The following is a 113,414-nucleotide window of genomic DNA, read 5'->3' on the forward strand; positions in this document are numbered from 1 at the left end:
TGCGATCTTCGGCGCCGTGGGGGTCGCGGGATTCCTCTCGGGCGTCGCCGTCCTCGGTTATGCCGCTGCCGCGGCCGCCTTCGTGGCGGCCTTCCTCAACGCGGCGTTCGCATTCTGTCTCGGGTGCCAGATGTATCTGTTCTTTCGTTCCATCACCGTAGGAGGAGCGCGCGCATGAGCCGCGAGAAGGCATTGGTCGACGCCGCATGGGTCGAGGCGAACCGCGACGACCCCAAGGTCGTTCTGGTCGAGGTCGACGAGGACGTCTCCGCCTACGACAAGGGGCACATTCCGGGTGCCGTGCGGCTCGACTGGAAGTCCGAGCTGCAGGACCCGGTCATCCGGGACTTCGTCAACAAGGAGCAGTTCGAGAAGCTGCTGTCCGGCAAGGGCATCGCGAACGATGACACCGTCGTCCTCTACGGCGGCAACAACAACTGGTTCGCGGCCTACGCCTACTGGTACCTCAGCCTGTACGGTCACGCGGACGTCCGGCTGCTCGACGGCGGACGCAAGAAGTGGGAGCTCGACGGCCGTGAACTGACCGCCGAGGTCACCCCGCGGCCGGCGACGAGCTACACCGCCAAGGAGGCGCGCACCGACATCCGCGCCTTCCGCGAGGAAGTCGTCGCCGCGATCGGTGAGAAGGCGCTCGTCGACGTCCGTTCCCCCGACGAGTTCTCCGGCAGGCTGCTCGCGCCGGCACACCTGCCGCAGGAGCAGTCCCAGCGGGCCGGTCACATCCCCACCGCGAAGAACATCCCGTGGGCGAAGACCGCGAACGAGGACGGCACCTTCCGCAGCAACGACGAGCTGACCACTCTCTATGGCGAGGCCGGCGTCGACCTCTCGCAGGACATCATCGCCTACTGCCGCATCGGTGAGCGTTCGGNGCACACCTGGTTCGCCCTGCACGAGTTGCTCGACCTGCCGAACGTGAAGAACTATGACGGGTCGTGGACCGAGTACGGCTCGCTGGTGGGCGTGCNGATCGAGAAGGGTGCGTGAGACATGTGCGGCGCGAGGCGCGGTGGACCGTCGGTGGAGGGAATTGACGTGGCCAAGGAGACCGTGATCCAGGGCGTCGTGGTGCAGGGCGGCGAGCCGGTCTCGACCGGCTACGCCCGGCTGCTCGACGAGGGTGGCGACTTCACCGCCGAGGTTCCGCTGTCCGCGACCGGCCAGTTCCGCTTCTTCGCGCGGCCGGGGCAGTGGACCGTGCGGGCGCTCGTGCCCGGCGCGAGCGGCGAGCAGAAGGTCGTCGCGCGCCAGGGCGAGCCGGTCGACACGCAGGTCGAGGTCGCGGCCTGACGGACGCTGGAGAGGGCGCGCCAGGCGCGGCAAAGGGGGACGGCGGGCAGTTTCCGCTGTCCCCCTTTTTTTTCGGAAGTGTCGCCTCGCGGGGAGCGGGCTGGCCGAGGCCGGTACTGCGTGCGTGTGCTGCGGTGCGTGTGCTGCGGCTGGGGCGCTGCTGGCTGCGGCGGTGCTCAGGCTGCGGAGTCGCCGAGCCCGGTGCCTGCGTGGACGGCGGCGGGCAGCAGCGGGCGGGGACCGCCCGGCAGGTCCGCGGGCGCCACCGTCGTCGGCACCGCGAAGTGCATCGGGCCCACGGAGAAACAGTGCAGGCCGTTGTCGCGGGCGAACGCGACCGCGGAGCCCCGGTCGGGGAACGGCGCAATGATCCGGCGGACGGTGCGCTGCCCGGCGGACGCGAACAGGACCACCGCGAAGAGTATGTCGGAGTCTACCGTCATGCGATCATGAAAGCGCATGCGATGGCCGGCGATANGCGTTTCGACGTGTCCCGTTCGTGGTCTGTTGTTGCGCCCGCGGTGGCTTCTGCAACGGCTTTCCGGTCTCAGTAGACAAGCGCCTGAACCCCGTCGGCGAGCACCTCGTCGACGAACGCGGCCGCGCCGGCGATGCGGACACCGGGGATGACGTCGTCCGGGCCGAACGAGCGCCGGGCCGCGCACTGGGTGCACACGGTGACCCGGCCACCGGCGAGGATGCCGGCGAGGAGGTCCGGCAGCGGCGCGGCATGCGGCAGGTCGAACTCCGCGGCCCGACCGGGCAGCGCGAACCAGGCGGATTCGCCGGTGAGCCAGACCGAGACGTCCGTCCCGGCGGCGACGGCGACGGCCNCCACCGTGAACGCCTGCGAACAGCGCTCCGGCGCGTCCATCCCAGCGGTGACCTTGACGACGAGGGGACGGGTCATCGGCCCAGTCTGCCCCATCGGCGGCCGCCGACGGGTAGCCGCGGAGCCCGCCACCCGACCGCCGGAAGCCGTCGGCCCGGCGCGGGGCTAGGCTGCGGAGCGTGCTGCACTACTTCTTCACCGGGCTCCTGGTGGCGATGTCCGTACTGATCGCCTGGTTCTCCGGCTACGTGGTCTACAAGCTGTACGAGGGGCAGCGCTGAGCGCCCGGGGCCGGTCGGCCGCCGGGCGGCCGCGGTCCGAGACCACGACCGGGACCGGGGGAGCCGGGCCCGCCGATCTGCATCCCAGCCTGCTGCCGCTGGCCTTCCTCGTCGGCACCTGGCGCGGTGAGGGCGTGGGCGGCTACGAGGACATCGAGGGCTTCCACTACGGCCAGGAGATCACCTTCGCCGCCGACGGCCGCCCGGCGCTGGGCTACGTCTCCCACACCTGGTGGGCGGACGAGCCGCGCGACGGCCGGGAGCCCGGTAGCCCACTGGCCACCGAGACCGGCTTCTGGCGCGTCCAGCCCGGCGAGGACGGCGGGTCGGTCGTCGAGGTGACGCTGGCGCATCCGTTCGGCATCGCGGAGATCTACGTCGGCACGGTGACGGGAACCCGCGTCGACCTCGACCACAACGTGCTGATCCGCACGGCGACCGCCCGCGACGTCACCCGCTCGGTGCGGCTCTACGGGATCGTCGAGGGCGGGGACCTGGCCTACGCGATCGACATGGAGGCCGAGGGCAAGCCGTTGCAGTCGCACCTCTCGGCGCGTCTGCACCGCGTCACGGACTGACCGGCCGGCCGGCGACGAGGGCCGACCCGGCGACGAGGGCCGGCCGGCGACCGGTCAGCCGGGCTTCGCGGCGTTGCCGGCGTCGGCGGCGAGCTTGGCCCGCCACGCCTTCTCCCGCTCGATCGCCGCGGCGAACCCGAGGGCGATCGCCGGGTCGAAGTTGTCGTCGGCGTAGGTGCCGACGCAGCCGAGGATCCGGTCGATCTCCTCCGCCGTGACCGCGAGNAGCGGGATCTGCCCGGTCAGGAAGATGTCGCCGACCCGGTCGATGGAGAAGTGCACGCCGTAGGTCTTCGCGTTGCGGCCGAGCAGGAAGGCGTAGGTGCCCGCCGCGTTCTCCGCCGGGGCGCGCATGAAGAACGCCTCGACCAGCAGGGTGTGGTCCTGCACGACGAGCCAGGTCATCGTGCGCAGCTTGTGTTCACCCTCCAGCGTGACCAGGAACGAGCCCGCACCGACGCGCTCGTAGGCGAGCTCGAGGTCGGCCAGGGTCTCGGAGATCAGGCCGTCGAGCCGTTCGCGCTCCGCCGTGTCGATGGGTGCCGTCATGGCTCCAGACCTCCCCGCCTGCAACTGTGATGATGCCGGATCAGGTGGAGATCCTCCCACCCGACCCGACGACTCACACCGCGACGGCGGCGGGGCTCAGCGCGTGCCGGTAGCTGCGCAGCACCCCACGGGCGGTGGCCGACCAGCCGAAGCCGGCCGCCCGGCCGACCGCGCCGGCGGCGAGCCGACTGCGCCAGTGCGGCTGGCGCAGCAGCCGGTCGAGGGTGTCGGCGTAGCGGGCCGGGTCACGACCCGCCACGAGCAGCCCGGAGACCCCGTCGGCGACGGCGGTGCGCAGGCCGCCGACCGCGGCGGCGACCACCGGCGTGCCGCAGGCCTGGGCCTCCAACGCGACGAGGCCGAAGCTCTCGCTGTGGCTGGGGACCACCACGGCGGTGGCCGCCCGGTACCAGTGGGCCAGCTCGTGCTGCGGCGCCGGCGGCTGGAACCGGACGAGGTCGGAGATCCCGAGGTCCGCGGCGAGCTTGACCAGGGCGTCCGGCTGCTCCAGCCCCGAGCCGCTCGGGCCGCCGACGACGGCGACGGTCAACCTCGAGCGGCGGGTCGGATCGCGGCGCAGCAGCTCGGCAGCGGCGTGCAGCAGCAGGTCCGGTGCCTTGAGCGGCTGGATCCGGCCGACGAACAGCAGCAGGTCGCCATCCCGGTCGAGGCCGAGGCGCGCCCGTGACTGCGCCGGATCGCCCGGCCGGAAGGTCTCCAGGTCGACGCCCGGCGCGACGACGTCGACCCGGTCGGGGTCGGCGTCGTAGAGGTCGATGAGGTGGCCGCGCTCGTCCGCGGTGGAGGCGATCAGCCGGGTGGACCCGGCGATGACCTCCTGCTCGCCGAGCAGCCGGCCGGGCGGCTCGGGGCGGTCCCCGACGGCCAGCGCGCCGTTCTTGATCTTCGCCAGGGTGTGCGAGGTGTGCACGAACGGCACGCCCCACCGCCGGGCGACCGCGAGGGCGACCTGGCCGGACAGCCAGTAGTGCGAATGGATGACGNCGAAGTAGCCCGGCTCGTGCCCCGCCTCGGCGCGCAGCACATCCGCGGTGAACGCGCACAGCCAGGCCGGCAGGTCCTCGCGGTGGATCTCCTCGAACGGCCCGGCGTCGACGTGGCGCACCGTCACGCCGGGGGCCAGCTCCGCCGAGGTCGGCAACTTGCTGCTCACCGCCCGGGTGAACACCTCGACCTCGACGCCGAGCGCCGCGAGCTGCCGCGAGAGCTCCACCACGTAGACGTTCAGCCCGCCGGCGTCCCCCGTGCCGGGCTGCTCCATCGGCGACGTGTGCATCGACAGCATCGCCACGCGCCGGGGCCGGGTGCCCCGGTTTGGCTCGGCGCGGACCGCGGCACCGCTCCTGATCAACCGCACCGGGCACCTCCGCATCCATCCGTCTGGGTCGCCTGCCCGGCACGACCAACCCTGCACAGGACCGACACGACAACCACCGTTCTACCCGCCCCGTTGTCCGGTCAACTGGTCGCCCCCCGCCCCAGCGCCCACGACGGGCCGCAAATTACGCTGTCATTGCAGGTCAGAGGGGTGCGAGTGGTGAGGTCGCCGGGCCGACGGTCACAAAGCTGTAAGGAAACAGACGCGGTGACGCGCCCCGGGCGCCGGCCCGACCGGGCGGTCGAGCGCGATCCGGGTCACCGCCGCGGCGCGGGGAGACGCCGAACGTCGGCGGTCGGGGTGGATGCCCGAGGCGACCGGAACGGCCGATCTGCGAGGCTGGTCGGGTGCCGAATCCCCGCCGTGCCCCGCGCCTGGCGGCCGGCCGGGCCCGCGCCCTCGGGGAACCCACCCGGGGTACCACGGCGCCGAACCGGCTGCGGCGGGTCGACCGCTGGCTGCTCGACGCCGCCGGCCCCCTGCTGCGGGGCAGCGCGGACCCGCTGGTCGTCGATCTCGGCTTCGGTGCGTCGCCGGTCACCACCGTCGAACTCCACCGGCGGCTGCGGACGGCCTGCCCGCGGGTGCGCGTCGTCGGCCTCGAACTCGACCCGCAGCGAGTGGCCGCCGCGACGGATGCCGCCCGGCCGCCCGGGCTGACCTTCGCCCGCGGCGGGTTCGAGCTGCCGCCCGCGCCTACGCGTCCCGCCGTGGTCCGTGCCCTGAACGTGCTCCGCCAGTACCCCGAACCAGCCGTCGCCGGCGCCTGGGCGACGATGACGGCGCGGTTGGCGCCCGGCGGCCTGCTCGTCGAGGGGACCTGCGACGAGATCGGCCGGCGGGCCTGCTGGTTCTGCCTGCCGGCCCCGGGGCCGGCGCCCGGCTGGCTGCCCGCCGGGCGGGTCACCGCCCGCCCGACCCTGACGCTCTCGGCCCACCTGCCGAGCCTCGGCCGCCCCTCCGAGCTCGCCGAGCGGCTGCCCAAGGCACTGATCGAACACAACGTTCCCGGTCACGACGTCCACCGCCTGCTCGGGGCGCTCGATCGGGCCTGGGAACGGGCCGCGCCACGGGCCGTGTTCTCGCCGCGGCAGCGTTGGATCGCCGCGGTGGCCGAGCTGCGGGCGCAGGGCTGGCCGGTGCGCGCAGACGCCCGGCGCTGGCGGCTGGGCGAACTTACCGTCGACTGGCCGCCGCGAGCGCCGCGCTGAACGCGCGGTAGGCCTGATCGTCGTACAGCACGAAGCGCGCCTGCGCGACCCGGGTGTCCGCCGCGAGGACGGTCGTCACGGCCAGGCGGGCGGCGTCGTCCAGCGGCCAGCCGTACACCCCGGCGCTGACGGCGGGGAAGGCGACGCTGGCCGCACCGAGCTCGTCGGCGACCGCGAGCGCCCGCGTGTAGGCCGAGCGCAGCAGTGCGGAGCGGTCCTCTGCCGGGTCGTACACCGGGCCGACGACGTGGATGACGTGCCGGGCGGCCAGCCGGCCCGCCGGCGTCGCCACCGCCTCACCGGTCGGCAGCCCCCGCGGGAGGGAGGTCGCGCGCAGCCGCTCGCAGGCGGCACGGATCTCCGGTCCGCCGGCGGCGTGGATGGCGCCGTCGACGCCCCCACCACCGAACAGTCCGCTGTTGGCGGCGTTGACGATCGCGTCGGCCTCGACGAGCGTGATGTCGCCCTGCTGCAGGGTCACGTGCACCATGGCGACCAGTCTTCCCGAGCCGGCGTTCGCTGTGACGGTCCTCGGCGGTACCCACCCGGACGAGGGAGGGGCGGGGCCCACAGGGACTGGTGCGTTTGCGGGTGGACGGGGACTGCGATCCGATGGAGGATATTCGGCCTCGCAGCGGGGCCGGGGCCCGGGCCAGGACCGGGGCTCAGGGCAGAAACCGGGGCTCAGGCCAGGACCCGGGGCTCAGGCAGGAGAGGAAGCCGGAAGGCTGGAAGGGATGGCGGNGATGGCGGAACAGCTCGTGGTTCTCGGGTTCGACAGCGTGGAGCAGGCGCGGCAGGCCTGGTCACTCGGCCGCCGACTGCGCCGGGACAAGCGGCTCGATCTGGCCGACGGCACGCTGGTGTGGCGGGATGAGCGAGGCCGCGTCACCATGCGCCGCGTGGCCAACCCGGCCCGGACCGCCGCTCTCGGCGGGGCTCTGTGCGGCGGGGTGATCGGAACGGTGTTCCTCGCCCCGTTCGTCGGCCTCGGCATCGGGGCGGGCGCCGGGGCGCTCGCCAGCAGGCTCAGCGGGCCGGGCGTGGACGACGATCTGGTCCGGCGCATCGCCGGGCATCTGCAACCGGGACGGGCCGCGATCTTCGCCCTGGTGCGCCGTTCGGCGGCCGAGGAGGTCACCGCCGCACTGCGCCCGCACCACCCGGTCGTCATCATGACGACCCTGCCGCCGGAGCGGGAACACCGGCTGGCCCGGGCCCTGGGCCGCCGGCCAGCTCCCGCCTGACGGCCCCCGCGACCGGGGCCCGCCCGCGGCGGCTGGTCGCGGCGGCTGGTCGCGGCGGGCGCGGTGGCCGCCCGCCGCGGTCTGCGGCGCGTCAGGAACCGGCGGGGCGGCGGGTCGGCGCGATCTTGTCGAGCACCGCGAGGTCGTCCGGGCGGGGCTGCCACTGGCCGGCCGCGGCGTTTGCCCGCACCTGGACGGCGCTCGTCGCGCCGGCGATGACCGAGGCGACGCCGGGCTGTGCGGCCAGCCCGCCGATCGCCACGTCGAGCAGGGAACGGTCCCGCTCCCGGGCGAAGGTCTCCAGCACGTCGATGCGGTCGAAGACCTCGTCGGTCAGCTCGTCCTGCCGCCCGGCGAGCCGGGTCCCGGGTGCGGGCGCCTCGTCGCGCTGGTACTTGCCGGTGAGCAGCCCGTTCGCGAGCGGGAAGTAGGGGATGACGCCGATGCCGTACTTCAGCGTGGCCGGCACCAGTTCCGCCTCGACGCCGCGTTCGAGCAGGCTGTAGTGGTTCTGGGCGGAGATGAACCGGGTGGCACCGGAGGCCCGCGCGGTCCACTCGGCGTCGGCGACCTGCCAGGCGTCGAGGTTGCAGGCGCCGATGTAGCGGATCTTGCCTTCCTTGAGGATCTCGTCGAGCGCCTCGAGCGTCTCCTCGATCGGCGTGAAGGCGTCCAGCTTGTGGAGCTGGTACAGGTCGATGTNGTCCGTCTGCAGCCGGCTCAGGGAGCCCTCGACGGCCTTGCGGATGTACCGCCGCGATGCCCGGGCGCTGAAGTCCTGGCCGTACATGCCGCCCATGTCGCTGCCGAATTTCGTGNCCAGGACGACGTCATCGCGGCGGCCCCGCAGAACGTGCCCGAGCAGGGTCTNCGAACCACCCTTGTTCCCGTAGGTGTCGGCGGTGTCGAAGAAAGTGATCCCGGCGTCGAGCGCGGCATCGACGACCGCGCGGGTGNCGGCCAGGTCGACGCGTGAGCCGAAATTGTTGCATCCCAGACCGACGACTGACACGAGCAGTCCGGACGATCCCAGCGGGCGATAGCGCATGTACTCAATACAACACATCGGAGTGCCGCCCGCGGACACCAGGTCCGCGGGCGGCGGTCGATCTGTGTACACCGGTGGTCGTCCATAGCGGATCCGATGTGTACGGGTTTTCCCGGTGTTACTTCTCCGGAGCGGCGTCGACCACCGCGCGACCGACCGCCTCCGCCGCCCGGCGGGTCGACGTGCGCGCCGCGCGGGTCTGGCTGACCGCGGTCCGGGTGCGCTGCTCGGCCTCCGCGGTGGACGGGCTGCGTCGGATGCTCGCCACCCGGCGCTCTCCCCGGGACGCGAAGGTGTTGTAGAGCTGGGTGGCGCGGTCCTGCAGGTCCGAGATCTGGGAGGTCACGGTCGCCGGCAGCGCGCGAACGGCGGTGCCGACCTGGGTGGGCACCCGGGCGGCCTGCACGGGCAGCGACCCGACCCGGTCGGAGAGCCGGCGGACCTCGCTCGTCGTCGTCGTGGGCAGGGCGAGAAGCTTCGCGACGGCGAGGTCGGCGGCCCCCACCGAGGCGTAGATCGGCTTACGGACCTCCGCCAGCGGAACCCTGATCTCGGCCTTCACCGCGGCCTCGTCGTGATCCGTCTGCGCGGTGGCGCGGGCGGTGGGCCGGGNGNCGGACCGGTTGGCCGGGCGGCTCGTGGTACGGGATGTCGTGCGCGTGGTGGCCATGGTGTCTCCCTCGGGTCGAGGATCTGTTGTCGTCGTGTAGGTGATTCCTGGGGTTCGGCCGCCGCTGCGGGTGTGCTCCGGTGGCGGCTGTCGGGTCAGGGATGTGCGGTCGACTCGGTGCGTTCCGTGCGTTCCGTGCGTTCCGTGCGTTCCGTGCGTTCCGTGCGGTCCGTGCGGTCGAGGTGGTGTCGTGGCGACGGATCCGCCGCTCTGGCCGCGGCCGAGCGGGTCGGTGCCGGTGCCGGTGCCGGTGAGACGCTGTCGTCCGGCGGGGGGCGAAGGCCCGGGAGCAGGTCAGGCGCCGGTTGCTCCGGCGGACCCGTCCGTGTCGGGTCCAGGGGCGGCGGTCGAGCCGGTGGTGCCTTTCGAGCCGGTGGTGCCTTTCGAGCCGGTGGTGGTGTCGGCACCGGGAGTGGTGTCCGAACCGGGAGTGGTGTCGGGGCCGGGACTGGTGTCGGGGCCGGGGGCGGTCGACGGGGTGGCGGTGCGGCGACGGGTGCGGGTGGTGGCTGCGGTCGACGAGGTGCCGCCGGCCGACCTGGTGCGCCCGGCTCCCGCCGAGCCGCCGCGGGTGGTCGCCGTCGCCCGCTTGGGGCTACGGCGCTTCGGCGCTTCCGCGATGGCCGGCTGCGCCGCCGCGTCGTCGGCCGGCACGGCCGCGCCCAGAGCGTCCTGCGCCGCCTCGGCAGCGGCGCGACGACTGGCAGGCCGCCGCCGAGCGGTACCCGCGGGGCGGGTCTTCGCCGTCGCCGTCACCCTCGTACCGGCGGTGGCGTCGCCACCGGCGACGGGCACGTCGCCCGCTGCGCCGCCGGCGCTCGCCTCCGCGACGGTGTCGTCGTCCGCACCGGACGCTTCCTCCGCACCGGAGTCGTCATCCACGCGGGTACCGGCTCCGCCCGCGGCCGGCCCGCCGGTCGCCGCGCCGGCTCGGGCGGCGACGGCGTTCTCCGTGCAGAACGCCTCGTAGATGTCGAGCACCACCTGCTTCTGCCGCTCGGAAAGGGAATCGTCCGCGAGGATCGCCGCCATGACGTCCTCACCGCCGTGCCGTTCCTCCAGAATCCCGGCCTGGACGTAGAGCACCTCGGCGGAGATGCGCAGCGCCTTGGCGATCTGCTGGAGAATCTCCGCGGACGGTCGGCGCAGACCTCGCTCGATCTGGCTGAGGTAAGGGTTGCTCACCCCCGCCTGCTTGGCGAGTTGACGCAGGGAAATCTGCGCGGCGCGCCGCTGATCCCGGATGAAATCGCCGAGATCGCGAACATTCAGGGCCGCCACCGGGTCACACGCCTCCTTCGACGGACGGGTCGGGCGCCGCCCGACCGCTGCGGGCACCCCGCGCCGAGGACGCGGCCGACGGTGATCGGCGCTCGGCCACCGGGACGGGGAGCCCGGCACAACGCAACGTCAACGCGATCGACGATACGTCCGAGTGCTAACTCTGGCAAGCGCGCGAGTTAGCACCTTTGGGTCGCTCCGCCCGACGGGCACCCGATGTCCGCCTGCCCTGGCGGGCGATCGGCGGGCGGGCGGGCGGCGACCCCCGTAACCCCCGTAACCCCCGTAACCGCCCGAGACGCGGAAGTCCGGACCAGGGCGGGATGGCCCTGGGCTCGGATGGCCTTGGGACGGTCAGTTCTCGGCCTGGGCCAGCCACGCGCGCTGGGTGGCCAACGCGGCTTCGGTCTCGGCGATCTCCTTGGTGCGCCCGGCAGCCTGGGCGCGGGCGAGTTTGGCCTCCAGCTTGGCGACGGATTCTCGCAGCCTGGTCACGAAGGGCGACGCGGCGATGGAACGCTGCGCCCATCGGGCGTCCGCGGCCTCGCGCAGCCTGTCGCCGATCGCCGCCATCTGGCGTTCGAGTGTGCCGGCCGTCTCGCGGGGAACCCGGCCGATCTCGTCCCACCGGTCCTGCAGTTCGCGCAGGCGCCGCAGCGAGCGCTCGGTGTCGGTCGGGTCGAGCGCGCTCGCCTCGGCCAGCAGCTTCTCCTTCTGGACCTGGTTGTCCCGCAGCTCCGCGTCCCGCTCGGCGTTCGCGGCGTTGCGCCGGCTGAAGAAGACGTCCTGCACCTCGCGGAACCGGTTCCACAGCGCGTCGTCGACGTCCTTGGCCGCCCGGCCGGCCGCCTTCCAGTCGGCGAGCAGAGCTCGGTAGCGGGCGGTCGTGCCGGCCCAGTCGGAGGATTCGACCAGCGCCTCCGCCTCGGCGATGATCGCCTCCTTCCGCTCCCGCGAGCGGGCCCGCTGGGTGTCCAGGGCGGCGAAGTGCGCGGTGCGCCGGCGGGTGAACTCCTCGCGGGCGCCGGTGATGCGCCGCCACAGCGCCGAGTCGGTGCGCTTGTCCAGGGACCCGACGGCCCGGAACTCCTCGGCGAGAGTGCGGAAGCGTTCGCCGGCGGTCTTCCATTCCGAGCTGCGGCCGAGCCGCTCGGCCTCGGCGACCAGCTCCTCCTTGGCCGCGGCGATCCGGGCGGTCCGCTCGGCCCGCTCGGCGGCGAGCACGGTGCGCCGCTCCTCGGTGCCCGCGAGGACGGTCTCGAGCCGGGCACGCAGGGCGTCGAGATCACCGACGACGGCGGCGGAGTCGAGGGAGTCGAGCAGCCGGCGGGCGCTGCCCGCGATCCCGCCCGGATCGACCCCGCTGAGGGTCAACCGCCGTTCCAACAGCACGACCTCGGCACTCAGATCGTCGTAGCGGCGCTCGAAGTGGGCCAGGCCCTCGCTGGGGCTCCCGGCCCGCCACGATCCGACGGCGCGCTCACCGCTCGCCGTGCGAACGAAGACGGTGCCGTCCTCGGCGACGCGCCCCCAGGCGGACGCTTGGCCGGATTCGCTGCGGTCACTCATCGTGTTCCCGAAGATCGACTGACGTTTCCTGTCATTCTTGNAGGCGTTGGCCGCGGAGGGGACGGCCGCCACGTATCCGGACACCGTGAATCGGTGCCCGCACCGCCGCAGCGCGTCGGGATCCGGAACGCGGGGCGCCGATGCCCGCTGGTGGCGTCCGTCCACGCACCCGTGGACCCGGTCCGTCCNCTGCCCCGATCGGCGGCTCGCGGACCGGAGGGTCACAGGTAGGCACCGGTTGTTCCTGCGGTGGCCCGACCCCGGTCTAGGCATCCCGGCACGGGTGGGGCCAAGATGCGTAACCGTGACGAGTGGGGTGCATGGGTGATGCGCCGCGCAGGGATGATGGTGCNCCGTCCGTGGATGGTGCGCCGTCTGTGGATGGTGCGCCCTGCGTGCATGATGCGCGGTGCGTGCATGATGCGCGGTGCGTGGGTGATGCGCGGCGGGCGGATGAGCGGGATGGGTGGATGACCGGGGTGGGTGGCGGCCGGGTGGGCTGGCGGGTCGGCGCGTTGTTGGCGCCCGCCTTCGTCGGGCTCGGCGTGTTCGTCATCGGGCCCGCCCTGGTCTCGGCCTTCGTGGCGGGGACCGACAAGACGCTGACCGGTCCGCGTTTCAGCTGGGTGGGCACGGCGAACGCCCGCACCGCCTTCTCCGATGGCGACCTCGGCGGGGCCGTGCGCAACACCCTCCTGTACTGCCTCATCACGGTCATTCCCGCGGTCGCGATCGGGCTGGCACTGGCGCTGGCCGCGGAGCGGGTGACCCACGGCCGTGCCCTGGTGCGTTTCGCGTTGTTCCTGCCGGTCAGCGCGAACATCGTCGCGATGGCGGTGGTGTTCGCGTACATGTTCGACAGCAGTCCCGACGGATTCGCGAACACGGTGGTCGGTCTGTTCGGGGTGGCGCCGGTCGACTGGCTCGGCGACACCTCGACCGCCCTGCCGGTGGTCGCCCTCGTCGGGGCCTGGCGGCTGACCAGCTTTGTGTTCATCGTCTACCTGGCCGGCCTGACCACCATCCCGCGCTCGGTCTACGAGGCGGCCGACGTCGACGGCATCCGCGGATTCGCCCGGNTGCGCCACATCACCCTGCCGCTGCTGGCGCCCACCACGGTCTTCCTGGGTGTCTTCGTGACAATCCTGACGCTGCAGACCTTCGAGACGGTCGCCGTTCTCACCAAGGGCGGCCCCCTCGATTCGAGCACCACCATCATTTACTACATTTACGAGGTCGGTTTCACCGGATCGTTCCGCATCGGATACGCCTCGATGATCGCTCTGTTGCTGCTCGTCGTCATCGTGGCGCTCGGCGCCGGCGGAGCGCTGCTCGGGCGGCGTATCCGGCGGGCGCGGGAGGCCGCCGCGTGACCGCCGGGACCAGCAGCGGCGCCCCCGCCGGCCCATCCGTCCCCGCCGGCCCGCCTGCCCCGGCCGGACCACCGGCCCGCCACCGCGGCCCGGCCGCCCTGCGGACACGCGCGGCCCGCGCGGCGGGACCGCGTCGTCGGCTGCCGGGCGCCGCGACCCTCGCGCGCCTCGCCCTGCTCACCGTCGGCATCGTGGTCGCGGTCCTGCCGTTCGTCTGGATGCTGCGAACCGCGATCGGCCCTCCGCAGACCGCCCTCGCGCTCGATTCCAACCCCATCCCGTCGCGGGTGCAGTTCCACTCGTTCGACCAGGCCTGGCACGCCGGCGACCTCGGACCCGCGCTGCTCACCGGCGTCGGGGTCAGCCTCGCGATCCTCGCGCTCCAGCTCGCCACGGCCGTCCCCGCCGCCTACGCCTTTGCCTGCCTGCGCTTTCGCGGGCGCACCGGCCTGTTCGCCGTGGTGCTGGCCACGCTGCTCGTGCCCGCGCAGGTCACCGCGGTGCCGAACTACGTGACGATCTCCGCGCTGGGCTTCGCCGACACCCGCGTCGGCCTGGTGCTGCCGTTCATGACCCACGCCGGCATGATCTTCATGCTCCGCCAGTACATGACCACCATTCCCGCGTCGGTCCTCGACNCCGCGCGGATGGACGGCCTGGGCACCTGGCGGACGCTACGCTCGATCATCGTGCCGCTCGCGGCGCCNGCGATCGCCTCGGTGTCCGTGTTCAGCTTTCTGCTCTCCTACAACGAGTACCTGTGGCCGCTGCTGGTCGCCCGGTCGCCCGGCATCGCCACCCCGCCGCTCGCCCTTGCCCGCCTGCTGACGGACTCCTCGTCGATCATCCCCGACTTCGCCGAGCTCGCCGCTGCGGCGCTGGTCATCAGCCTGCCGTCGCTGGCCGTCTTCGTCGTCGCCCAACGCCGTCTCGCCGCCGGGATCACCGGCACGGGCGCCGGTGCCTGAGAGGAACAACGCGTGATCCGCATCCGCCGCTTGCTGCCCCTGACCGTGGCGGTCACCATGCTCACGTTGACGGCGTGCGGCGGAGGCGGTGACTCCGGCCCGGCGAACCCGGCGGAAAGCCTGCGTCCCACCGCGCGTTCCGCCGCCGCGGGCGTCGACAACGTGGCCGGCGCGACGGCGTCCCCGGAATGCGCCGCCAAGGTGAAGACCCTGCGGATGGCCGCGGTCGGCACCCTCAACGACGTGGCGAAGTCCGGCAAGGCGTACATGGAGAAGGCCCATCCCGGCCTCACCGTGGACCTGAACACCACCGCCCCCGACTACACCGCGCTCGTCCAGCAGATCAGCGCCGACCGGTCGGCAGGCCGCTCCGTCGACGTCGCGGTCGCCGGNTTCGACCTGCTGCCGGTCTTCGCCCGCGAGCTCGGCGCCCAGGAGCTCTCCCCGCGGCTGCTGCGCGCCTCCTACGACCAGCGCCTGCTCGGCCTCGGCACCGTCGGCGGCAAGCAGATCGGGATCCCNCAGCAGGTCTCCTCGCTCGCCCTGGTCTACAACCTCGACGTTCTGACCAAGGCCGGCGTCGACCCCGCCACCCTCACCACCACCGCCGGCGTGCTCGCCGCCGCGGACAAGATCAAGGCATCCGGACAGAACGTGCAGCCGATCGACCTGCCGACCGGCCAGCAGTTCGGGCAGTGGATCCTCAACACGCTGNCCAGCTCCAAGGGCACCCCGATCCAGGACGCCTCGGGCCGCCCGGCGCTGACCACCCCGGCGGCGCAGGAGGCCGCGGAGTTCCTGGCGAAGGTCGGCACCTACGGCCCGCAGTCCACCGACCCGACCCAGCAGGGGCTGCTGCGCTTCGGCATCCGCAAGCAGACCGCGATGACGGCGGTCACGGTCGCCTCGCTCGCCGGCGGGCTGAAGTTCATCGCCGGGCAGGGAGCGAAGGGATTCCGGGCCGGCGCCATCCCGTTCCCGACCCTGCCCGGCGGCACCCAGCATCCCGTCGCCGGCGGGAACGCGCTGACCGTCCTGGCCACGGACCGCTGCCAGCGGGAGATGGCGACCGAGCTGGTCGTCTCCCTGCTGTCCCCGGACGTCGTGGTCGCGAGCACGGAGGCGCTCAGCTACATCCCGGTGGACACCCAGGCCGCCAGTCAGCTCGGTGCGTTCTACGACACCTACCCGCAGCTGAAGCCCTTCCTCGCGCTCACCGGTTCGCTGGTCAAGGCGCCCGCGTGGGGCGGGGCCCGCGGCGGCGAGCTGCCGACCGCGCTGTCTGACCAGGTGCTGCGCATCGTCAGGGGCGAGGACCCGGCGAAGACGTTGGCCGCGGCGCAGGCCGAGGCCGTGGAGCTGACCCGGTGAGCGCCCCGGCCCCCGCCAGGCCCGATCTCCCGCTCGGGATGGTCACCGGCGTGCCGATCGAATTCGACCGGATCGGCCGCTCGTTCGGCTCCGTGCACGCGCTGCACGAGGTCTCGCTCACGGTCGCGGCCGGGGAGATCGTCGCGCTGCTCGGGCCGTCGGGCTCGGGAAAGTCGACGCTGCTGCGGATCTGCGCCGGGCTGGACGAGCCGACCACCGGCGACGTGCGCTTCGACGGGACCAGCCAGCTCGGCCTCCCGCCGCACCGCCGGGACGTCTCCATGGTGTTCCAGCACTTCGCGCTCTACCCGCACAAGTCCGCGCTGGACAACCTGACGCTCGCCCTGCGCCACGGCCGCGGCCTGCCGAAGGCTGCCGCCGTCGCAAGGGCCCGGGAGACGCTCGCCATGCTCGGCATCGCCGAGCTGGCCGGCCGCCGTCCCCCGCAGATGTCCGGCGGCCAGCGCCAGCGGGTCGCGATCGGGCGGGCCCTGGCGACCCGAGCGCGCGTCATCCTCCTCGACGAGCCCATGTCCGGCCTCGACGCCNAGCTCCGGGTCGAACTACGGGTCGAGATCGTCGGCCTGCTGCGCAGCCTGGGCACCACCGCGCTGTTCGTCACCCATGACCAGGCCGAGGCGATGGCCGTGGGGGATCGCGTCGCCGTCCTCGGCGAGGGCCGCCTGCAGCAGATCGGCACCCCCGACGAGATCTACGACCGGCCCGCCACCCGCTTCGTGGCCGCCTTCGTCGGCAGCCCGCCGATGAACGTCTGGGACGGCCACTGGCACGACGGCCGCCTGCGCGCCGACGGCTTCGACGTGCCGGCGCCCGCGGGCGCGGCGGCCTTCGGCGTCCGGCCCGAGCACCTCACCCTGGACCTCGGCGCCCTGGACGTCGACAGCCCGGGGGCGGGCACCCCGGGCGTCGGCACCCCGGGCGTCGGCACCCCGGGCGTCGGCACCCCGGGCGTCGGCACCCCAGGCGTCGGCACCCCAGGCGTGGGCGGCCTGGACGGCGGCAGCCTGGACGTCGGCGTTCCCGAGCAGCCCGGCAGCCTGCGCGGGGTGGGCGGCTCCGAGCAGCTGCGACTGTCGGGNGAGGTCGTCGTCTCCGAGCGGCTGGGGGCGGAGCGGACCGTCCACGTCCGCACGCGCGCCGGCGTGCTCGCCGTCCGCGTGAACGCCGCCCTCGCCCTGACCCCCGGTGCCTTCGTGGTGCTCCGGGCTCCGACGTCGGCACTCACCTACTTCGCGCCCGACGGCGACCGCCTCGACCATCCCTGACCGCTGCTGCCGGGACTGGCGCTGCGATCACTCCCGTGACCACGGACGCCTGAGCCCGCGGCGTGCCGGAAGGACCTCGATCTCCACCGATGGTCACGACGCAGCAGCAGGGCCGCCGTCGTGCCGAGGGGTGGGCACGGTTTCCGGGCCGGGAACCGTGCCAGGNCTCGGCACGATCCTCGTTCGCCGCCGCGGTGATGACTGTCGGTTGTTGCCCGGCCGAGACCGAGGCCGGGACGCGGACGTGACCATGGACGATCCGTCGTGCCCGCGCTGGGCGGTGCGGTCCGCGACGTGGACTGCGAGAGCCTGACGGCGTTTCCACGGGAACGAAGGACATCTCGACCTGGAATCGTCGTCGTCGGCTAATTGTATTGCGGTTGATGCGGATTCTGGTCACGGGTCGCGTCGTTTCTCAAAATGGGTGACGGCGCGCCGCTCACTGTGCTTTGCTGTCTGTCAAACGCCCATCGCGCACATGGTGTCCGACCGAGTCCTGGTCCTCGGATTCCGTCGGGTAAAACGAGGATAGGCGCATGTGACCAGGATGCGTCGAAGATGGCATCCGTGCCCGTATTGACCGGATGGGGCCCCAGGTCGCGGCCNCATGGCCGCAATGTTGGAGAACTGGACATGACGCCCGGATGTCCGGGCAGTCCCCGGCGACATCCGTGCAATCAAGGCCCCCAGTGGTCCGGCCGTGACCTCTGTGCACGCATCGCACCGGGGTCATCACTATGGACACCAGGATGTCGCGACATAGCGTCAGTGGGCGCTCACAGATTTGACCCAGGAGTTCCGACTCGAGGAGATCGTCGATGCTGACGGATAACGCGCACGCCTGCACACATCCGCTCGCATTCGTCCGCGCGCAGCGTGGTTGGTCCTATCAGCGACTGGCCCGTGTGGTGGCCCGTCGCGCCCGTGACCTCGGGGTGGCGAACATGGCGGCCGAGCGCCAGAAGGTCTGGCGCTGGGAGCACCGCGGCGTCGTCCCGGACCGGGTCTCCCAGCTCGCCCTCGCCGCCGAACTCGGCGTCCCGAACGACCGGCTGGAGTCGCATCCGTGGCCGGCCTGGCTGCCGACCGGTGACGCCGTGCGCACCGAGTACCCGTGGACGCCGGCCGGCGGCATCACGGCGATCATGGACGTCGTCGAGGACGCCCTCTCCGACCGGCGCGGTTTCCTCACCATCACCGGGGTCGGCGTCGCGGAGCTCGCGACGCAGTGGCTCGGCCTGGAGCCCAGCCGGCTGTCCGCCGCGCTGAACGGCGGACGAGTCGACGATCAGATCGTGAACCGGATCGAACACAACATCCCCGGCCTGCGGGTGATGGACGAGCGCCTCGGTGGCGAGAGCGTCCGCCGCCTGGTCGACGCCGAGCTCGGGGTGGTGGNGGACCTGCTGGTTCGCGGGTCCTACACCGAGCAGGTCGGCCGTCACCTGCACGTGGTCGCGGCCGAGCTCGCCCGGTTCGCCGGCTGGGTCTCCTTCGACGCCGGCTTCCAGACCGCCGCCCAACGCTACTGGATCACCGCGCTGCACTCCGCGCACGCCGGTGGTGACCGGATGCTCGGCGCGAACGTGCTGAAGAACATGTCGCTGCAGTGCGTCGACTTCGCCCGTCCGCGGGAGGCGGTGGATCTCGCGGAGGCCGCCGTGACCAGCATCGGGGGCGCCAGCGGCCGGGTCGGCGCCATGCTGCACATGCGGCGCGCCCGCGCCCACGCCGCGCTCGGCGAGGCCGGCGCGTGCGCGGAGGCACTGGCCCGTTCGGAGGAGGCGATGGACGCCGCCCGGCCCGAGGACCCGGCCTGGGCCGACTACTTCGACGACGGCGAGTACCACGCCCAGATCGGCAGTTGCTACATCGATCTCGGTCATCTCGCGCAGGCCGACCGGTGGCTGGAGAGATCCCTGACGATGCTGCCGACCTCGCGGGCCCGGGACCGGGCGACCTACCTGCTGCGCCGGGCCGCCCTGCAGATCGACCTGGGCAACGTCGAGCACGGCTGCGCGCTGACCCGGGAGGCGATGCCGATGCTGGAGGCGACGCGCTCCAAGCGCAACGCCCGCCGGGCCGACGAGCTGCGGCGCCGGTTGCGCCGGCACAGCTCCGACCCGGAGGCGCGCGAACTCGACCAGGTCCTTTCGCGCACCGCCTGAGCGCAGGTCAGGGCCGGGACCGTCAGGGGGAGCGCAGCAGCCGGCCCGCCGGGCGCTTCGGCGCGGCCGCCGCGCTGGCGTCGTCGTCGTCCGGGTCGATTGCGGCGGCGACGGGGGCGCCGTCGGGGTCGGTGACGACGAGGGCGGCGCCCGCGGGCACCGAACGCTTCACGATCGCCAGGGCGATGGGGCCGAGCTCCTCGTGCATCTCGGAGGTGCCGACGAAACCGACCTCGCGCCCGTCGGCCGTCACCGCCGAACCCGGGGCGGCCACGGTGCCGTCGAGGTGGAGCAGGACGAGCCGGCGCGGCGGACGGCCCAGGTTGTGCACCCGGGCCACCGTCTCCTGGCCGCGGTAGCAGCCCTTGTCCAGATGCACCGCGTCGGCGAGCCAGCCCACCTCGTGCGGGATCGTGCGATGGTCGGTCTCCCGGCCCAGCCGCGGCCGGCGGGCGGCGATCCGCAGGGCGTCGAAGGCGGACAGGCCGGCGGGCACCGCGCCGGCAGCGAGCAGCCGTTGGGCCGTCGCCGCGAGCGTCGCCCGGTCGACGAGCAGATCGACGCCGTATGCCATCCGGCGGACCAGCGTGCCGTCCGCCGCTCGGGCCACCGGGTAGGGGCCGGTGACCGGCGCGCCGGTGGGCTCGAGGGCCAGCGGTTCGGGCAGGTCCAGATCGGCACCGCCGAGGGCCGCGGCGACGGTGGGCACCGCGGCCGGTCCGACCACGCTGAGCACCGCCGTCCGCGCGCTGACGTCCGCCGGCTCCACCCGGAGCAGGAAGCGCATCGACTCCAGGTAACGCAGCAGCCCGGCGGCCGTGCCGGGCTCCACGTCCACCCAGGTGGCCGTGCCGTCGTCGGCGAGGACGAGATGGTGCTCGACGTGGCCCTGCGGGGACAGCACCAGCGCCTCGCTGCCGCGCAGCGCGCCCAGCCCGGACAGGTGCTGGGAGGTGATGCTGTGCAGCCAGGAAAGCCGGTCCGGGCCGCCGATGCGCACCACCTCGCGGTGCGACCGGTCGACGAGGGCGGCGCCGTCGCGCAGCGCGCGCTGCTCGCGCAGCGGATCGCCGTAGTGGGCGGCGACGGTCGCGTCGTCGCCGGCCGCCGGCACCGCGCCGGGCAGGTCGAGCAGCGGGGATCGGGTGGCTGTGGTGCTCGGGGTGGACCCAGAGGTCATACCGTCGAGTCTAGGTCCCCCCTCGGGGCCCGGGGCCGCCCTCACGGCCCGGCTGGGCCGACGCGATCGCCGCCGAAGCACGGCGGCCGGCGGCGGCTTGCCGTGTTCCCGAACGGAGTGTCGCGAGCATCCCATCGACGCGTCCAAAAAAGCCGTTGCGAGGTGGCCGCCCGGCCGCGTAGCGTCTGCGGTACACGAGAAGGGAGGTGGTCCAAACTTTGTATGCTCATAGGACTCGTGAGGTGACTGTCCGCTAGCCGGTCTCGTGGTCCTCACCTCTAGCCGGGTGGCCCCACGGGCACCGGCACCGGCGAGTACCAGGCAGATCACCCGACCCCCGGGCGCCGTCGACAAGTCCCGACGGCCCGCCACCGCTTCCAGCGGCGGCGGAGCGCCCGGGGGTCGCTTCATGTCTGGCCCCAGGAGACCTCGCCGCAGCCGACCCGCTGCCAACGACCTGTCGCAGTGGACCCGCCGCCCGCCGCGGCCCCGCTGCTCGACCCGGGCGGCGGCGTCCGACCTGGGGCCCGGCCCCTTCGGTGGGTCTGGCGCATCCGCCGAACCCGGCTGCGACCGGCGGCGATCCGGCGGGTCGGCGGTGGGAACCGGCAATGCTGGCCGAGGGCCCGGGCGAACAGGCAGGATCTCGGGTATGANGACCCTCGTCCTGCTCCGCCACGGTGAGAGCAACTGGAACCGCGAGAACCTGTTCACCGGCTGGGTGGACGTCGACCTGTCCGAGAAGGGCCTGAAGGAGNCCACCCGCGGCGGTGAGCTGCTGGCCGAGGCCGGTGTCCTGCCCGACGTGGTGCACACGTCCCTGCTGACCAGGGCGATCCGCACCGCCTGGCTGGCGCTGGACGCCGCCGGGCGGACCTGGGTACCGGTCCGCCGGAGNTGGCGGCTGAACGAACGGCACTACGGCGGCCTGCAGGGTCTGAACAAGGCCGAGACGCTGGAGAAGTTCGGCGAGGAGCAGTTCCAGCTCTGGCGGCGCTCCTACGACACGCCGCCGCCGGAGATCGGTCCGGAGCAGGTCAGCGGGGTGGACGAGCGCTACGCCGATCTCGCCCCCGACCTCATCCCGCGCACCGAGTGCCTCGCCGACGTCGTCGCCCGCATGNTGCCCTACTGGTACGACGCGATCGTGCCGGACCTGCGGGCCGGCCGCACGGTCCTGGTGGCCGCGCACGGCAACTCGCTGCGAGCCCTGGTCAAGCACCTCGACCACATCAGCGACACCGACATCGCCGGGCTCAACATCCCGACCGGCATCCCGCTGCGGTACGAGCTCGACGACGACCTGGGCGTGCTGAGCTCGGGATATCTCGACCCGGATGCGGCCGCGAGTGCTGCGGCCGCCGTCGCCGCCCAGGGGAAGAAGTAACGGAAAAGGTAACGACGATCAGCCTCCAGGCCCGCGGTACCCGCGCGGGCCTGGCGCGTCGTCCCGGGGGAGTCGCCGGACCGGGCGCCGGTCAGGACGAGGCGATGTCCCCGGTGACCAGGTAGATCACCCGGCGGGCCACGGAAACGGNGTGGTCGGCGTACCGCTCGTAGTAGCGGCCGCAGAGGGTGATGTCGATCGCGGCCTCNATGCCGTGCGGCCAGGGCTTCTCGATCAGCACCCGGAACAGGGTGCGGTGCAGCCCGTCCATCGCGTCGTCGTCCGACTCGAGCTGCTTGGCGAGCTCGGTGTCCCGGCTGGCGATCACCGAACCGGCCTTCGCGACGATCCNCTGCGCGACCTGACCCATCTCCAGCAGGGTCCCGCGCAGCTCCGGCGGGACCGCCCGGCCGGGGTACCGGCGGCGCGCCACCTTCGCCACGTGCAGCGCCAGGTCGCCCATCCGCTCCAGGTCGGCGACCATCCGCAGGGTGGTGACCATCATCCGCAGGTNGGTGGCGACCGGCGCCTGGCGCGCCATGACGTCGAACGCCCGCTCCTCGATCTCGTTGCGCAGCAGGTCGACGGTCTCGTCCCCGCTGATGACGTTCTCGGCGAGCTGGAGGTCGGCGTCGNGGAGGGCGGTCGTCGCCCGGGCCATGGCCGAGGCGACCAGGTTGGTCATCTCGATCAGGGACTGGTTGATGCTTTCGAGTTCATCGGTGAAGGCGTCCCGCACGGACGGCTCCTCCTGTTCGCTAGTGGGCCGAGGGGCGGCTGTGGGGTGGTGGGGGCGGCTGTCGGGAGGGGGCGGTTGTCGGATGGGGCGTGGACCGAACGAACCGAACTATGGGACGAATCGCCGCGATCGCGATGACGGCGCTGTGTCGCGCCGAACCTCGACGATGATGCGCACCTCTCGCGGTCCGGTGAACATCGACGATAGGTCCGATGAACAACTGGCGACCATCGGCGGTGGAGGCTTGCGGAGCGATGCCCGGGCGGCGCGCAGGCACCTAGCATGCGGCGAGTGGGTGACAGGTCGGCGGATGCCGTGACAACCGGTGCACACCACACCGAGCCGCCCCCGCCTACCGGGCGGCCCGACACGATGGATGGACGATGACGGTGGTACCCGGCAGCAGCGCCCCGCCAACCGGCCCCGACGGGGGCACGGAAGGCGGAACGATGCTGCCCGCGAAGCTGGTCCGACGGGTCATCTCCGGTCTGCCGATCGGCCTGATCGTCCTGGACACCAGCGACCGGGTCGTCCTGGTCAACACGGTCGCCAGGCGGATGGGCGTGGTCGACTCCGACGAGCTCGCGGTGGTGGAGCTGGCCGAGCTGGTGCGGGCGACCCGGGGGGCGGGCAGTGCCCGGGAGCGCCAGATCGACCTGCCCCCGGTGCCCGAGCCGCCGCTGACCCGGCCCCGGCCCGACCAGGAGGGNGTGGCCGTCCGCGCTCGGGCCCGCCTGCTGGACTCGTCCGGTCATGTCGCCGTCATCCTGGATGACATCACGGAGTCGCGCCGGGTCGAGGCGGTGCGGCGGGACTTCGTCGCCAACGTCAGCCACGAGCTCAAGACGCCGGTCGGAGCGCTGCACGTCCTCGCCGAGGCGGTCGCCGCGGCGAGCGAGGACCCGGTGGCCGTGCGTCGGTTCGCCTCCCGGATGACGCACGAGTCGGCCCGGCTCGCCCGGTTGGTGCAGGAGATCATCGACCTGTCCCGGCTGCAGGGCGCCGAACCGTTGCCCGATCTGCGGCCGCTGCCGACGGCGGCGCTGCTCGCCGAGGCGGTGGACCGCACCCGGCTCGTCGCCCAGGCGCAGGCCATCTCCATCGCGGTGATCGGCGACGGCCAGCTGCAGGTGCTCGGCGACGAGGGCCAGCTCGTCACCGCGGTCGCGAACCTTCTGGACAACGCGATCAGCTACTCGCCGCACGGCACCCGGGTGGTGCTCGGCGTGCGCCGCAGCGGGATGACCGTGGAGATCTCGGTCGCCGACGAGGGCATCGGGATCGCGGAGAAGGACCTCGAGCGGGTCTTCGAACGCTTCTACCGCGCGGATCCGGCCCGCTCGCGGGCGACGGGCGGGACGGGGCTGGGCCTCGCGATCGTCAAGCACATCGCCACCAATCACGGTGGGTCGGTGACCGTGTGGAGCGCGGAGGGCGCGGGGTCCACGTTCACCCTGCGGCTGCCGCTGTTCACCGGTCCGACGCAGTCGTTCACCCTCACCGACCGCCTCACTGCGGCGGCGGCCGGCTCCGAGGTCCCTGACGTGGAGGGCGCGCCGGGTGACCATCCCGACATCATCGCCGGTGCCGGTGCCGGTGCCGGTGCCGGTGCCGGTGGTGGCGGTGGCGGTGGCGGTACTGGTGGTGCCGGCGGCGGTGGCGGAAGCAAGGCCGCCGGGGCGGCGCGCCGCCCCGGCGGGGCCAGGAAGCGGTCCGGGTCGGCCGGTCCGTCCGATGTGACAGGGGGAGCGAACAGGTGACCCGGCTGCTCGTGGTCGAGGACGAGGAGTCCTTCTCCGATGCGTTGTCCTTCATGCTGGAACGGGAGGGCTTCGAGGTCGGGGTCGTCGCCGACGGCCCCAGTGCGCTGGCCGAGTTCGACCGGCGCGGCGCCGATCTCGTCCTGCTCGACCTCATGCTGCCCGGCCTGTCCGGCACCGAGGTGTGCCGCACGCTGCGGACCAGGTCCAGCGTGCCGATCATCATGTTGACCGCGCGGGACAGCGAGATCGACAAGGTGCTCGGCCTGGAACTCGGCGCGGACGACTACGTCACCAAGCCGTTCTCGGCCCGCGAGCTCGTCGCCCGGATCCGGGCCGTGNTGCNCCGCCGGTCGGAGACGGAGGAGGTCGCGGAGGCCACCCTGGAGGCCGGGCCGGTCCGGATGGACGTCGAACGGCACGTCGTCACGGTCGACGGCAGCATGGTCACCCTCCCGCTCAAGGAGTTCGAACTCCTCGAGATGTTCCTACGCAACGCCGGGCGGGTACTCACGCGGGGTCAGTTGATCGACCGGGTGTGGGGCTCGGACTACGTGGGTGACACGAAGACCCTGGACGTACATGTCAAGAGGCTGCGGACGAAGATTGAGCGCGAACCCGGGAATCCGCGGCATCTGGTGACCGTGCGGGGCCTGGGTTACAAGTTCGAGNCGTGATCAGGTAGGTCGCGGTCGGAGGGGGCGGTGTTCAGGTGCTCGGTGGCGTGCGTCCGACAGGGTGGTTCCCGCTCGGGGCCGGCCGTGNGACCTCTCGCGCCGAGCCTGGAGCGCAGGGCGGGGACGCCGCGGGAGACCGCCAGGCGCCCGATGGCCGGCAGGCCGTCGAGGCCCTGGACGCCGCCGAGGTCGGGCCGGTCGGCGCGGTCGGGCCGACCGGGTCGGTGGGGTCGGCCGGGTCGGTGGGGTCGGCCGGGTCGGTCAGTGTGGTCGATGCGACCGTGGCGGTGGTCGGTGGCCCGTCCGGGTCGGTGCCCGCGCGGCCCGCGGTCGACGTGAGCCCACTGCCGGCCGGGTCCCATCCCGGTCCGATGCGGCTCGGCGTGATCGACATCGGCTCGAACACCGTCCATCTGCTGGTCGTCGACGCCCATCGCGGCGGTCAGCCGCAGCCGGCGGCCAGCGTGCGGGCTCCGCTGCGGCTGGTCGAGCTGCTCGACGCCGACGGGTCGCTCGGGCCCGCCGGCGAGCAGGACCTGACCGCCTGCGTGCTGGACATGCGCCAGCAGGCGGACGCCCTGGGGGTGCACGATCTGGCCGCCTTCGCGACCTCGGCGCTGCGCGACGCGACCAACGGCGAGCAGGTGCTGGACCGGGTCAAGGGGGCGACCGGGATCGCGATCGGGGTCCTGCCGGGCGAGGAGGAGGCCAGGCTCACCTTCCTCGCCGTGCGGCGCTGGTTCGGCTGGAGCGCCGGGCGGCTGCTGGCCCTGGACATCGGCGGCGGCTCCCTGGAGATCGGCGCCGGCATGCACGAGGACCCGGAGGTGGTCGCCTCGCTGCCGCTGGGCGCGAGCCGGCTCAGCCGGGACTGGCTGGCCGACAACGACCCACCCAAGCGGGCCGAGCTCGCCGAGCTGCGGCGCTATGTGCGCGCCCAGATCGCGCCCGTCGTCGGCACGATCTACCACCTCGGCGAGCACACCCGGGCGGTGGCGACGTCGAAGACGTTCCGTTCGCTGGCGCGCATCGCCGGCGCCGAGCCCTACAGCCGCGGGCCGTACACCCGCCGGGTGCTGCGCCGCGACGATCTCGCCGAGGTCCTGGCGAGNCTGTCCCGGATGCCGGTCGAGGAGCGGGCCGGGTTGCCGGGCGTCTCCGCGTCGCGGGCGGGACAGCTCGTCGCCGGCGCCGTCGTCGCGGCCGAGGCGCTCGACCTGTTCAGCATCGACGAGGTGGAGATCTGCCCCTGGGCGCTGCGGGAAGGCGTCATCCTGCGCCGCCTCGACTGGCTCACCTCGGCCTGAGGCGGACCTGCGGAAGGGGGCGGCGCCGCGGGGCCGGTGGGCGCGGGGCATAGGGGTACTTGTCCTGTTGCGGGCGGGACGCGGTAGCGTCACGATGACGGGATGTTGCCGTTGTCACGTGCGATATGGGGGTACGTACCCTCGTCAGCCGGGCATGGAAGCGAGCGGCTTCGCGAAGATGGCCTAGCCTGGATGAGGGGAACGGTCGAGCAGGCCGGTTCCCGATCCGTACGGCAGGGAGATGGTTTGCAGGCGTCGCGTGAGGATGCGTGGCCGGTGCCGCCGGCCGCGATGGCAGCCGCCCAGGTTCCGCCGGAGCGGGCCGCCCCCGCGGCGCACGCGCCCGCGCGCGCGGTTGCCCGGGCCCCCCGGTCCGCGGTCGTCCTGCCCCGCGGCGCCCCCGCCCCCGCCCCCGCTCCGCCGAGCGCGCGGGTGGCGCTGTCCACCGCGTCGACCTATCCGGAGTCCACGGCGTCCGCCTTCGAGATGGCGGCGCGGCTGGGCTACGACGGGGTCGAGATCATGGTCTGGACGGACCCGGTCAGTCAGGACCCGGAGGCGCTGCGCCGACTGGTCGACTACCACGGCATCCCCATCCTGGCGATCCACGCACCGTGCCTGCTGCTCACCCAGCGGGTCTGGGGCACCGACCCGTGGGCGAAGCTGGTACGGGCGCGCACCGTCGCCGAGACGCTCGGCGCCCCGACGGTCGTCGTCCACCCGCCGTTCCGCTGGCAGCGGGACTACGCCCGGGAGTTCGTGACGGGCATCGAGCGGATGGCCGGGGAGACCGCCGTGCGGTTCGCGGTGGAGAACATGTTTCCGCTGCGTGCCCGCGGCCGGGAGGTGTCCGCGTACGCGCCGGACTGGTCGCCGGTCGAGGACGACTACGCCCACGTCACCCTTGACCTGTCGCACACGAGCGTGTCGCGCTCGGACCCGATCGCGCTGGCCGGCATCCTCGGGGAGCGGCTGGTCCACGTGCACATGGCCGACGGCCTCGGATCGGCCAAGGACGAGCACCTCGTCCCCGGCCGCGGCACGCAGCCCTGCGCCGAACTGCTCGAACTGCTGGCCGGCGGCAGTTTCGACGGGACGATCGTCGTCGAGATCAACACGCGACGCGCCGAGTCGCGGGCGCAGCGGGAGGCCGACCTGGCCGAGGCGCTCGCGTTCACCCGGCTGCACTTTGCCGCGCCGTCCACAGCAGGACTTCACCACACCTACGGCTGACACGCGGGCGGTTGGTCGCCACCATGGTGGCATGTCCCGAGGACGGACCCCGACCGGCTCGTTGTTCGACCCGCTGGNGGACGCCTACGCCGCCGCCCGGCCGAGCTATCCCGAGCATGTGTTCGGCGATATCGAAAGAGTTCTGGGCCGTCCGCTGGCGGGGACGGACGTCATCGACGTGGGTGCCGGCACCGGCATCGCCACCCGGCTGTTGCTCGCCCGCGGCGCGCGCGTCGTCGCGGTGGAACCCGGCCCGAGCATGCTCGCCCGGCTGCTTGACCGCAGCCCGGGTGTGCCCGCCGTCCGGGGTGACGGGGAGGCGTTGCCGCTGCGGGCGGGGATCGCCGACCTGGTCTGCTACGCGCAGGCCTGGCACTGGGTGGACGTGCCGGTCGCCGCGGCGCAGGCCGCGCGGGTGCTGCGCCCGGGCGGCGCGATCGCCGTCTGGTGGAACGATGTCGACGCGGCGGAGTTCCGCTGGTGGCAGCGTCAGCAGGAACGGCTGGAACGGATGAGCCCCGGCTACCGGCGCGAATACCGCACCCGCCCGTTCGCCGACGAGCTGCGCTGGACCGGCCACTTCAGCGAGGTCGTCACCCTGACCGGGCGCTGGCAGCGGCGCATCGGAATGGACGACTACCTCACGTGGCTGCGCTCGAAGTCGTACGTCGCGGCAATCGGTGATCGCCTCGAGGACTTTCTCGACGCCGAGCGTCGGACCATGCTTCGGGCCTTTCCCGACGGTGTCGTCGTCGAGCCCTTTCGCACCCTGCTGGTGATTGCGCGGACGCCGGAGGGCTGAGCCGCGCGCGGCCGTCCGCGGGCGGCTCGGTGCGCATTTCCGGACCGGTTGGTGACGCCCTGCCGCCCTCTATGTCCTATATGTAATGTATCGGATACTGTGGGTACAGGAGGCTCTCCTGTCGTTTTCGGGACTGAGTACCCGACTCGCCCCAGATTTACTGGTCCGTTAGTCTTGCGGCGTTCGCGGGGGTGGTGTCCAACTTTGTTGGCGAAGCGCAGTGTTGTGGGTACCGCATGCTGATCTGACCCTGATGGGCGGACCCGTGCGTGGCTGGCAGCGCCGCGTCCGGCCCGTCCCGGCGCCACAGGTCNCCCCTGAGTCGGACGCCGACCGCCGGCGTTCCGGTAGAGGAGGCGACGGTCATCATGCGGCGTGGTCCGGAACAGGCTGGAGCGGCGGACTCCTGGGCGGCGGCGACCGGCCCGATGACCTCCTGGCAGACGGAGACCGGGGCGATGTACCCCCGCTCCGGAGACCTGCGTTCCGGAGACCTGCGCACAGGGGATCGGCACTCCGGGGACCGGCGCTCCGGGGACCGGCGCACGGGCGATCAGCGCGCGGGAGATCGGCGGCCCACCGTAGATCGGCGTACGGGAGACCGGCGCTCCGGGGATCGGCGCACCGGGGATCTGTATACGGCGGACCGGCGCACGAGGGACCCGTATTCGGGGGATGAACGTAGGGGGAACCCCCGAACGGGGGATCCGCGCTCGTCCGATCCGCGCCCGTCCAGTCCGCGCGCATCCAGCCCGGGGGCGCGGGAGGTGCGGGCCGGACGCGAGCGTGGCGGGGCGGACGACGGCACCGGCCCACGGCGCGGCGCCCAGCCTCCGCCGCGTTCCTCGGCGCCGGCCCGGCAGGCCGGAGCCTCGTCCGCGGACGCCGCGGCGAAGTTTGCCTACAACCCGGCCCTCGACGGGCTGCGGGTCGTCTGCATCTACATCATCCTTGCCGGCCACATGGGCGCCATCCACGCCAGCAACGTGGCGGTCGACGTCTTCTTCGTGCTCAGNGGATTTCTCATCACCGCGCTGCTGCTGGCCGAGCGCAGTCGGACCGGGACGATCTCCCTGGGCCGATTCCTGGTCCGGCGTGCCTACCGGCTCATGCCCGCGATGTGGGTCTACCTGCTCGTCGGGCTCGCCGTCACGGTGGCGTTCAAATGGAACGACGTCCCCTTCCGGGACGACTACATCGGCAGCGCGCTGTCTGCGTTCTTCAACGTCAACAACTGGTACAAGGTGGTGCACCCGGCGGNCGGCGGTCGCTGGCTGGCCCACGTCTGGTCACTGTCGCTGGAGGAGCAGTTCTACCTGCTGTGGCCGGGGNTGTNCCTGCTCGTCTCCCGGTCCGCGCGGCTACGGCCGCACCTGATCAAAATTCTTCTCGCGATGATCGTGGTGTGCGCGGTCTGGACGTACACCGTCGCCAGCGGCGGCGCGCCGCACTCGCGGGTGTACCTGGCGCTCGACACCCACGTCGCTCCGCTGCTGATCGGCTGCCTGCTCGCCGTCTGGCGCGACGCCCGGCTGCGTGCCCTGGCCGAGGAGGAGCCGGTCGCCGACCCGCCCACGGGCGGACGCCGCCGCCGGCACTCCCCGCAGCCGGGGAGCAGGGTCACGCCGGTCACCTCGGCCGCCGTCGAGCGCTGGACGGTGGGGCGGCGCATCGCCGATCTCGGCCTCCTGGCCGGGATCGGGCTGATCCTCTTCGCCTTCCTCGGGCCGAACAAGGACACCCACGAGGCCAACTGGCTCGATCATGCGGCGTACATCCCGAGCGCCCTGCTGGGTGCGATCGTCATCCTCAGCGCGGACCTGCGCCGGGACACCGCCTGGGTCCGCCTGCTCGGCAGCCCGCGGATGGCCTTCCTCGGCAAGATCACCTTCAGTATCTACCTGTGGCACTACCCGGTCATCTCGGCGGCCAACGGTCAGCTCGTACCCCGGATCGGGCTGTGGCCCTCGGTGGTGTGCGCCGCCGCCGCCAGCACGTTCATCGCCTACTTCTCGAACCGGTTCGTCGAGAAACCCGCGCAGCGGGCCCGCCCCACGTGGGCGGACACCCCGCGCGGACCGGCGACGACGAAGAGCTCCGCCGGCCGCCCCGCGCCCGAGCCGACCGGACGGTCCCAGGCCACCGGCCGGCCTGAGGAGACCGGCCGACTCCAGGGGGCTGGTCCGCTCGAGGGGGCTGGTCCGCTCGAGGGGGATGGCTGGATCGAAAAGGACTGGCGGTCCGAGGACACCGGCCGCGACGAGGACACCGCCCGGCTGGTACTCCCGGGCAACGCCGGCCGGGCCGCCGCCGGCCATCGCACCGGTGGCAACAGGCGCGGCGATGCCCGGTATGCCGACCCCGACCTCCTTGACGCCCCGCTCGCCGACTCCGGGTACGTCGACGCGGGATACGGCAGCGGCCGCCCGGACCGCGGCGAACCGAGCGCGCCCGACCGGCGATACCCGCAGCCGGTCGGGCGTGCCGCGGGCCCCGAACCCGGTACCCGTCCCGACCCGCGATGGCACGACGCCGCCCAGGATCCTGGCGCCCAGGAACGTGCCGTCCAGGATCGTGGCGGCCGAGGCTGGGGCGAGCAGCAACCGCCCGGCTTCCACGACCGGGAACCGGGCGGCCGCCCGGTTCCCGATCCGCGCGGGGGAGGACTGCCGGGCTTCGCGGAGCCGGACGCCGGCGACGATGCCGACGTCTGGATCGACGAGGGGTACGCGCGCCCCCGTGCCGGCTACGCGGCCACGACGGCCGACCGGACCTGGCCACCGCGCACCGTTGGTCAGCGCGGTTACAGCAGCGTCGGGGAGCACGAGGATCCCGACGGCTACGGCGTTCCGGCCGACTACGGCCCGTCGGTCGGCTACGACGTTCCGGCCGGCTACGGCGTTCCGGCAGGCTACGGCTCAACGGCCGGCTACGGCGCTCCCGGAGGCTACGGCGCCGCCGGAGGCTACGGCTCTTCGCCCGACTATGGCGCTGCGGCGGGCTACGGCCCTTCGGCCGATCACGGCGCTCCTGGCGGAGGCTACGGCGCTTCGGGAGGCTACGGCGCTTCGGGAGGTCATGGCGCTTCGGGAGGTCGTGGCGCTCCCGGGGTCTCCGACGCCTCGGCGGCGGGGTATGGCGTTTCGGCGGACTACCGCGGCGCAGGCGGTTACCACGGTCTGGGTGGTGACCCGCTCACCGGCCCGACCCCGCCGCCGGTCGGGCCCGCCTACGTGGACCATGCCTATCTCGAGGAGCCGCACTTCGGGCCGGGATCCGGGTACGGGCCGGGGCCGGGGCTCGACGCGGACGAGCGGCCCCGGGTGCAGGGGTACGACTCCCACCCGCCGCGTGACCCNCTCGCTCACCCCGGGCATGATCCGGACCGACGCGGCTACGCCGACGGCGCCGGCCACGACCGCGGGGTGGGCGGCGGCTGGCCGTCTGCCGCGGGTCCCGATCCCGGGCGCGGCACGACCGACGGTCGTCTTCGGGGCGATGAGGGCGGGCGCCACGGCGGGTACGACCGGTGGTCCGGCGACGGGGGCGTGCCCCGCAGGGGCCGCTGATCCGGGCATCCCGGATCCGGGGTGACCCGCGTACCTGGCCTCGCCCGATCGGGCCGTACCCTCCAGGTCGAAGCGGACGGAAGGGAAGGACGGTCATGATCGTTGCGGTCATGGGGGCGGGGCGGCTGGGCGGGGCGGTGCTGTCCGGCCTGTTGGGCTCCGGGCACGCGCCCGGGGACGTCGTCGTGGCCGAGCGGGACGCGGGCCGGGCCGCCGAGATCGCGGCCCGCCACGGCGTCGAGGTGCACCCGCCGACGGCCGCGGCGGCCAAGGCCGACGTGCTGCTCATCGTGGTCAAGCCGCAGGACGTCGCCGCGTTGCTGACCGAGATCGCGCCGGTGGTCCCGGCCGGCACACTGGTCGTGTCGCTCGCGGCCGGGGTCACCACGGCGGCGATCGAGCAGCGGCTGCCGTCGTCGCCCCCGGTCATCAGGGTCATGACGAACACGCCGCTGCTCGTCGGGGAGGCGATGTCGGCGATCTGCGGCGGCCGCCACGCCGCGCCGGAGCATCTTGCCGCCGCGCAGGCGCTGCTCGAGCCGGTCGGGCGGGTCACCCAGGTCGCGGAGTCCCAGCTCGACGCGGTCACGGCGCTGTCCGGCAGCGGGCCCGCGTACTTCTTCTACCTGGTCGACGCGATGGTGGAGGCGGGCGTGCTGCTCGGCCTGCCGCGGCCGCTGGCCACGGAACTCGTCACCCAGACGGCGCTGGGGTCGGCCCGGATGCTGCGCGAGAGCGGCGAGCATCCCGCGCTGCTGCGGGAGGCGGTCACCTCACCCGCGGGAACGACCGTCGCGGCGCTGCGGGAGATGGATCGGCGGGGGGTGCGCGCGGCGCTGATGGACGCGTTGGAGGCCGCCGCCGACCGCTCCCGGGAACTGGGCCGTTCGTAGTCGGGACACCGGGCGCGACGTGGTTGGTCCCCGCGGCGGGTAGGCTCGCCCGGTAACTTCCTCAACAGATCGGTCGGGTACGTGGGCTCAGTCATCAAGAAGCGTCGCAAGCGGATGGCCAAGAAGAAGCACCGCAAGCTGCTGAAGCGCACGCGCGTTCAGCGTCGCAACAAGAAGTAGGTTCCCGGCCCACGGCCGGCGGGGGGACAAGCCGGCGGCCGGCGGATGGTCGGCTGGGCCCACGTTCCCCGTCATCGACGTCTTTCGACGTTTCATCACTGCCTGGCGTAGGTCTCCCGTGCTGACAGGAGCCTCGCCGCGTCGCTCTGCGTGCTTAAGCCATGACTCTGTGGCAGGCTTGCTCCGCGGGGGCGGCAGCGCGGCCGGTCCGCGGGCAGGGGGACGGCATGACGGGATCGTGGATCAACTTTCTGTCCGACTACGGCGTCGACGACGCCTGCGTCGGGGTGTGCCACGGGGTCATCGCGCGGCACGCCCCGTCCGCGCGCGTTCTCGACGTCTGCCACTCGATCGCGCCCCAGGACGTGGGGCATGCGGCGATCACACTCGCCGGGGCGGTCGGCTACCTGCCGGCCGGGATCCACCTCGTCGTCGTCGAGCGCCTCGACGCCGACGGCTACACCCGCGGGGTCGCGGTCCGCACCACCGACGGCTCGGTGTTCGTGTGCCCGGACAACGGCGTGGCCTCCCTGGCCTGGGAGGCCCTCGGGGGGATCGCGGACGTCCACGAGATCGCCAACCGGGAGCTGTGGCTGCCGCTGCCCACCGCGGTGTTCCGCGGCCGGGACGTCTACGCGCCGGTCGCGGCGCGGCTCGCGGCCGGCCTGGAACTGACGGACGTCGGTCCGCGGCTCGACGCCGCCTCGCTCACCCGGTTCCGGCCGCGCGCGTGCAGCGTCGACGACGATCACGTCCACGGTGAGGTCGTCTCCATCGACCACTTCGGCAACCTCTCGCTGAACGTGACCCGCATCGACCTGGAGGCCGCCGGCATCCTGCTCGGCGATCGGGTCGAGGTCCGGGCCGGCAACCGGCTCATGCGGCTGACCTTCACGCAGACCTACGGCGAGGTGCCGCGGGGCGGAGTCACCGTGTGCGAGGACGCCCTGCGCCGCGTGATGATCGCGGTGAACTGCGGCCGGGCGTCGGACGCACTGCGGCTGCGCCGCCAGGACGCGGTCGTGATCGCGCAGCTTCCCCGGGACCCCTCGGCGTTCCGCATCGTCCAGGATCTGCCGCTCCCCGCCTGACGATGTTCACATGCTGTAGTCGACACGCCGAATAATCTCACGCTGCGCAGTGAGGGTAGGAAGTATGGGCGTACGATGACCGCGGCGGGGTCGCGTGCATCGTCCCCGACCGGGTACGGCCACCGGCGATCGAAGGTGGCCGACGGGTCAATCCGGCGGGCCCGTGCGGCCCCGGCGCCGGAGGGACACCTGCGGGCGTTGCGGGGAGACTGTCATGAGACCACGCCGGGTGCTGGTTACCNGTGTCGCGCGGCCGCTGGGTGCCCAGGTGGCGATGGCTCTCGCCGCGGATCCCGCCATCGAGGCCGTGGTCGGGGTCGACACGGCGGCGCCCGACGCGGATCTCGGTCNCACCCGGTTCGTCCGCGCCGACATCCGGCACCCGTTGATCGCCAAGGTCATCTCCACCACGGAGGTCGACACGGTGCTGCATCTCAACGTCATCGCGACCCCGCTGGGGGCGGGCGGCCGGGCCGCGATGAAGGAGATCAACGTGATCGGCACGATGCAGCTCCTTGCCGCCTGCCAGAAGGCGAGGAGCGTCAGCCGGCTGGTCGTGAAGTCGACGACGTCGATCTACGGCTCCTCCCCGCGCGACCCGGCGCTGTTCACCGAGGACACCGAGCCGCGATCCCTGCCCACCGGCGGCTACGCGAAGGACGCCGTCGAGGTCGAGGGCTACGTGCGCGGCTTCAGCCGGCGCCGACCCGACATCGCGGTCACGGTGCTGCGCTTCACCAACATCCTTGGTCCGCAGGTGGACAGCCCGCTCGCCCGGTACCTGGACCTGCCGGTGGTGCCGACGGTGCTCGGCTTCGACCCTCGCATCCAGCTTCTGCACTCCGACGACGCCCTCGCGGTCCTCCTGCGCGCGACCCGCGGCGACCACGCGGGCACGTTCAACGTCGCCGGGGACGGGGTGCTGCTGCTCTCCCAGGCGATCCGTCGGGCGGGCCGCCCCTACCTGCCGGTGCCCTTTCCGGCGATCGGCGCGCTCGGCGGCGTTGCCCGCCGGCTGCGGCTCGTCGACTTCTCCGCCGAGCAGCTCGATCTGCTCGCCCACGGGCGCGCGGTCGACACCGCCCGCCTGAAGACGGTCTTCGGGTACCGGCCCCGATACTCGACCGTGGAGACCTTCGACAACTTCGTCCGGTATCGCGACCTGCGGTTCACCATCGACCACGAGCTGGTGTCCCGGATCGAGCACGGCCTGCTCGGCTCGCTGGACCGGCGCCGGCTGGTGGGTTCGCCGTGACGCCTCCGACGGGTGGGAACGGCCGGCCACGGCGGACGGGGGAGGGCGCAGCGCATGGCGGACCGTGACGAGTCCCGGGGGGACGCGCAGATCATCCCGCTGAACAGCGAGGAGCGAGCGGGCCTGGCGGACGGCGCCCGCCCGGCCCGCCGCGCCCGCCCGCGACCCGCCGCCCGCACTCCGGCGGCCCGGCCCGCGCGGCCCGGCGGATCCGCCGCGGACGCCCCACCGTCGGATGCCCCGGCGGCGGATGCCCCACCGTCGGATGCCCCACCGTCGGGTGCCCTGTCGGCGGACGCCCCGGCGGCGGATGCGATGACGGGGGCGTCCGCGGCCGCCACCCACGGCGTTGCGGGGAGCGTCGATTCGGCCGCTGCGGATGCCGGCGAGCCCGCTCCCCGACGGCGGGTCGACCCGGGTGTGCATCGGCTCAACGGCGCCCGCCCCTCACGAGCGAAGCGGCCTACCAGCCGCCCAGGGCCCACCGACCGTGCCGCCGGCGACCCGGCCGCCGTCACCGACCCCGCCACCGCCGCCACCCGTGACGGCACCGGCAGCGACCGCACCGGCACCAGCACCGGCACCGGCCGTACCGCAGCAGACCGCACCGGCGGTGGTCGCACCGCCGCGGGCCGCACCTCCGCAGGGCGCACCGCCGGCGACCGGGCGAGCTCCGGACCGGGCGCCACCGCGAGGCAGGTCCCGCGGATCAGCGTGGACGGCGGTGCCGCAAGCAGCGCCGAGGACGGCACCACCGAAAGCGACCGCGGCGGCTTCGAGGCCGGCGACCTGGAGACGGCCCTGGCCGGCGTACTGGCCTTCCTGCGCCGGCGCATCACCGGCGACTACGTCGTCGACGAGCACGGGTTCGATCCCGACCTCACCGAGCACGTGATCGCACCGCTGCTGCGCCCCGTCTACCGCGACTACTTCCGGGTCGAGACGCGCGGGCTGGAGAACATTCCCGACGTCGGCGGCGCGCTGGTGGTGGCCAACCATTCCGGCACCCTGCCGATGGACGCGCTGATGATGGNGATGGCGATCCTCGATCACCATCCCGCCCACCGCAACCTGCGGATGCTCGCGGNCGACCTGGTGTTCGCCGTGCCTTTTCTCGCCCCGTTGGCCCGCAAGATCGGTAACACGCTGGCCTGTCAGGCGGACGCGGAGCGGCTGCTCACCGCGGGGCATCTGGTGGGAGTCTGGCCGGAGGGCTTCAAGGGCGTGGGCAAGCCGTTCAGCGAGCGCTACACGCTGCAGCGCTTCGGCCGGGGCGGCTTCGTCTCCGCCGCGCTGCGGACCGGGGTGCCGATCATCCCGTGCACGGTCGTCGGCGCCGAGGAGATCTACCCGATGATCGGCAACGCGAAGTCGCTCGCCCGCCTGCTCGGCCTGCCCTACCTGCCGATCACGCCCACCTTCCCGTGGCTGGGCCTGCTGGGCCTGATCCCGCTGCCGTCTAAGTGGATCATCGAGTTCGGGGAGCCGGTGCCGACGGATTCCTACCCGGCGGAGGCGGCGGACGATCCGATGCTCGTCTTCGAACTCACCGACCGCATCCGCGAGACCATCCAGCACACGCTGTACAGCCTGCTGATGCAGCGCCGGTCGGTGTTCTTCTGAGCCGAGCGACGCCGCGGCCGGGCCGGCCGACCGCGGCGGGCCGCGGCGATCAGACGCTGGCCACCCGGCGACGCAGCGCCATCCCGGCGGCGACGCCGCCGGCCAGCGCGCCGGCGCCGGCCGCGGCCGGAATGCCGATCCTGACCGCCTTGCGGGCCGTGCGGAAGTCCTTGATCGGCCACTCCCGCTCGCGGGCGACCGTCTTGAGGTCGGGATCCGGATTGATCGCCACCGGGTGGCCGACCAGCGAGAGCATCGGCAGATCATTGATCGAGTCGGAGTAGGCCCAGCACCGGGACAGGTCCAGCCCCTCCCGCTCGGCGAGCGCCTGCACCGCCTCGGCCTTGGCCTGGCCGTGGAGCAGCCCGCCGACCAGGTGGCCCGTGTAGGTGCCGTCGGTGACCTCGCTGACCGTGCCGAGCGCGCCGGTCAGGCTGAGACGTCGGGCGATGACCGAGGCGAGCTCCACGGGCGTCGCGGTGACCAGCCACACCCGCTGGCCGGCGTCCAGGTGCTGCTGGGCCAGGGCGTGCGCGCCGGAATAGATCTGCTCGGCCATCCGCTCGTCGTAGATCTCCTCGCCGTAGCGGACGATCTCGGCGACCGAGCGCCCGGCCACGAAGGCCAGGGCCGTCTCCCGGGCGTCGCGCATCCCGTCCGGGTTCTCGTGGCCGCGCAGCCGGTACGTGACGTGCTGCCAGCCGAACCGGAGCAGGTCACGCGAGTCGAAGAAGTCCCGCGCGGCGAGGCCGCGGGCGAAGTAGAAGATCGAGGCGCCGGCCATCATCGTGTTGTCCACGTCGAAGAACGCGGCGGCGGACTCGTCGAGCGGGGGCCGGGGAACCTCTTCGGCCGCGACCTTCAACGCGGCGATGGCGGCCGCCTCGGCCGCCTGCCTGGTCTCGGCCACACCCCTGCGTCGCACCCTCATCAGTCATCTCCATGCAGTTCGCGGTGGAGCGAGGGGCTCGGCCCGGACGGTGACGCTCGGCCCGGACGGTGACAGGCCCACCGCCCACTCGTCGTCACCACCTCGGCGCGTCAGATTCCACACCTCGGTTCGTCGGCACGCCGTCAGACTACGGCCCGACCCCTGTCGGTGGCTGCAGGCGGTTCAGATCCGGCGGCGCAAAAGTGCCGGTGGGGCAAGAAAGGTGTCGTGGTCCACGGATGATCCGAAGATCCGTCGTCACCGGCGCCGGTGGGTGCCCGGGCCGTCAGGCCGGCCCCGCCGCGGGCAGGCTGCGGGCGAGGGCGCGCAGGGCGCGCAGCTGCAGCGCCCGCACGGCACCTTCGTTGCGGCCCATCGCGAGTGCCGTCTCCCGGACCGACAGGCCCTCCAGGAACCGCAGTGCGATGCACTCCTGCTGGTCCGGGCGCAGCCGGCGGACCGCGTCCAGCAGCTCGCGGTGGGTCAGCACGGCGACGATCGACTCCTCCGGGCCGGGCACGGCGAGCGCGGTGGCCCGCTCGTCCGCCGCGGCGAGGATGTCGGCGGTCGGGATCTCGAACCGGCGCCGCGCCGAGCGGGCCTGGTCGATCAGCAGGTTGCGGGCGATGGTGACGAACCACGCCCCGATGTCGCGGCCCTGCCAGCGGAACGCGCCGATGGTGCGCAGTGCTCGCAGGAACGTCTCGCTGACGATGTCCTCGGCCGCGACGGGGTCGCCGCCCAGCCGGTACAGCGCGTACCGGAACACCAGCTCGGCGTAGTGGTCGTAGAGCAGGCCGAAGGCCTCGGCGTCGCCCTGGCGGGCCCGCGCGACGAGGGCGGCGCGCTCCGACTCCGTCGGTCCCTCGGGGGCGGCCGTGCCGCGGCCCTGGGTCGGGCTGCCAGCCCCGAGCTGTTCGGGGGCAGGCCGACCGCGGCGTGCCGCGGGGCCCATCCGGACCGCCTCGGCACCCCCGCCTGCCCTGCCGCCCGCCCCACCTGCCTCGCCCACCGAGGGCGGTGTCTCGGTGGGCGTCCCGGCTGCCGGCAGGGGGACGGCCACGGCCGCGACTGCCGACCAGAACCGGCGCAGGGTCACGCGGATCCGCGCGTCGCTGGGCAGTAGGGGAGCCGGCGACCGCAGCCACGCGTCCGGACCGCGCCGCACCGCGGCGAGGCCGGCGGCGAGGTCGGCGAGCGTGCAGTCGGTCACAGCCCGGCTCCGGAGGATGCAGTCGCGACAGGACGGGCCGGCAGGCCCGGTGCACGTGAGGGCGCAGGTAGCTGAGTGTAGCCGCAAGACGAACGCGCGGCAGTCGTAGATCGAGGTCGCGCCGGTCCCGGTCACCGTCGTGACCGGCGGAAGCCGCCTCGCGGCGGACTTACCATCGGGTTATGGACGACGACGGGTCGGGATCGGCGCAGCCCGGCGGCGGGAGCNCTCGGATCACCCTGCTCACCCGGGTGGGCTGTCATCTGTGCGACACCGCGCGGGACGCGGTCGCGCGGGTGGCGGAGCAGGAGAGGGTCGGGTGGCGCGAAGCGGATGTCGACGCCGATCCGCGGCTGGCCGACGAGTACGGCGACCGGGTGCCGGTCATCCTGGTCGACGGTCGGGAACACGGTTACTGGCGGGTGGAGGAGGAGCGGCTGCGGCGGGCGCTGGCCGGACGCCGGTGGTCCCTGCGTTCCGGCGGGGGTCGCTGATCCGCTGGTCGGGCTCTCCCCAGCACTTCGTGAATCCCTTCACGAAGTCGTACACTGCCCGTCGACAGCCGACTTGTGGCGCCGGCAACCGCATGCGGAGGGTCGGCGGGGCCACGGGTTCGGGCGCACAGCTCCGGGCGGNGACGCGCGCCCACAGATCGGAGCCGCGGATGAGCCAGCCCCGGCGTCGCCCAGCGGTGATCCGGCGACGAGCCCGCAGTGAACCGCATTCCGGCCGCTCCGTGGTGCCGGAGGCCACGGTCGCCCGGCTGCCCCTCTACCTCCNGGTACTGACCACGCTCGCGGAGGGTGGGGTGCACACTGTGTCTTCGGACACCCTGGCCGCCGCCGCCGGCGTCACCCCGGCGAAGGTCCGCAAGGACCTTTCCCACCTCGGTTCCTACGGGACGCGGGGCGTCGGTTACGAGGTCGACGTCCTGCTCGACTGCATCGCCGCGAANCTCGGCCTCACCGAGGACCGCTCGGTGGTGCTCGTCGGCGTCGGCAACCTTGGTCACGCCCTGGCCGGCTACGGCGGGTTCCACGCCCGCGGCTTCCGTATCGTGGCTCTGGTCGACGCGGATCCGGAACGGGTCGGCGAACGGGTCGGTTCGGTGATCGTCCGGCCCGTGGACGAGCTGGAGCGGGTCATCGTCGAGTGCACGGTCACGATCGGCGTGATCTGCACTCCGGCCGCCGCGGCGCAACAGGTGTGTGACCGACTGGTCGCCGCGGGGGTCACGAGCATTCTCAACTTCGCCCCCACGGTGCTGTCGGTGCCGGAAGGGGTGGACGTGCGTAAGGTCGACCTCGCCGTGGAGCTTCAGATCCTTTCCTTCCATGAGGCACGGAAACGTCCGTCCGCGCCTCGCGAGGGACCGCCCGGTGGGCCGGCGCTCGCCGGCACCGGCGCTGTCGCGAGCCTCGACGGGACGGGCGCCGACGGGGCGTCGCCGGACGGCGCGTGGCCCGATCGAGCCCGTCAGGCATCGCAGGGGTTTCCCGCCGCCGAGACCGCGGCGGACGGGCGCTCGGCCGGGGAGACCGCCTCGGGCGAGACAACCAGGGTGAGGACCGAGACGGATGAGGTCGTGCGGGTGACTCGTCAAGCCGGACAGACACGGCCGGCGCAGGCGGTTCGTCAGGTCGGGCCGGTCCGGGAGAGCCGGCTCGGGCAGCCGGCACCGCACCGGGTCCATACCGGCGAGCCGTCCCCGCCGAGCCGCGGCACCCCGCCGGGCGCGGGCGCACCGTTCGCCGGCGACCGCCGGTGGGGTCTGGCCGGAGGACGCGCGCAGGGTCTGGCGGGGGGTGGGGTGTCGTGAGCCTGCTGGTGGTGGGCCTCAACCACCGGACCGCCCCGACCTCGCTGCTCGAGCAGGCGTCGGTGTCCGGCGACGACACCCCGAAGGTCCTGCACGATCTCGCCGCCGCGGCGCACGTCAACGAGGCGGTCGTGCTCTCGACCTGCAACCGGACCGAGATCNACGCCGACGTCGAGACCTTCCACGGCGGGGTGGCCGACATCTCCGACCAGCTCAGTCGCATCTCCGGGATCGATCTCGGTGATCTGGCCGGCCATCTGTACGTCCACCACGACGCCCGCGCGGTCGGCCACCTGTTCTCCGTGGTCTGCGGGTTGGACTCGATGCTCGTCGGCGAGTCGCAGATTCTCGGGCAGGTGCGCGGCGCGTTCCGGACCGGGCAGTCGGCCGGGGTCGCGGGCAGCGCGCTGTCCGGGCTGTTCCAGGCGGCGCTGCGGGTCGGCAAGCGGGCCCACTCCGAGACGTCGATCGACGCCGCCGGCGCCTCGATCGTCGCGGTGGGCATCCGGCTCGCCGCCTCCAGCCTCGGGATCCTCAGCGAGGTGCCGGCCGTGCCGGTCGCGCCGCCGGGCGGGGTCGCGGGCGAGCTCGGGGGCGCCGCGGTGCTCGCCGCGCCCGTGGCCGAGCCGCCGCCGCTGGCGGGTGCCCGGGTGCTGCTCATCGGTGCCGGCGCGGTCGGCTCGCTGGCGGCGCAGACCGCCCGCCGGGCCGGCGCCACGGAGATCGTGATCGCCAACCGGACCCCGGCCCGGGCGGCTCGGGTCGCCGAGATGCACGACGGCCGAGCCGTCGGCCTGACCGACCTTCCGCACGAGATCCTCATGGCCGACCTGGTGATCTCCTCGACCGGCGCCACCGGTCTCGTCGTCGACCACGACCTCGTGGCCGCCGCGCTGCCCGGGCGCGGCGGGCGACCGCTGGTGTTCCTCGACCTGGCCCTGCCGCACGACATCGACCCGGGCGTGCGCGCCCTGCCCGGGGTGAGCCTGATCGATCTGGAGGCGCTGCGGGTCGCGCTCGACGGCGCCCAGGTGGCGCACGACGTGGAGGCGGTCCGCGCCCTGGTCTCGACCGAGGTCGCGGGCTTCCTCGACCGCCGCCGCGCGGGTCGGGTCGCGCCGACCGTGGTCGCGCTGCGGGCGCACGCCGACTCCGTCGTGCACGGCGAGCTTGCCCGGTTGCACTCCCGCCTGCCCGACCTCGACGATCGGGAGTGGGAACTGGTGGAGGGCGCGGTCCGCCGCGTCGTCGACAAGCTGCTGCACGCCCCGACCGTGCGGGTGCAGCAGCTCGCCGGCGCGCCCGGCGGCGATTCCTACGCCGAGGCCCTGCGGGAACTGTTCGATCTGCCGCGCGAGGTGCCCGCCGTGGTGTCCGCGCCCGATCTTGATCTTGTGGAGCGTTCGTGACGGCGATGGAGCCGACCAGCACCGAGACCGACCCGACGGCCCTGGGCGCGACGCTGCGCGCCCGGTTCGCGGGTCGCCGGCTGCGGCTGGGCACGCGTCGTTCCGCGCTGGCCCTGACCCAGTCCGGCATGATCGCCGCGCAGTTGCGGGAGAGGGTGGGCTGCGCGGTCGACCTCGTTCCGATCGTAACCGCCGGTGACCGGTCGCCCGCGGAGATCAGTCAGATCGGCGGTACCGGCGTGTTCGTCAGCGCGCTGCGCGACGCCCTGCTGGCCGGCGAGATCGACCTGGCCGTGCACTCCCTGAAGGACCTGCCGACGGCCACCCCGCCCGGCCTCGTGCTCGCCGCCGTCCCGACCCGGGAGGACACCCGGGACGTGCTCGTCTCGCCCAGCGGGCGGGGGCTCGCCGCGCTCGGGCCGGGCGCCCGGGTCGCGACCGGCGCCCCGCGCCGCGCCGCCCAGCTGCGGGCGCTCGGGCTCGGGTTCGACGTGGTCGCGATCCGCGGCAATGTCGACACCCGGCTGAAGAAGGCCATCGACGGCGAGGTCGACGCCGTCGTCCTCGCCTATGCGGGACTGGCGCGCCTGGACCGTCTGGACGCCGTCACGGAGATCCTCGACCCCGAGGTCATGCTGCCGGCGCCCGGCCAGGGCGCGCTGGCGGTCGAGTGCGCCGCGGAGGCCGGGCTCAGGCTGGCCGGACCGGCCCGCGCGCTGGTCGCGGCCGGGGCCGGGGACCACGCCGACGGGGATCGCCCGGGCGCGGAGGCCGGGCGGGACGGGCGGGGCCGGGGTCCGGATGTGGGACGGAACAGTGGCCAAACGCGGTCAGATCATGGTCAGCCGCTCGATGGTGGCCTTGCCGAGCTGCTACGGTTTGTGCTCGATGACGCATCGTCGTCCGTCGCGATCAGAGCGGAACGCGCGTTTCTCGCTGGGATCGAGGCTGGATGNACCGCCCCGGTCGGCGCTTTGGCAGTGGCAGAGCCTGCGCCGGCGGCGGCCGTCGGCACTGTGGCACCGGCCGGCGATGCGTCCCCCGCGGGTCGACTGCGCCTGCGGGCGGTCGTCGCCGCGCCGGATGGCAGCACCGTCCTCCGGCGTGACGTGACCGGGTCCGCCGTCGACCCGGAGGCGCTCGGGCAGCGCCTCGCGGACGACCTGCTGTCCGCCGGAGCACACTCGCTGATGGGAATTCGCTGAGCATGGCCACCCGACGCACGAAGAAGCCCGTCTCCCCGGTCGCACTCGTGGGTGCCGGCCCCCGTGACCCGGGCCTGCTGACCGTCCTCGCGGTCGAGACCCTCTCGTCGGCCGACCTCGTCGTCGCCGACCCCGACGTCGCGCCCGCCGTCGTGGAGAACCTCTCCGCCGAGGTGCTGCGCATCGGGGACCTGGAGGCGTCCAAGCCGGTCCGCGACGCCGAGGCGGCCACCGCCGCGGTGGTCAGCCGGGCCCGTGCCGGGGACAGGGTCGTCCGGCTCTACGCGTCGGACCCGTGGCTGACCCGCATCGGCGCCGCCGACGCCCAGGCGCTCGCCAAGGCCAAGATTCCCTACCGGGTCGTGCCCGGGGTCCTCACCGGCGCCGCGGTGGCCACCTACGCCGGTGTCGCGCCCGGCTCGCCGATCACCTTCGCCAGCACGTCGGGCGTGTTCTCCTCGTCGGGGACGCTCCCGGCGCCGTCGCCGTTCGGCGTGGGCGAGCCCGTGGGCCCGCTGACCGGCCCGCCCTTCGGCGCCGGCCGGCTCGGCGCCCGTCCGATGACCGGGCTGGGCGGCGGCCTCGGCGGCGGGCTGGGCGCCGGCTTCGGGTCGCCGCTGGGGCTGGGCAGCCCGGGTGGGTTCGGCGGGTTCGGCGCGCCGGTTCCCTCGCCCGGCGACGTCGACTGGGCCGCGCTCGCCCAGGCGCCCGGCACGCTCGTGGTCACCGCGGCGCCGACCGAGGTCGGCAAGGTCGCGGCGGCCCTGGTGGAGCACGGCCGCCCCGGGGACACCCCGATCGCGGTCACCGTGGACGGCACCACCACCGACCAGCGCACCGTCACCTCGACCCTCGACCGGGTCGAGGCGGACGTCGCGCCGCTGCTGACCGCCGCCCCCGCGCCGATCACTCAGGTCGTGCTCTCCGTCGGGGCCGTCGTCGCCACCCGGACGAAGTTGTCCTGGTGGGAGACCCGGGCGCTGTTCGGCTGGACGGTGCTGGTGCCGCGGACCAAGGAGNAGGCGGCGATCCTGTCCGACCTGCTGCGTTCGCACGGTGCGAGTCCGCTGGAGGTGCCGACGATCGCGGTCGAGCCGCCGCGGACCGCCGCCCCGATGGAACGCGCGATCACCGGCCTGGTGTCCGGGCGTTACCAGTGGGTCGCCTTCACCTCCGTCAACGCCGTGCGCGCCGTGCAGGAGAAGGTCGAGGAGCGCAGCCTGGACGCCCGCGCCTTCNCCGGGGTCAAGGTGGCGGCGATCGGCGAGGCGACCGCCGAGGCCCTGCGCGCCTTCGGGATCCGTCCCGACCTGGTCCCCACCGGCCAGCAGTCCAGCGAGGGCCTGCTGGAGGACTGGCCGGAGTACGACGAGTCGCTCGACCTGCTCGACCGGGTGCTGCTGCCGCGGGCCGACATCGCCACCGAGACCCTGGTCGCGGGCCTGAAGGACCGCGGCTGGCAGGTCGACGACGTGACCGCCTACCGCACGGTCCGGGCCGCCCCGCCGCCCGCCCCGATCCGCGAGGCGCTCAAGGGGGGCCGGGTCGACGCCGTCGTGTTCACCTCCTCGTCCACCGTGCGCAACCTCGTCGGCATCGCCGNCAAGCCGCACGAGACCACGGTGATCGCCGTCATCGGCCCCGCGACCGCGGCGACCGCCCAGGAACTCGGGCTGCGCGTCGACGTGCAGGCGCCGGAGGCGTCCATCCCGGCTCTGGTCGGGGCGCTCGCCGAGTTCGCCGCCGAGCACCGCGAGGAGCTGGGCAAGATCGGTCCGCTTGCGGCCCGCCTGCCCAAGCCGCGCCGCGGCTCGCGGCGGTAGGCCGGCGCCTTCCTGGCCTGTCCAGCCGCAGCGGCGGGGCGGGTAGCGTCGGCGTGGGCCGGCCGTCGTCGTCATCGTCGGGAGGTGCGGGGCTGATGAGCGGGATAGCGGGAGCACGGGGCGCCGGCGGCGCAGGGGCGGGAAACTCCGGTCCGGCGAGGTCGGGGTCGGGCGGCCCGGGGAGCCCGGGCTCGGGCGGTTCGGGCTCGGCCGGTTCGGGGTCGGCCGGGTTTCCGGCGGCACGGCCCCGCCGGCTGCGCCGCTCGCCCGCCCTGCGCCGGCTCGTGTCGAACGTGCGGCTGCACCCGGCGGACCTGGTCCTGCCGCTGTTCGTCAAGGAGGGTGTGGACCAGCCGGTTGCGCTGACCTCGATGCCCGGCGTCGTCCAGCACACCCGCTCGTCGCTGCTCAAGGCCGCCGTCGAGGCGGTCGAGGCCGGGGTCGGCGGGCTGATCCTGTTCGGCGTGCCGGCGGCGAAGGACGCCCGGGGCTCGGCCGCCGACGACCCCGCCGGGATCGTCCAGCTCGCGCTGGCCGACCTCGTCGCCGAGGTCGGCGGGGACATAGTGCTGATGACCGACCTGTGCCTGGACGAGTACACCGACCACGGCCACTGCGGCCTGCTGACCGACGCCGGCGAGGTCGACAACGACGCCACCCTGGCGCGCTACGCCTCGATCGCCGTGGCGCAGGCCCGCGCCGGCGCCGAGGTCGTCGCGCCGAGCGGGATGATGGACGGCCAGGTCGGCGCGATCCGGGCGGCGCTGGACGCCGAGGGCTTCACCGACCTGCCGGTCCTCGCCTACTCGGCGAAGTACGCCTCGGCGTTCTACGGCCCGTTTCGCGAGGCGNCCGAGTGCGCCCCCCAGTTCGGCGACCGCACCGGCTACCAGCAGGACCCGGCCCGCTCGGTGGCCGAGGCGCTGCGCGAGGTGGCGCTGGATCTCGCCGAGGGCGCCGACGCCGTGATGGTCAAGCCGGCGCTGGCGTACCTGGACGTGCTGCGCGCGGTCGNGGACACCGTGGACGTGCCCGTCGCCGCCTACCAGGTCTCCGGCGAGTACGCGATGGTCGAGGCCGCCGCCGCCGCGGGGTGGATCGACCGGGACCGGGCGATCGCCGAGACGTTGACGGCGATCCACCGCGCCGGCGCCGACATCATCCTCACCTACTGGGCCGTCGAGGTCGCTCGCGGCCTCGCCGCCCCCCGCTGACCCCCTCGCCGCTGCCGGCATCGCTCCCGCCCTCGTCGCTCCCGCCCTCGCCGCTCCCGAGTCGGCCCCACCCTGGTGCGGTCCAGCTCCAGCTGTCCCGCCTGTCCGGAGGGATAAATCGCCCGCCGAGGGCTCCGGATTGCGGGGGCGTTCGACGATCGGACTGGTGGGAGGCGTGCGGCCAGATGGTGGCGGGCGCTGAGCGGCGGCGCGCCGGTGTGAGGCTTCTCCGGCATGCGTCGATGGTGGCGCCGGGCGGCCGACTCGACCGGCCGCAGGCGGGTACCCGGCGCGGGCCGCGCGTCGCCGGGCCGCACGTCGCCGGCGTTCTCCCAGGCCACCAGGCGGTGATCCCCCGTCCGGGGGATCACCCCGTTTGGCCCGGCCTGCGCTCGATCGCTGGTCAGGGCGTTGCCGGGCGCAGGGGTCGGGCGGGGTTTCCCGGCCCGGCCGGCGGGTGGGGAAGTTCGGGAGGCTGGGCGGGGGCGCAGCGCCGCGGCCAGGGGTTGCGGGAAGCGCGTCCAGGTCTGTTCCCGTGACTTGCGTCGCCGTGTCGCAGGTACCCCTGGGGGGTAATTGTGTGCCATACGGGGGAGGGGTATGTTCGGGCTGCCGGGCGGATCCGCTCGGCCTGTGGACTGTGGCTGAGGAGACGAGGACCGCGATGNCCGCGACCGCCTACACCGTGACCGGAATGACCTGTGAGCACTGCGCCCNCTCCGTCACCGAGGAGCTGGAGCGGTTGCCGGAGGTGTCCAGCGTCGCGGTGGATCTCGCGGGCAGCCGGGTCACGGTCGTGAGCGCCGGGGAGCTGGCGGACGGCGCCGTCCGCGAGGCCGTGACCGAGGCCGGATTCGAACTGGTCGGCCGGGCCTGACCGAGCCCGCGGGCAGTGCGTCGCCGGGCGGACCGGGGAGGGGAAGCGCGTGACCAACGTCGGGGTCGAGGCCGGTGAGCCGGCCCGGGTCGAACTCGCGATCGGCGGCATGACCTGCTCGTCCTGCGCGGCGCGGGTGGAGCGCAAGCTCAACCGGATCGACGGCGTGAGCGCCTCGGTGAACTACGCCACGGAGAAGGCGACCATCACCCTCGCCCGGCCGGCGCCGGCCGACACGGCAGGCACGGGGGGTCCCGTGACGATCGACGAGCTGATCGGGGCCGTGCAGGCCGCCGGCTACACGGCAAACCTGCCCGCCGCCGCGATGCGGCCGCCCGCCGGGCAAGGCCGCGCGACGGCGACCGCGACAGGAGCGGGCGGTTCGACCGCCGTCGGTTCGACCGCCGTCGGCTCGGACGACGCCACGGAGTCCACCGGCGATGCGGCCGGCGCCGGCGGCGATGCGGAAAGCGCCGCGGACGACGAGGCAGGGCGCCACGGCGCGGATCTGCGGGCGATGCGCCGGCGCCTGACCGTCTCGGCGGTGCTGGCGCTGCCGGTGGTCGTGCTCGCGATGGTGCCCGCCTGGCAGTTCGACTACTGGCAGTGGGTCAGCCTGGCGCTGGCGACACCGGTCGTCTTCTGGGGCGGCCGCCCCTTCCACGCCGCGGCGGCTCGCGGCGCCCGGCACGGTGCGGCCACCATGGACACCCTGGTCTCCCTCGGCACGCTCGCGGCCTTCGGGTGGTCGCTCTACGCGCTGGTCTTTGGTGGGGCCGGTGACCCGGGGATGCGGCACTCGTTCTCGTTCACCGGCGGCCTGTCCGACGTCGGCACCGGCACCGCCGGTGCGGGAATGTCCCACGGCGGCGGAATGTCCCACGGCGCCGGCGGGCACTCCGGCGGCGCCACCGCGATCTACCTGGAGGTGGCCGCCGGGGTCACGGTGTTCCTGCTTGCCGGACGGTTCCTTGAGCTGCGTGCTCGGCGCCGCTCCGGTGCCGCGCTGCGTGCCCTGCTGCACCTCGGGGCGACGGACGTGACGGTCCGCCGTCCGGTGTCCGGGCCCGGGGGTCTGATGGTCGAGACGCGGATCCCGGTCGACGAGCTGTGCCCCGGCGACGAGTTCGTCGTCCGCCCCGGCGAGAAGATCGCGACCGACGGGGTCGTGCTGGAGGGGGTCTCCGCGGTCGACGCGAGCATGGTCACCGGCGAGTCGGTGCCGGTGGAGGTCGGGCCGGGGGATCCGGTGGTCGGCGCGACCGTGAACGCGGGTGGTCGTCTCATCGTGCAGGCCACCAGGGTCGGCGCCGACACGCAGCTCGCGCGTATCGCGCGGCTCGTCGAGCAGGCCCAGAGCGGCAAGGCGCGCGTCCAGCGGCTGGCCGACCGGATCTCGGCGGTCTTCGTCCCGGCCGTGATCACGGCCGCGTTGATCACCCTGGGTGCCTGGCTCGCCGCCGGGCAGCCGGCGACGGCCTCGTTCACCGCCGCGGTCGCCGTCCTGATCGTCGCCTGCCCGTGCGCGCTGGGACTGGCCACCCCGACCGCCCTGCTCGTCGGCACGGGGCGGGGTGCGCAGCTCGGCATCCTCATCCGTGGCCCGGAGGTCCTCGAATCGACGCGGCGGGTGCAGACCGTGCTGCTCGACAAGACCGGCACGGTCACCACCGGCAGGATGCGGACGGCCGCCGTCCACCCGGCGCCGGGGGAGAGCGCCGCCGACGTGCTCCGCCTGGCCGGGGCGGCCGAGGACGCCAGCGAGCACCCCATCGCCCGCGCCGTCGCCGACGCCGCCCGGGCCGCCGCCGGCGGGTCGCTGCCGCCGGTGACGGACTTCGCCAGCGACGCCGGGCTCGGCGTGCGCGGCACCGTCGAGGGCCGGGCGGTCGTCGTCGGCCGGGCCCGCCTGTTCGCCGAGCTGCCGGCCGAGCTCGCGGACGCCCTGGCGCGGGAGCGCGATGCCGGGCGCACCGCGGTCGTGGTCGGCTGGGACGGCGCCGCGCGCGGGCTGATCAGCGTCGCCGACACGGTCAGGCCCACCGCCGCGGAGGCGGTCGCCGCCCTGCGCCGCCTCGGCCTGCATCCGGTCCTGCTGACCGGGGACGCCCACGCCGTGGCCCGCGCGGTCGCCGCCGAGGTCGGGATCGCGCCCGAGGACGTCATCGCCGAGGTGCTGCCCGAGGAGAAGGTGGCGACGGTCCGCCGGCTGCAGGGCGAGGGCCGGGTCGTGGCGATGGTCGGCGACGGGGTGAACGACGCCGCTGCGCTGGCCCAGGCCGACCTCGGGCTGGCGATGGGCGGCGGGACCGACGCGGCGATCGAGGNGTCCGACCTGACCCTGGTCAACGCCGACCCGCGGCTGGTGGCGGACGCGATCCGGCTGGCCCGGGCCACCCTGCGCACGATCCGGGGGAACCTGTTCTGGGCCTTCGCCTACAACCTGGCGGCGCTCCCNCTGGCCGCGGCTGGGCTGCTCAACCCGATGATCGCCGGCGCGGCGATGGCGTTCAGCTCGGTCTTCGTCGTGACGAACAGCCTTCGCCTGCGTCGGTTCGCCCCGCTGCCGCCAGCCGGCCCCGCGGCGTTGCCGTCCGCGCGGCCGGCCCCCACGGTCGCGGCGCGCTCCTAGGCCGGGGCCTCCAGGCGGGGGAACACCGGGGCGGGGTCGGCGACGCGGGGACCGCCGTCGCCGCACTGGGCGGCGATGCGCGGCGCCGCGTCGGGCAGGAACGGGGTGAGATGCGCCGCGAGTTCCCGGCAGGTGGCGACCAGCTCGGCGAGCACGGCGTCGAGGGCGGCGGGGCCCGCGTCCTCCTTGCGCTCGGCCTTGGCGAGGTCCCAGGGACGCGCGGCCTCGACGTAGCGGTTGCCCTCGTTGCCGATCGCCGTGACGGCCTCGGCGGCGCGGCGGAAGTCGAACGCGGTGAACGCCGCATCGATCGTCGCCGGGGCCTGCTCCCGAACCGCCCGCAGCGCCGCTGCCCCCGGGTTGTCCGCCGCGACGGGCGGGATCACCCCGTCCCGGTAGCGCTTCACCATCGACACGGTCCGGTTGACCAGGTTACCGATGTTGTTCGCCAGGTCCTCGTTGGCGCGGGCGAGCAGCCGCTCGGTGGTGTAGTCGGTGTCGCCGCTGCGGGCGACGTCGCGCAGCATCCACCACCGCAGCGCGTCGGTGTTGGACGCGGCGACGATGTCCGCCGGGTCCTCCGCGTTCCCGGCCGACTTGGAGATCTTCTGGCCGTCCGCGGTGAGGTACTCGTGCACGAAGATGGTGTCGGGCAGGCGCACGCCGGCGGAGAGCAGCATCGCCGGNCAGTAGACGGCGTGGAACCGGATGATGCCCTTGCCGATGACGTGGACGCGGGCGTCGCTGTCGTTCCACCAGTGCTGGAAGGTGGCGTCGTCGGTGCCGTACCCGGGTGCGGTGATGTAGTTGCCGAGGGCGTCGAACCAGACGTAGATGACCTGGTCGGGATCGCCGGGCACCGGAATGCCCCAGCCGCGCGCCCGGCTCATGCTCCGGGATGCGCTGAAGTCCTCCAGCCCGGCCTCGATGAACGACAGCACCTCGCGCTTGCGGGTGNCCGGCTCGATACGCAGCCGGTCGGTGGAGATGAGCTCGTGCAACTGGTCCTGATAGCGGCTCAGCCGGAAGAACCAGTTGCTCTCCTCGACGAGGTCCGGCACGGTGCCGTGCTCCGGGCAGCGGCCGTCGACCAGCTCGTCGGGGGAGTAGAACAGCTCGCAGCCGACGCAGTACAGGCCGGCGTAGCTCTTGCGGTAGAAGTCGCCGCGCTCGGCGCAGGCCGCCCAGAGCTTCTCCACGCCGGGCCGGTGCCGCGGGTCGGTGCTGGTCTTGATGAAGTCGTCGAAGGAGAGGCTCAGCGGCTCGCGCAGGGAGATGAAGCGGGCGGCCACCCGCTCGACGTATTCCGCGGGGGTGATTCCCTCGGCCTCGGCGCCCTGGACGTTCTTCAGCGCATTGTCGTCGGTGCCGGTCTGACACCGGACCTCGTCACCGCGCGCCCGCAGGTGCCGGGCGAACGCGTCGGTCTCGACCAGCTCCAGCGCGTGCCCCACGTGCGGCTTGCCGTTGACGTACGGGATGGCCGTCGNCACGAAGTAGCGACCCATCGGTTTCGGATCCTCCCGCCCCGGTGCGCAACCTCGCTGATGAGGCTCCGTCGGGGCCTCATCGGTGGTCTGTCAGGACGCGCGGAAAAGGCCGGATGGCATGGACATCAGCATCATCCGGGGGCTCGCCGCCTCGGCGGTGACACGTGCCGTCGACACAGGGAAATCCTACCCGCCCGCCCCGACCGCGGCCGCCGCGCACGACCCGGCCCGCCTACGGCTTGCGGGCCACACCGGCATGGACACTGACCTCGGCGTCGGTGAGTCCCCCCGCCGACCACCTCCCCCCGCCGGCAGACGGCCACGTTGTGGTGGCACACCCGCGGCACGGCAGCGGCACGCCTGTGGGGTGATCGGTGAACAACGCACGGCTGACCGGGAGTGGTGTGCCGTGGGCATCCGATCATCCGCCAGGTAGCAGCATGTGACCGAAGGAATGCCGTGCCTCGCAGCCGCCTCCGTCCCGGACTCGCCATCCTCGCCGGGACGCTCCTCCTCGCCGCCTGCGCCGACGACCGAGCGTCGGGTGCCCCGACACCTGGCGGTGCCGTCACCACGGGGATCTCCGCGACGCCGACCGCCACCGCGGGCACAGCGACGACGAGCACGACCACCACCCGCACGCCGACGACCACCCGCACGCCGACGACCACCCGCAGGCCGACCGCGAACCGCACACCGAGCACGAGCACGACGCCGGTCCGGTCGGAAGCCGCCCTGGACGGCGATGTCGACGGTGACGGTCGACCGGACACCCTGACCATCCCCCGGCCGGGGACGCTCCAGGCCCGTTACACCGGCGGAGGCACGGACTCGGTCCGTTTTCGGGCCGGCGACCCTGCGTTCGTCGACATCCACGTCCTCGGTGCGGCCGACGCCGATCGCGATGGCCACGCCGAGGTGTTCGTTCAGGCCGACCAGGGCGCGTCCGTCCGGACCGCGGCCGTCTTCCGCTACGTCGACGGTCACCTGCGCCTGGTCACCCTCGCCGGGAGTCAGGCCGGGCTCGCCTACGGCGGATCAACCGGTTTCGTCGCGACGTGGGCGTGCCGCCCCGCCGCCGTCCCCGCCGCGGCGGTCGTCACCGCGTCGGGGCCGAGTGACGCGTCCGGCGCGTACACGGTGACCCTCGACTACTACCGATTCCANCAGGCCAGCCTGGTGCCGCTCGCCCACCGCACTGTCGGCCCCGGCCCCCTCGACAGTCTGCCCGGCATCCGTGACGGGGTCTCGGGAGAGGCCGGCTGCGGGCAGGCGCGGCTCAACCCATGACCGGCCTGGTGCCAACCGGCGTAGCGATACGACGGGTCACAGCAACCGACGGGTCACAGCGACCGGAAGAAGCGGGAGTGGGAGAAGCGACTATCGGGCGTCGACGGCCTCGGTCATGACCTTGGCGAGCCGATCGGGAGCGTCGAGCATGACGAAGGTGGAACTGTCGGGGATCTCGACCAGTCGGGCGTGCGGGAACGCCTGCTCGAGCCGGCGGGCGTGGTCGAGCGGAAAGAGCTTGTCGTCTGTGCCCCAGGCCAGCACGACGGGCCGGGAGAACCGTTCGATCGCGGTAGCCGCCCGCATGGTCAGGGCGGGGTCGAGGGATGCCGTCACGCGCACCGCCTCCCGTCTGGTACCGGAATTCGTCGCGAACTGCCCGAAAATCTCGTCCTGCCTTGCCCGAGGCACAGCCGTCGNGCAGACCGCCTTCAGGAAGAACGCACGGCCGCGCCCGCTGGCGAGCGCGCCCAGCACGACAGCGCCGAGCCGGCGGCTGGTTCGGCACAGCCGGACGATGTGCCGGAACGACCCCGGCGGGAAGTGCTCGTAGCTGTCACAGTTGGTCAGGATGAGCCCGCCGATGCGGGACAGGTCCAACGAGTCGTCCCCCAGGGCGGTGAGGACCAGCCCGCCGCCGGTGTCGTTCGCGACGACCGTCACGTCGTCCAGGTCGAGAAGCTCGATCAGATGGACGATTCGACGGGCGGCCGCCCCGGCGCTCAGGTCCGCGTCGCCCACCGGCTCGTGCGCGCCGAGGGGCCAGGTCGGGACGATGCAGCGGTACCGGTCGCCGAGCGAGGCGACGAGGTCCTTCCACAAAGCGCCGGTCACATAGACGCCGTGGACGAACAGGAACACCGGCCCGGTACCGGTATCGGTGTAGCTGACCGATACCCCGTCGACTCGGCACTGGTTGACGGCCATCGCCGCCTCCCTTTCCGCGGCCCTGGGCCGTCTGAGCTGTTGGAGCCCGCCTGGCGGTACCGGTTGTACGCCTCGGCTCCGCGACGAGGGCGATGCTGACCTGTAACCGGGCGATTGTCCTACTGCACGGCCTGGCCGTGCTCTGCCTCGCCGGCTCGGATCGCCGACCTGCCCGACGTCCGCTGGTCTTACTCATCCACCGGCGTCGGTCGCCTTGACTTCATGTTGACTTCAGGTTTGAGGGTGGTGGGCGACCGGGTGTGGTGGAGACTCCGCCGGACGGCCCGGGCCGAGGAGGACCGTGATGGCAGGCAGTTCGCCCAGGACAGCCCCCGACCGTCCAGGTGCGCCGAACCCGCGGGCCGGTGAGATCGGCCCCGCNCACGCAGGTGCCCGGGCGAACGCTTCCGCCNCGCCCTGGCGGGATCCCAGTCCGTCGGCCGGGACGCTGGCCGAGCCGGCAGTATCGCCGCCGCCTGGGGGAATCGACCGGCAGACCCGGCTGACGCTGGCCGTGCTGGTGCTCGGNGGGCTGATGGTCGTGCTCGACGTGACCATCACCAACGTCGCGATCCGCAGCCTCTCCCGCGACCTGCACGCCCCGTTGGCGGTGATTCAGTGGGTCACCACCGGGTACACGCTGGCGCTGGCGGTCGCGGTGCCGACGACCGCATGGCTGGCCGCACGCCTGGGCACCCGCCGCGTCTACGTCGCCGCGCTGGCCCTGTTCGGGCTGGGCTCGCTGCTGGCGGGGCTGGCCCCGAACATCGGTTCGCTGGTCGCCTTCCGAGTGCTGCAGGGCATCGGCGGTGGGCTGGTCAACCCGATCGCGATGACGATCGCGATGCGCAGCGCGCGGCCGGAGGTCCGGGGCCGCACGATGGGCGTGCTGGGCCTGCCCGTGCTCGTCGGCCCGCTCGTCGGGCCGACGCTCGGCGGCTGGCTCGTCGAGTACTCCTGGCGGTGGATCTTCCTGATCAACGTGCCGATCGCGCTGGTGGCCATCCCGCTGGCGCTGTGGCTGCTGCCGCGAGACGCGCCCGCGGGTGCCCGCGAGCGGCTCGACGTGCCGGGGCTCGTGCTGATCGGGCCGGGGCTGGCCGCCGTCGTGTACGGGCTGGCGGAAAGCGGCCGGCGCGGCACCCTGGTTTCGGCGGCCGTGCTGGTCCCGGCGCTGCTCGGCCTGGCGCTGTGCGTCGTGTTCGTGCTGCGGGCGCTGCGGCTGCGCACGCGCCGCCCGCTGGTCGAGGTGCGCCTGCTGGGACGGCGGGCCGTCGCCTCCGGGGCCGGCACGCTGGGTCTGTTCGCGGCCGCCTACTTCGGCTCGATGTTCATCGTGCCGCTGTACTGGCAGCTCGNCCGGGGGCAGAGCCCGGCGGCGGCCGGACTGCTGGCCATCCCGCAGGNGCTGACCACCGGGGTGTCGCTGCAGGTCGCGAGCCGGCTGATCGACCGGATTCCGCCGGCGCGCGTCGTCGGGGCGGGCATCGTGATCGCGACCGCCGGCCTGCTGACCACCCTGCTGCTGCTCGAACGGGACACGCCCTACTGGCAGCTGCTCACGTCGATGGCGGTGACCGGGATCGGGACCGGTGCGACGATCATGCCCACGATCACGACGGCGATGCGTCACCTGCCCGACCGGGACACCGCCGCCGGCAGCACCCTGCTGAACATCACCAACCAGGTCGCCGTCTCCGTCGGCACCGCGCTGACGTCGGTGCTGCTCGCGTCGAACCTGGCGAGCCGGGCCGGCCTGGACCAGGGCGCCGACCTCTCCGGCGACATCCCCGCCACCGCGGCCGGCGGCGTGGTCGCGGCCTTCCGCCACACCCTGCTGCTCCCGTTGGCCCTGATGGCGGTGGCCGGGGCGGTGGCGCTCCTGTTGCTGCCCCGCCCACCCCGGCCCGCCCCCGCACCGGCGCAGCCGGCCGGCCCGGCGCGCTGACGCTCACGCCCGCGCTGGTGCCCGTGACGGGCTGATCCCGTGCAGGAGGCATACGTGTCGACCCGGTGTCCGGCAGAAGCGCGACGNATAACTCGGTCCACGACGCAGGCGGTGGCGATCCGGTCATTCCCTGTTCACCTACCACGGTTGACCAGGGCTGATGTGCCACATTCGTCTGCGGGGGCAGGTAGATGGTCCCTAAAGACGGTTGATATCAGTCCGGCGCTAGAGNGGGAGTTCAGGCTCGCCAGAACGTATGNAGGTCAACGGTCAGAGCCGCACTCCCGGCACAGGAGNGCGGCCAGCCTTCCGTCGATTGAAGGGGATGNCTCCCGAAATGGGCTCTCGAGTGCTGGCTCTCGGCCATTATCAGCCGACCAGAATACTGACAAACGACGACCTCACGGAGCTCGTCGACACGAGCGACGAATGGATCAGAACGCGGGTGGGCATCCGCACCCGGCATATTGCTGGAAAAGACGAGTCCGTGGCGGACATGGCTGNGCAAGCCGCAGAAAAGGCCCTGGCCAACTCCGGACTCGCTGCCGACGAGATCGACCTGGTCGTGGTGGCCACGTGCACGGCCGTGGACCGCTCTCCGAACACGGCGGCCCGGGTGGCTCTCCGCCTGGGGATCCCTGCCCCTGCGGCCCTGGACATCAACACCGTGTGTTCCGGATTCTCCCACGCCCTGGCCACGGCCGACCACGCCATCAGCGCGGGCTCCGCGACCAGGGCACTGGTCATCGGCGCGGATAAACTGACCGCCTTCACCGACTGGACCGACCGGACGACCTGTGTGCTGGTAGGCGACGGTGCCGGCGCCCTCGTGGTCGTCGCTGCCGAGCAGCCGGAGATCAGTCCCGTGGTCTGGGGATCCGTGCCCGACATGGGACATGCAATTCGCATCCAGACCCCGACGAACACCTTCTCCCAGGAGGGGCAGGCCGTTTACCGCTGGGTGACCACCGCGCTGCCCGCTGTCGCCCGGCAGGTGTGTGAACGTGCCGGCATCACCCCCCAGGAACTGGGTGGCGTGGTGCTCCACCAGGCCAATCTGCGGATCATCGAGCCCCTCGCCCACAAGATCGGTGCGGTGAACGCCGTCATCGCCCGCGACGTGGTGGAATCCGGTAACACGTCCGCCGGCAGTATCCCCCTGGCCTTCTCCAAGATCGTCGAACGCGGCGAGATTCCCAAGGGCGCCCCGGTGCTGCTCTTCGGCTTCGGCGGTGGTCTGTCCTACGCCGGCCAGATCGTGCGCTGTCCCTGAGGCCGGCACCGCGCGCATCGCGCCGAAGGCGGCGATCGCGCAGAACCAGTAGACGTCGAGAGAATTGCCCAGCGGGTCGGGGGTGTCGCCGGTGAGGAGCACGGCCATGACGGCGACCCCGACGGCGCCGCCGAGTTGGCGCGCGGTGAGCGTCAGCCCGGTGCCGACCGAGAATCGGATCGGGGGCACCGAGACGGCCGAGATCGAGGACAGCCCGGTGAGCACGGCGCCGATCCCGACGCCGCCGACGATCCCCGCCGGCAACCAGATCGCGGCGAACCGTGGCTCGTGGCCGAGGGTGGCCGCCATGAACGCGCCGACCGCGGCGAAGAGCGCGCTGCCGAGTACGACCGCGAGGAATTGCGCCTTCGGCGTCGCGCGGGGTGAGAGTGCTCACGCCCGAACGGGCCATCCGCGGGGTGGCCCGGCCGGAAAGTCCGCTGCTGCGGCGAACCACCCGTCGGGGGACCCCCGGCTAGGCCAGGCTCGCCTATCGATCAGTCGTTCGGCGCCGGGCGCGTGGCCGTTGCAGCGGGCACTATCAGGACAACGTCGCCATCCCTCCGCCTCCGCCCCGGGCCCGGCATCCCTGCCGAACCGCCCGCGACGGCGGTCCGGAAGGTGGCCTCGGAGCTGCTGGCGGGCGCGATCCGCGTCCCCGGCCGGCCGGGGTCCGGCGCACAGACCGCCGCCGGTGGGCGGCCGGGGCAGACCCCCGTCCACCGGCGGCGCTCCACCGGCGCTTCGCCGCCACGCCGACGGGTGGCGGCTGGCGTGCCGCTGGCCACGCGAGGCGCAGGTGACCGAGTGGACCTGCGAGGATCGTGGGCATGGTGGTTCCCTCTGCCGCGCCGGCCTCCGAAGAGCTGTTCCGGCGTGCCGAGCGTGTCGTTCCCGGTGGGGTCAACTCCCCGGTCCGCGCCTTCCGGGCCGTCGGCGGCACCCCGCGTTTCATGGTGTCCGGCAACGGCCCGTATCTGACGGACGCGGACGGGCGTACCTACGTCGACCTGGTCTGCTCCTGGGGGCCGATGATCCTCGGCCACGCCCATCCCGCCGTCGTCGAGGCGGTGACCCGGGCGGTGTCCGCCGGCACCAGCTTCGGCACGCCGACGCCGGGCGAGGTCGAGCTCGCCGAGCTGATCGTGGAGCGGGTCGGCCCGGTCGAGAAGGTGCGTCTGGTCAACTCCGGCACGGAGGCGACGATGAGCGCCGTGCGGCTGGCCCGGGGCTTCACCGGCCGGTCGACGATCATCAAGTTCGCCGGCTGCTACCACGGGCACGTCGACGCCCTGCTCGCCGCCGCCGGCTCCGGCGTGGCCACCCTCGGACTGCCCGACACCCCCGGCGTGACCGGCGCCGCGACCGCCGACACCATCGTCCTGCCCTACAACGACCTCGCCCTGGTCGAGGCCGTCTTCGCCGAGCGCGGCGACACGATCGCCGCGGTCATCACCGAGGCCGCCGCGGCCAACATGGGCGTGGTCCCGCCGCTGCCCGGCTTCAACGCCGGGCTGCGCCGGCTGTGCGACGTCCACGGCGCGCTGCTCATCTTCGACGAGGTGATGACCGGCTTCCGGATCTCCCGCGCCGGCTGGTGGGGCAACGAGGGCGCCATCGAGGACTGGTCGCCGGACCTGTTCACCTTCGGCAAGGTGATGGGCGGGGGGCTGCCCGCCGCGGCCTTCGGCGGCCGCGCCGACGTGATGGCGCGGCTCGCGCCCGCCGGCCCGGTCTACCAGGCCGGCACCCTGTCGGGTAATCCGATCGCGGTCGCGGCGGGCCTGGCCACCCTGCGGGCCTGCACCGACGACGTCTACGCCACCGTCGACGCCCGCGCCGTCGACGTCGCCGGCATCGTGTCGACGGCGCTCACCGAGGAGGGCGTCGCCCACCTGCCCAGCAGCGCCGGCTCGCTGTTCAGCTTCTTCTTCACCGACGCCGCGGCCGTCGTCGACTACGCAGGCGCCCAGGCGCAGCACGCCGCCCGCTACGCCGCGTTCTTCCACAGCATGCTCGACGCGGGGATCTACCTGCCGCCGTCGGCGTTCGAGGCGTGGTTNGTCTCGGCCGCCCACGACGACGCCACGATGGAGCGGATCGCCGCCGCCGCGCCCGCCGCCGCCCGCGCCGCCGCCGCCGTGCCCGAACCGGCTCCCGTGCCCGCGACCAGCGGGGGCCGGTCGTGAGCGGCCCGGCGCTGGAACCGGCGGACGACGAGCCGGGGCGGGGCCCGCTGACACGGGTGCACCTGGTCCGCCACGGGGAGGTCTTCAACCCGGAGAAGGTCCTCTACGGCCGGCTGCCCGGATTCGGGCTGTCCGAGACGGGCCACCGCCAGGCGAAGGTGACGGCGGAGTTCCTCGCCGGGCTGGACGTCGCCGCCGTGGTCGCGAGCCCCCTGGACCGCNCGCAGCAGACGGCCACTCCCATCGCCGCCGCCCACGGCCTGCCCGTCGAGGTCGACCCGAGGCTGATCGAGAGCCGCAACGCCTTCGAGGGCAAACCGTTCGAGGCGGGCCCCGCGGTCCTGCGCTACCCGCACCTGTGGCGGCTGCTGGCCAACCCGTTCCGGCCGTCGTGGGGCGAGCCGTACACCGAGATCGCCGAGCGGATGCTCGCCGCCGCCGCCGAGCGGCGCGACGCCCATCCCGGGCGGCACGTCGTGCTGGTCAGCCACCAGCTCCCGGTGTGGACGGCGCGGCGGGCGCTGGAGGGGGTGCACCTGTGGCACCGTCCCGACCGGCGTCAGTGCGGCCTGGCCAGCGTCACCACCGCGGTCTACCGGGGACGGGAGCTCGTCGGGATCGAGTACGCCGAACCGAACGGCCCGACCGCGAACCTGCCCGGATCGGTCGGCGCCTGACCGGCCCAAACCCGCCCCGGCCGCCCGCGCCGCCTGAACCCGCCGTCGTCGGCGGCGGTGCCGGTGACGCCGATGTCGGCGGCGTTGGCGGCGTTGGCGGCGGTGTCGGTGATGGCGGGTTCGGCGCTGTCGGTGTCGATGCGGTGCTGCCGGTGCTGCGCTGCCCGGTGTGCGCCGGCGCGCTGCATCGGGACGGCGGTGCCCTGCGTTGTGCCACCGGGCACGGTTTCGACCTCGGGCGCGGCGGTTACGTGAACCTGCGCACCGGCCGCGCCCGCCGGGTCGCCGGCGACACCGCCGCCATGGTCGCCGCGCGGGAGTCCTTCCTCGGGGCCGGGCACTACCGGCCGCTCACCACCCGGCTGGCCGAGCTCGCGACCGCCGGGCCGCCCGCCGTCCGAACGGCGCAGGCCCCGGGCCGGGAGGCGGGCACGATCACTCACCCCGCCTCGCGGGCCGATCCGGGGCTGGCCGATCCGGGGCCGGCCGGCGCAGGGCCGGTGGTGCTCGAGATCGGGGCCGGCACCGGCCATCACCTGGCCGGAGTGCTCGCCGCGCTGCCCGCCGGGGCGGCCGGGGTCGCGGTCGACGTGTCGAAGTACGCGCTGCGCCGGGCCGCGCGGGCCCACCCCCGGATCGGCGCGGTCGCGTTCGACGCCGCCGGCCCGTGGCCGGTCGCCGACGGCTGCGTCACCGTGCTCCTCGACGTCTTCGCGCCGCGCAACCCGGCCGAGATGGGCAGGGTGCTCCGACCAGACGGGTTGCTCATCGTCGTCACCCCCGAACCGGGCCATCTCGCCGAGCTTCGGGACCCGCTCGGGCTGGTCGGGATCCAGCCGGACAAGGGCGACCGACTCGACGAGCGGATCGCCGACCGGTTCGCCCCGGCCGCCGTCGAACGCCTGGACATTCCGCTCGTGCTGTCCCCCGACGAGGCCGTCGACCTGGCCCTGATGGGCCCGACCGGCCACCACCGCACGGCCGAGGACCTGCGTGCTCGTGCGGCGGCGGCCTGGCCGCGGCGTCACGCCGCGGTGACCGTCCGCCTCGCGGTCCGGTGCTATCGGCCGCGCGGATGAGGGACCGTTCGCTGCGCGATACCCGGCGGCGTCACCCCTTTGGTCATCCCGTTCAGGACCGGACCAGCCGTCGGCCCTGGCCTGCCTGCGCGGCGGTGCCCGGAGGGCGCCGGGACGGCCCGCACGGACACCGGCGGTCACACTCGACGGCCGGACACGGCTCGGCCGACGATGGAGGTTCGGAATGGACATGGGACTGCTCGGGCGGATCGCCGTCGTCACGGGGGCGAGCCGGGGCATCGGCCTGGCGGTGGTTCGGGCCCTGGTCGCCGAGGGCGCCACGGTGGTGGCCGGAGCCCGTCGCAGCTCGCCCGAGCTCGACGAGCTGGCGGCCGGCGGCGCGGTGCGGGTCCACCTGGTGGATCTGGCCACCCCCGACGGTCCGGCCGCGCTCGTCGAGCGGGCCGGCGAGCGGGTCGACATCCTGGTCAACAACGTCGGTTCCGCGCCCGCCCGGACCGGCGGGTTCGGCTCGGTCACCGACGAGATGTGGCTCGGAACACTCAACCTGAACCTGCTCGCCGCGGTGCGGGCAACCCGGGCGGCGCTGCCGCTGATGCTCGCCGCCGGTGGCGGATCCATCGTCACGATCAGTTCGGTGAACTCGGTCCTCGCCGATCCGGCGGTCATCGACTACTGCGCGGCGAAGGCCGCGCTGGCGAACTTCTGCAAGTCGCTGGCCCGGGAGGTCGGTGGCCGGGGCGTGCGGGTCAACACGGTCAGTCCCGGCCCGGTCGCCACCGACCTGTGGCTCGGGTCCGACGGCGTCGCCGCCACCGTCTCGCGAGCCACCGGCGCGGATCCCGCGAGCGTCGTCGACGCCGCGGCCGGCAGCTCCGTGACCGGCCGGTTCAGCACACCGGAGGAGGTCGCTGCCGCCGTCGTCCTGCTCGCCGGGGACCGCAGCGGGAACATCACCGGCGCGGACCTCCGGGTCGACGGGGGGATGGTACCCACCTGGTAGCCGCCGAGCCCAGTGGTGTCCGCCGTGTCGAACTCCACGCGCGCCGGCCAGCCTGGCCGCCTACGCTGAGTTGAGTTCTACAGTTGGTCGTAGACGGGTTCCGGGCCGGGAAGGGGCAGGGCACATACTGGTTCGCGTGGCGGAGAAGGGACGGCGGTCCGCGTCGGGTGACAGGTCGGACACGCCGGTGGCAGACGTTGTCCACGACCGGTTCGCCGGGTCGCGCCGGCAGCGGACCAGGATGAGGCGGGTCGGGTTCGTCGCGGTGATGCTCGCGGTGGCGGGGTTCGCGGCGGCCTGTTCCGGCGGGGGAGGCACGGTCGACGCGACCGGCGGCGGAGGCTTCAACTTCGTCCAGCAGTCCGCCGGCAAGGACTTCGTCCCGGCCGGGAACCGGCACGAGGCGCCCCGACTGGCCGGGAAGAACCTCGACGGTGCCGACTTCGACGTCGCGTCCCTGCGCGGCAAGATCGTCGTGGTCAACTTCTGGGCCTCGTGGTGCGCTCCCTGCCGGGCGGAGACGCCGGGTCTGGTGCGGCTCTCCAAGGNGAACCCGACGGTGGCGTTCCTCGGCGTCAACGAGAAGGACCCGTCGGGCGCCAAGGCCTTCGTGCGTGACAACGGCGTGCCGTACCCGAGCGTCGTCGACCGGCTGGGCACGCTCGCCGCTGGCTGGCCGGTCGCCCCGGGACTGCCGTCGACCTTCGTGCTCGACGCGGACGGGCGCATCGCGGCCCGGTTCACCGGCCCGGTCGTGCCCGACGACGACCTCAAGCCCGTGCTGACCCGGTTGCAGGCCGAGGCGTGAGCGGGNGGCGGCCGAGCGGGACGGGGGACCCGCGGTGAGCGTGGTCGGGCTCGTCACGGACGGGCCCGTGCTGCTCGCCGCCCCGGTCGCGGCGGCCGCCGGGCTGCTGTCCTTCCTGTCACCGTGCGTGCTGCCCCTGGTGCCCGGCTACCTCAGCTTCATCACCGGCCTGTCCGGCGAGGAGCTCCAGGACCGCCAGCGCCGCCCCGCTCGGCCACCGGCCAGCTCGCCCGAGCCCGAGCCCACGCCTGCGGCGGCCATGGCCGCCGCCGTGGCCGCGCCGCCGCTGCCGGCACCGGCCGGTGCACCGCTGCGGGTCGGCCGGGTCGGTCCGTTCGCGGCCGGCGACGGGCGCAATACCGGCGACGGGCGCAACGCCGGCGACGGGCGCAACGCCGGCGACGGGCGCATGAATGACGACGGGCGCGTCGGTGACGTCGGCGACGTCGGTGACGTCGGAGGTGCCGGGAACGGCGCGGGCGGTGGGTGGTTCGCGGGTCTCGGGCCGCGGCTGGGCCGGCTGCGCGTCGGCGGGCGGGTCGCCGCCGGCACCGGCCTGTTCGTGCTCGGGTTCACCGCGGTGTTCGTCTCCTTCGGTGCGGCCTTCGGCGGACTCGGTCAGTGGCTGGTCCGCCATCAGGTCGGGGTGAGCCAGATCCTGGGGGCGTTCACCATCGTCATGGGTCTGGCCTTCGCCGGGATGTTCTCCCGGATGTCCTGGGCGAACCGCGAGTGGCGCATCCACCGGCTGCCGCGCCCCGGCCTGCTCGGCGCGCCGGTGCTCGGTGTGCTGTTCGGCATCGGCTGGACCCCCTGCCTCGGCCCCACGCTGGCGGCGGTGCAGGGGCTGGCGGTGACGAGTGCGACGGCCGGGCGGGGCGCGTTCCTCTCCGCCGTGTACTGCCTCGGACTCGGGTTGCCGTTCCTCGCCGTCGGGCTCGCCTTCCGGCGTGCCGTCGGCGCCCTGCACCTGCTGCGGCGACACACCCGCGCCCTGACCCTGGCCGGTGGCGTGCTGCTCGTCGCGGTCGGGGTGCTTCAACTCACCGGGGAGTGGGCCGACCTGATCGCGAACCTGCGGCCCTATGCCCCCGGCTTCTCGGAGACGCCGCTGTGACCTCTTCCACCCGTCCCCACCAGCCTGCCGGTGCGGCCACCGACCTCGCGCCGAAGCCGGGCCCCGGCGACCCGGCCGCGGCCGATTCGGCGGNCACCCTGGATTCGGCGGGCACCATCGACGAGGAGGCCGTCGGGTTCGACCCGGACTCCTCGGGCGGGCGTCGACTGCCCGAGGGGCACGCCGATGCCCGCGTCGCCGTCGCGCCGGACGCGTTCGCGCCACCCGGGGCCGACCGGGCTGACGGGCTCGACCCGGACCCGGCCCCTGCGGGGGGAGCTCGCCGCGCCGCAGCCGGAGGTGCTCGCCGCGCCGCGGCCGGGGGGGCCGACGGCGCCGGCGGGCAACCCGGCCCGGCGCCGGGCGGGACCCGGGCCGGGCGGCATCCGGCGTTGGCGCTCGCGGTCCGCTCCTGGCGTCAGCTCACCAGCATGCGCACCGCGTTGGTACTGCTGTTCCTGCTCGCCCTGGCCGCCGTGCCGGGGTCGCTGCTGCCACAGCGCAACATCAACCCGATGCGGGTCGATCAGTACCTGTCGAAGCACCAGACCCTCGGGCCCCTGCTCGACAAGCTCTCCGGCTTCGACGTCTTCGCCGCCCCCTGGTTCGCGGCGATCTACCTGCTGCTGTTCATCTCGCTGATCGGCTGCCTGTCGTCGCGCATCCGCTGGCATGCCAGGGCGCTGTTCACCGCCCCGCCGAAGGCGCCGGCGCGGCCCGGCCGGCTGCCGGGTGGCAGTGCGTGGACCAGCCCGCTGGCCCCCGCCGACGCGACGGCCGCCGCGCGCGCGGCGCTGCGCCGGCGCCGGTTCCGCGCCAGCGTCGCCCGCGCCGGGACGCGGCGGCCGGACGGTTCGGCGGACCACTCCGTCGCGGCCGAGAAGGGCTACCTGCGCGAGACGGGCAACCTCGTCTTCCACGTCGCGCTGGTCGGGCTGCTCGCCGCGGTCGGCTTCGGCTCCTGGTTCGGCTACCAGGGGACCACGCTCGTCGTCACCGGGGACAGCATGGNCAACACGATCATCTCGTACGACCAGTTCAGCGGCGGCAAGCTCGTCGACACCGCGAAGCTGCGCCCGTTCTCGCTGACGCTGAACCGCTTCGCGGCCGCCTACGAGCCGAACGGCGAGCCGTCGGACTTCNGCGCCGACGTCACCTACTCGCCCGACCTGGACGCACCGACCCGGCAGGCGACGATCCGGGTGAACCATCCGCTGGTCCTCGGCAACGCCAAGATCTACCTCATCGGGCACGGGTACGCCCCGCACTTCGTCCTGCGCGACGCCCGGGGCCGGACCGTCTGGCAGGGCAACGTGCCCTGCACCCCGCGCGACGGGATGTTCACCTCGACCTGCACGGTCAAGATTCCCGACACGGGCCTGGCGCCGCTCGGNGTCCGCAAGGAGCCCCAGCAGCTTGCCTTCAGCGGCGTGTTCACCCCGACGACGCACCTCGACCCGACCCAGGGCTACGTCTCGACCTTCCCGGCGGCCCGCGCACCCGGCCTGACGATCACCGGTTTCGTCGGCAACCTCCACCTCGACGAGGGCGTGCCCCAGAACGTGTACACGGTCGACACCCGGGACATGCGCCAGCTCACCCTGACCGGCCCGGCCGGAGCGGCCCGCAACGCTCAGGTGCTCGCTGTGAACAACCCCCGNCAGCGGACCCTGACCGGGCTGCCCGGCGGGCTGAGCCTCGAAGCCGACAGCGTCGCGGAGTTCGCCACCTTCCAGGTGAAGTCCGACCCGTTCAAGCGGGAGGCCCTGATCTTCGCGGTGCTCATCATCGTCGGGCTGATCGCCAGCCTGCGGGTGCACCGCCGCCGCCTGTGGGTCCGGGCGAGCCCGGCGCCCGGCGGCGGTTCCGTCGTCGAGATCGGCGGCCTGTCCCGGTCGCACGGGGACGGCTTCGTCGTCGAGCTCGGCCAGCTCACCACCCTCGTCCGCGAGGCCACCGGCCCGACCGGCGGACGGGATCCGGCGCCGTCGGCGGGGTCGCCGGGGTCGCCGGGGTCGCCCGAGTCGGCGGGTCCGGCGGCACCGTCCGGGGCCGTGGCACCGCCGGACACGTCCGCGGCGCCGGGCACTGGCGCCGCGGCGCCGGGCACTACGGAATCGCGCGGCACCGCAGCCGGTGGCGCCGCGTCGAACGCCAGCGAACGGGAGCACTGATGGCGGTCAACGAGGGCGTAGCCAGCCTCTCCGATCATCTGTTCGGCAGCGGCATGGCGGTCTACGCCGCGGCCATGCTCGGCTACGCGGCCGAGTTCGCGTTCAGCCGCCTGGGCGCGCGCCGCGGTGCCGCGGAGCTGGCGGTCGAGGTTCCCGCCGCCCGCGCGGCCGATCGGCCGGCCGTGCTCGTCGGGGCCGGCGCCCCCGCGGACGCCGGATCCGTCGCGGAGATCGACCCGGACGATCCCGCCGCGGCCGCGCTCGCGGCGGCGCGCGCCCGCGAGATCGAGGCGGTGCGCCAGCGGGACACCGCCGCTCACACCCTGGTCGCCGGCAACGACGGCGACGTCGAGGTGCCCGCCCGCGCCCAGTGGATCGGGCGGATCGCCGTGCTGCTCACGGTGGTGGGCTGGGCGCTGCACCTGGGCTCGGTCGTCACCCGTGGCATCGCGGCGGACCGGGTGCCCTGGGGCAACATGTACGAGTACTCGTCGATGATCTGCCTGATCGCGGTCACGACGTTCCTCGCCCTGATGACCCGGCAGCGGGTCCGCTGGCTGGGCGTCTTCGTCATGGTGCCGGTGGTNCTCTACCTCGGCTTCGCCGNCACGGTGCTCTACGTCGCGCCCGGGCCCCTGGTGCCCGCGCTCAACTCGTACTGGCTGAAGATCCACGTGGTCGGTGCGATCGTCTCCAGCGGGGTGTTCCTGATCTCCGCGGTGACCACGGTGCTGTTCCTGGTCAAGGAGCGCTGGGAGAACCGGCTCGCCGAGGTGGCGGCCGGCCGGGCCGACGCCAGCCGCGCGATGCAGAGCCGCGGCGGCATCGTGATGCGCCTGCCGTCGTCCGCGGCTCTCGACACCCTGTCCTACCGGGTCATCGCGTTCGCGTTCCCGATCTGGACCTTCGCGATCATCGCCGGGGCGATCTGGGCCGAGGCGGCGTGGGGCCGGTACTGGGGCTGGGACCCCAAGGAGACCTGGTCGTTCATCACCTGGGTCTGCTATGCGGCCTACCTGCACGCGCGGGCGACCGCAGGCTGGCGGGGCCGGCGGGCCGCCGCCATCTCCCTGGTCGCGTTCACCGCGCTGTTCGTGGACTACTACCTGGTGAACCTCGTTATCACCGGCCTGCACTCCTACGCGGGCGTCTGACCAACGGCGGCCGCCGACCCAGGGTCGGGCGGGGCCCCGGGCCTCCGGGGCCCCTGCACGCGTCCCTGGTGGTGATCAGGGGCGCGGACGACGCGGTGGCGTCCACGCCCCCGGAGCGTGNCACGGTCACGAACCGGTGACAGCCGGCTTGGGGACGTGCGGGTATCGCGGTGCGATGGGCCCGGTTCTCGGGTTCACCGGGCAGAACGCACCGCACCCGGCCCTGCCGGCAGGATCGCCCTCGCGGCCGAGCGTGGCCCCGGGTCCCGGAGCAGTCTCGGACGGCCGAGCTCGGTTCAGCTCGGCCGTGACCGGTGTGGCCAGGTGCGGGTGCACGCGGTGCCGCATGGGCCGCCCGGGCGTGTGGTGCGGCCCGGGCGTGGGTGCGGCCCGGGCGTGGGTGCCGTCCAAGTGTGTGGTGCGGTTCGGGCCGAGCGGGTATGGCCTTGGGGGGATAGGGCGGTGCCGCCTCGGCTTGGGGCAGGGGCGGTGTCAGCCGCGGGCGGACGGCGGCTCCGCGTCGCCGCCGCGGATGCGGTCCGCGAGCTCGCGGAGGAACTCCGGGTCGTCGTCCGGGCCCTTGGGGCGCACGGCCGGGCGCCGGGTACCCATCCGCGAGCCGGGCCGTCCCAGGCCCCCCTCGCGGCGGTCGACGTCCCAGGTCGGACGCTGGCCGAAGGCCGGGTGGTCCGAGACCGCGCGCCGCGGCGGGCGCGCTCCGAGCCCGTTCGCCCGCGGCCGTCCGAAGAAGTACCACGCGACGGCACCAGCGAGGGCGAAGAGAACCACGACCACGATCCAGATCGGTTTGGACAGACCGCGTACCTCGTCGGACGGGGTCCCGAACACGTNGGCGACCATGTACGCCCAGAAACCGATGAACACGAAACTCAGTGCGAGGCCCAGCACAGGCTGGTCGCTCCTTCCGCTCTCCTTGATCGATTACATCCGGTTCGACATATCGGGTATGAACATCGGTCGGCGGGTGTGTAGTCCCGGCCCTACGCGGCATCGCCGAAGGGGGCAGACGAGCGTGCGGCGCCCTCCCCGGAGAGCGCACATGTCGCGGTGATGGCCGGCCCGTGTATCCCTAGTGTGCCCTCCGGCCCCGGCCCGCGTCCGGCCGGTCCGCCATCAGCCGCTGCCGGCGTCCGCCCGCTTACCGTTACAGCCGCGCGTCGTGACTCCCCGGGTTTCAACTGTGACGGATGGTGGGAGCCCGGACGGCCGGGCGCGCCGGCTGCCAGGATGGAGGCATGGCCTGGGCGGATCTACGTGCGTTCCTCGCGCATCTCGAACGGCGAAAGGACCTGCGGCGGATCTCCGTGCCCGTCGACCCCCACCTGGAGGTCACCGAGATCGTGACGCGGGTGGTCCGCGAGCGCGGGCCGGCGCTGCTGTTCGAGTCCCCCCGCGGCGCCGACATGCCGCTGGCCATCAACCTGTTCGGCACCGAGGCCCGGATGGCCACCGCGCTCGGGGTCGACCGCCTCGACGAGATCGGCGACCGGCTCGCCGCGCTGCTGCGCCCGGAGCTGCCGACCGGCCTGTCCGGGCTGCGCGACGCGCTGGGCAAGGCCGCCTCGCTCACCTCGATCCCGCCGCGACGGGTCCGCACCGCGCCCTGCCAGGACGTCGTGCTCAAGGGGCCGGACGTCGACCTGTTCCGGCTGCCCGGCGTGCACGCCTGGCCGAACGACGGCGGCGCCTTCCTCAACCTCGGCCTCACCCACACCCGTCACCCGGAGACCGGCGCCCGCAACCTCGGGATGTACCGGCTGCAACGGCACGACGCGCGCACCGTCGGCATGCACTGGCAGATCCACAAGGACTCCAACGCCCACCACGCCGTCGCCGAGCGGCGCGGGGAGCGGCTGCCCGTGGCGATCGCGTTCGGCTGCGACCCGGCGGTGACCTACGCCGCCTCCGCGCCGCTGCCCGCCGACATCGACGAGTACCTGTTCGCCGGCTACCTGCGCGGCGAGCGGGTGGAGATGGTCGACTGCCTGTCCGTGCCGCTGCGGGTGCCGGCGAACGCCCAGATCGTGCTGGAGGGCTGGCTCGAGCCGGGCGCACGGCTGCCCGAAGGCCCCTTCGGCGACCACACCGGCTTCTACACGCCGGTCGAGCCGTTCCCGGCGCTGCACGTCGACGTGATGACGATGCAGCGCGACCCGGTCTTCCAGACGATCGTCGTCGGCCGCCCGCCGCAGGAGGACGGGCCGATGGGCAAGGCCACCGAACGCATCTTCCGCCCCCTGATCAAGATGATGATCCCCGAGATCGTCGACTACGACCTGCCCGAGGCCGGCGTCTTCCACAACTGCTGCATCGTCTCCATCGACAAGCGTTTTCCCAAGCACGCGCAGAAGGTGATGAACGCGGTCTGGGGCGCCGGGCTGCTGTCGCTGTCGAAGCTGATCGTGGTGGTCGACGCCGACTGTGACGTGCACGACTACGCCGAGGTCGCCTGGCGGGCGTTCGGCAACGTCGACTACGCCCACGACCTGATCACCACGATCGGCCCCGTGGACCATCTCGACCACGCCTCCTACGAGCAGTTCTGGGGCGGCAAGGTCGGGGTGGACGCGACGCGCAAGCTGCCGACCGAGGGCTACCGCCGCGAGGGCGGCTGGCCCGAGGAGATCGTCATGGACGACGCCGTCCGGGCCCAGGTGACCCGCCGCTGGAAGGAGTACGGCCTGTGACCACCTCTTTTCGCCTGTCCAGAGGGATATTTCGGACACCAATGCCTCCGGACAAGCAGGAGAGGCGACGGGTGGGTGCGCGCGGTGAGTGACGCGGCGTTCCTGCCGGGCGCGTCGGGTGGCACCGCCAGGCCCGGCGGAGGCGCCGGCGGCGGCCAGGAGCAGGCGATCGGGCACGTGCGCGCGTTCCTGCGGCTCNTCGCCATCGAGCACTCCGTCTTCGCGCTGCCGTTCGCCTACATCGCCGCCCTGGCGGCATCGTTCACCGCGTCCGGGTCGGTGCACTGGGGTGCCCTCGGGCTCGTCACGGTCGCCATGGTCGCCGCGCGGACCTTCGCGATGGCCGCGAACCGGATCATCGACCGCGCCATCGACGCCCGCAACCCGCGCACCGCCGGCCGGGAGCTCGTCACCGGCGCCGTGTCGGTGCGCGTCGCCGTCGTCGGCTCCGTCGTCGCCCTCGCCGTCTTCCTCGCCGCCGCCGCCACGCTGTCCTGGCTGTGCCTCGCGCTCGCCCCGATCGCGGTGGCGCCCCTGGTGATCTACCCTTACGCCAAGCGCTTCACCGACTTCCCGCACGCCGTGCTCGGCATCGCCCAGGCCGTCGCGCCCATCGGGGCCTGGATCGCGGTGACCGGCCACTGGTCGTGGGCCGCCGTCGTGCTCGGCCTCGCGGTGGGCGCCTGGATCGGCGGCTTCGACCTCATCTACGCCTGCCAGGACGCCGAGGTCGACCGCCGCATCGGCGTGCGGTCCGTGCCGGCGCGGTTCGGGGTCCGCGGCGCGCTCATCGGCTCCACCGTCACCCACGTCGTCACCTTCGCGCTGTTCGTCACCTACGGGCTGATGGAGAACAACGGCGCCTGGTGGTGGGCCGGCCTCGCGGTCACGGCGGCGGCGTTCAGCTACGAGCACGCGATCGTCTCGCCGAAGGACCTGTCCCGGGTCAACCGGGCCTTCCTCACCGCGAACGGCTTCGTCGGCATCGCCCTGTTCGTCTTCGCCGTCGCCGACCTGATCAGCCGCGGCCTGTCGGTCTGAGCCGGCCCCGCCCATCCCCGCCGTGACCACTCCCGACCTGCAGGGCCGCGACCAGCAGCCCGGCCAACACCGCGGCGGCCCCGATGCCCCGGCGGGCGGTGGGCGGGTGCCCTGGGTGGTCGGCGTGAGCGGGGCCAGCGGGACCCCGTACGCGGCCGCCGTGCTGCGCGGCCTGCTCGCCGCCGGGCTGCCCGTCGACCTGGTGCTCTCCCGGGCCGCCCGGCTGACCCTGCTCGACGAGACCGGCATCGCCTGGCACGACGTCGCCTGGCAGCAACCACTGGAACGCTGGCTGTCCGCCCCCCTCGGCGAGCCCGTTCCCGATGCGGCCGCCACGTCCCCGCCAGCGCGTCCCGCGCAGCCTGTTGTACCTGCGCCACCCGTTCTACCTGCATCACCCGCCGAACCGGCCGAACCGGCCGAACCGGCCGAACCGGCCGAACCGGCCGAACCGGCCGAACCGGCCGAACCGGCCACGCTGGCCGCCGCCGTGGAGACGCTCGTCACGGTGCACGCGTCCGGCAACCTTGCCGCGCCGACGAGCAGCGGTTCCTATCGGACCCACGGCATGATCGTCGTCCCGGCCAGCACCGCGTGCCTGGCCGGGATCGCCCTCGGTCTGTCCAAGGACCTGCTGCAGCGATCCGCCGACGTGACCCTCAAGGAGGGCCGGCGCCTCGTCGTCGTGCCGCGGGAGATGCCGTACACGGGCGCGACGCTGCGCCACATGCTCACCCTGCACGACGCCGGTGCGGTGGTCGCCCCGGCCAGCCCCGGCTTCTACGCCGGGGCGCGCACCGCCGCCGACCTCGTCGACTTCGTCGCCGGCCGCGTACTCGACGCCGCCGGAGTCGACCACGCCCTCTTCCGCCGCTGGACCGGCGAACTCGGCCACGCCCGACGACCCGACCAGGCCGCCCGCCGGACGGGTTGACCGGGGGCACCGGGCCCCTGTCCGGGGCAAATTCTCCGTTTGCATCGTGGAGCTCCGCGGCGTCCAACGACTTGTGTGGGATCCGGCCACTGGTGCTCGTCTACGTCCACGCGTTCGACTAGCGNCTTGGCCGTCGGTCCGTCGCACATGTTCGGGATCACGGTGCGTCGTGTTTGGCTCGAGCCATAGCCGACTCATGTCGGCCAGGCCGTCTCCTCGCTGGACGATCAAGGCCACTTCCGCGAAGTGCGGGAGTGGCTGCGTTCGCTGCACCGGCTGGATCCGGGCAACTATCGGTCGGTCAACGCGGCGATCGACATGCTCGCTGAGGGCGGGCCTGGGCTCGGACGACATCCGCNCCGAGATCGAGAACGGAGATCTTGACGTGAACGAGGTCGCAACGCTGAGTCGTTATGCCTGGGCGCTGGGCGCTGGGCGCTCGGATGCGGATCATCTTCGGCTATGGAGACGATCTTCGGCGGCTCGCTTGATCCAATGCCGTGTGGGGTCGTTTGCGAGGTCAGGACCTCTGGGCATGCTCTCCAAGCTGCGTCCGGTGACACCACCGCCGTCGGACTCGGCCCGCATGTCCCTACACCAAGATTGCCGGGTTGGGGCGGAAGTGACGGCGCCTCGTGCTCGACCGGGCAGTTCCGGGATCCCTCTGGCAGGGGCGGTGCCTAGGCAGGCAGAGTGGGCGGCGACGGCCGAGGGCCGGGGACGGTGGGTTGTGGCCACGGGCCGGCGGGCGCGGAGTTCAGTGGATCGAGGGCGACATGGCGACGAACGGGCGCGGGGCGGCGAAGGGCCGGGGACGCGGTTCGGGTCGATCGAAGGCGGCCGGGACGGGCCGCCCTGACTCGGCGGCAGGCGGCAACTCGGCGACGGGCGGTGGTCGATCGTCAGGCGGTGGCCGTGCGGCGGGCGGTGGCCGTGCGGCGGGGGGTGGCCGGTCCGAGGGCGCGGGCAGGCCGGGGCGCCGGGAGCGGCCGGTGCAGCAGGACGTCGACCTGCGGGTGCAGTTGCCGTACTTCCTGATCCGGCTGGCCGCCCTCGTGGTGATCACGGTCGTGCTCGCGGTGGTCGGGGTGAACCTGCTGCTCGCGGTGCTGATCGGGTTCGCGGTCGCCGGCCTGNTGACCTGGCCGCTGGGGCGGATGCAGCGCCGGGCGGCGCAGCGGGCCGCCGAGGCCAAGGGCGCGGCGGGGCCACGGCCTCCGGGCGCGGGCAAGGGNAAGGGNGGGGACGCGTGAGCGGACGCCGGCCAGCCCAGCGGCCGCTCGTGACGGGTCGGCCCGGTCGGCTGTGCTGGTCATGACGGGTCAGCTCGGGTGGTTCCGACGGTTGTGACGGGTCAGCTCGGCCGGCTCGGGTAGGTCTGACGGTGTCGCGGGCTAGTCTGGACGTCATGGATGCTGGGCTCAAACGGGAGATCGAGGCCAAGGTTTCCGCCGGCGAGCGGCTGAGCCGCGCCGACGGGGTGGCGCTGTACGCCAGTGACGATCTCGCCTGGCTCGGCGGCCTCGCCCACGAGGTCCGGACCAGGAAGAACGGCGACCGGACCTTCTTCAACGTCAACCGGCACCTGAACCTGACCAACGTCTGCTCGGCGTCCTGCGCCTACTGCTCGTTCCAGCGCAAGCCCGGCGAGGCCGACGCCTACACGATGCGCATCGAGGAGGCCGTCCGGCTCGCCAAGGAGATGGAGCCGGCCGGCATCACCGAGCTGCACATCGTCAACGGCCTGCACCCAACGCTGCCGTGGCGGTACTACCCCCGCTCGCTGCGGGAGCTGCGCAAGGCGCTGCCCGGCGTCGCGCTCAAGGCGTTCACCGCCACCGAGATCCACTGGTTCGAGAAGATCAGCGGCCTGCCCGCCGACGAGATCCTCGACGAGCTCATCGACGCGGGCCTGGAGTCGCTGACCGGCGGCGGTGCGGAGATCTTCGACTGGGAGATCCGGCAGCGGATCGTCGACCACAACACCCACTGGGAGGACTGGTCGCGCATCCACCGCCTCGCCCATGCCAAGGGCCTGCGCACTCCCTGCACCATGCTCTACGGGCACATCGAGGAGCCGCGCCACCGGGTGGATCACGTGCTGCGGCTGCGTGAGCTGCAGGACGAGACGGGCGGCTTCGCGGTGTTCATCCCGCTGCGCTTCCAGCACGACGCCGCCGGCGACCCGCGCAACCGGCTGATGAACCAGCCGATGGCGACCGGCGCGGAGGCGCTGAAGACGTTCGCCGTCTCCCGGCTGCTGTTCGACAACGTCGACCACGTCAAGTGCTTCTGGGTGATGCACGGGCTGACCACGGCGCAGCTCGCGCTGAACTTCGGCGCCGACGACCTGGACGGTTCGGTCGTCGAATACAAGATCACCCATGACGCGGACCGCTTCGGTACCCCGAACACGATGACGCGCGAGGACCTGTTGGCGATCATCCGGGACGCCGGCTTCCGGCCGGTCGAGCGGGACACCCGTTACCGGGAGATCCGCTCCTACGACGGTCCCGATCCGGCCCGCCGCGAGATCCCCACCTCGATCGACGCCTGAGGCGGGAGTCGATGGCCAGCAAGGACGACCCGACGCCGGCAGGCGCGGCGAGCCAGCCGACGCCCACGAACGCCGGCTCCGTGAACGCCGGGTCGGTGAACTCCGGATCCAGCCCCCTTCCGCGGGTGCGGCCGCCGGGCGCGCCGGGCATCGGCTCGATCTTCGTGCTCGCCTTCCTGGTGATCCTCGTCCCGGGCGTGGCGGTCTACGTGCTGCTCGACTGGGCCGGTCTGCCGATCGGCGGCGCCAGCCTGCTCGGCCTGCTCGTCGTCTTCCTCGGGCTGGGGTTCTTCCCGACCGTGCTGCGCAGGCTCGGCTGGGTGCCGACGAAGAAGCGGAGGTCCTGATGGAACTGCGCAAGCGTCCCACCGCGCGCCCGAGGCGGGCCGCGGCCGCGGCACCGGGGACCCCGGCGGCCCCGGCCCCGGCGGCGAGGGAACGCGGCCTGCTCGGCATCAACCTGCGGTACTTCGCCCTGCGCGCGGTGCTCTTCGGGGTGGTGCTCGCCGTCGTCCTGCTGCTCGGGGCGGGCGGGNTTCTCGCGTTCGTGCTGGCGTTGGCCGTCAGTGGGCTGATGAGCTATCCGCTGGCGCTGAGGCAGCGCCGCGCGGTCGTCGCCGTGATGGAGAACCGTCACGGCGGCCGTCGTTGACCGGGCCGGCGGGCGCCGAAGCCCGGCCGCGGGTCGGGCACATCCAGTTCCTGAACTGCCTGCCGCTGTACTGGGGCCTGGTCCACTCGGGTGCGCTGCTCGACATCGAGCTGACCAAGGACGCCCCCGATCGGCTCAACGAGGCCCTCGTGGCGGGCGACCTGGACATCGGCCCGATCAGCCTGGTCGAGTACCTCCGGCACGCGGATGATCTCGTCGTCCTGCCCGATCTCGCGGTCGGCTCCGACGGGCCGGTGCTGTCGGTCGTGCTGAGCACGGCGGTGCCGCTCGCCGAGGTCCGCACCGTCGCGCTCGGCTCGACGTCGCGGACCAGTGTGCTGCTGGCCCGGATGCTGCTGGAGGAACGCCACGGCCTGCGGCCTACGTACGTGACGATGCCGCCCGACCTGCCGTCGATGCTGCGGGAGGCCGACGCCGCGGTGATCATCGGGGACGTGGCGCTGCGCGCGACCTACGATGCCGAACGCGGCGGCGAGGGCCATCCGCTGGGCCTGATCGACCTGGGNGCGGCCTGGCGGGAGTGGAGCGGGCTGCCGATGGTCTTCGCGGTGTGGGCGGCCCGCAGGTCGTTCGCGCAGCGGCATCCCGGGACGGTGAAGGAGGTCCACGACGCGTTCCGATCCGGGCTGGACCTNGCGCTGCGCGATGTCGACCAGGTGGCGACGCGGGCGGCCCGCTTCGAGGTGTTCGACCCGGCGACGCTGGCTCGCTACTTCACCACGCTGGACTTCCGGCTGGGCGAACGNCAGCAGGCGGGCATCCGCGCCTTCGCGGACAAGGCCGCGCGCCGCGGCGATGTCCCCCCGCTTCGGGCGATGACCTTCGCCGAGGTCTGATCCGCCGTCTGACCTGACGGCGTCTGACCTGTCGGTGCCTGATCTGTCGGCGTCTGATCTGTCGGCGTCAGTCGGACCGGGGCAGGGCCAGCTCGGCGCCCGTGGTCAGACCGGCGGGCGGAACGCGTGCGAGATGCCGGACGGTGGGACGGCCCGATGGGTGTTCGCGGTCGCAAAGCGGGCGATGCGCCCCTTGACCAGGGCGATCAGCCGGGGCGGGGTGGCCCGCCCGCCGGGCGCGATCAGCATCTCGTCGAGCGAATCGCCGCCGTCTCCACCGGGGAGGGCGGGTTCGAAGGAGGCCGCATCCTCCGGGCGCGCGCCGGACCCGGCCGGCGTGAACGCCTCCGCCGCCGCGCCTGACCCGACCGGCGACGCCGGCCCCTCCGCGGAATCCGACCTGGCCGGCGGGGCTGCGCTCGGTGGGGGAGAGCTCGGTGGGGGAGCGGGCATCGACGGGGTGCGGCCCGCGGTTCCCGGCCGGCCATGCAACGGGGTGACGGTCGGCCCGCCGAGCCCGCCGTCGCCGATGCGGCCGTCGACAGTCGCATCCGGCGCGGCGGCCTCCGGCCCCTGGCCGGTGTCGGCGGCGCATCCCCGCCGGGCGGCGGCGTCGATGAGCCCGTTGACGGCGAGGGTCCAGGCCCGCAGCCCCTCGTGCCNGGTCAGTTCGGTGAACACCGCCGCCTCCAGGCAGCAGGTGCTCGCGCCCGCGAGTTCGTCGACGTCGAGCAGCGAGATGGCGAGCAGGCCGGCCAGATGGCCCGCGAGCATGAACAGCCGGAACTGCTGGTGCGGCAGCAGCGGGGTGCCCAGCAGACTGTCGACCACGCTCTGCTGATCGAGGACCCGGGCGGTGACGTCCTGCGGGTCGAGCCGATCGGCCTTGGCGATGAGGTCCGCGACCAGGCGATCGAGGTAGTCGAGCTCGCGGTCCGACCGGCGGTGGTCGAGCAGGTCCGACACCCGGCGGCGGGACTCCCGCTCCGGGTCGGGCCGGCGACGCAGGCGCTCGGCCCGCGCCGCCACGGCCGCCTCGCGCAGGTCGACGAGGGCGCCCCCGGCCTCCAGTGCGGCGTCGACGGCCGCGATCACGGGCCGCGAGGGAATCCCACGACTGGGCTGCTCAAGCTGCGAGATGTACTGGCGGCTGTAGCCGGTGCGCCGGGCGAGCTCGTCCCGGGAGAGAACGCGTTCACAGCGCCGCCGCCGGACCTCCACGGGGAGCAGGTCTTCAGCGGTCGCCGCGCCCTGCCTGCCTCGGCTCCGTTGCCGCATCTGTTGACGTCCTTCCGCGTGGCAGAGGTCGCCTCCCACCGAGGGAGGCCAGTCGTCGTGCGCCGCCTCTCGCGCCCCCCGAGAGCCGGCAGGAATTCACCGGTAGTGATNAGGCTACTCCATGGCGCACCCTAGTAGACTAGAGGCCAAAAGTCCCATACGCGAACGCTTGCGATGATTACTCTCCGTCATAAAGTGGGCCACTTGGACTGGCCTGTGTCGCTTCAGGTGCGTGATCGGCTACATGGCGTCCGGAAGACCGGAGGGGCGCGGCGGACCCGTCGAGACATTATGCCTGTATTCTTGGGCTCTTGTTGGGAAACGGGAGTGTTGCTGAGGAAGTCCTGCCGGAAAATCGCGGAATCTTCGAGAGATCNTCTCCGGCGAGCTATTCCCACAACGCGGGCTATCACTGTCACGCCGGGCGTGCGGCACTTCGCCACGGTCTGTGGGTATCGCGGGGATGACCGACATGGGTCATCCCCGAAAACCATCCTGAATGACGATGCGCGGAGTCGGGTGGGGCGCGTACAAAAGAATGGTGGATACCGGCCGTTCGGTGGACGCCGACACCGTCGGGCTCGGCCGGGACGACNCTGTCGCCCCGGCTCGGGGCTCCTCCGGGACGGCCCGCAGCCCCGACTCCCCACGCCGAGTCGTCGTCGTGGACGACGCGGACGGCGTGCGCGAGCTGCTCTGCCTGCTGCTGAGCACCGAGCCCGACTTCGTGGTCGTCGGCGCTGCCGCCAACGGGGCGGAGGCCATCGACGAGGTCGTTCGCACGGCGCCGGACCTGGTGCTGCTCGATCTCGCGATGCCGGTGCTCGACGGCCTCGGCGCGCTGCCGCGGATCCGGCGGGTCGCGCCGTACGCCACCGTGGTCATCTTCACCGGCTTCTCCGAGGACGCGCTGCTCGACCGGGTGCTCGCCCTGGGCGCGGACGCCCTGCTGGAAAAGGGCCTCGCCACCGGCCCGCTGGTCGACCAACTCCGCCGCCTCTGCGCCGCCCGCGCACCGGCGGCCGAGTCCCCCTGACGGGCCCGAGTGCCTCTGACGGGCCCGAGTGCCCCCGACCGGCCCGAGTCCCGTCCGACCGGCCGAGTCTTCCGTGATCGAATGTCGGCGTCGATCGCGTTGTTCACTTTCTCCGTCGGTGCGGTAGAGTTGTGATGGNGGTGTCGGAAGGTNGGAAAGGCCACCGATAGCCGCCCGATTTGGCCCGGTTTGCGGGGTGATGCGCTGCTGGTGGCGGGGTGCTGGGACCCACAACGCGCCCATCAGCGTCACTTCTGTGGAAACATGGGGTCGTGGTTGCGCGTGCCCTCANCCTCGGGGCGCCGGTCGAGCGAGCGACGGGTCTGATCCCCGTCTCGCCCCGGCGCGGGTTCGCGTCGCACCCCGCGGCCGCGTGCCTCGTGATTGAGCCGATGCTCGTCGCGCGCCTGCACGTCGATCTGCTGCGGGTCTCCAGCGCCGGCTGTCGCCGCTTCCGCTGACGTTCCCGTTCGCGGCGCCGCTGTGCCGGCGTCGCGTTTCCCCGCGCATCGAGAGATCTCATGACTTCTCCTGCCCGTCCCGTCCGTTCCGCACGCCCGTCCCGTCCCAAGGGGGCGGGCCAGTGGGCGTTGGGATACTCCGAGCCGCTCAACGCCAACGAGCGGATGAAGAAGGACCAAGGCGGGCTGGAGGTGCGCGACCGCATCCTCAACGTCTACCCGCACACCGGCTTCGACGGGATCGACCCCCAGGACCTGCGTGGCCGGTTCCGCTGGTGGGGGCTGTACACGCAGCGCCGGCCGGGGATCTCCGGCGGGCGCACGGCGGTCCTCGAACCGGAGGAGCTCGACGACTCCTACTTCATGCAGCGGATCCGGCTCGACGGCGGCCGAATGACCGCCGAGCAGCTTCGGGTCATCGCGGACATCTCCACCCGGTACGGCCGGGACGTCGCCGACGTCACCGACCGGCAGAACATCCAGCTCCACTGGATCCGCATCGAGGACGTGCCCGCCATCTGGGCCGCCCTCGAGGGCGCCGGGATGACGACCGCCGAGGCCTGCGGCGACACCCCGCGGGTCATCCTCGGCTGCCCGCTGGCGGGCGTCGACGGCGACGAGGTCATCGACGGCTCGGCCGCGATCGACGAGGTGGTCGAGCGTTTCGTCGGCGACCCGACGCTGGCGAACCTGCCCCGCAAGTTCAAAAGCGCGATCTCCGGCTGCGCGGACCACTGCACGCTGCACGAGATCAATGACATCGCGTTCGTCGGCGTCGTCCACCCGGAACTCGGTGCGGGCTACGACCTGTGGGTCGGCGGCGGACTGTCGACGAACCCGAAGCTCGGCGTGCGGCTCGGCGCGTTCGTGCCGCCGGCGCGCGTCGCCGAGGTCTGGCACGGCGTCGCCTCGCTGTTCCGTGACTACGGCTACCGCCGCCTGCGCACCCGGGCGCGGCTGAAGTTCCTCGTCGCGGACATGGGCGCCGAATGGGTGCGCACCACCCTGGAGAAGGAGTATCTGACGGCCGCGCTGCCCGACGGGCCGCCGCCGGCACCGCCGCGCAACGAGGGCCGCGACCACATCGGCGTGCACCGCCAGCGCGACGGGCGCAACGCGGTGGGCTTCGCCCCGCGGGCGGGGCGGGTCTCCGGATCGATCCTGCACGCCGTGGCGGATCTCGCCGATCGGTTCGGGCAGGGCCGCATCCGCGCCACGACGACCCAGAAGCTGGTCATCCTCGACGTCGCCGACGAGGCCGTGGCCCCGCTGGAGGCCGAGCTCGCGGCGCTGGATCTGGTCGTCCGGCCGAGCGTGTTCCGCCGCGGCACGATGGCCTGCACCGGGATCGAGTTCTGCAAGCTGGCCATCGTCGAGACCAAGGGCAACGCCCGCGACCTCATCGAGGAGCTGGAGCGCCGCCTGCCCGACTTCGACGAGCCGATCGGGATCAACGTCAACGGCTGCCCGAACGCCTGCGCCCGCTTCCAGGTCGCCGACATCGGGCTGAAGGGTTCGCTGGTCCCCGACGACAACGGCGAGATGGTCGAGGGCTTTCAGGTCCACCTCGGCGGCCACCTGGGCACCCGGTCACGGCTGGGCCGCAAGTCGCGAGGCCTGAAGGTCACCGCCGACGGCCTGCTCGACTACGTCGTCGGCCTGCTGGAGACCTACCGGCACGAGCGCGCCGACGGGGAGAGCTTCGCCGACTGGGCGGAGCGGGCCGACGAGGCGTCGCTGGCCGCCGTCGGCGCCGTGAGTTCCTCGGCCGGTGCCGGTGCCGGTGCCGGTGCCGGTGGCGGTGGCGGTGGCGGAGCCGGAGCAGGGCCGGCGGGCGGGGGTGGCGATGGCCGGCAGTGATCGGGCGGTGCCCTTCTACTGCCCGTACTGCGGCGAGGAGGACATCGTCCCGGAGCCGGCGCCGGACGGCGTCGGCACCGGGCACGGGCACTGGGCGTGCCGGTCCTGCCGGCGAGCCTTCCGGCTGAACCTGACGGCCCTCGCGGTCGCCGCGGGCCCGGTCGGGGCCACGCCGGCGGGCAGGCCGGCGGGCAGGCCCGACGCAGCGGGGGACCAGACGGCACGGCGAGGCGCCGCGCGCGACGACGAGGAGACGAGCTGATGGGTGCCACGTTGCAATCCCGGGCGTTGCGGGCCGGGGACGAGCTCGACGGCGCGCCGGCCGAGGAGATCCTCGGCTGGGCAGTCGAGGAGTTCGGCCCGAAGCTGGTGGTCGCCGCCTCCATGGCCGAGGCGATCCTGGTCGACATGCTCGCCCGGATCCGGTCGGACGTGCCCGTGGTCTTCATCGACACCGGGTACCACTTCGCCGAGACGGTNGGCACCCGCGACGCGGTGGCCGCGACCTACGACCTGCCGCTGATCAGCGTCCGCCCCCAGCTCACCGTCGTCGGCCAGGACGCCGTCTACGGCCAGGACCTTTACAAGACCGACCCCGACCTGTGCTGCCGGATGCGCAAGGTGGTGCCGCTGGACCGGGCGTTGGCGCCGTACGACGCCTGGGCCGCCGGGTCGCGGCGCGCCGAGTCCGCCGGCCGGGCGAGCCTGAAGGTCGTCGACTGGGACGCGCGCCGCGGCAAGGTGAAGATCCACCCGCTGGCCGCCTGGACCGACGCCGACGTCGACCGGTACGTCGCCGAGCACGAGGTCATCGTCAATCCGCTGCTCTCGGACGGCTACGACTCCGTCGGCTGCCAGCCGTGCACCCGCCGCGGTGCCGGCCGCGCGGGCCGCTGGTCCGGCACGAACAAGACGGAGTGCGGCATCCACTGACCGACCCCGCTGCTGACCTGTGCCGCTGACCTGTGCCGCTGACCCGGCCGGGATGTGGCGCCGCCCGCGTGAGCGCTCGCCGGACGAGGACGAACAGGTACGGTGCACGCCGTGACGGACGGGCAAATCGCGGGTGAGGTCTGGCTGGTCGGGGCTGGGCCGGGTGATCCCGGGCTGTTGACCGTGCGTGGTCGTGAGCTGCTTGCGACCGCCGACGTGGTCGTGGTCGACCGGCTCGCCGCGGCCGTCCTGCTCGACGCCGCGCCGCCCGACGCGGAGATCATTCACGTCGGCAAGAGCCCGACCGCCCGCTCCTGGGCCCAGGAGAAGATCAACGCGGTCCTCGTCGACCGGGCCCGGGCCGGCGCCCGGGTCGTGCGGCTCAAGGGCGGCGATCCCTACGTCCTGGGCCGGGGNGGGGAGGAGGCCCAGGCCTGCGCCGAGGCTGGCGTGGCCTGCACCGTCGTCCCCGGCATCACCTCGGCGCTGGCCGTGCCGGCGCTGGCCGGCATTCCGGTCACCCACCGCGACCTGGCGCAGGAACTTGCCGTCGTCTCCGGTCACCTGCCGCCCGGCCACCCCGACTCGACCGTCGACTGGGCGGGACTGGCCGCCTCCCGGGCGACGATCGTCATCCTCATGGGGGTGGCGCGGCTGATGGACATCGCCGATGCCCTGCTCGCCGGCGGCCGCCCGGAGGTCACCCCGGTCGCGGTGATCGAGCGGGGCGCCACCCCGGCCCAGCGGGTCCTGCGCACCACGCTCGACGCCCTGGCCATCGACGCGATTGCCGCGGGTGTGCGCTCACCGGCGGTGATCGTGGTCGGCGAGGTCGCCGCCCGCAACGACGCCCCGGCCGTCGGTGCGGCGCCGCTCGCCGGCGTGCGCGTCCTGGTCGCCCGCACCCGGCCTCGCCCCGGCCTGCTGGCCCGCCGGCTGCGGCAGCTCGGCGCGGACGCGGTCGAGACCGTCGTGGCCCATCCCGCCCCGCCCGACGACGCCGGCGCGGCGTTGCTGGCGGCGCTGCCCGGGGCCGCGGGCCTCGTGCTCGCCGACCCGGACGAGGTCGCCGCGGTGGTCGCCCTGCTGCGCCGGGCGGGCACCGACGTGCGCGCACTGGCCGGGCTGACCCTGGTGGCCGCCCGCCCCGACGTCACCGACGCCCTCGACGCGCTGGGCCTGGCCGCCACCACACTCGACCAGCTCGGCCAGGCCGACCGGACCGACGCGGGCGCGGGCGACGCCGGCCGGGTCGCCCGTGCGGCGGGTGCCGGGCCGGCAGCGGCGGGCCGCCGGCCGGCCCCGGGGCCGGCGGTGCTCGTCGTCGGCGCGGCCGATCTGCCGGCGGGCGGCCCCTGGACTCCGCGCCGCGTGCCGCTGTTGACCGACGTGACCGCCGATCCCGATCCGCGGATCGCCGACGAGCTGCGGCACGGCGACTTCGACGTCGCGGCCTTCGCCTCCTCGACGGCTGCCCGCAGTACCGCCCAGCTGTACGGGCCGCTGCCCCCGGACCTGCTCGTCGCCGCGATGGGCCGGCGTAGCGCCGAGGCCTGCGAGGCCGCCGGCATCCGGGTGGACATCGTGCCGACCGAGCCGGGGGTGCGCCCGCTCGCCGCCGCCGTCGCCGACTTCGTCACCGCCAGCCGCGCCGCCGCGGCCTCCTGATCCGTCCGACGCCACGGCGCGGTTCCGCGGAACACCTCGGTCATCGGGCGTCGGGCTTGATCAGCCGGTGGGGTGGTCGGCGGCGTCGACGAGTGCGCGCAGCGTGTCGTCGAGCCGCGCCCNCACGGCCTCGACGACGCAGGTGTGCAGGCCGAGGGGCTCGGAGAGGATCCAGCGGGTCGTCGGGTGCCGTCCGCGCGCCTCCTCCAGCGCCGCGGGGAGGTCGCGGCGGGTGTGGTTGCCGCCGAAGAGGAAGAACGGGTAGACAACGATCTCGGTGCAGCCCGCGTCCGCGAGCGTGTCATAGCCCTCGCCGATGTCGGGCCGACTGACCTCGAGGAACGCCGCCTCGACGGCCCCCCACGGCCGCGGCCCGGCCGGCGACGGCTGCATGGTCGGCGGGCGCCCCGCGCAGCCGTCGCCGTCCTGGCGGGGCTCGGTCGCCAGGCGGCGGGCCAACTCCCGGACCGTGGCGTTCGCCTCGTCCCGTCGTGAACCGTGGCCGATAACCAGAAGACCGCGCATGGCACCAGTGTGCGCCGGATGCCCGACCGCGGCTGCCGGTCAGGAGGCGGTGCTGTCGCCGGAGCTGTGCCCCGGGAACACCTTCGCCGCGGGGTCGACGACCGGAGCGGCGTTGTTGACGGCGGTCGCGACCTCGCCGAAACCGGTGGCGATCAGGCGGACCTTGCCGGGGTACTCGGTGATGTCCCCGGCCGCGAAGACACGGTCGACGCCCGTGAACATCGTCGAGTCGACCGCGATGTGGCGACGGGCCATGGTGAGCCCCCAGCGGGTCAGCGGCCCGAGATCGGCGGTGAAGCCGAGCGCGGCGACCACGGCCTGCGCCGGGCGGACGTGCCGGTCCCCGGTGCGGGTCTGCACCAGCTCGACCTTCTCGATCCGGTCCTCGCCGTGGATGGCGGCGACCTCGGAGAAGGTGAGGATCTCCACGCGCGACGCCTCGACCCGCTCGATCGTCGCCGCGTGCGCGCGGAACCGGTCGCGGCGGTGCACCAGCGTGACCGAGCGGGCGATCGGCTCCAGGGCGAGTGCCCAGTCGAAGGCGCTGTCCCCCCCGCCGACCACGATGACGTCCTGGTCGGCGTAGACGTCCAGCTTCGGCACGAAGTAGACCAGGCCGCGGCCGAGATGGCCGGTCCCGGTCGGCAGCGGCCGCGGGGTGAACGTGCCGAGCCCACCGGTGATCACGACCACCCTGGCGCGGACCCGGTGGCCCTGACTACTGGTGACCACGACCGCGTCCGGTTCGTGGGCGAGCTCGGCGGCCTGCTGGTCGAGCAGGTAGGTCGGGTCGAACTGGGCCGCCTGGGTGACGAGGGCGTCGACCAGCTCGCGGCCGCGGATGGCCGGGAAGCCGGCCACGTCGTAGATGACCTTCTCCGGGTACATCGCGGTGACCTGGCCGCCCGCCTCGGGCAACGAGTCCATCAGCGCGACCGACATGCCCCGGAACCCCGCGTAGTAGGCGCCGTAGAGCCCTGCGGGGCCGGCGCCGACGATCAGCATGTCCACAGTCGTGTCGACGTCGCCGGTGCCCACGTCGCCGGTGCCCACCTCGCCGGTGCCCACCTCGCCGGTGACGATGTCGCTGGTACTGACGTCGCCGTCCGCGGCGGCCTCCGGGCGGACGACGGTGCCGTCGTTCGCCTCGACCGACTGCGTGACCATGGGCAGCTCCCCGCACCTCGCGGCCCGACCGGTTGGACAGGAGTGCCCGGTCGGTGCCACTGGACGTTCCTTCGTCTCATCCTGCNGGAGAACGGGACGGCACGCCTTCCTGTGGTCCCGGCCCATGGGAGGTGGTGTTGCGCTTGTATCGTCTTTCTGTTGCACGGTTCGTTGCCGGGCCCACCGGTTGTTCAGGCAGTATCCCGGGACGTGCCCGGANGAACGGAGTGCCGTCGCGGCCGTCGGATGGCGGACAGCGCTCCCCGCGCCGCGTCCGGCGAGGGCTAGCGTGCAGCGGCAGGCACCCGCAGTCGCCGGGCCNCACCGGGCGGCGGTGGGGACTACAGCGGACNCGGGCGGGAGAGCGGTGGNGGATCGATCGACGGGCCGGGACGCGCCGGGCGGCACCCGGGGTGAGGCGCTGTACCCGGACGACCCCACCGTGATCGGCGCCTACCGGGTCCTGCGCCGGCTCGGCTCGGGCGGCATGGGCACGGTGTACCTCGCCCGGGACACCGCGGGAGCCCCCGTCGCGATCAAGGTGATCCGCTCGGAGCTGGCCGCCGACCCCGAGTTCCGCGACCGGTTCCGGGACGAGGTCGCCGCGGCACGCCGGGTCGCCCCGTTCTGCACCGCGCAGGTCCTCGACGCCGACCCCGCCGCTCGCCGCCCCTACCTGGTCACGGAGTACATCGACGGCGTCCGCCTCGATGACGTCGTCGCCCGGTCCGGGCCGTTGCCGATGTCGACCCTGCAGGGCGTGGCGATCGGCGTGGCCAGCGCGCTGACCGCGATCCACAAGGCCGGCATCGTCCACCGCGACCTCAAGCCGAGCAACGTCATGCTGTCGTTCTCCGGCCCCCNGGTCATCGACTTCGGGATCGCCCGGGCGCTCGACGCGGCGCAGGGACGGACCCAGACCGGCCTCGTCCTCGGCTCGGTCGGCTGGATGGCCCCCGAGCAGATGGAGGGCTCGCCGATCGGCCCGGCGGTCGACGTCTTCGCCTGGGGCCTGCTCATCGCCTACGCCGCCGTCGGCGCCCACCCCTACGGAGAGGGCACCTACCTGGCGATGTCGGAGAAGATCCAGACGGGTCGGCCCGACCTGCGGGACGTGCCGGCGCAGCTCCAGCCCGTCGTCCGCGCCGCGCTCGCCCGCGACCCGCGGGACCGCCCGTCGGCCGAACGTCTGCTGCTGACCCTGCTCGGGGAGGAGGCGCCGCCCGGCGGGGACGCCCGGGTCGCGGCCACCGCCGTCCTCGACGACACGTGGCCGCGGGGCCGCAGCGCCGCCGCCGCCGCGGTTGGAGCGGTTGGAGCGGCCGGGATAGCCGCGGCCGCGGGTGCCGCGGCGGGCGCGGACGCCTTCCGGACGAGGCGCTATGACGACTCGGCGGCCGCCGACCGCTCGAGGGGACCCGACGTCGACTCCGCCGCGCCCGGCGCCCGACGCGCCGACGCGGCCAGGGCGGCGCGAACCCGCGTCGCCGACGCCGGCGAGCTGCACGGCTCGCGGGAGGCCGGTGCCCCGCCGGTGGGGGAACGCTGGTGGGACGAGCCGGCCGATCTTCCGCCGCCGGCCGGGCCGCCCGTGCCGCCGCCGGCCCTGGCCGGTCTCGGCGTCGAGGACCGCGCCCCGGGTGCCCGCGCCGGAGCCGCCGAGGATGCCGGCCGCGCCGGCGGCGCCGGTTTCGATGCCGCCGGCGGCGGTGGCGCCGGCTTCGGTGGTGCCGGCGGGCAGGGGGCGCCGGGGCGCCGGCGGCGGCGCGCCGGATTCGTCCAGTACGAGGATGAGCAGCCCTCCGCCCCGCCCGCCGCGCCCGGAGCGGCCGCCCGCGACCGCCGCGCCGAGCCGGTGCCGCCCGCGGACGACCGCCGCTCGCCCCCGTCGCGCTACCCGCCTGCGGCTCCGTACTCGCCCGCGGCTCCGTATCCGCCTGCCGCACAGTCCCCGTCCGCGGCACCTCGCCAGGCGGACCGCCCGTACCCGCCGCCTCAGCAGCAGCCACAGCCGTATCCGCAGGCTCAGCCCTACCCCCAGGCCCGGCCCGACCAGCGGCCCCGGCTCGACCAACGAGCCCAGCCATACCCGCAGGCCCAGCCGTACCCGCAGGCCCAGCCGTACCCGCAGGCCCAGCCGTACCCGCAGGCCCAGCCATACCCGCAGGCCCAGCCGTACCCGCCGGCTCGTCCCGAGGGGCGGCGCGCCGAGGGGCGGCGGGCGGCCGACCGCGGCGATGCTGCGCGCCCGCAACCGGCGCCACGCCCGGTCGCCGAGCGTCCCCGGGAGCGGGCGCCGGAACCCCAGGGACTCCCGGCGCCGCGCCGCCCGCGCCGACGGTTCCGGCTGCGGATCCCTTTCAAGCGGACGATCGTGTTCGTTCTGGTCGTCCTGCTCCTGCTCTCCGCGGCCGACCAGATCGCGTCCATGGTCGACGAGCAGCGCAGCCGGCTGTGGGACAAGGTGGCCACCTCGGTCAGGAACGGCGTGGGCGACCAGGTGGACAGTCTGTGGAACCAGGCAAAGGACACCTTCGGCGGTTCCTCGGGCGGTCCGGGGTGACTCCGGGGTGACGGATCTCGGAACCGCTGCCCGGCAGGCGTAAAACCACCGCCGGATAGGTACACCGACCTCATGGCGAGCATCTCAAGCAAGATCAACGAATTCCTGCACAGCCCGAAGACGCGAGAAATGGTCGACAAGGCCAAGGCCGCGGCCAACAAGCCCGAGAACCGAGCCAAGATCAAGCAGGTGCAGCAGAAGTTCACCCACCGCACGCACGGTCCTGGTCAACACGACGCCCCCGGTAGCCCCCCGACCGCCGGCGGCCCGACCACCGGCTCGACCCCGAGCCACCCGGGCGGCTACGGCGCGGAGCGCGGCTACGTCGAGCGGCCGTCCGGCTCCGGCGGCTCCGGCTCCGGCGGCTCCGGATCCGGCTACGGTGAGCGGCCGTCCAGTGGTGCTGATGCCGGTTACGGTGAGCGGTCGCCCAGCGGCTACGACGCGGACGTCCCCCCGGGTACCGGTCCGGCCGACACGGGCGGTCGTTCCGGCTACTGATCGTCCGGTCGTCTCACCTCGACCGCCCCGCCCTGACCGTCCCGGTGCCGGCCTGAACGCCGGTCCGACACCGGGACCCAGGTCGTACCATCGCGCCATGAGCCTTGTGGATGCCGACGGCGGGACTGCGGTGGGTCGGGGCGACGGCGCCGACGAGATCCGGTCGATCCTGGACCGGGCCGCCGAGGGCGGCCGCATCTCGCCCGAGGAGGCGCTGCTTCTCTACACCCGAGCGCCGCTGCACGCGCTCGGCACGGCGGCGGACACGGTGCGTCGCCGCCGCTATCCCGACGGCATCGCCACCTACATCATCGACCGAAACATCAACTACACGAACATCTGCGTGACGGCCTGCNGGTTCTGCGCGTTCTACCGGGCGCCGAAGCACGCCGAGGGCTGGGTCCGCGACGTCGACGACCTCGTCACCAAGTGCGGTGAGGCCGTCGAGCTCGGGGCCACCCAGATCATGCTCCAGGGCGGCCACAACCCCGACTTCGGCATCGAGTGGTACGAGCAGGTGTTCGGCGCGATCAAGGCGGCCTACCCGCAGCTCGCCCTGCACTCGTTGGGCGCCAGCGAGGTCGTGCACATCGCCCGCACGTCCGGCCTGACGTTCCCCGAGGTCATCACCCGGCTGCGCGACGCGGGCCTGGACAGCTTCGCCGGCGCCGGCGCGGAGATCCTCACCGAGCGCCCCCGGCACGCCATCGCCCCGCTCAAGGAGCCCGGTCACGTCTGGCTGTCGGTGATGGAGACCGCGCACACCCTCGGCCTCGAATCGACCGCGACCTTCATGATGGGCACCGGCGAGACGAACGCCGAGCGCATCGAGCACCTGAAGATGATCCGGGACGTGCAGGACCGCACCGGCGGTTTCCGCTCGTTCATCCCGTGGACCTACCAGCCGGAGAACAACCACCTCGGCGGGCGGACCCAGGCCACGACGCTGGAGTACCTGCGCCTCGTCGCCGTCGCCCGGCTGTTCTTCGACAACATCGCCCACCTGCAGGGCTCGTGGCTGACGACCGGCAAGGAGGTCGGCCAGCTCACCNTGCACATGGGCGCCGACGACCTCGGCTCGGTGATGTTGGAGGAGAACGTCGTCTCCTCGGCGGGCGCCCGCCACCGGACCAACCGTTCCGAACTGATCAGCCTGATCCGCACGGCCGGCCGCATCCCCGCGCAGCGCGACACCCTCTACCGTCACCTCGTCGTCCACCGCGACCCGGCCCAGGACCCGACCGACGACCGCGTCGCCTCCCACTTCTCCTCCACCGCACTCCCCCTCGTCTCGACCACCTGACGGGCATCGACCACCTGACGGGCATCGGCCGGACGGACGGCGCGATGTCGGTTTGTGGACACGCNGGTNAAAAGCCCAATCCATCCTGAGAGCGGTCCTTCCCGGCTACTCTTTCCCAAGTGAACGCGCCGTCGTACGCGGCTTTCCGTGATAAGGGACGGCGCGCGTCTCGGGGGTATGAAGATGGCGCACCGTGGGCTGCCGGTACTTTCGTCGTATGCGCTGTCCGTCAAAGGCGGATCGTTTGCGCTACCCGTACTCGCCNGTCGTGAGGTCGGCCGCCGGCCGGCGGGCGGCTAGCGGTGCCGCTGCCGGCGTGGTGGGCGCGGGTGCGGGCGTGGCTGAACACGCACGGGTGGACGCTGGCCATCGGCCTGGTTGTCGGCGGTACGGTGGTCGTCGCAGCCGCGTTCGATTCGCCGTTCTGGATGGTCGCTGCGGCCGTCGTCATTGTCGCCGTCGTCGTCTGGGCCGGTGGACGGCGGCGCGCCGCCCTGTCCGACGCCATCGCGGTGTTGACCGTCGCCGGAATGCTTTTCGGAATCTATCTCGGCGCGCGTACTTTTTTCGGTGGTGCCGAGGCCCCCACACCGCCGGGTGGATCGGTGCCGGCGGCCGAACCGGGCGTCTGCATTCCTCCCGGGGCCGGGCAGCCGGACTACGAGAAGGCGTTCACCGCCGCGTTCCGCGCGGCCGGCGGCCAGGCCGCGCTCGGCTGCGGGAAGGGCCTGGCGGGCCGCTGGGGTGACGGGGTGAGTCAGAGCTTCCAAAGCCCCCGGGGCATCGCCACGATTGCGGCGGTGTCCCCGGACCGGGCCTACGTCCTCGACGCCGACGCCGTGAAGTGCATCAACGAGGCGGTCAACGGGGGCGAGACGTTTCCCACCGCCGGTTATCCACGCGGGGCACCGAGCCGGATACCCGGTGGTCTACGGATTGACCTGGGCGCGGGAGCGACCGCNGACAAGGGCGCGCAGGTGGTGCTGCGCAGAGGCTCGGGCCGCTGCTACTGGGTAAGCGACCCCATCTGGCCCCGGTACGAGCAACTCGGTGGTCCGTCCGGCCCCTATGGCTTCCCGACCAGCCCGGTTCACAGTTTCCAGGACGGCCTGCGGCAGGACTTCGAACACGGATGGCTGTACCGGAAGCCGGGGGGCGCGGTGCTCACCGCCGACGAGGAGCGGGCCGCGCCATCATCCGCCGCGACGCCGGCATCCCCGACCGCCGGCACCACCGGGACCGCCGGCGCGCAGCCGCCTTCGGACCGGCATGTGTCCTACGACGTCAACGGGGACAGAGCACGCGGCGCCCTGAGCATCGTGGTGCGCGCGGGCGGCTACGTCACGCAGCAGTTCGTCGCCGCCTCCTCCACCGTCACCTGGGCCGGTGTCATCGCCGGCTGCGATCCCGGCCTCACCGCGACCTGCGGCCCGGATGGCACCAGCTTCGGCCCGCTGAACGTCCAGATCCTCGACGACACCCGAGTGGTGGCCTCGGCCCAGGTCNACACGACCAACAACGGGACGTCCGGGGGTGCGCTGGGGCCGGTCACCGTGACGCCCGGGCGGCGGTATGTCCTGCGGGTGGTGAACGCCTCCGGCATCCCGGTCGGCTTCTACTTCAACCGCAACGCCGATCCCGCGCTCGATACCGTGATCTCGGGCGCGTGGCACAGGGGAGACGACGGCCCCGATGCTCTCGATCTCGCCGCGTTGGTCGACGACCGCTCTGGGTGACGGTCCGCCGTCGCCGGCCTCCGCCGCGCCGGGCGGGCCGGTGGCGGGCGTGAGCTGAGGCCTCGTCGCCCCGCGGGCGCGGACGCCATAGATTGTCCTGATGAGCGAGCTTGCCGGGTCCTCGGCCGTGGTCGGACCGCCGGGGGGATCGTCGCCGAGCGGGCCGAAGATCGAGCTGCATGTCCATCTGGAGGGGACGGTCCGGCCGGCGACGCTGCTGGAGATGGCGCGGCGTAACGAGGAGGCGCTGCCGTCGCGGACGGTCGAGGGCCTCGCGGAGTTGTACCGGTTCCGCGACTTCAACCACTTCATCCAGGTCTNGGTCATGACGACGCACGTGATGCGGACCGAGGCCGACTTCCGCCAGGTCGTCGTCGACTACGCCGCCGAGGCGGCCGCGCACGGCGCCGTCTACGTGGAGGGCATCTTCTCGCCGTGGTTCCGTGTGCAGCGCGGTGTCCGGGTCGAGGAGATCTTCCACGGCTACGCCGACGGGGCGATCGAGGCCCGGGAGCGGTTCGGTGTCGAGGTGCGGCTGACCCCGGACATCGACCGGGTGCTGCCCGTCGAGGCGGCGACCGAGGTGGCCCGCTGGGCGGCGCGCTTCGCCGAGCGGGGCGTCGTCGGCCTCGGGCTCGGCGGTCCCGAGATCGGCCATCCGCCGGAGCCGTTCGCGCCCGCGTTCGCCCTGGCCGCGGACGCCGGGCTCGCCGCGGTGCCGCATGCGGGGGAGACCGACGGCCCGGCGTCGATCCAGGGCGCGCTCGACGCGCTTGGCGCCCGGCGGATCCGCCACGGCATCCGCGCGATCGAGGACCCGGCGCTGCTGCGCCGCCTGGTCGACACGGGGACCGTGCTGGACGTCTGCCCCGTGTCGAACCTGCGCACCCGCTCGGTGGTCCGCCTGGGCGACCATCCGCTTGCCGCGTTGCACGCGGCCGGCGTGGCCTGTTCACTGGCCACCGACGACCCGGCGATGTTCGGCACCGACCTCGGCACCGAGTACGCCGTCGCCGCCGGGCTCGGCGCCCGGGCCCGTGACCTGTACGCGGCCGGCGTCGCCGGGGCGCTGTGCGACGAGGCGACCCGCGACCGGCTGCGCCGCCTCGGTGCGGCCACCGACTGGGACGCCGCCGAGCAGGCGGCCCGCGCCGCGGCCCCGGCGGCCCTCGCCCGCTTCGACGCCGAGCTGCTCGACGGCGGGTCCACCGCCGGTAGGTCTGCGGGCGGGGGATCTGCGGCCGGGGGAGGCGCGGCGGCGGGACCGACGGCCAGGGGCCTCGCGGCCGGTGGACCGGCCGGTGGCTGAGCGGAGCGGAGGGTTCGGATCGGTGCGGCGTGGATCGGGGTCGACGACGGGAGGGGGCGCTGTGGGTAGGGCCGGGCTGGACAAGCGACCGCAGGAGGTCGCGGCGATGTTCGACGGGGTGGCCGGGCGCTACGACCTGACCAACGCCGTGCTCTCCGGCGGCCTCGACCGGACCTGGCGGCGCGCCACCGCCGCCTTCCTCGATCTGCGCCCGGGCCTGCGGGTCCTCGACCTCGCCGCCGGCACGGCCACGTCCTCGCGGGCCTTCGCCGAGGCCGGCGCGGACGTCGTCGCCTGCGACTTCTCCCTGGGCATGCTGCGCGCCGGCCAGCGTCGTCTCGCCGAGAAGCCGCTGCCCGCCAGCCCGACCTTCTCGGCCACCGGAGCCCCGGCCTCGGGCGCCCCGGGTTCGGTTGCAGCAGGTTCGGTTGCCGCGGGTTCAGGCGCCGCGGACCCGGGCGCCGCGGACCCGGGCGCCGCGGACCCGGGCGCCGCGGATCTGGGGGCGGCGGACTCGGGTGTGGGACGGGTGGTGCTGGCTGGCGGGGACGGGCTGCACCTGCCGTTCCCCGACGCCGCGTTCGACCGCACGACGATCTCGTTCGGGCTGCGCAACGTGGNCGACACCGTGCGCTGCCTTACCGAGCTGCGCCGGGTCACCCGGCCCGGCGGCTCGCTCGTCGTCTGCGAGTTCTCCCGCCCGGTGTGGGGCCCCTGGCGGACCGTCTACCTGGAGTACCTGATGCGGGCGTTGCCGAAGGTCGCCCGCACGGTCAGCAGCAGCCCGGACTCCTACGTCTACCTGGCCGAGTCGATCCGGGCGTGGCCGGCCCAGGCCGAGCTCGCCGACCTGCTGCGCGAGGCCGGCTGGTCCCGCGTCACCTGGCGCAACCTCACCGGCGGCGTCGTCGCCCTCCACCGCGGCCACGCCCCCGACTGACCACGCCCCCGACTGACCACGCCCCCGACTGACCACGCCCCCGACTGACCACGCCCCCGACTGACCACGCCCCGACTGACCATGCCCTCGACCTGACCACACCTCCGACCCGCCCGCAGTGCCACACCGGACTGCGGTGCGTTCAGCACGGTTCTCGGCGTCAGAGCGTGCATTCCGCACCGCACTTCGGCCGCACCGCACTTCGGCCCCGCAGTTGCGCGCCGCGCCGGAGGCGGGGTCAGCCGGGCAGGTGGGAGTCGAACCAGGTCAGGGTGCGCGACCAGGCGTCGCGGGCGGATGTCGGATGGTGGGACGCGGGGCGGGCGTCGTTGTGGAAGCCGTGCCCGGCCTCGGAATAGCGGATGATCTCGGTGGGCACGGGAGCCTCGGCCGCCGCGGCCCGCAGCGCCTCGACGTCCTCGACGGGGATGCTCGGATCCTGGTCGCCGTACAGGCCGAGCCACGGTGCCTGCAGCCGCCCGGCGATCTCCAGCAGGCTCGGCTCGCCGAAGCGCCGGGTGCGGATCCCGCCGCCGTAGAACGTGACCGCGGCACCGAACGGGCGGGCGACCGCGGCCTGGAAGGCGATGTTCCCGCCGAGGCAGAAGCCGACGACGGCGCAGCGGTCCAATGCCGTCCCCTCCTCGGCGAGGACGGCGAGGGCGGCGTCGACGTCGTCGAGCAGGTCCGTGCCGTCGAGGTCCTCGACCACCTTCACCGCCGAGGCGATGTCGTCGTAGTCGAACACCGGCGAGCCGACGCGGTGGAACAGGTCGGGCGCGATCGCCCGCCACCCGGTGCGGGCGAAGCGGGCACAGAGTCCCTGCACGTGCTCGGTGAGGCCGAACGCCTCATGCAGGACGACGACGCCGCCGCGCACGGGACCGTCGGGTTCGGCGAGCATCGCCGGGGCAGGTCCGTCGGCGGTGGGGAGGACGACGGTCTCTTCGGTCATCGGCTCTCTCGATTCGGAACCATTGCGGCAGTTTGGGCTACTTTGCGCTACTCGGGGTTAGATGACACGGCGTGGGCGAGGCGGCTGGCGGTCGGGTGGACAGAGGGGCGGATCGGGTCGGGNCAGAATGTCGTGGCTGCCAGGTCAGGGTGGTCCCTTCCGGCCGGACGTCACCCGCCTGGGCCGGTCGAGACCGCCCGTTCGGGCGGCGCCGCCTGGTCCGGACGTGCCCCGTACGGTCCCGACGGCACCGCCGCGACGCATCCGGCGCCCGCGGACGAGCGCCGCGTTTCGGGCGGCCAGCGGGTGACTACCCCGCACAGGCGGTGATCCCACCCCGTGGGGAGAAGGTGCCATGGGCCGTTTCTGGCCGTCGGCTGCACGTAGTGGGTGAGTTGCGAAGCGTGACGCGCCGGAGAGGCCGGAGGGCGTGCCCCGCTCGCGACCAGCGGTCCTGAGAGGAGAGAGGTCGGGATTATACGCCTATCTAGAAGTTGCGCCAGGACGCCGCGACGGCTCCATGCGGGCCGGGAGCGGGAAACGGTCGCTCACAGTGGTCATTGGGTGCGCGAAGTCGACTCGTCCGGTCTTCAGCGCATCCTGGTTGGTGCGATTGGCCTGCGTAGGGCCTACACTCGCCGAGGACGCTCGTGAAGAATTTCACGAGCACTCAAGCGGAGGGTCCCGGCCGGGAGTACTCCCGGGACGGGTGGTCGAGCAGATCCGGAGCAATGGGTGGCCATGGCGACGACAAGGACTGACGGCGTGGGCGGCGGGTCGACAACCGACGCCGACGTCATCGTGGTCGGCGCCGGCCCCGGTGGTTCGTCGGCCGCCTACCACCTCGCCAGCACCGGGCTCGACGTCCTGTTGGTCGAGAAGACGACCTTCCCGCGGGAGAAGGTCTGCGGCGACGGGCTGACCCCGCGCGCCGTGCGCAGCCTCGTCGAGATGGGCATCGACACCTCGCCCGCCGCCGGCTGGGCCCGCAACAAGGGGCTGCGCATCGTCGGCGGCGGCGTGCGGATGGAGCTGCCCTGGCCGGACCTGGCGAGCTGGCCCGACTACGGCCTCGTGCGCCCCCGGCTGGACTTCGACGACCTGCTCGCCAGGCACGNGGTGAAGGCCGGCGCCCGGCTGCAGGAGGGCACGGCCGTGACCGGGCCGCTGCTCGACGAGCGCACCGGCCGGGTCGTCGGGGTCCTGGCGCGCACCGGGCCCGACCGGGAGCCGGTGACCTACCGTGCGCCGCTGGTCATCGCCGCGGACGGCAACAGTGCCCGGATCGCGCTGGCGCTCGGCATCCGCCGCCGGGAGGACCGGCCGCTCGGCGTCGNCGTCCGCCGGTACTACCGCAGCCCCCTGACCCACGACGACCACCTCGAGTCCCACCTCGAGCTGTGGGAGGGCCGCCCGCGCGAGAGCCGGCTGCTGCCCGGCTACGGCTGGATCTTCGGCGTCGGCGACGGCACCAGCAACGTCGGTCTCGGCCTGCTGAACACCACCGACGCCTTCCAGAACACCAACTACACCGATCTGTTGCGTCGCTGGCTCGCGGCGCTGCCGCCGGAGTGGGGCTTCACCGAGGACAATGCGATCGGCCCGGTGCGCGGCAGCGCCCTGCCGATGGGCTTCAACCGCACCCCGCACTACCGCGACGGGGTGCTGCTCGTCGGCGACTCCGGCGNCATGGTCAACCCGTTCAACGGCGAGGGCATCGCCTACGCGCTGGAGTCCGGCCGGTACGCGGCCGAGGTCGCCGTGCAGGCGCTCGCCCGCGCCGAGGGGCCCGCCCGGGAACGCGCCCTCGGTCACTATCCGGCGATGATCCGCGCCCAGTACGGCGGGTATTACACGCTCGGGCGGTACTTCGTCCAGCTCATCGGGAATCCGACCATCATGGCGCTCGGCACGAAGTACGGGCTGCCGCGGCCGACCCTCATGCGTTTTGTCCTGAAGATCATGGCGAATCTCACCGACCCCCGGGGAGGGGATGCGATGGACCGACTGATCAATGCCATGACCCGGCTCGCTCCCGCGGCCTGACGTGTTATCCGGGTCGATCCGGTGGCGTGCGGCGCGGGCCGGATCGACGGAATTGCGCTATGTCGCGCGCTTCGGTGTCGGTGCCGGTGGACCGGTTGCGCACCGGAGTGCGGCAGGTCGCCGAAGCGTGTTCGGACCGCTTTCTCCGCTTTCTCCGCGGACAGGACTGTGGGACCAGCCCGTCGTCGGAGGTTCTCGGGTCACAGGTCCTGGGGGGAACCGGTCGGAGCGGCCGGCGAGGCGGCGAAGTACCACCGGNCCAGGGGATCTGGCACGGGAATCCCTGTGGGCGCCGCGCTGTCGGCGCCGCGGGCACATGGNCAGAAGCGTGACGAACACCGAGTGCGGACCGTTTGCGATCCGTTCACCGGAAAGCCATTCCTTATAACGTCCGGCAACACTCTTTCGAAGGGGAGGAGTTCGGCATGCTCTCGAACTACGTGCCGATCCTCGTTCTGCTGGCGATCGCGACCCTGTTCGCGGTCGGTTCCGTCGCGGCGGNCGCGCTCATCGGCCCGCGCCGGTTCAACCGCGCGAAGATCGACGCCTACGAGTGCGGGATCGAACCCTCTCCGGCCCCGGCCGGACCGCAACGCTTCCCGGTGAAGTACTACAACACCGCGATGCTTTTCATCGTCTTCGACATCGAGATCATCTTCCTGTTCCCGTGGGCGGTCGCCTTCGACAGCCTCAAGGTGTTCGGCCTCGGTGCGATGGCNCTGTTCATGGCGACGATCTTCGTCNCATACGCCTACGAGTGGCGTCGTGGAGGTCTGGAATGGGACTAGAGGAGAAGCTGCCCGGTGGCGTGCTCCTCGCCAGCGTCGAGAAGCTCGCCAACTGGTCGCGGCGGTCGTCGCTGTGGCCGGCGACCTTCGGGCTGGCCTGCTGCGCGATCGAGATGATGTCCACCGGCGCCGGCCGCTACGACCTGTCCCGGTTCGGCATGGAGGTCTTCCGGGCCAGCCCCCGCCAGGCCGACCTGATGATCGTCGCCGGCCGGGTGAGTCAGAAGATGGCGCCGGTGCTGCGGCAGATCTACGACCAGATGCCCGAGCCCAAGTGGGTGCTGTCGATGGGCGTCTGCGCCAGCAGCGGCGGCATGTTCAACAACTACGCCATCGTGCAGGGCGTCGACCACATCGTCCCGGTCGACATGTACCTGCCCGGCTGCCCGCCGCGGCCGGAGATGCTGATGGACGCCATCATCAAGCTGCACGAGAAGATCCTCGCCGGGCCGGTCACCGGCAGGACCGCGCACACCGAGTCCGGTTCGTCGCCCTACCCCAAGCCGATCGACGTGGCCACCGCCCGCGCCGGGCTGCCCGCGGGTGAGCTCGACACCCGGACGCTGTCCGTCAACGACCGCAAGCGTTTCCGGATCCCGGCCGGCGCGCCGGTCCCGACGGGCCGCGGCGCCGTCGAACCCGTCCTCGACACCCGCCGGCCGGCCGCGATAGCCCCGCCGTCGGTGTTCGGGCGGGCCAAGGGAATCCCCGTCGACGCCAAGCCCCTCGACGAGTCGCGGGCCCACGGTCCCGGTCCGACTACCGCCGACATCGCCGACGCAGCCGACACGGCCGACAGCGACGCCGCCCCGGGAGCGACCCATGACACCCCCTGACGCCGGCGCCCTCGACGAGAGCGGGGCCGCGGCGAACGGCGCCGGCGAGCTGGTGGGCGGCGGCAACGGCGTGGGCGGCGGCGACGGTCTGCGGCCGGGTCGGCGCCACGACGCGTTCGGTGCCGGCGGCACCGGCGACACCTCCGGGTTCGGTCGCCTCGTCGCCCCGGCCCCGGTGCTGGCCGCCAGCGAGCGGCCGTTCGGCGACGCCGACGCCGACGCGGTCTACGACACCCTCGAACGCGTCTTCCCGCAGCTCGGCGACGCCGTCGAGCGGGCCGTCGTCGACCGCGGCGAGCTGACCCTGCACGTGCGCCGGGAGGGTCTGCCGGCGCTGGCCCAGACCCTGCGCGACGACCCGGGGCTGCGCTTCGAGCTGCTGTCGTCGCTGTCCGGAGTGGACTATCCGGACGACGTCACCGGCCGCCGACTGCACTCGGTGGTCCACCTGACCTCGATGACCCACCGCCGCCGGCTGCGCCTGGAGGTCTCCGTCGCCGACGCCGACCCCACGCTGCCGAGCCTGACCTCGGTGTGGCCCACCGCGGACTGGCACGAGCGGGAGGCCTACGACCTGTTCGGCATCATCTACACCGGCCACCCCGGGCTGACCCGGATCATGATGCCGGACGACTGGATCGGGCACCCGCAGCGCAAGGACTACCCNCTGGGCGGCATCCCGGTCGACTACAAGGGCGCCACGGTCCCACCACCGGACGAGCGCCGGAGCTACTCGTGATCCCGCACCAGGCCCTGACCGGCCGCCTNCATCCCCGAGGCGACATCCGAGGTTCGCTATGACGCCCAGCACGTCGACCCCNCACACATCCACCGCGCCCCACACGTCCACCGGCCAGTCCACCGACGGCGCCGCCCAGCCCGGCGACGGGTCCTCGGCCTACGAGGCCGGCTTCACCGAGTCCGCCTCCGGCCGCGTCTACACCGTCACCGGCGGCGACTGGGAGGAGATCCTCGGCGCCGGCGAGCAGGACGCCGAGCGCATCGTCGTCAACATGGGGCCGCAGCNCCCCTCCNCCCACGGCGTGCTGCGCCTCGTGCTGGAGATCGACGGCGAGACGGTCACCGAGACCCGCCTCGTCATCGGCTACCTGCACACCGGGATCGAGAAGAGCTGCGAGTACCGGACCTGGACCCAGGCGGTCACCTTCCTCACCCGTGCGGACTACCTGTCCCCGCTGTACANCGAGGCGGCCTACTGCCTGTCGGTGGAGAAGCTGCTCGGCATCACCGACGACATCCCCGAGCGGGCGACCGTCATCCGGGTGCTGGTGATGGAGCTGCAACGGATCGCCTCGCACCTGGTGTGGCTGGCCACCGGCGGGATGGAGCTCGGCGCCACCACTGCGATGATCTTCGGGTTCCGGGAGCGGGAGAAGGTTCTCGACCTGCTGGAGCTCATCACNGGGCTGCGGATGAACCACGCCTTCATCCGCCCCGGCGGCCTGGCCCAGGATCTCCCGGACGGCACGGAGCGGGCCATCCGGGAGTTCCTCGCCGACATGCCCAAGCGGATCCGCGAGTACCACCGGCTGCTGACCGGCCAGCCGATCTGGAAGGCGCGGATGGTCGACGTCAACGTCCTCGACGCCGCCGGCTGCATCGCGCTGGGCGTCACCGGGCCGGTGCTGCGGGCCGCGGGCCTGCCCTGGGACCTGCGCAAGACCATGCCCTACTGCGGCTACGAGACCTACGAGTTCGACGTGCCGACCGCCCTGGAGGCGGACTCCTTCGCCCGCTACCTGGTGCGGCTGGAGGAGATGGGCGAGTCCCTGAAGATCATCGAGCAGTGCCTGGACCGGCTGCGGCCGGGNCCGGTCATGGTCGCCGACAAGAAGATCGCCTGGCCGGCGCAGCTGTCGATCGGCGCGGACGGGATGGGCAACTCGCTGGCCCACATCAGGAACATCATGGGGACCTCGATGGAGGCCCTCATCCACCACTTCAAGCTCGTCACCGAGGGCTTCCGGGTGCCGCCCGGCCAGGTCTACACGCAGATCGAGTCGCCCCGCGGCGAGCTCGGCTACCACGTCGTCAGCGACGGCGGGACGAGACCGTTCCGCGTCCACGTCCGCGACCCCAGCTTCGTCAACCTGCAGGCCGTCCCGGCGCTGACCGAGGGCGGCCAGGTGGCGGACGTGATCGTCGGGGTCGCCTCGGTGGACCCGGTGCTCGGGGGAGTTGATCGGTGATGGCCTTCTCGCCCGAGACCCACGCCGCCGCGGCCGAGATCATCGCTCGCTACCCGGCCGGCCGCTCCCGCTCGGCGCTGCTGCCGCTGCTGCACCTGGTGCAGGCGGAGCAGGGCAGCGTGACGACCGAGGGGGTGACCTTCTGCGCGGACACGCTCGGCATCACCCAGGCCGAGGTCGGCGCGGTCGCGACCTTCTACACGATGTACAAGCGCCGGCCCGTCGGCGACTACCTCGTCTCGGTCTGCACGAACCTGTCCTGCGCGCTGCTCGGTGGGGACGAGGTCTTCGCCCGGGTCGCCGAGCGCCTCGGCGTCGGCCACGACGAGACGACCCCGGACGGTTCGATCACCCTCGAACACGCCGAGTGCCTCGCCGCCTGCGACTACGCGCCGGTGATGACGGTGAACTACGAGTTCTACGACCAGGTCGACCCGGACTCGGCGGTGGCGATCGTCGAGGGCCTGCAGGCCGGGGAGCGCCCGGCGCCGACCCGTGGCGGTCCGCTGTGCTCGTTCGCCGAGACGTCCCGCCAGCTCGCCGGGTTCGCCGACGAGCGCCCGGCCGGCGTCGCGGGACCGGGCGTCGGCGAGCCGTCGGTCGCCGGCCTGCTGCTCGCCGAGGCCGCCGGCTGGCGGGCCGACCAGGCCCCCGCGCCGCTGGTGGCCGCCACGCCGCCCGTCGCGGGCCAGGGCACCGGCCCCGCGGCCCCGGCCGCGGCTCCGGTTCCGGTTCCGGCTCCGGCATCCTCCGAGCGGAAGGGGAACTGATCGATGCCTGTCACCCCGGTCCTCACCCGGCGCTGGAACACCCCGGAGTCGTGGACGATCGAGACCTACCGCCGGCTCGACGGCTACGTCGCGCTGCGCACGGCGCTGGCCGGTGACCCCGACGACCTGATCAAGCTCATCAAGGACTCGGGGCTTCGCGGGCGCGGCGGCGCCGGCTTCCCCACCGGGATGAAGTGGGGCTTCATCCCGCAGGGCGACGGCAAGCCGCACTACCTCGTCATCAACGCCGACGAGGGCGAGCCCGGCACCTGCAAGGACGCCCCGTTGATGAAGGCCGACCCNCACTCGCTCGTCGAGGGCATCATCATCGCCGCCTACGCGGTGCGGGCCAACCGGGCGTTCATCTACCTGCGCGGCGAGCTGATCCACGCCGGCCGCCGGCTGCGCGCCGCGGTCGCCGAGGCGTACGCCGCCGGCTACCTCGGCCGCGACATCCTCGGCAGCGGCTTCGACCTCGACCTCGTCGTCCACTCCGGCGCCGGCGCCTACATCTGCGGCGAGGAGACGGCCCTGCTCGACTCGCTGGAGGGCCGGCGCGGCCAGCCGCGGCTGCGCCCGCCGTTCCCGGCGACGCACGGGCTGTACGCGTCCCCCACCGTCGTCAACAACGTCGAGACGATCGCGACCGTGCCGTACATCGTCAACTACGGGGTCGACTGGTTCCGCACGATGGGCCGGGAACGCGCCCCGGGCCCGAAGATCTTCAGCCTGTCCGGCCACGTCACCCGGCCCGGCCANTACGAGGTCCCGATGGGCACCACCCTGCGCGAGCTGCTGGAGCTGGCCGGCGGGGTGCGCGGGGGGCGCGCGCTGAAGGCGTGGACGCCGGGCGGGTCGTCCACCCCGATGCTCACCGCGGAGCACCTCGACGCCCCGCTCGACTTCGAGNGCATGCAGGAGGNCGGCTCGCTGCTGGGCACCGCAGCTTTGATGATTATGGATGAGACGACCGACATGCTCCGGGTCGTCCGCCGGCTCACCCAGTTCTACGCCCACGAGTCGTGCGGCAAGTGCACCCCGTGCCGCGAGGGCACGAGCTGGATGGTGAAGATCCTGTCCCGGCTGGAGCGGGGCCAGGGCGACGCCTCCGACGTCGACACCCTCGTCGACGCCTGCGACAACATCTTCGGCCGGGCGTTCTGCGCGCTGGCCGACGGGGCCACCNCCCCGATCGTGTCGGGGATCAAGTACTTCCGGGACGAGTTCATCCCGGTGAGCGCGGTGACCTCGAAGCCGGATCCCACCCCGGGCGGCGACGCGGCCGGCAACGGCGCGCCCGCCCCCACCCCGGGCGCCTACGCGGGAGCGCACTGATCATGACCGTCGCCCCATCCCAGCCGGCCGCGCCGGCCGCCCCGGATCTCGTCACCCTGACCGTCGACGGGCTGCCGGTCAGCGTCCCCAAGGGCACGCTGATCATCCGGGCGGCGGAGCTGCTCGGCATCGAGATCCCGCGGTTCTGCGACCATCCGCTGCTCGACCCCGTCGGCGCCTGCCGGCAGTGCATCGTCGAGGTGGAGGGCCAGCGCAAGCCGGTTGCCTCCTGCACGACGACCGTCACCGCCGACATGGTCGTGAAGACCCAGCTCACCTCGCCGGTCGCCCGCAAGGCCCAGGCCGGCAACATTGAGTTCCTGCTGCTCAACCACCCGCTCGACTGCCCGATCTGCGACAAGGGCGGCGAGTGCCCGCTGCAGAACCAGTCGATGGCCAACGGCGGCGCCGTCTCCCGGTTCAAGGAGACCAAGCGGGCCTACCCGAAGCCGCTGGCGATCTCCACCGAGATCCTTCTCGACCGGGAACGCTGCGTGCTGTGCGCCCGCTGTACCCGGTTCTCCGCGCAGATCGCCGGGGACCCGTTCATCGAGCTGTTCGAGCGCGGCGCCGCCGAGCAGGTCGCGGTCAGCGACGGCCAGCCGTTCTCCTCCTACTTCTCCGGCAACACGGTGCAGATCTNCCCGGTCGGCGCGCTCACCAGCGCCGCCTACCGGTTCCGGGCGCGCCCGTTCGACCTGGTCTCCACGCCGACGGCGTGCGAGCACTGCGCGTCGGGATGCAGCCTGCGCACCGACCACCGCCGCGGCAGGGTGATGCGCCGCCTCGCCGGCGACGACCCGGCGGTCAACGAGGAGTGGAACTGCGACAAGGGCCGCTTCGCGTTCGCCTACGCCCGCGCCGCCGACCGGCTGACCACGCCGCTGATCCGCGACGACGACACCGGGCAGCTCGTCGAGGCCACCTGGTCCGAGGCGCTCGAGTACGCCGCCCGGGGCCTGGCCGAATGCCGTGACCGGCACGGCGTCGGCGTGCTCGCCGGCGGCCGGCTGACCCGCGAGGACGCCTACGCCTACGCCAAGTTCACCCGGGTGGCGCTGGCCACCAACGACGTGGACTTCCGCGCCCGGCCGCACTCCGCCGAGGAGGAGCAGTTCCTCGGCCACACGGTCGCCGGCACCGGCATCGGGGTGACCTACGCCGACCTGGAGGCGGCGCCGGCGGTGCTGCTCGTCGCCTTCGAGCCGGAGGAGGAGTCGCCGATCGTCTTCCTGCGGCTGCGCAAGGCCGCCGACAAGCACGCCACCGCCGTGCACGCGCTCGCGCCGCTGGTCACCCGCGGGCTGGCCAAGCTCGCCGGGACGCTGGTCACCACCGAGCCCGGCGCGGAGCCGGCCGTCCTCGACGCGCTCGCCGACGCCGGCCTCGGGGTGGGCGGCACCTCCCCGCTGGCCGCGACGGCCCGCGCCGTGCGGGAGCCCGGCGCGGTCATCCTCGTCGGCGAGCGGGCCGGTGAGATCCCCGGGACGCTGTCCGCCGTCCTGCGCCTCGCCGAGGCCACCGGCGCCGCGCTCGCCTGGGTGCCGCGCCGCGCCGGGGACCGCGGCGCCGTCTCCGCCGGGCTGCTGCCCTCGCTGCTGCCCGGCGGCCGCCCGGTCGCCGACCCCGCCGCCCGCGCCGAGGTCGAGGCATTCTGGGGCGGCCGGCTGCTCGGCGCGCCCGGCCGCGACACCGACGGCATCCTCGCCGCGGCCGCCGCCGGTCGCCTCGACGGGATCCTCGTCGCCGGGGTGGACGCCGAGGACCTGCCCGACCCCGCCGCCGCGCTGGCCGCGCTGGCCCGCGTGCCGTTCTGCGTGTCGCTGGAGGTGCGGCGCTCGGCCATCGCCGAGGTCGCCGACGTGGTGCTGCCGGTCGCGCCGGTGGCGGAGAAGGCCGGCTCGTTCGTCGACTGGGAAGGCCGACTGCGGCCGTTCCAGCGGGCGCTGGACACCCCGGCGCTGCCCGACGTGCGCGTGCTCCACCTGCTCGCCGCCGAGATGGGCATCGACCTGCGCCTGCCCGACACCGGCGCCGCCGCCCGCGAGCTGCGCGACGTCGGCCGCGCCGGCAGCGGCGTCCCCCGGGTGCCCGCGCCGGCCGATCCCGCCGAGGCCGCGAGCGTCCCCGGACCGGGCGAGGCGGTGCTCGCCACCTGGCACCAGCTCGTCGACGACGGCGCCCTGCTCGTCGACGAGCCGTACCTCGCCGGCACCGCCCGGCCCGCCCGCGTCCGCCTGTCCGCGGCGACCGCCGCCGAGATCGGAGTGGCCGCCGGGGAGCTGGTGACGGTGCGCAGCGGCCGGGGGTCGGTCACCCTGCCCTACGAGCCGGCCGCCATGCCCGACCGCGTCGTCTGGGTGCCCACCCACTCGCCGGGCTCGCACGTGCGCCGCTCGCTGGCCGCCCGCGCCGGCGTCGTCGTCCGGATCGCGGCCGGCGGCACCGCCCGGCCCGCCGGCACCGACACGTTCGGCGTCGACCAGCGCCGCGGCACGGCGCTGGGGGCCGAGCTCACCGCCGCCCGCGACACCGCCGTGACGGTCGAGACGTCGCCCGCCGGCTCCCGGCCACCCGCGGCCGGACCGCCGGGAACGGCTGCACCGCCGACGTCGCCCCCGCCCGGGGGTCCGGCCGCGCCGCCGGTGCTGCCCAGGACCGTGGACGCGGTCGCCCCGGCGCCGCGCCGGGTCGGCGACGAGCCCGCGGGGGGCCGGCCATGAGCGTCACCGCCTCCACGCTCGTGCTCGCCGCCCCGGTCGACCCGGACCTCTCCGGCTTCGGCGACGACCCGTTCTGGCTGATCCTGCTCAAGGGCGTGGCGGTCTTCGCCTTCCTGCTGCTGATGACGTTGTTCTCNATCGTGTTCGAGCGCAAGGTCGTCGCGAAGATGCAGCAGCGGGTCGGGCCGAACCGCCACGGCCCGAAGGGCTGGCTGCAGAGCCTCGCCGACGGCGCCAAGCTGATGCTCAAGGAAGACCTGATCCCGGCCCTTGCCGACAAGCCGATCTTCATCCTGGCGCCGATCCTCTCGGCGGTCCCGGCGTTCCTCGCCTTCGCCGTCATCCCGTTCGGCCCGGAGGTCTCGATCTTCGGTGAGCGCACCACGCTCCAGCTCGCCGACCTGCCCGTCAGCGTCCTCTACATGCTCGCCGCGGCCTCGCTCGGGGTGTACGGGCTGATCCTGTCCGGCTGGTCGAGCGGGTCGACCTACCCGCTGCTCGNCTCCCTGCGCTCGGCGGCCCAGATCATCTCCTACGAGGTGGCGATGGGCCTGTCGTTCGTCGCGGTGTTCATCTACGCGGGCACGCTGTCGACGTCCGGGATNGTGGAGAGCCAGTCGGGGCGCTGGTACATCGCGCTGGTGCCGTCGTTCGTCCTGTACTGCATCTCGATGGTCGGGGAGACGAACCGGNCCCCCTTCGACCTGCCCGAGGCCGAGGGCGAGCTGGTCGGCGGCTTCCACACCGAGTACAGCTCGATCAAGTTCGCCTTCTTCTTCCTCGCCGAGTACATCAACATGGTCACCGTCTCCGCGATCGCGACCACGCTGTTCCTCGGCGGCTGGCAGCCGCCGCCCATCCCGGGCCTGTCCGGCCTGGACCACGGCTGGGTGCCGTTGATCTGGTTCGTCCTGAAGCTGCTGCTGTTCCTGTTCTTCTTCATCTGGCTGCGCGGGACGCTGCCCCGGCTGCGCTACGACCAGTTCATGGCGTTCGGCTGGAAGGTGCTGATCCCGGTCGGCCTGCTGTGGGTCCTGGTCATCGCGACCTTCCGCGTCTACCAGAAGGACGTCGACGACCGCACGCCCTGGCTGATCGGCGCCGGGGTGGTCATCGGCATCATGCTGATCGTCGCGCTGCNCGATCCCGGCGGCGCGAAGCACCAGCGGGAGNTGGAGGAGGCCGAGCGCCGCAAGCTCGCCGAGGCTCCGAGCCTCGAAAGCATCCCGTGGCCGCCCCCGCCACCGGGCGGCGCNCACCACCGCCCGGCGGTGCCTGCGGGTACCTCGGCCAACGGGTCGTCCACCGTCATTCCCGCGGATCCTCCTCCGCGTCAGGAGAGCTGAGTCATGGGCTTCTTCGACCCCTACAAGGGCTTCGGCGTCACCTTCTCGACGATGTTCAAGAAGNCGACGACGGAGCAGTACCCGGAGTACAAGAAGGAGACCGCGCCCCGGTTCCACGGCCGCCACCAGCTCAACCGTCATCCGGACGGGCTGGAGAAGTGCGTCGGCTGCGAGCTGTGCGCGTGGGCCTGCCCCGCCGACGCCATCTACGTCGAGGGCGCCGACAACACCGAGACCGAGCGCTACTCGCCGGGGGAGCGGTACGGCAGCGTCTACCAGATCAACTACCTGCGCTGCATCCTGTGCGGGCTGTGCATCGAGGCGTGCCCGACCCGGGCGCTGACGATGTCGAACGACTACGAGCTCGCCGACGACAGCCGCCGGGATCTGATCTTCACCAAGGAGCAGCTCCTCGCCCCGCTGGCCGCCGGCATGGAGGCCCCGCCGCACCCGATGCGGCTCGGTTCCAGCGAGACCGACTACTACGTGCGCGACCCCGACGCACCGCTGCCCTGGCAGGTGACCGACGAGCAGCGCGCCGCCGCCGGCGGCTCCGACTCCAGTACCGACCGCGCCGCCGACGTCATCGACCGACGCACGGCCGGCGAGCACTCCCGGGCCGACGAGGTGCCCGCGCACGGCGCCGGTTCGGAGCGGCCGCGATGACCCACGGGAGTCTGCTCGCCGCCGCGGGCGAGATCACCAGCACCTCCACCGGCGAGGCCACGGTGTTCTGGATCCTCGCGCCGATCGCGGTGCTGGCCGCCCTCGNCATGGTGTTCGTCCGCAGCGCGGTGCACTGCGCGCTGCTGCTGGTGGCGAACCTGTTCTGCGTCGCGGTGTTCTACCTGGTGCAGCAGGCGCCGTTCCTCGGCTTCGTGCAGATCATCGTCTACGCGGGCGCGATCATGGTGCTGTTCCTGTTCGTGCTCATGCTCGTCGGCGTCGACTCGTCGGACTCGCTGGTGGAGACCATCCGCGGCCAGNGGCTCGGCGCGGCGATCTTCGGGCTCGGGTTCGCCGGACTGCTGGTCTTCCCGATCGGCTCGGCCATCGACGGCGAGACCGCCAAGGGCCTCGACACGCCCAACGAGGGCGGCAACGTCCAGGCGATCGGCCGGCTGCTGTTCAGCGACTACGTCTTCGTCTTCGAGGCGGTCTCGGCGCTGCTCGTCGTCGCCGCGATCGGAACGATGGTGCTCGGTCACCGCGAGCGCGAGGGCGGCCGGGTGGACCAGCGGGAGCGGATGCGCCGCCGGTTCGCCGAGCCCGGCCGCCAGCTCACCCCGCTGCCCGGACCGGGCGTCTTCGCCCGGCACGACTCGGCCGACACCCTCGGCCTGCTGCCCGGCGGCGGCCGCGCCTCCGGGATCGGCGGCATCCCCGGCGTCCCCGGGGCCGCCGACGCACCGGGTACGGCGGACCTTCCCAACGGCCGGTCGGCGGCGGACACCCCGGACGCCTCCGACAGCCCGGGCTCCCCGGGCGCCCCGGGCGCCCCCGGAGTGTCCGACGGCCCGGGGTCGGCGGGTCCCGGCGGCCCGCGGGGATCCGGCGGGCCGGCCGGGCCCGGCCGGCCCGGCGGACCGGGCGCGGGCGGCGGCACCTCGCCGGGCGCGCCGACACCCCCGGCGCCGACGGACGGCGCCGCGGCGGACGGCGGCACCGGGGGCGCAACGGATCCGGTCGACGTGAACGGCTCGGCGCTGGCCGGCGCCGGGAAGGGGGACGAGCGGTGAATCCCGCGAACTACCTGATCCTTTCGGCGCTGCTGTTCACCATCGGCACGGTCGGGGTCCTCGTCCGGCGCAACGCGATCGTCGTGTTCATGTCGATCGAGCTCATGCTCAACGCCGTGAACCTGACCCTGGTCACGTTCTCCCGGATCAACGGCACCCTCGACGGCCAGGTCATGGCGTTCTTCGTCATGGTCGTCNCCGCCGCCGAGGTCGTCATCGNNCTGGCCATCATCCTCAGCATCTTCCGCACCCGTCGCTCGGCGTCGGTGGACGACGTGAACCTGCTGAAGTACTGACCTGCGACCCAGCGGCCGCGGCGCTCCCGGCGGTCATGGAAGAACGGACGAGACTGCAGTGACGCTTTATCGCCAACGACGCGCCGTGGCGGGGTCGCGATGAAGGTCGACCCGGCTCTGTTCGCCGCGACCGAATCCGGCGGCCATCCGATCCACTACGCCGCCGCCTCCGNAGTGTTCTCGCTGTCCTGGCTGCTCATCGTGCTGNCGCTGGCCGGCGCCGCGGTCCTGCTGCTGGGGGGTCGGCGCACCGACCGGTTCGGCCACCTCATCGGCACGCTCGCGGCGGCGGCGAGCTTCGTGCTCGGCCTGGTGCTGTTCGCCACGCTGCTCGGCCGCGACGGCGACGACCGGGCGCTGTCCCAGCACCTGTACTCCTGGATCCCGGTCAACGGTTTCCAGGTGGACNTCGGCCTGCTCGTCGACCAGCTCTCGATCGTGTTCGTGCTGTTGATCACCGGCGTCGGCACGCTGATCCACATCTACTCGATCGGCTACATGGCNCACGACCCGAACCGGCGCAAGTTCTTCGCCTACATGAACCTGTTCCTGGCGTCGATGCTGCTGCTCGTCCTGGGGAACAACTTCCTNTCGCTCTACGCCGGCTGGGAACTCGTCGGCCTGTCGTCGTACCTGCTCATCAAGTTCTGGGAGGACCGGCCGGCCGCGGCCACCGCGGCGAACAAGGCCTTCTACATGAACCGGGTCGGCGACGTGGGCCTCGCCCTGGCCATCATGTTCATGTTCGCCACCGTGGGTTCGACCAGCTACGCGGACGTGTTCGGCGCCGCCGCGGCGGGCGTCATCGGTTACGGCACCCTGACCNCCATCGCGCTGCTGCTCCTGCTCGGCGCGTGCGGCAAGTCCGGCCAGTTCCCGCTGCAGGCGTGGCTGCCGGACGCCATGGAGGGCCCCACCCCGATCTCCGCGCTCATCCACGCGGCGACCATGGTCACCGCCGGGGTGTACCTCATCGTGCGGGCCGGGCCGATCTTCGACGGGACGCAGGCGGCGCGCACCGTCGTCGTCATCATCGGCGCCGCGACGATCCTCATCGGCTGCGTCATCGGCTGCGCCTACGACGACATCAAGAAGGTGCTGGCCTACTCGACCGTCAGCCAGATCGGCTACATGTTCCTCGCGGTGGGCCTGGGGCCGGCGGGCTACGCGCTGGGCATCATGCACCTGCTGGCCCACGGCTTCTTCAAGGCCGGCCTGTTCCTCGGCGCCGGGTCGGTGATCCACGGGATGGACGACGACCAGGACCTGCGACATTACGGCGGGCTGTGGCGGTACATGCCGATCACCTGGGTGACCTTCGGCCTCGGCTACCTGGCGATCATCGGTTTCCCGGGGCTGTCCGGATTCTTCACCAAGGACCGCATCATCGAGACCGCCTTCGACAAGGGGGGCACGTCCGGCTACCTGCTCGGCTCGATCGCGCTGCTGGGCGCGGGCATCACCGCCTTCTACATGACCCGGCTGTTCCTGATGACCTTCCACGGCAAGCCGCGCTGGTCGGCGGAGGGCCCGGCCGCCAANCACCCGCACGAGTCGCCGGTGTCGATGACCGGGCCGATGATCGTGCTGGCGGTCGGCTCGGTGTTCGCCGGCGGCCTGTTCGTCCTCGGTCACTCGCTGCAGGACTGGCTCGAACCGGTCGCCGGGACGGGCGTCGGGGGCGTGCACACGTTCTCCCCGGTCGTGCTCACCCTNCTCACCCTGGTGGTCACCGCGGGCGGTTTCGCCGGCGCCTACCTGCGCTACCAGCTCCGACCGGTCGAGTCCGTGGCCCGGCCGGACACCGAGGTCAGCCTGGTCACCTTCGCCGCCCGGCACGACCTGTTCGCGAACACGTTCAACGAGACCGTCGCCATGCGTCCCGGCCAGTACCTGACCCGCTTCCTGGTCTGGCTGGACCTCGTCGGCATCGACGGGCTCGTGCGGGGCAGCGCCGCCGCCATCGGCGGGCTGTCCGGGCGGATGCGCCGCCTGCAGACCGGCTTCGTCCGGTCCTACGCTCTGTCGATGTTGGGAGGTGCCGTCCTCGTGGTCGGCGCACTGCTGCTGGTGAGGGCGGGCTGACGTGAACACAGTCCCCTGGTTGACGATCCTGCTCATCGTCCCGGCCGCGGGGGCGGTGGTCGTCGCCGCCCTGCCGCGGCGCCTCGCCACGCTCGCCAAGCAGCTCACCCTCGGCCTCACGCTCGCGGTCCTGGTGCTCGCCGTGCTCGCGACCTTCGCCTACGACCCCGACAAGGCCGGCTTCCAGTTCGGCCAGTCCTACGACTGGATCTCCACGTTCGGCATCTCCTACTCGGTCGGGGCCGACGGCATCTCGCTGGTGCTGATGTTGCTGGCCGCGCTGCTGGTGCCGGTCGTGGTGCTGTCGTCGTGGGACGAGGTCGACGGCGGCGCCCCGGGCGGCGGGCGCGTCCCCGCTCCCACGGTCGCCCCCGACGCCACCGGCGGCGTCGACCGGTTTGATGGCGGTGGCGGCCTGGGTGGCGGTGGTGGCCTGGGTGGCGGTGGCGGGCTGGGTGACGGTGGCGGGTCGGGTGGGACCGCGGTCGCGCTGGCCGCCCCGGCGCGGACCGCGACGGCCCCGCCGGTCGTCACGCGGGACGAGGTCGCCGAAAGGCACGGCCGGCGCTCGGTGCCGGCGTTCTTCGCGCTGCTGCTCGCCCTGGAAGCCGGGATGATCGGCGTGTTCGCCGCGACCGACGTCTTCCTGTTCTACGTCTTCTTCGAGGCGATGCTGATCCCGATGTACTTCCTCATCGGCAGCTACGGCCCGGTGAAGGAGCAGGCGCAGCGTTCCTACGCGGCGGTGAAGTTCCTGGTCTACAGCCTGTTCGGCGGCCTGCTCATGCTCGCCGCGGTGATCGGGCTGTACGTCGTGTCCGCGGACAACCTCGGGCACGGCACGTTCGACTTCGCCACCCTGCGGCAGATGGAGATCACTCCCGGGGTACAGAAGCTGCTGTTCCTCGGGTTCTTCGTCGCATTCNCCATCAAGGCCCCGCTGTTCCCGTTCCACACCTGGCTGCCCGACGCGGGCGCCCAGTCGCCCACCGGCGGCGCGGTACTGCTCGTCGGTGTGCTGGACAAGGTCGGGACCTTCGGGTTGATCCGCTACTGCATCCCGCTGTTCCCGGACGCCGCGGACTACTTCGCCCCGCTGGTGCTGGGCCTGGCGGTCGTCGGGATCTTCTACGGGGCGCTGCTGGCCATCGGGCAACGAGATATGAAACGTCTCGTCGCGTACACCTCGCTCGCCCACTTCGGCTTCATCGCGCTGGGTCTGTTCGCCTTCACCAGCCAGGCCGGCACCGGTGCGGTGCTCTACATGGTCAACCACGGGCTCTCGACGGGGCTGCTGTTCCTGGTCGTCGGCTTCCTGGTGACCCGACGGGGCAGCCGCGACGTCGGCGCCTACGGCGGGCTGGCCAAGGTGACGCCGGTGCTCGCCGGGGNCTTCCTCCTCGCCGGGCTGTCGTCGCTGGCGCTGCCCGGGACGAACAGTTTCGTCAGCGAGTTCCTCGTCCTGGTCGGCACGTTCACGGCGAACAAGCCGCTGGCGATCGTGGCGACCTGCGGCATCGTGCTCGCGGCGATCTACGTGCTGTACCTGTACCAGCGGACGATGACCGGCCCGGTCGTCCACGAGGAGAACAGGGTCCTGCACGACCTCGGCCTGCGCGAGAAGGTCGTCGTGGCCCCGCTGGTCGCGCTCATCGTCGCCCTGGGGGTGTACCCGAAGCCGCTGCTTGACATCATCAGGCCGACGGTGACGGCGACCTACGCCGACATCGGCAAGTCCGATCCGGCACCGACCCATCCCGCGGCCGCCCATCCCGGGGCGACCCATCCCGGGGCGNCCCATCCCGCCGCGACGCAGCCCGGAGGCCACTCGTGAGCGCCGATTCGACCATCCTGCTGGCGCAGGCGCCGAAGTTCACGCCGCCGTCGATCGAGTACTCCTCGTTGAGCCCGCTGCTCATCGTCTTCGTGGTGGCGCTGGTCGGGGTGCTCGTNGACNCCTTCGCCCCGCGCGCGGCGCGCCACGTCATCCAGCCGATCCTGGCCGGGGGCGGGTTCATCGCGGCGCTGGTCGCGGTCGCGGTGCTGCATGGCCGGCACGCGGTGCTCGCGTCACGCGCAGTGGCGATCGACGCGCCGACGCTGTTCATGCAGGGCACGATCCTGGTCTTCGCGCTGCTGTCGGTGCTGCTCGTGGCCGAGCGCCGGCTCGACTCCTCCGGCGGCGCGATCGTCGCCTCCGCGGCGATCACGCCCGGCTCGAAGGGCTCGACCGCGCAGCAGACCTCCACGCACATGCAGACCGAGGCGTACCCGCTGATGGTCTTCTCGGTCACCGGCATGATGCTTTTCGTCGCCTCGAACAACCTGCTGGTGATGTTCGTGGCGCTGGAGATCCTGTCGCTGCCGCTGTATCTGCTGGCCGGGCTGGCCCGGCGCAGGCGCCTGCTCTCGCAGGAGGCGGCGATGAAGTACTTCCTGCTCGGAGCATTCTCCTCGGCGTTTTTTCTCTACGGTGTGGCGTTCGCCTACGGATTTGCCGGCAGCGTGGAGCTCGGCAAGATCGCCGATGCGGTCGGTGACGCCGGAAAGAACGATCTCTACCTCTACCTCTCGCTTGCCCTGCTGGCCGTCGGCCTGTTCTTCAAGATCGGCGCCGCGCCGTTCCACTCGTGGACGCCCGACGTCTACCAGGGATCGCCGACCCCGGTGACCGCGTTCATGGCCGCCGGGACCAAGGTCGCCGCCTTCGGTGCCCTGCTGCGAGTCTTCTACGTCGCCTTCGGCGGCCTGCGGTGGGACTGGCGGCCGGTGCTGTGGACCGTGGCGATCCTCACGATGGTCGTCGGCGCGGTGCTGGCGCTGACCCAGCGCGACATCAAGCGGATGCTGGCCTACTCGGCGATCGCCCACGCCGGCTTCCTGCTCGTGGGGCTCGCCGGCACCAACACCGACGGCCTGCGCGGCTCGATGTTCTACCTGGTCACCTACGGCTTCACCACGATCGCCGCGTTCGCCGTGGTCTCGCTGGTGCGCACGGGCGACGGCGAGGCCAGCGACCTGTCCCAGTGGCGGGGCCTCGGCCGCACCTCGCCGCTGCTGGCCGGCACGTTCTCCTTCCTCCTGCTTGCGCTCGCCGGCATCCCGCTGACCAGCGGCTTCACCGGGAAGTTCGCCGTGTTCCAGGCGGCGATCGAGGGCGACGCGACCCCCCTGGTGGTCGTGGCGCTGGTCTGCAGCGCGATCG

At 73.2% G+C, this 113,414-nt stretch carries 62 protein-coding genes and 133 pseudogenes (2 of these 195 cut by a window edge); 161 read left to right on the forward strand and 34 right to left on the reverse strand.

The annotated features are described in order from the left end of the window. The 4 genes and pseudogenes from UK94_RS39650 to UK94_RS04595 form a co-directional block, all read left to right on the forward strand. Positions 1–178, forward strand: a pseudogene (locus UK94_RS39650) (DUF4395 family protein) (its annotated part extends 57 nt beyond the left edge of the window); the annotation flags it as partial. Continuing rightward, on the forward strand, positions 175–892 hold a 718-nt coding region (locus UK94_RS04590), incomplete at its 3' end, for a sulfurtransferase (RefSeq protein WP_235486476.1). The pseudogene UK94_RS39650 and the gene UK94_RS04590, both read left to right, overlap by 4 nt. A gap of 1 nt (position 893) precedes the next feature. Next, positions 894–988: pseudogene (locus tag UK94_RS39655) on the forward strand (sulfurtransferase); the annotation flags it as partial. Between the two features lie 23 nt (positions 989–1,011). Further along, positions 1,012–1,311, forward strand: a complete 300-nt coding sequence (locus UK94_RS04595) for a DUF1416 domain-containing protein (protein WP_011602174.1) — start codon at positions 1,012–1,014, stop codon at positions 1,309–1,311. A 547-nt stretch (positions 1,312–1,858) separates the two neighbouring features. On the opposite strand, the gene UK94_RS04605 is transcribed toward UK94_RS04595, so the two are convergent. Then, positions 1,859–2,144, reverse strand: a 286-nt coding sequence (locus UK94_RS04605; protein WP_235486478.1) for a DsrE family protein, incomplete at its 5' end; no start/stop codon positions are given. A 1-nt stretch (position 2,145) separates the two neighbouring features. Next, positions 2,146–2,221 (reverse strand): annotated as a pseudogene (locus tag UK94_RS39660) (sulfur reduction protein DsrE); the annotation flags it as partial. A gap of 199 nt (positions 2,222–2,420) precedes the next feature. Between UK94_RS39660 and UK94_RS04610 the strand changes: the two are divergent. Next, a complete protein-coding gene (locus tag UK94_RS04610) occupies positions 2,421–3,002 on the forward strand; it encodes an FABP family protein (RefSeq protein WP_041938818.1) in 582 nt (193 codons plus the stop codon). Positions 3,003–3,056: 54 nt separating this feature from the next. Here the strand turns inward: UK94_RS04610 and UK94_RS39665 are convergent. The 4 genes and pseudogenes from UK94_RS39665 to UK94_RS39670 all read right to left on the reverse strand — a co-directional run. Continuing rightward, positions 3,057–3,227: pseudogene (locus UK94_RS39665) on the reverse strand (YbjN domain-containing protein); the annotation flags it as partial. A gap of 1 nt (position 3,228) precedes the next feature. Further along, a pseudogene (locus UK94_RS04615) lies at positions 3,229–3,551 on the reverse strand (YbjN domain-containing protein); the annotation flags it as partial. A gap of 73 nt (positions 3,552–3,624) precedes the next feature. After that, on the reverse strand, positions 3,625–4,555 hold a 931-nt coding region (mshA, locus tag UK94_RS04620; RefSeq protein WP_235486480.1), incomplete at its 5' end, for a D-inositol-3-phosphate glycosyltransferase. 1 nt (position 4,556) lies between these two features. Next, positions 4,557–4,929: pseudogene (locus tag UK94_RS39670) on the reverse strand (glycosyltransferase); the annotation flags it as partial. A 368-nt stretch (positions 4,930–5,297) separates the two neighbouring features. On the opposite strand from UK94_RS39670, the gene UK94_RS04625 reads away from it, so the two are divergent. Continuing rightward, complete coding sequence (locus UK94_RS04625) at positions 5,298–6,161, forward strand: class I SAM-dependent methyltransferase (RefSeq protein WP_011602180.1); 864 nt, start codon at positions 5,298–5,300, stop codon at positions 6,159–6,161. Here UK94_RS04625 and UK94_RS04630 read toward each other — a convergent pair. Continuing rightward, entirely contained in the window at positions 6,127–6,651 is a 525-nt protein-coding gene (locus UK94_RS04630) for an O-acetyl-ADP-ribose deacetylase (RefSeq protein WP_041938820.1), read from the reverse strand. The genes UK94_RS04625 and UK94_RS04630 overlap by 35 nt on opposite strands. A 403-nt stretch (positions 6,652–7,054) precedes the next feature. Between UK94_RS04630 and UK94_RS04635 the strand changes: the two genes are divergently transcribed. Further along, positions 7,055–7,408, forward strand: coding sequence for a DUF1269 domain-containing protein (locus tag UK94_RS04635; RefSeq protein ID WP_235486572.1), 354 nt, complete (start codon positions 7,055–7,057; stop codon positions 7,406–7,408). Between the two features lie 91 nt (positions 7,409–7,499). Here UK94_RS04635 and UK94_RS39675 read toward each other — a convergent pair. The 8 genes and pseudogenes from UK94_RS39675 to UK94_RS04655 all read right to left on the reverse strand — a co-directional run. Then, on the reverse strand, positions 7,500–8,110 hold a 611-nt coding region (locus UK94_RS39675; protein ID WP_235486482.1), incomplete at its 5' end, for an aldo/keto reductase. A gap of 1 nt (position 8,111) precedes the next feature. Beyond that, positions 8,112–8,226: pseudogene (locus UK94_RS39680) on the reverse strand (aldo/keto reductase); the annotation flags it as partial. Between the two features lies 1 nt (position 8,227). Beyond that, a pseudogene (locus UK94_RS39685) lies at positions 8,228–8,278 on the reverse strand (hypothetical protein); the annotation flags it as partial. A gap of 1 nt (position 8,279) precedes the next feature. Next, a pseudogene (locus tag UK94_RS39690) lies at positions 8,280–8,364 on the reverse strand (aldo/keto reductase); the annotation flags it as partial. A gap of 1 nt (position 8,365) precedes the next feature. Further along, positions 8,366–8,474: pseudogene (locus UK94_RS39695) on the reverse strand (aldo/keto reductase); the annotation flags it as partial. A 100-nt stretch (positions 8,475–8,574) separates the two neighbouring features. Continuing rightward, positions 8,575–9,068: hypothetical protein (locus tag UK94_RS75765; RefSeq protein WP_313949452.1), on the reverse strand; the 494-nt coding region annotated here is incomplete at its 5' end. 352 nt (positions 9,069–9,420) lie between these two features. Next, a complete protein-coding gene (locus tag UK94_RS75770; RefSeq protein WP_011602185.1) occupies positions 9,421–10,407 on the reverse strand; it encodes a helix-turn-helix transcriptional regulator in 987 nt (328 codons plus the stop codon). A 354-nt stretch (positions 10,408–10,761) separates the two neighbouring features. Next, the gene (locus UK94_RS04655) at positions 10,762–11,976 is read right to left on the reverse strand and encodes a DUF349 domain-containing protein (protein WP_173402674.1); all 1,215 of its coding nucleotides are present in this window, start codon (positions 11,974–11,976) and stop codon (positions 10,762–10,764) included. A gap of 470 nt (positions 11,977–12,446) precedes the next feature. Between UK94_RS04655 and UK94_RS04660 the strand changes: the two genes are divergently transcribed. From UK94_RS04660 to UK94_RS39760, 13 genes and pseudogenes are all read left to right on the forward strand, one after another. Further along, positions 12,447–13,055: sugar ABC transporter permease (locus UK94_RS04660; protein ID WP_235486485.1), on the forward strand; the 609-nt coding region annotated here is incomplete at its 3' end. Position 13,056: 1 nt separating this feature from the next. Further along, positions 13,057–13,349, forward strand: a pseudogene (locus tag UK94_RS39705) (sugar ABC transporter permease); the annotation flags it as partial. Continuing rightward, a partial coding sequence (locus tag UK94_RS04665) for a carbohydrate ABC transporter permease (protein WP_235486486.1) occupies positions 13,346–13,987 on the forward strand: 642 nt, incomplete at its 3' end. The pseudogene UK94_RS39705 and the gene UK94_RS04665, both read left to right, overlap by 4 nt. Position 13,988: 1 nt before the next feature. Continuing rightward, positions 13,989–14,055, forward strand: a pseudogene (locus UK94_RS39710) (hypothetical protein); the annotation flags it as partial. Between the two features lies 1 nt (position 14,056). Continuing rightward, positions 14,057–14,317 (forward strand): annotated as a pseudogene (locus UK94_RS39715) (carbohydrate ABC transporter permease); the annotation flags it as partial. Positions 14,318–14,329: 12 nt separating this feature from the next. Then, positions 14,330–14,709: pseudogene (locus UK94_RS39720) on the forward strand (ABC transporter substrate-binding protein); the annotation flags it as partial. A gap of 1 nt (position 14,710) precedes the next feature. After that, positions 14,711–14,838: pseudogene (locus UK94_RS39725) on the forward strand (hypothetical protein); the annotation flags it as partial. Between the two features lies 1 nt (position 14,839). Further along, positions 14,840–15,031, forward strand: a pseudogene (locus tag UK94_RS39730) (ABC transporter substrate-binding protein); the annotation flags it as partial. A 1-nt stretch (position 15,032) separates the two neighbouring features. Then, a pseudogene (locus UK94_RS39735) lies at positions 15,033–15,688 on the forward strand (ABC transporter substrate-binding protein); the annotation flags it as partial. 38 nt (positions 15,689–15,726) lie between these two features. Next, positions 15,727–16,236, forward strand: a 510-nt coding sequence (locus UK94_RS39740; RefSeq protein ID WP_235486573.1) for an ATP-binding cassette domain-containing protein, incomplete at its 3' end; no start/stop codon positions are given. Position 16,237: 1 nt separating this feature from the next. Continuing rightward, a pseudogene (locus UK94_RS39745) lies at positions 16,238–16,787 on the forward strand (ABC transporter ATP-binding protein); the annotation flags it as partial. A 1,005-nt stretch (positions 16,788–17,792) separates the two neighbouring features. Then, positions 17,793–18,372: pseudogene (locus UK94_RS39755) on the forward strand (transcriptional regulator); the annotation flags it as partial. 1 nt (position 18,373) lies between these two features. After that, positions 18,374–19,142 (forward strand): annotated as a pseudogene (locus tag UK94_RS39760) (transcriptional regulator); the annotation flags it as partial. Positions 19,143–19,164: 22 nt separating this feature from the next. On the opposite strand, the gene UK94_RS04685 reads toward UK94_RS39760, so the two are convergent. Beyond that, positions 19,165–20,322, reverse strand: a complete 1,158-nt coding sequence (locus UK94_RS04685; RefSeq protein ID WP_041938823.1) for a folate-binding protein YgfZ — start codon at positions 20,320–20,322, stop codon at positions 19,165–19,167. Positions 20,323–20,979: 657 nt separating this feature from the next. Here UK94_RS04685 and UK94_RS39765 point away from each other — a divergent pair. From UK94_RS39765 to UK94_RS39780, 4 pseudogenes are all read left to right on the forward strand, one after another. Continuing rightward, positions 20,980–21,079: pseudogene (locus UK94_RS39765) on the forward strand (histidine phosphatase family protein); the annotation flags it as partial. A gap of 1 nt (position 21,080) precedes the next feature. Further along, positions 21,081–21,219, forward strand: a pseudogene (locus tag UK94_RS39770) (phosphoglyceromutase); the annotation flags it as partial. Position 21,220: 1 nt separating this feature from the next. Beyond that, positions 21,221–21,445: pseudogene (locus UK94_RS39775) on the forward strand (2,3-bisphosphoglycerate-dependent phosphoglycerate mutase); the annotation flags it as partial. 1 nt (position 21,446) lies between these two features. Beyond that, a pseudogene (locus UK94_RS39780) lies at positions 21,447–21,709 on the forward strand (2,3-bisphosphoglycerate-dependent phosphoglycerate mutase); the annotation flags it as partial. Positions 21,710–21,800: 91 nt separating this feature from the next. Here UK94_RS39780 and UK94_RS72820 read toward each other — a convergent pair. The 6 genes and pseudogenes from UK94_RS72820 to UK94_RS39805 form a co-directional block, all read right to left on the reverse strand. Beyond that, positions 21,801–21,859: hypothetical protein (locus tag UK94_RS72820; RefSeq protein WP_268761209.1), on the reverse strand; the 59-nt coding region annotated here is incomplete at its 5' end. 1 nt (position 21,860) lies between these two features. Continuing rightward, positions 21,861–21,917: pseudogene (locus tag UK94_RS39785) on the reverse strand (hypothetical protein); the annotation flags it as partial. A gap of 1 nt (position 21,918) precedes the next feature. Next, positions 21,919–22,060: pseudogene (locus UK94_RS39790) on the reverse strand (phosphate transport system regulatory protein PhoU); the annotation flags it as partial. 1 nt (position 22,061) lies between these two features. Next, a pseudogene (locus UK94_RS39795) lies at positions 22,062–22,222 on the reverse strand (phosphate transport system regulatory protein PhoU); the annotation flags it as partial. Position 22,223: 1 nt separating this feature from the next. Then, positions 22,224–22,344: pseudogene (locus UK94_RS39800) on the reverse strand (phosphate transport system regulatory protein PhoU); the annotation flags it as partial. 1 nt (position 22,345) lies between these two features. Continuing rightward, a pseudogene (locus UK94_RS39805) lies at positions 22,346–22,448 on the reverse strand (phosphate transport system regulatory protein PhoU); the annotation flags it as partial. Between the two features lie 449 nt (positions 22,449–22,897). Between UK94_RS39805 and UK94_RS39810 the strand changes: the two are divergent. The 20 genes and pseudogenes from UK94_RS39810 to UK94_RS39860 all read left to right on the forward strand — a co-directional run. After that, positions 22,898–23,157, forward strand: a pseudogene (locus UK94_RS39810) (two-component sensor histidine kinase); the annotation flags it as partial. 1 nt (position 23,158) lies between these two features. After that, a pseudogene (locus tag UK94_RS04700) lies at positions 23,159–24,208 on the forward strand (ATP-binding protein); the annotation flags it as partial. Further along, positions 24,205–24,549 (forward strand): response regulator (locus UK94_RS39815; protein ID WP_235486488.1); only part of this gene is annotated, 345 nt, incomplete at its 3' end. The pseudogene UK94_RS04700 and the gene UK94_RS39815, both read left to right, overlap by 4 nt. Before the next feature lie 5 nt (positions 24,550–24,554). Beyond that, a pseudogene (locus UK94_RS39820) lies at positions 24,555–24,879 on the forward strand (response regulator transcription factor); the annotation flags it as partial. 179 nt (positions 24,880–25,058) lie between these two features. Continuing rightward, the coding region (locus UK94_RS04710) for a Ppx/GppA family phosphatase (RefSeq protein ID WP_235486575.1) at positions 25,059–25,996 on the forward strand (938 nt) is incomplete at its 3' end. 1 nt (position 25,997) lies between these two features. Then, positions 25,998–26,192 (forward strand): annotated as a pseudogene (locus UK94_RS39825) (Ppx/GppA family phosphatase); the annotation flags it as partial. A 276-nt stretch (positions 26,193–26,468) separates the two neighbouring features. Continuing rightward, positions 26,469–27,425 (forward strand): sugar phosphate isomerase/epimerase, encoded by a 957-nt coding sequence (locus UK94_RS04715; RefSeq protein ID WP_231861669.1) that lies wholly within the window; start codon positions 26,469–26,471, stop codon positions 27,423–27,425. A gap of 78 nt (positions 27,426–27,503) precedes the next feature. Next, positions 27,504–28,227, forward strand: a pseudogene (locus UK94_RS04720) (methyltransferase domain-containing protein); the annotation flags it as partial. 458 nt (positions 28,228–28,685) lie between these two features. Beyond that, positions 28,686–29,242, forward strand: a pseudogene (locus UK94_RS72825) (hypothetical protein); the annotation flags it as partial. 1 nt (position 29,243) lies between these two features. Next, a pseudogene (locus UK94_RS39835) lies at positions 29,244–29,487 on the forward strand (acyltransferase); the annotation flags it as partial. 1 nt (position 29,488) lies between these two features. Next, positions 29,489–29,558: pseudogene (locus UK94_RS39840) on the forward strand (hypothetical protein); the annotation flags it as partial. 5 nt (positions 29,559–29,563) lie between these two features. Beyond that, positions 29,564–31,585 (forward strand): annotated as a pseudogene (locus UK94_RS04725) (acyltransferase family protein); the annotation flags it as partial. Between the two features lie 306 nt (positions 31,586–31,891). Continuing rightward, on the forward strand, positions 31,892–32,689 hold the full coding sequence (gene proC, locus UK94_RS04730; RefSeq protein WP_041938825.1) for a pyrroline-5-carboxylate reductase: 798 nt from the start codon (positions 31,892–31,894) through the stop codon (positions 32,687–32,689). Positions 32,690–32,770: 81 nt separating this feature from the next. After that, the gene (locus UK94_RS32170; RefSeq protein WP_003948845.1) at positions 32,771–32,869 is read left to right on the forward strand and encodes an AURKAIP1/COX24 domain-containing protein; all 99 of its coding nucleotides are present in this window, start codon (positions 32,771–32,773) and stop codon (positions 32,867–32,869) included. Between the two features lie 227 nt (positions 32,870–33,096). After that, a complete protein-coding gene (locus UK94_RS04735; RefSeq protein WP_041938826.1) occupies positions 33,097–33,960 on the forward strand; it encodes an SAM-dependent chlorinase/fluorinase in 864 nt (287 codons plus the stop codon). 242 nt (positions 33,961–34,202) lie between these two features. Further along, a pseudogene (locus tag UK94_RS39845) lies at positions 34,203–34,310 on the forward strand (epimerase); the annotation flags it as partial. Between the two features lies 1 nt (position 34,311). Continuing rightward, positions 34,312–35,215 (forward strand): annotated as a pseudogene (locus tag UK94_RS04740) (NAD-dependent epimerase/dehydratase family protein); the annotation flags it as partial. A 315-nt stretch (positions 35,216–35,530) separates the two neighbouring features. Continuing rightward, positions 35,531–36,248: pseudogene (locus UK94_RS39850) on the forward strand (glycerol acyltransferase); the annotation flags it as partial. A 1-nt stretch (position 36,249) separates the two neighbouring features. Then, positions 36,250–36,302: pseudogene (locus tag UK94_RS39855) on the forward strand (hypothetical protein); the annotation flags it as partial. A gap of 1 nt (position 36,303) precedes the next feature. After that, positions 36,304–36,838 (forward strand): annotated as a pseudogene (locus UK94_RS39860) (hypothetical protein); the annotation flags it as partial. Between the two features lie 49 nt (positions 36,839–36,887). Here the strand turns inward: UK94_RS39860 and UK94_RS04750 are convergent. Together UK94_RS04750 and UK94_RS04755 are read right to left on the reverse strand one after the other, a co-directional pair. Next, positions 36,888–37,769 (reverse strand): HAD-IB family hydrolase, encoded by an 882-nt coding sequence (locus UK94_RS04750; protein WP_041938828.1) that lies wholly within the window; start codon positions 37,767–37,769, stop codon positions 36,888–36,890. Positions 37,770–38,055: 286 nt separating this feature from the next. Further along, positions 38,056–38,982 carry a sigma-70 family RNA polymerase sigma factor gene (locus UK94_RS04755; RefSeq protein WP_011602207.1) on the reverse strand — a complete coding sequence of 309 codons (927 nt, stop codon included), beginning with the start codon at positions 38,980–38,982 and terminating at the stop codon, positions 38,056–38,058. 239 nt (positions 38,983–39,221) lie between these two features. Between UK94_RS04755 and UK94_RS04760 the strand changes: the two genes are divergently transcribed. The 20 genes and pseudogenes from UK94_RS04760 to UK94_RS39920 form a co-directional block, all read left to right on the forward strand. Then, positions 39,222–39,476, forward strand: coding sequence for a glutaredoxin family protein (locus tag UK94_RS04760; RefSeq protein ID WP_268761210.1), 255 nt, complete (start codon positions 39,222–39,224; stop codon positions 39,474–39,476). A gap of 170 nt (positions 39,477–39,646) precedes the next feature. Next, a pseudogene (locus UK94_RS39865) lies at positions 39,647–39,761 on the forward strand (redox-sensing transcriptional repressor Rex); the annotation flags it as partial. Position 39,762: 1 nt separating this feature from the next. Beyond that, positions 39,763–39,936, forward strand: a pseudogene (locus UK94_RS39870) (winged-helix domain-containing protein); the annotation flags it as partial. 1 nt (position 39,937) lies between these two features. Further along, positions 39,938–40,801, forward strand: a pseudogene (locus UK94_RS04765) (redox-sensing transcriptional repressor Rex); the annotation flags it as partial. Further along, positions 40,798–40,962: pseudogene (locus UK94_RS39875) on the forward strand (glutamyl-tRNA reductase); the annotation flags it as partial. The pseudogenes UK94_RS04765 and UK94_RS39875, both read left to right, overlap by 4 nt. 1 nt (position 40,963) lies before the next feature. Further along, a pseudogene (locus UK94_RS04770) lies at positions 40,964–42,210 on the forward strand (glutamyl-tRNA reductase); the annotation flags it as partial. After that, positions 42,207–43,165, forward strand: a 959-nt coding sequence (gene hemC, locus UK94_RS04775; protein WP_235486490.1) for a hydroxymethylbilane synthase, incomplete at its 3' end; no start/stop codon positions are given. The pseudogene UK94_RS04770 and the gene hemC, both read left to right, overlap by 4 nt. 1 nt (position 43,166) lies before the next feature. After that, positions 43,167–43,415 (forward strand): annotated as a pseudogene (locus UK94_RS39880) (hydroxymethylbilane synthase); the annotation flags it as partial. A 2-nt stretch (positions 43,416–43,417) separates the two neighbouring features. Further along, positions 43,418–44,434, forward strand: a 1,017-nt coding sequence (locus UK94_RS39885; RefSeq protein WP_235486492.1) for an SAM-dependent methyltransferase, incomplete at its 3' end; no start/stop codon positions are given. 1 nt (position 44,435) lies between these two features. Then, positions 44,436–44,653: pseudogene (locus tag UK94_RS39890) on the forward strand (uroporphyrinogen-III synthase); the annotation flags it as partial. 1 nt (position 44,654) lies between these two features. Beyond that, positions 44,655–45,017: pseudogene (locus UK94_RS39895) on the forward strand (uroporphyrinogen-III synthase); the annotation flags it as partial. A 1-nt stretch (position 45,018) separates the two neighbouring features. Continuing rightward, positions 45,019–45,238: pseudogene (locus tag UK94_RS39900) on the forward strand (uroporphyrinogen-III synthase); the annotation flags it as partial. A 95-nt stretch (positions 45,239–45,333) separates the two neighbouring features. Continuing rightward, positions 45,334–46,089 (forward strand): porphobilinogen synthase (locus UK94_RS04785; RefSeq protein WP_235486494.1); only part of this gene is annotated, 756 nt, incomplete at its 3' end. A 1-nt stretch (position 46,090) separates the two neighbouring features. Next, positions 46,091–46,252, forward strand: a pseudogene (locus UK94_RS39905) (porphobilinogen synthase); the annotation flags it as partial. Position 46,253: 1 nt separating this feature from the next. Continuing rightward, a pseudogene (locus UK94_RS39910) lies at positions 46,254–46,452 on the forward strand (porphobilinogen synthase); the annotation flags it as partial. A 668-nt stretch (positions 46,453–47,120) separates the two neighbouring features. Further along, a pseudogene (locus UK94_RS72830) lies at positions 47,121–47,168 on the forward strand (heavy metal transporter); the annotation flags it as partial. A 1-nt stretch (position 47,169) separates the two neighbouring features. After that, positions 47,170–47,329: pseudogene (locus UK94_RS04790) on the forward strand (heavy metal-associated domain-containing protein); the annotation flags it as partial. Positions 47,330–47,378: 49 nt separating this feature from the next. After that, on the forward strand, positions 47,379–49,656 hold a 2,278-nt coding region (locus UK94_RS04795), incomplete at its 3' end, for a heavy metal translocating P-type ATPase (protein WP_235486496.1). A 1-nt stretch (position 49,657) separates the two neighbouring features. Beyond that, positions 49,658–49,786: pseudogene (locus UK94_RS39915) on the forward strand (hypothetical protein); the annotation flags it as partial. 1 nt (position 49,787) lies between these two features. Next, positions 49,788–49,961: pseudogene (locus tag UK94_RS39920) on the forward strand (hypothetical protein); the annotation flags it as partial. Here UK94_RS39920 and UK94_RS39925 read toward each other — a convergent pair. The 5 genes and pseudogenes from UK94_RS39925 to UK94_RS39945 all read right to left on the reverse strand — a co-directional run. Beyond that, positions 49,958–50,647: class I tRNA ligase family protein (locus UK94_RS39925; protein ID WP_235486498.1), on the reverse strand; the 690-nt coding region annotated here is incomplete at its 5' end. The pseudogene UK94_RS39920 and the gene UK94_RS39925 sit on opposite strands and share 4 nt — an antisense overlap. 1 nt (position 50,648) lies before the next feature. After that, positions 50,649–50,918: pseudogene (locus UK94_RS39930) on the reverse strand (class I tRNA ligase family protein); the annotation flags it as partial. Between the two features lies 1 nt (position 50,919). After that, positions 50,920–51,450: pseudogene (locus tag UK94_RS39935) on the reverse strand (class I tRNA ligase family protein); the annotation flags it as partial. 1,381 nt (positions 51,451–52,831) lie between these two features. After that, positions 52,832–53,160, reverse strand: a 329-nt coding sequence (locus tag UK94_RS39940) for an alpha/beta hydrolase (protein ID WP_235486500.1), incomplete at its 5' end; no start/stop codon positions are given. A gap of 1 nt (position 53,161) precedes the next feature. Next, positions 53,162–53,668 (reverse strand): annotated as a pseudogene (locus UK94_RS39945) (alpha/beta hydrolase); the annotation flags it as partial. Positions 53,669–54,197: 529 nt separating this feature from the next. On the opposite strand from UK94_RS39945, the pseudogene UK94_RS39950 reads away from it, so the two are divergent. From UK94_RS39950 to ccsB, 21 genes and pseudogenes are all read left to right on the forward strand, one after another. Further along, positions 54,198–55,026, forward strand: a pseudogene (locus UK94_RS39950) (DHA2 family efflux MFS transporter permease subunit); the annotation flags it as partial. A 1-nt stretch (position 55,027) separates the two neighbouring features. Continuing rightward, positions 55,028–55,074: pseudogene (locus UK94_RS39955) on the forward strand (hypothetical protein); the annotation flags it as partial. Position 55,075: 1 nt separating this feature from the next. Next, positions 55,076–55,616: pseudogene (locus tag UK94_RS39960) on the forward strand (MFS transporter); the annotation flags it as partial. Positions 55,617–55,953: 337 nt separating this feature from the next. Continuing rightward, positions 55,954–56,119 (forward strand): annotated as a pseudogene (locus UK94_RS39965) (3-oxoacyl-ACP synthase); the annotation flags it as partial. Between the two features lies 1 nt (position 56,120). Further along, a pseudogene (locus UK94_RS04820) lies at positions 56,121–56,889 on the forward strand (beta-ketoacyl-ACP synthase 3); the annotation flags it as partial. Between the two features lie 830 nt (positions 56,890–57,719). Next, the coding region (gene hemL, locus UK94_RS04825) for a glutamate-1-semialdehyde 2,1-aminomutase (protein ID WP_235486502.1) at positions 57,720–58,951 on the forward strand (1,232 nt) is incomplete at its 3' end. Between the two features lies 1 nt (position 58,952). Then, a pseudogene (locus UK94_RS72835) lies at positions 58,953–59,078 on the forward strand (hypothetical protein); the annotation flags it as partial. Next, positions 59,075–59,299: histidine phosphatase family protein (locus tag UK94_RS39970; protein WP_235486505.1), on the forward strand; the 225-nt coding region annotated here is incomplete at its 3' end. The pseudogene UK94_RS72835 and the gene UK94_RS39970, both read left to right, overlap by 4 nt. Before the next feature lies 1 nt (position 59,300). Then, positions 59,301–59,755 (forward strand): annotated as a pseudogene (locus UK94_RS04830) (histidine phosphatase family protein); the annotation flags it as partial. 143 nt (positions 59,756–59,898) lie between these two features. Beyond that, positions 59,899–60,834, forward strand: a complete 936-nt coding sequence (locus tag UK94_RS04835; RefSeq protein WP_041938833.1) for a methyltransferase type 12 — start codon at positions 59,899–59,901, stop codon at positions 60,832–60,834. A gap of 184 nt (positions 60,835–61,018) precedes the next feature. Next, entirely contained in the window at positions 61,019–61,798 is a 780-nt protein-coding gene (locus tag UK94_RS04840; RefSeq protein ID WP_011602227.1) for an SDR family oxidoreductase, read from the forward strand. A gap of 268 nt (positions 61,799–62,066) precedes the next feature. Beyond that, a partial coding sequence (locus tag UK94_RS39975; RefSeq protein ID WP_235486583.1) for a TlpA disulfide reductase family protein occupies positions 62,067–62,346 on the forward strand: 280 nt, incomplete at its 3' end. 1 nt (position 62,347) lies between these two features. Next, positions 62,348–62,606 (forward strand): annotated as a pseudogene (locus UK94_RS39980) (TlpA disulfide reductase family protein); the annotation flags it as partial. 34 nt (positions 62,607–62,640) lie between these two features. Beyond that, complete coding sequence (locus tag UK94_RS04850; protein WP_055748875.1) at positions 62,641–63,723, forward strand: cytochrome c biogenesis protein CcdA; 1,083 nt, start codon at positions 62,641–62,643, stop codon at positions 63,721–63,723. A 98-nt stretch (positions 63,724–63,821) separates the two neighbouring features. After that, positions 63,822–64,734, forward strand: a 913-nt coding sequence (locus UK94_RS39985; RefSeq protein WP_235486507.1) for a cytochrome c biogenesis protein ResB, incomplete at its 3' end; no start/stop codon positions are given. Position 64,735: 1 nt separating this feature from the next. Beyond that, positions 64,736–64,865 (forward strand): annotated as a pseudogene (locus tag UK94_RS39990) (hypothetical protein); the annotation flags it as partial. Between the two features lies 1 nt (position 64,866). Next, positions 64,867–65,116, forward strand: a pseudogene (locus UK94_RS39995) (cytochrome c biogenesis protein ResB); the annotation flags it as partial. 1 nt (position 65,117) lies between these two features. Then, a pseudogene (locus UK94_RS40000) lies at positions 65,118–65,383 on the forward strand (cytochrome c biogenesis protein ResB); the annotation flags it as partial. Between the two features lies 1 nt (position 65,384). Then, positions 65,385–65,897 (forward strand): annotated as a pseudogene (locus UK94_RS40005) (cytochrome c biogenesis protein ResB); the annotation flags it as partial. Then, positions 65,897–66,483 (forward strand): annotated as a pseudogene (locus tag UK94_RS40010) (c-type cytochrome biogenesis protein CcsB); the annotation flags it as partial. The pseudogenes UK94_RS40005 and UK94_RS40010, both read left to right, overlap by 1 nt. Positions 66,484–66,504: 21 nt before the next feature. Continuing rightward, a pseudogene (gene ccsB, locus UK94_RS40020) lies at positions 66,505–67,051 on the forward strand (c-type cytochrome biogenesis protein CcsB); the annotation flags it as partial. A gap of 492 nt (positions 67,052–67,543) precedes the next feature. Here ccsB and UK94_RS04865 read toward each other — a convergent pair. Next, on the reverse strand, positions 67,544–67,902 hold a 359-nt coding region (locus UK94_RS04865), incomplete at its 5' end, for a PLD nuclease N-terminal domain-containing protein (protein WP_235486509.1). 405 nt (positions 67,903–68,307) lie between these two features. Between UK94_RS04865 and UK94_RS04870 the strand changes: the two genes are divergently transcribed. The 11 genes and pseudogenes from UK94_RS04870 to UK94_RS72840 form a co-directional block, all read left to right on the forward strand. Beyond that, complete coding sequence (locus UK94_RS04870) at positions 68,308–69,759, forward strand: menaquinone biosynthesis decarboxylase (protein ID WP_041938834.1); 1,452 nt, start codon at positions 68,308–68,310, stop codon at positions 69,757–69,759. An 84-nt stretch (positions 69,760–69,843) separates the two neighbouring features. Then, positions 69,844–69,957, forward strand: a pseudogene (gene ubiA / locus UK94_RS40025) (4-hydroxybenzoate octaprenyltransferase); the annotation flags it as partial. 1 nt (position 69,958) lies between these two features. Next, a pseudogene (gene mqnP, locus UK94_RS04875) lies at positions 69,959–70,800 on the forward strand (menaquinone biosynthesis prenyltransferase MqnP); the annotation flags it as partial. 106 nt (positions 70,801–70,906) lie between these two features. Further along, positions 70,907–71,734 carry a UbiX family flavin prenyltransferase gene (locus tag UK94_RS04880; protein WP_235486585.1) on the forward strand — a complete coding sequence of 276 codons (828 nt, stop codon included), beginning with the start codon at positions 70,907–70,909 and terminating at the stop codon, positions 71,732–71,734. Between the two features lie 1,408 nt (positions 71,735–73,142). Continuing rightward, the gene (mqnE, locus tag UK94_RS04890; RefSeq protein WP_041938835.1) at positions 73,143–74,291 is read left to right on the forward strand and encodes an aminofutalosine synthase MqnE; all 1,149 of its coding nucleotides are present in this window, start codon (positions 73,143–73,145) and stop codon (positions 74,289–74,291) included. Between the two features lie 11 nt (positions 74,292–74,302). Then, positions 74,303–74,638 carry a hypothetical protein gene (locus UK94_RS04895; protein ID WP_041938836.1) on the forward strand — a complete coding sequence of 112 codons (336 nt, stop codon included), beginning with the start codon at positions 74,303–74,305 and terminating at the stop codon, positions 74,636–74,638. Beyond that, positions 74,638–74,826 (forward strand): annotated as a pseudogene (locus tag UK94_RS40030) (hypothetical protein); the annotation flags it as partial. The gene UK94_RS04895 and the pseudogene UK94_RS40030, both read left to right, overlap by 1 nt. A 113-nt stretch (positions 74,827–74,939) precedes the next feature. Continuing rightward, positions 74,940–75,469, forward strand: a 530-nt coding sequence (locus UK94_RS40035) for a menaquinone biosynthesis protein (RefSeq protein ID WP_235486511.1), incomplete at its 3' end; no start/stop codon positions are given. A 1-nt stretch (position 75,470) separates the two neighbouring features. Further along, positions 75,471–75,598 (forward strand): annotated as a pseudogene (locus UK94_RS40040) (MqnA/MqnD/SBP family protein); the annotation flags it as partial. A 1-nt stretch (position 75,599) separates the two neighbouring features. Next, positions 75,600–75,709: pseudogene (locus UK94_RS40045) on the forward strand (hypothetical protein); the annotation flags it as partial. A 1-nt stretch (position 75,710) separates the two neighbouring features. Beyond that, a pseudogene (locus tag UK94_RS72840) lies at positions 75,711–75,800 on the forward strand (hypothetical protein); the annotation flags it as partial. Between the two features lie 663 nt (positions 75,801–76,463). Here the strand turns inward: UK94_RS72840 and UK94_RS40055 are convergent. Then, positions 76,464–77,078: pseudogene (locus UK94_RS40055) on the reverse strand (helix-turn-helix transcriptional regulator); the annotation flags it as partial. Between the two features lie 664 nt (positions 77,079–77,742). On the opposite strand from UK94_RS40055, the gene UK94_RS04915 reads away from it, so the two are divergent. The 8 genes and pseudogenes from UK94_RS04915 to UK94_RS04940 all read left to right on the forward strand — a co-directional run. Beyond that, a complete protein-coding gene (locus UK94_RS04915) occupies positions 77,743–78,114 on the forward strand; it encodes a response regulator transcription factor (RefSeq protein WP_268761211.1) in 372 nt (123 codons plus the stop codon). A gap of 380 nt (positions 78,115–78,494) precedes the next feature. After that, a complete protein-coding gene (locus UK94_RS75775; protein ID WP_313949453.1) occupies positions 78,495–78,575 on the forward strand; it encodes a putative leader peptide in 81 nt (26 codons plus the stop codon). 60 nt (positions 78,576–78,635) lie between these two features. Next, positions 78,636–80,435: a nitrite/sulfite reductase gene (locus tag UK94_RS04925; RefSeq protein ID WP_011602244.1), complete on the forward strand. Its 1,800-nt coding sequence runs from the start codon at positions 78,636–78,638 to the stop codon at positions 80,433–80,435. Continuing rightward, positions 80,422–80,697, forward strand: a complete 276-nt coding sequence (locus UK94_RS04930) for a hypothetical protein (protein ID WP_041940160.1) — start codon at positions 80,422–80,424, stop codon at positions 80,695–80,697. Before UK94_RS04925 ends, UK94_RS04930 begins: the two co-directional genes overlap by 14 nt. Next, a pseudogene (locus tag UK94_RS40060) lies at positions 80,697–80,914 on the forward strand (phosphoadenylyl-sulfate reductase); the annotation flags it as partial. The gene UK94_RS04930 and the pseudogene UK94_RS40060, both read left to right, overlap by 1 nt. Before the next feature lies 1 nt (position 80,915). Continuing rightward, a pseudogene (locus tag UK94_RS04935) lies at positions 80,916–81,368 on the forward strand (phosphoadenylyl-sulfate reductase); the annotation flags it as partial. A 111-nt stretch (positions 81,369–81,479) separates the two neighbouring features. Next, positions 81,480–81,784: SAM-dependent methyltransferase (locus UK94_RS40065; protein ID WP_235486514.1), on the forward strand; the 305-nt coding region annotated here is incomplete at its 3' end. Position 81,785: 1 nt separating this feature from the next. Continuing rightward, positions 81,786–83,036: pseudogene (locus UK94_RS04940) on the forward strand (SAM-dependent methyltransferase); the annotation flags it as partial. A 123-nt stretch (positions 83,037–83,159) separates the two neighbouring features. Here UK94_RS04940 and UK94_RS04945 read toward each other — a convergent pair. Both UK94_RS04945 and UK94_RS04950 read right to left on the reverse strand, forming a co-directional pair. Then, a pseudogene (locus UK94_RS04945) lies at positions 83,160–83,561 on the reverse strand (CbiX/SirB N-terminal domain-containing protein); the annotation flags it as partial. A gap of 39 nt (positions 83,562–83,600) precedes the next feature. Next, the gene (locus UK94_RS04950) at positions 83,601–84,728 is read right to left on the reverse strand and encodes an NAD(P)/FAD-dependent oxidoreductase (protein ID WP_011602249.1); all 1,128 of its coding nucleotides are present in this window, start codon (positions 84,726–84,728) and stop codon (positions 83,601–83,603) included. Positions 84,729–85,149: 421 nt separating this feature from the next. On the opposite strand from UK94_RS04950, the gene UK94_RS40075 reads away from it, so the two are divergent. The 10 genes and pseudogenes from UK94_RS40075 to UK94_RS40105 form a co-directional block, all read left to right on the forward strand. After that, on the forward strand, positions 85,150–85,591 hold a 442-nt coding region (locus UK94_RS40075; RefSeq protein ID WP_235486589.1), incomplete at its 3' end, for a serine/threonine-protein kinase. Position 85,592: 1 nt separating this feature from the next. After that, a pseudogene (locus UK94_RS04955) lies at positions 85,593–87,291 on the forward strand (protein kinase); the annotation flags it as partial. A gap of 72 nt (positions 87,292–87,363) precedes the next feature. Further along, entirely contained in the window at positions 87,364–87,792 is a 429-nt protein-coding gene (locus tag UK94_RS04960) for a hypothetical protein (protein ID WP_011602251.1), read from the forward strand. A 97-nt stretch (positions 87,793–87,889) separates the two neighbouring features. Continuing rightward, positions 87,890–88,147, forward strand: a pseudogene (locus UK94_RS40080) (dehypoxanthine futalosine cyclase); the annotation flags it as partial. Between the two features lies 1 nt (position 88,148). Beyond that, positions 88,149–88,843 (forward strand): annotated as a pseudogene (locus UK94_RS40085) (radical SAM protein); the annotation flags it as partial. 1 nt (position 88,844) lies between these two features. Next, positions 88,845–89,095: pseudogene (locus UK94_RS40090) on the forward strand (dehypoxanthine futalosine cyclase); the annotation flags it as partial. Between the two features lie 1,836 nt (positions 89,096–90,931). Beyond that, positions 90,932–91,151: pseudogene (locus UK94_RS40095) on the forward strand (adenosine deaminase); the annotation flags it as partial. A gap of 1 nt (position 91,152) precedes the next feature. Continuing rightward, positions 91,153–92,140 (forward strand): annotated as a pseudogene (locus UK94_RS04975) (adenosine deaminase); the annotation flags it as partial. A 61-nt stretch (positions 92,141–92,201) separates the two neighbouring features. Continuing rightward, on the forward strand, positions 92,202–92,760 hold a 559-nt coding region (locus tag UK94_RS40100), incomplete at its 3' end, for a class I SAM-dependent methyltransferase (protein ID WP_235486516.1). Between the two features lies 1 nt (position 92,761). Next, positions 92,762–93,080, forward strand: a pseudogene (locus tag UK94_RS40105) (class I SAM-dependent methyltransferase); the annotation flags it as partial. A gap of 238 nt (positions 93,081–93,318) precedes the next feature. On the opposite strand, the gene UK94_RS04985 reads toward UK94_RS40105, so the two are convergent. Beyond that, positions 93,319–94,035, reverse strand: a complete 717-nt coding sequence (locus UK94_RS04985) for a dienelactone hydrolase family protein (protein ID WP_011602256.1) — start codon at positions 94,033–94,035, stop codon at positions 93,319–93,321. Between the two features lie 741 nt (positions 94,036–94,776). Between UK94_RS04985 and UK94_RS40110 the strand changes: the two genes are divergently transcribed. The 47 genes and pseudogenes from UK94_RS40110 to nuoN form a co-directional block, all read left to right on the forward strand. Continuing rightward, the coding region (locus UK94_RS40110; protein WP_235486517.1) for an FAD-dependent oxidoreductase at positions 94,777–95,152 on the forward strand (376 nt) is incomplete at its 3' end. Between the two features lies 1 nt (position 95,153). Then, positions 95,154–95,371, forward strand: a pseudogene (locus UK94_RS40115) (FAD-dependent oxidoreductase); the annotation flags it as partial. A gap of 1 nt (position 95,372) precedes the next feature. Then, positions 95,373–95,722, forward strand: a pseudogene (locus UK94_RS40120) (FAD-dependent oxidoreductase); the annotation flags it as partial. Between the two features lies 1 nt (position 95,723). Next, positions 95,724–96,081: pseudogene (locus tag UK94_RS40125) on the forward strand (FAD-dependent oxidoreductase); the annotation flags it as partial. A 425-nt stretch (positions 96,082–96,506) separates the two neighbouring features. Then, positions 96,507–96,582 (forward strand): annotated as a pseudogene (locus UK94_RS40130) (NADH-quinone oxidoreductase subunit A); the annotation flags it as partial. A 1-nt stretch (position 96,583) separates the two neighbouring features. Next, positions 96,584–96,799 (forward strand): annotated as a pseudogene (gene ndhC, locus UK94_RS40135) (NADH-quinone oxidoreductase subunit A); the annotation flags it as partial. Positions 96,800–96,859: 60 nt separating this feature from the next. Beyond that, positions 96,860–97,309: pseudogene (locus UK94_RS40140) on the forward strand (NADH-quinone oxidoreductase subunit B family protein); the annotation flags it as partial. A gap of 382 nt (positions 97,310–97,691) precedes the next feature. Further along, positions 97,692–98,371: NADH-quinone oxidoreductase subunit C (locus tag UK94_RS05005; RefSeq protein WP_235486519.1), on the forward strand; the 680-nt coding region annotated here is incomplete at its 3' end. 1 nt (position 98,372) lies between these two features. Then, a pseudogene (locus UK94_RS40145) lies at positions 98,373–98,444 on the forward strand (NADH-quinone oxidoreductase subunit C); the annotation flags it as partial. A gap of 82 nt (positions 98,445–98,526) precedes the next feature. After that, positions 98,527–98,731, forward strand: a pseudogene (locus tag UK94_RS40150) (NADH dehydrogenase subunit D); the annotation flags it as partial. A 9-nt stretch (positions 98,732–98,740) separates the two neighbouring features. Beyond that, positions 98,741–98,908: pseudogene (locus UK94_RS40155) on the forward strand (NADH dehydrogenase subunit D); the annotation flags it as partial. Position 98,909: 1 nt separating this feature from the next. Beyond that, positions 98,910–99,128 (forward strand): annotated as a pseudogene (locus tag UK94_RS40160) (NADH dehydrogenase subunit D); the annotation flags it as partial. A gap of 1 nt (position 99,129) precedes the next feature. Continuing rightward, positions 99,130–99,536 (forward strand): annotated as a pseudogene (locus UK94_RS40165) (NADH dehydrogenase subunit D); the annotation flags it as partial. A 1-nt stretch (position 99,537) separates the two neighbouring features. Further along, a pseudogene (locus UK94_RS40170) lies at positions 99,538–99,915 on the forward strand (NADH dehydrogenase subunit D); the annotation flags it as partial. After that, positions 99,915–100,685: an NADH-quinone oxidoreductase subunit NuoE gene (nuoE, locus tag UK94_RS05015; RefSeq protein WP_041938841.1), complete on the forward strand. Its 771-nt coding sequence runs from the start codon at positions 99,915–99,917 to the stop codon at positions 100,683–100,685. The pseudogene UK94_RS40170 and the gene nuoE, both read left to right, overlap by 1 nt. A gap of 3 nt (positions 100,686–100,688) precedes the next feature. Further along, positions 100,689–100,987: pseudogene (locus tag UK94_RS40175) on the forward strand (NADH-quinone oxidoreductase subunit F); the annotation flags it as partial. A 1-nt stretch (position 100,988) separates the two neighbouring features. Continuing rightward, a pseudogene (locus UK94_RS40180) lies at positions 100,989–101,443 on the forward strand (NADH-quinone oxidoreductase subunit F); the annotation flags it as partial. A 1-nt stretch (position 101,444) separates the two neighbouring features. After that, positions 101,445–101,594 (forward strand): annotated as a pseudogene (locus UK94_RS40185) (SLBB domain-containing protein); the annotation flags it as partial. A gap of 14 nt (positions 101,595–101,608) precedes the next feature. Continuing rightward, a pseudogene (locus UK94_RS40195) lies at positions 101,609–101,870 on the forward strand (NADH-ubiquinone oxidoreductase-F iron-sulfur binding region domain-containing protein); the annotation flags it as partial. Position 101,871: 1 nt separating this feature from the next. Next, positions 101,872–102,020, forward strand: a pseudogene (locus UK94_RS72845) (NADH-quinone oxidoreductase subunit F); the annotation flags it as partial. A 2-nt stretch (positions 102,021–102,022) separates the two neighbouring features. After that, positions 102,023–102,662, forward strand: a 640-nt coding sequence (locus UK94_RS40200) for a 2Fe-2S iron-sulfur cluster-binding protein (RefSeq protein ID WP_235486521.1), incomplete at its 3' end; no start/stop codon positions are given. Position 102,663: 1 nt separating this feature from the next. Beyond that, positions 102,664–104,743 (forward strand): annotated as a pseudogene (locus UK94_RS05025) (NADH-quinone oxidoreductase subunit G); the annotation flags it as partial. Beyond that, positions 104,740–104,879 (forward strand): annotated as a pseudogene (locus tag UK94_RS40205) (NADH-quinone oxidoreductase subunit H); the annotation flags it as partial. The pseudogenes UK94_RS05025 and UK94_RS40205, both read left to right, overlap by 4 nt. A gap of 1 nt (position 104,880) precedes the next feature. Next, positions 104,881–105,244: pseudogene (locus tag UK94_RS40210) on the forward strand (NADH-quinone oxidoreductase subunit H); the annotation flags it as partial. Position 105,245: 1 nt separating this feature from the next. Then, positions 105,246–105,347 (forward strand): annotated as a pseudogene (locus tag UK94_RS40215) (NADH-quinone oxidoreductase subunit H); the annotation flags it as partial. 1 nt (position 105,348) lies between these two features. Then, a pseudogene (locus UK94_RS40220) lies at positions 105,349–105,435 on the forward strand (hypothetical protein); the annotation flags it as partial. Between the two features lies 1 nt (position 105,436). Beyond that, a pseudogene (locus UK94_RS40225) lies at positions 105,437–105,883 on the forward strand (NADH-quinone oxidoreductase subunit H); the annotation flags it as partial. A 33-nt stretch (positions 105,884–105,916) separates the two neighbouring features. Next, positions 105,917–105,998 (forward strand): annotated as a pseudogene (locus tag UK94_RS40235) (hypothetical protein); the annotation flags it as partial. A 94-nt stretch (positions 105,999–106,092) separates the two neighbouring features. Further along, a pseudogene (locus UK94_RS72850) lies at positions 106,093–106,152 on the forward strand (NADH-quinone oxidoreductase subunit I); the annotation flags it as partial. A 1-nt stretch (position 106,153) separates the two neighbouring features. Next, a pseudogene (gene nuoI, locus UK94_RS05035) lies at positions 106,154–106,755 on the forward strand (NADH-quinone oxidoreductase subunit NuoI); the annotation flags it as partial. Then, positions 106,752–106,860, forward strand: a pseudogene (locus UK94_RS40240) (NADH-quinone oxidoreductase subunit J); the annotation flags it as partial. The pseudogenes nuoI and UK94_RS40240, both read left to right, overlap by 4 nt. 1 nt (position 106,861) lies before the next feature. Further along, a pseudogene (locus tag UK94_RS40245) lies at positions 106,862–107,075 on the forward strand (NADH-quinone oxidoreductase subunit J); the annotation flags it as partial. 1 nt (position 107,076) lies between these two features. Beyond that, positions 107,077–107,828: pseudogene (locus UK94_RS05040) on the forward strand (NADH-quinone oxidoreductase subunit J); the annotation flags it as partial. Continuing rightward, positions 107,825–108,025, forward strand: a 201-nt coding sequence (gene nuoK / locus UK94_RS05045; protein ID WP_235486523.1) for an NADH-quinone oxidoreductase subunit NuoK, incomplete at its 3' end; no start/stop codon positions are given. The pseudogene UK94_RS05040 and the gene nuoK, both read left to right, overlap by 4 nt. Positions 108,026–108,049: 24 nt before the next feature. Beyond that, positions 108,050–108,124: pseudogene (locus UK94_RS40255) on the forward strand (NADH-quinone oxidoreductase subunit K); the annotation flags it as partial. Between the two features lie 208 nt (positions 108,125–108,332). Next, positions 108,333–108,532 (forward strand): annotated as a pseudogene (locus UK94_RS40260) (NADH-quinone oxidoreductase subunit L); the annotation flags it as partial. A 1-nt stretch (position 108,533) separates the two neighbouring features. Then, a pseudogene (locus UK94_RS40265) lies at positions 108,534–108,627 on the forward strand (hypothetical protein); the annotation flags it as partial. Between the two features lies 1 nt (position 108,628). Next, a pseudogene (locus UK94_RS40270) lies at positions 108,629–108,714 on the forward strand (hypothetical protein); the annotation flags it as partial. A gap of 1 nt (position 108,715) precedes the next feature. After that, positions 108,716–108,949, forward strand: a pseudogene (locus UK94_RS40275) (proton-conducting transporter membrane subunit); the annotation flags it as partial. Position 108,950: 1 nt separating this feature from the next. Next, positions 108,951–109,665: pseudogene (locus UK94_RS40280) on the forward strand (proton-conducting transporter membrane subunit); the annotation flags it as partial. 1 nt (position 109,666) lies between these two features. Then, positions 109,667–109,839, forward strand: a pseudogene (locus tag UK94_RS40285) (hypothetical protein); the annotation flags it as partial. Position 109,840: 1 nt separating this feature from the next. Then, positions 109,841–110,209, forward strand: a pseudogene (locus UK94_RS40290) (NADH-quinone oxidoreductase subunit L); the annotation flags it as partial. A gap of 1 nt (position 110,210) precedes the next feature. Continuing rightward, positions 110,211–111,134: proton-conducting transporter membrane subunit (locus UK94_RS40295; protein WP_268761206.1), on the forward strand; the 924-nt coding region annotated here is incomplete at its 3' end. Position 111,135: 1 nt separating this feature from the next. Beyond that, a pseudogene (locus UK94_RS40300) lies at positions 111,136–111,600 on the forward strand (proton-conducting transporter membrane subunit); the annotation flags it as partial. A 1-nt stretch (position 111,601) separates the two neighbouring features. Continuing rightward, positions 111,602–112,004, forward strand: a pseudogene (locus UK94_RS40305) (NADH-quinone oxidoreductase subunit M); the annotation flags it as partial. Between the two features lie 35 nt (positions 112,005–112,039). Beyond that, a partial coding sequence (locus tag UK94_RS40310) for a hypothetical protein (RefSeq protein ID WP_235486590.1) occupies positions 112,040–112,161 on the forward strand: 122 nt, incomplete at its 3' end. Between the two features lie 5 nt (positions 112,162–112,166). Beyond that, positions 112,167–113,414 (forward strand): annotated as a pseudogene (nuoN, locus tag UK94_RS05060) (NADH-quinone oxidoreductase subunit NuoN) (its annotated part continues 141 nt past the right edge of the window); the annotation flags it as partial.

The sequence above is a fragment of the Frankia sp. AvcI1 genome (assembly GCF_001420875.1).
GTDB lineage: Bacteria > Actinomycetota > Actinomycetes > Frankiales > Frankiaceae > Frankia > Frankia alni.

Excerpts from the sequence above, each read along its gene's own strand:
- UK94_RS04925 (WP_011602244.1), top strand. The coding sequence starts at position 78,636 with ATGACTTCTCCTGCCCGTCCCGTCCGTTCCGCACGCCCGTCCCGTCCC.
- UK94_RS04595 (WP_011602174.1), top strand. The coding sequence starts at position 1,012 with ATGTGCGGCGCGAGGCGCGGTGGACCGTCGGTGGAGGGAATTGACGTG.
- proC (WP_041938825.1), top strand. The coding sequence starts at position 31,892 with ATGATCGTTGCGGTCATGGGGGCGGGGCGGCTGGGCGGGGCGGTGCTG.
- UK94_RS04735 (WP_041938826.1), top strand. The coding sequence starts at position 33,097 with ATGACGGGATCGTGGATCAACTTTCTGTCCGACTACGGCGTCGACGAC.
- UK94_RS04635 (WP_235486572.1), top strand. The coding sequence starts at position 7,055 with ATGCGCCGCGTGGCCAACCCGGCCCGGACCGCCGCTCTCGGCGGGGCT.
- UK94_RS04985 (WP_011602256.1), bottom strand. The coding sequence starts at position 94,035 with ATGACCGAAGAGACCGTCGTCCTCCCCACCGCCGACGGACCTGCCCCG.
- UK94_RS04750 (WP_041938828.1), bottom strand. The coding sequence starts at position 37,769 with ATGAGGGTGCGACGCAGGGGTGTGGCCGAGACCAGGCAGGCGGCCGAG.
- UK94_RS04685 (WP_041938823.1), bottom strand. The coding sequence starts at position 20,322 with ATGACCTCTGGGTCCACCCCGAGCACCACAGCCACCCGATCCCCGCTG.
- UK94_RS04840 (WP_011602227.1), top strand. The coding sequence starts at position 61,019 with ATGGACATGGGACTGCTCGGGCGGATCGCCGTCGTCACGGGGGCGAGC.
- nuoE (WP_041938841.1), top strand. The coding sequence starts at position 99,915 with ATGGCCTTCTCGCCCGAGACCCACGCCGCCGCGGCCGAGATCATCGCT.
- UK94_RS04930 (WP_041940160.1), top strand. The coding sequence starts at position 80,422 with ATGGCCGGCAGTGATCGGGCGGTGCCCTTCTACTGCCCGTACTGCGGC.
- UK94_RS04950 (WP_011602249.1), bottom strand. The coding sequence starts at position 84,728 with ATGGTCACGCAGTCGGTCGAGGCGAACGACGGCACCGTCGTCCGCCCG.
- UK94_RS04895 (WP_041938836.1), top strand. The coding sequence starts at position 74,303 with ATGGCCAGCAAGGACGACCCGACGCCGGCAGGCGCGGCGAGCCAGCCG.
- UK94_RS04630 (WP_041938820.1), bottom strand. The coding sequence starts at position 6,651 with ATGGTGCACGTGACCCTGCAGCAGGGCGACATCACGCTCGTCGAGGCC.
- UK94_RS04960 (WP_011602251.1), top strand. The coding sequence starts at position 87,364 with ATGGCGAGCATCTCAAGCAAGATCAACGAATTCCTGCACAGCCCGAAG.
- UK94_RS04870 (WP_041938834.1), top strand. The coding sequence starts at position 68,308 with ATGGCCTGGGCGGATCTACGTGCGTTCCTCGCGCATCTCGAACGGCGA.
- mqnE (WP_041938835.1), top strand. The coding sequence starts at position 73,143 with ATGGATGCTGGGCTCAAACGGGAGATCGAGGCCAAGGTTTCCGCCGGC.
- UK94_RS04655 (WP_173402674.1), bottom strand. The coding sequence starts at position 11,976 with ATGAGTGACCGCAGCGAATCCGGCCAAGCGTCCGCCTGGGGGCGCGTC.